Consider the following 110,189-nt stretch of genomic DNA (forward strand, 5'->3'; position numbering starts at 1 on the left):
CAGGCGAAACGCGTCGAGGAGCAGCCCGTCAGAAATGTCCATCATGGCTGTCACATGGGGTGCAAGAGCGCGGCCTTCGGCAAGGAGCGGGGTAGGGCGGTTGAAAGCTTCCAGGTAGGCAGGCATCCCTTGGAAGCCCAGCAAGGCTCGCCCAAGCGTTCCGGTAACATATAGATCGTCATCCACACCTGCGCCACCGCGCGATGGCACTGGGGAATGGGTGGCGCGACCAATCGCGGTGAGGCCCAAGATCGGTGCATCCCTTGCGGCGATTGTGTCCCCGCCAAGGAGCTTCACATTGAAGGTATCCAAGGCCTCTTTGAGACCGGCCAGGAACTTTACATCGTCTCTGCCAAGGCAGTGCCCCAAAAGTACCCCGATCGGTTCCGCACCTTTGGCGGCCAAATCCGAAAGATTGCTCGCAACCAGTTTCCAAGCGACATCGGCCATATCGGCGTCCGGGCGGAAATGCGTGCCCTCCGCCATGGTGTCGTGCGTGAAAACCAACGTCTCACCGCCAATCTCCAAGACTGCACAATCGTCTTCAAGGCCGCGGGCTCCTTCGTGGAGCGCTAGGCCTCGCAAGGCGGCAATGAAGTCGGTCTCGTTTATGGTCGAACCTCTTTTGCAACCGCATCAAGAATGCCGTTCACAAATTTGGCTTCGCGGTCGTCGAAGAAAGCTTTTGCAACCTCGACATATTCATTGATCACGGTCGCGGTGGGCACATCGGCTCTCGCAAGTAGCTCGTATGCGCCAGCGCGAAGAATCTGGACCATGGTCTTATCGAGTCTGGTGAGCGTCCAACCGTCGGAGAGCCGCGCAATGAGGACTTCATCGATCTCTTCACGGCGTGCATCGACACCGCGCACAAGATCGTTGAAGAAATCGATCTCGACCTCAGCAAGCTGCTCACCAGCATGGTCTTCATCATCAATTCGTTCGCCAAGGCGATGGCGGTGAAATTCGACAAGCAAGTCGTCGACTTTCGTGCCTTCCATCTGACGCTGATAGAGCGCTTGAACCGCAGAAAGCCGGGCCGTTGAGCGGGTTTGAGAACGGGAATTTGTGTTCATTTAAGGCGCAATTCTACTGATTTGGCATGGGCTGGAAGCCCTTCTGCATGAGCAAGCGTTGCTGCTGCTGGACCAACCGCGCCAAAGGATGCTTCGTCCAATTGAATAAAGCTGGTGCGCTTCATAAAGTCGAGGACCGACAGACCACTTGAGAAGCGCGCGCGCCGTCCGGTAGGAAGCACATGATTAGGTCCAGCAACATAATCGCCAACGGCTTCTGGTGTCATTCGGCCGAGAAAGATACTGCCTGCGTGGCGCACCTTGCGCATCATGACCTCTGGTTCGTCAATCGCCAGCTCAAGGTGCTCCGCAGCAAGCGCATTGATTAGATTGGGGGCTTCGGCCTCCAGATCGTTCACAAGAATGATTACGCCGTGATCGTCCCAGCTTGCCTTAGCGGTCTTCGCAGTCTCGAGCTGACTGATCTGTACGTCTACACAGTCGCGCACCAGAGCGGCAAAGCCGGCATCGTCGGTTATGAGGATCGATTGGGAAGTCGGGTCATGTTCGGCTTGGCTCAAAAGATCGGCCGCGATCCAGTCGGGATCGTTCTTGCCATCGGCGACGACCAAGATCTCGCTCGGCCCTGCAACCATATCGATGCCGATTGTGCCATAAAGCTGGCGTTTGGCTTCGGCGACAAATGCATTGCCCGGGCCTGTTACGACATCTACCCGTTTGATCCGCTCGGTCCCATAGGCGAGGGCACCGATTGCCTGCGCACCGCCTACGCGCCACATCTCGTCTATCCCGGCGATATGCGCAGCGGCGAGAACTAGCGGGTTCGAATTGCCCTTGGGAGTAGGCGTGACCACCACCACTCGTTCCACTCCGGCAACACGCGCCGGGATGGCATTCATTAGGAGTGAGGAAGGGTAAGCCGCACGGCCACCGGGCACGTAGAGTCCCGCCGCATCGACCGGCCGCCAGATCGCGCCGAGCCTTGCCCCCGTTTCATCGGTGTAGTCACGGTTCTTGGGGAGCTGTGCTTCGTGATAGGCACGGATACGGTCTGCTGCGAGTTGGAGAGCCTCGCGCTGTTCGGATTCGATACCTTCATACGCCTCTTCGCAGCGTTCAGGCGTGATCACCCAATCACGATCGTCAATCAGCGAATATCCATCAAAACGCTGCGTGTATTGAACAAGCGCGCTGTCTTTGCCGGTGCGCACGGTGCGCAATATATCTTGTACAACGCCGGCGACGTCGCTGTCTGCTTCCCGCCTAGCATCGACCACGCGGGCAAAATCCCTCGCAAAATTGGGATCTGTCGTATCCAGCTTTTGCATTAGGCGGCGTCCTTTGTCGCGCGTTTTTCTGCATCCTTGCGGAAAGCATCAACCAATGCAGCAACGCGTGGATCCGTCTTGTAGGCTGCCCGGTTGACGATCAGGCGCGCTGTAATGTCGATGATGCGCTGCGTTTCGACAAGGCCGTTCTGTTTGAGGGTGGCTCCTGAGGAGACGAGATCGACGATCTGGCGGGCTAGCCCTAATGAAGGCGCAAGCTCCATCGCTCCATTAAGTTTTACGCATTCGGCCTGAATCCCGAGGGCTTCAAAATGCCTTGCGGTGAGGCCGGGGTATTTGGTCGCAACTCTTAGGTGGCTTGCGCCTGCATCGTTTTCTGTATCTCCAGCCAGGCGGGCTACTGACAATCGGCAATGCCCAATGTCGAGGTCGACCGGGGCGTAAAGATCAGCGTAGTTGAATTCCTCAATCACGTCCGATCCGACGATCCCGATCTGCGCAGCGCCATGGGCAACAAAGGTCGCCACATCAAACGCTCGCACTCGGATTAGACGCATGTCCTCGCGCGATGTATTGAATGACAACGAACGGTTCCTTTTATCGTGAAAACCATCCTCGGGCACGATCCCAGCGCGCGCCATAAGCGGCAGCGCTTCTTCGAGGATACGACCCTTTGGCACCACGAAGGTGAGCTGGCCGCTTGAAGTAGAGGATTTTTTATTCGCCATCTTGGCCGCGCACTTAGGGTGTAGGCCAACAAAGGGCAATAACTGAAGCATGAGGCAGTAGGAAACATGAGCGAGACAGGATCGGGTAGCGGCAACGAAGCTGTGATGGAGATCGACGACTTTGCCGTTGCGGTTGAATGGCAGGCCGAACATGCTGAAGCTGCTCATGCTCCATGTACTGCTCGTATCATCCGCGCGCTCACACATGTCATCGAAAGTGACACAGCCTGCGCCCGGCGGATGGCTTCATGGCAAGGCTTGACTCTTAAGGACGCGATGCCTCTGAGGATCGCGGGCGGCTTGCATCATTTGCTTTTGTCCGGTGCGGATGATCGGTTGGCACGCGTCTACTCCGGTCAGATCACCGATCAGGGGCAAATTAACCGTCTTGTGTGCAAGGTGGTTGAGACCCATGATCATTCTCTTTTGCCTTGGTTTGATGGCCCTCCGCAAACCAATGAGGCCGGACGCTCTGCCAGCATAATGGCCGGGTTGTTGTGGTTGGCAAAGCGGGTTTCACCGTGCTTCGAATTGTTCGAGCTGGGCGCGAGCGCCGGGGTCAATACGATGCTTGATCGTTACCACTTCCGGCTCGGAGAGACTAAAGTTGGCTTTTCTAGCTCGCCATTGCAGATCGAGCCTGAATGGCGAGGAAGCAAAGGTTCTCCGCCTGCGCCGTCAGGGGATTTCTTGATCCAATCTGTGCACGCATGCGATGTTCAACCTATTGATCTTTCTGACCCGCAGGCGGCGCTTAAGCTCAAATCATATGTTTGGCCCGACGCGCCGGGACGTTTGGCGCGGATCGATGCCGCCGTACAATTGGCCAATGAAGACCCACCATTGCTCGTCCAGATGGACGCCTTGGAGTTTGTGGAACAACGCCTTGCGGTGGAACAAGAGCCAGGCATAACCAAGGCGATGTTTCATTCAATTATGTGGCAATATATGCCGGTTTCCACTCAAGATGCGATCACCGAAAGGTTTGAAACAGCAGGGGCGCAAGCAACGCCCGAAACTCCACTGGGCTGGGTTGTGCTTGAAACTGACCCCAAAACTTTCCGCCACGAACTGAAAGTGCGATTTTGGAATGGCGGCGCGAGTGATGGCGAGTCTCACACGCTCGCTTTTGCTCACCCTCACGGCGCTTGGGTCGAATGGCTCGGTCTGTAAGGCAGTTCCAGCTTATCCTGGCTTAGCCGCAGCTGGTGCAGCCACAATCGCAGCAACCACTGCCAGACTTGCAATCTGTACAGCCGCAGTCACAATCTTGCGGTGCGATATGATATACCATGATTTTTCTCCTTACATTTTAAGAGTTTAGGTGAAATTCGCATAGCTGTCAAATGTAGGGTATTGGTCGCCGGAAGCGAGAATTTGCGAGCAGAAAGGGGCAGAGGCTAAGTCGCCAGAAACTTCTCCATTGCGGCGATGACCTTCTCGGGCGCTTCCCACGGTACAAAATGGCCGCAGCCGGGCACAGGCTCGATGATGAGCGGTTCGATGATGTCCTCCATGCCTTCCAAATTCTCCGGAGGAAGGGCCAGGTCATCCAGCGCCCAGATCACCAGGGTGGGTATGGTCAGCTTCGGCAGATCGGGCGCAGAGTAATCATTTGGCAGCTGGAATGGTTCATCCATGCTCGGCACAACCATCTGGCTTGCGCGGTAGTAATTGATCATTCCAAATGCCGCTTCACGATCCTCCCAGTCCTTTAGCAAGATCGCGCGCTCTTCAGAGGGCATGGCACCAGGCTTGTCCCATTTGACCTCCTGCAGCATGAGGCCGGTCAGCCCCCGCTCTCGAATGAGCTGGTCGTTTGAGTGATTGCGGAAGCCGGTGATGTATTGTGAGGCTTCGCGCTGACCCTGATGGGTGTAGAGCAGCTTCTGGAAGATTGCCGGGTGGGGGGCGTTGGCGATAACGGCTTGCGTCACCCTCGTATGCTGTCCACCCAGCGCCACGCCCCAGGCAATCGCACCGCCCCAATCATGACCAACGATGGTGAAGGTCTCAATCCCCAGTGCATCGGCGAGCAGAAACACATCGCCAATCAGCTTATCCGGCGAATAGGCATCGACTTGCTGCGGCTTGGATGACCCGCGATAGCCACGCTGATCGGGTGCCACGCAGCGATACCCTTTAGCCGAAAAATGCGCGATCTGATGGCGCCATGTGCGGTGGTTCTCTGGAAAGCCATGCAGGAAGATAAGGGGCTCGCCATCTTTCGGACCTTCATCCGCTACGTCCAGTTCAATGCCATTGGCGAGTTGAATTCTCTTTTGCTTCATATCTGTGACCTCATGCGAGTTTAATGGACCTACCGCAAAAAACGGAACTTGTTTAAGAATGATTGTTCTGATACACAATTTGTATGCCAAGACCTCGCACTGTTTCCAAAGATGATGTTCTGCGAAATGCTATGTATGCTTTTTGGCAATATGGCTTTGAGGCGACGTCGATGGCTGATCTCATCACTGCGACGGGTTCGACGCGACAATCCATCTACGGCGACTTCGGGAACAAGGACGGGCTCTATAGAGCATGCTTTGATCTCTATCGCGATGAGATCGTGCAACCGGCCATCTCTCCTTTGGTTGATGCTGAGAGCGGACTGGACTCGATAGCGGAATACTTCGAGACGCAGATTGCCAGAGCCGAGGCGATGGGACTGCCTGGACCGGGGTGCCTTGTCGGCAACGCCATGACCGAAATGGCACCTTGTGACCAAGAGATCGGTGATCTGGTGAAACAGCATAATGATAGGCTGACTGCGGGTTTTGCGAATGCACTGCCCGGACATCTCACCGCAGCCAAGCGGCAGGAGCTTGCCGACTTTTTTGTCATTGCGGCTCAAGGGCTTTGGGCGGTCTCCCGGGTGACAGCTAGCGCGGACGAACTGCGAGCGAGGGTCAGGACCATACTTCGGATGATCCAAAAGGAGATTGAAGATGTTCAGTGAGCACATCAGACGGCGGCTGTTCCTTTCAGCGTTGCTTGCGAATTTCGTATGGATCAATCTTTCAGAGATCGCGCGCTATTTCTGGGTGATCCGGCCGATGCTCCATGATGCGTTCCCTGGCCAATCGCATATCGCGCCGATGGATTGGTCGATCTTTGCCTTGTGGGGCATTTGGGACATGATATTGGTCGTTGGTGCAACAGGGTTCTTCTGGCTGTGGCTTGAGAGGTTCGGCACACATTGGCGGCAAATTTTCGTTGCATCGCTTGGCTTCACTATCACGATCTTCGGCCTAATCTGGCTCGGCATCGCGAACATGGGGCTGGCGCCCTATTCGCTCTTGTTCGCTGCCTTGCCTATGGCCTGGATTGAGCAGCTTGTTGCTTGCTACATCGTCGCCATGATCCAACACCGAACTCACGCGCCTTCCTCCATCCGTTCCATATAACCAGCTGCCACCATGCCTGCGACCTGGTCGAACAGCGCTTCAGGGGTGCGGCGCGCCTCGCCCATTTGCAGCTCCATGCCCTCAGCCACAATAATCTCGCGCTCGCCCTTTGCGATGCCATCAAGCATGGTTTTGGCTGCATCCGATGCAGGAATGCCTTCGTCGATCACCTTGTCAGAGACACCGCGTTTGCTTCCGTCAGCCGTCAGCGCATTTCGCGAGACATTGGTGGCAACTGATCCGGGATAGATCATGTGGACGCCAACCCCCGATTGCGAAAGCTCACCGCGCAGCGCGTCGCCATATCCCGCGAGCCCGAACTTGACCGCACAATAGGCAGTTCGCATCGGCACACCGACTTTGCCAGCTATCGAGGATATGAAAGCCAATGCACCGCTGCCTCGCTCTGCCATATGCCCGATCAGGCTTTGGCTGAACGCGATCTGAGAAGTCAGGTCGATATCGATGATGTCACGGTAGACCTGCATATCGGTCTTGAGCGCACGAGACCGCTGCGAGATACCGGCATTGGCCACAGCCAGATCGACTCCCCCTTTCCAAGCGATGGCTTTCGCGGTTGCATCGGCTAGAGCGTCCTCGTCTCGCACATCGAACGGAAGGATCAAGCTCTCGCCGCAATCGGCCGCGACCTTAGCCAGCCGCGCTTCATCGCGGCCCGAGAGGATCACATGTGCGCCGCGGCTTCCCAAATCGCGCACCAAAGCTGCGCCGATTCCCGACGATGCGCCGGTTATCCAGGCGGTCTTGCCGTTAAAGTCCATTTGTATCTCTCCCTCATTAGGTGTTGCTGATAGCTGACAATCTCAAACAGCGGCGGCAAGCAAATTAGATTCCCTGGCGCGCAAATGTGGATGAAACTACACTTTCGAACACTGCGACACATTACTAGCGCTGTAAGGACGCGCCTTCGTGGTGAAGGCTCACCTCGCGGTCGAAATAATCTCTACCAGATTGTCAGGAAAGATCGCTTCGGGCCAATCGGCCAACTCAGATAACGTGAACCAGCGGTGTTGGGTCATCACTTTCCGTTCCAGCTCCGTGTGCCCGCCAGTGTCGATCTCAGGCTTGTCCACGCGAATAAGAAAATAGCGCTCATCGGCCTGAATGGGCTCCCCTTCAACGGTGATGAACTCAGGTGTTGTCCTCGCAATCTGCGTGCCAGGATCAGCGCGAATACCAGTTTCCTCGAATAGCTCGCGCACTGCAGCGTCTTCAAAACACTCATCCGCTTCGCACTCACCTCCAACCGTCACCCAAAAGGGTGGACGATCGCAAATATCAAAACGGAACAGCAATACGCGGCTCTCATGATCCAAAACGATGATCCGCGCCGCACGGCGGATACGTTTCGAATTGCCAGATTCATTCATTTGGTGAGGTTCAGGTAGCAGGAGCGCTTGCTTTGATAGCGACAGCGTGCACCCGTTCGCCAACAATATCGCCGAGAGCCGAAATCACCGCACGCTGGCGGGTGAGGCGGCTCATGCTGGCAAAGGCCTCAGCCTCAATCACAAGCGTAAAATGGGATTCGCCCGATCCATCGTCACCGGCATGACCTGCATGATGGGCGCTATCATTGATGATTTCGAGTTTCGTCGGGGCGAAGGCTGCATTGAGCAGCTCTTCCATTTCTTGAGCAACCGATTGGGCCATCGCGACGGAAGTGTCCTTTTCCTTAAGTGCTCATCCTTGAGGCAATTACCAAGGCGAACTCATCACATCAGTCAGACCCCCATGCCCACATCCTACATAATCGTCGATGACTTTCTTGAGAATCCCGATGCCTTTCGCGAAGCTGCGCTTAAGCTCGACTATCCCGAGCAGGAGAGCACTTTTCCCGGACGCAACAGCCTCCAGCGGCTTAATATGCCCGGCCTATCTGAGTATGTCTCAGCTGACCGGTGAACTTCTAAAGCCGATTGAGCCCCTGCAGTCGCATGGCAAATGCTGACTGACCCTCGCGAGCGACCCTAAAGCAGCCGGGTTCCACGTCGATGAGGCGCACTGGTCGGGCATATTGTATCTCTCAAAGCCCGAAGACTGCCGCGGGGGAACGCGATTTTTTCCGGCATAAAGAGACCAAGCCGGACAAAGCACCAATCAATGATGCAGAAGCAAAGGCGATGGGCTTTGCGTCCGTGGTTCTGGCACACGGCGACACCAGGTTTTTGGCAAGAGCGTGGAGGGTGGCCGGTTGATCCAGGTAATGTTTTTCACGCTTGATCAAGCAAAGCTGCGTCAATGATAGTGGGCCAAAATATTTAGACGGATTGGGCGCAGAGAACCTTGGAACTCTCCGGTAAGCACCCCATCCTATTATCCTTATGAAACAAACGCGATTTCACGGCCGGCATGAAAACGTGGACCGGGTGTGCGAGCACCCGACTTGCCGCGAGTTGGGTGAGTTTCGCGCGCCCGGCTACCGTCCCAATGGTTTCGATGGTCCGGGTGAGTATCGCTGGTTTTGCCTAGAACACGTGCGCGAATTCAATTCAGGATATGATTGGTTTGAAGGAATGAGCGCGGAAGAAGTCCTTGATGCGCAAAGCCCGGTGAGCGGCTGGCGCACGGAAAGTCCCGCTTTCAGTCCAAGGGCAGGCGTCGATGGCATGCCTCGTTGGAATGACTTCGACGATCCGCTGGACGCAATCTCTGCCCGCGCCAATGGTATCAAAAGCCGTGTTCAGCGCGAAGCGGAAATGCAGATGAGCGGACGCTTCTCCAAGGAGGAGGCAGAGGCGCTGGAGGTCATGGGGCTTGGCTCTGACACCAACAAACAACGCCTTCGCCGCCGTTATTCCGAGCTCGTGCGGCGTTATCATCCCGACCGGAATGGCGGGGATCGATCCTACGAAACGCGCCTTTCCAAAGTGGTCGATGCTTACCAGCTGCTTCGCAAATGCAAGGCGATTGCTTAACCGTTGGATGCAGCCTCGGCGATGAGCTTTGCATCGATATCCTTGGCCGCATGATACGCTGACCGATCAGTCAGACGTGCGCCGTATGCCTCGAAAGCGGGCCTTGCTTCGATTGAGCCAAACTGCAAGCCCCACACAACCTGACTACCGACATATGTGTCTGCCATTGTGAAGCGCCCGCCTGCTGCGAAATCATTGCCAGCGAGCCAGTTTTCGAGCGTATCCAAAGTGAGTTCAACACTGCCAAATCCGGCCATGCCTGACTTGTCTTCTGGCACTTCCCAGCCCATCGCCCTGCTCATGATCGCCTGTTCCAACGGTCCGCTCGCAAAGAAGAGCCAGCGGAAATAGGATGCCTTCTCATGTGTATCGGGCAGCAGGTTCTTGTCTGGGTGAGTCTCGGCCAGATAATGATTGATCGCTGCCGTCTCGGTCACGGTGTGATCGTGATCGCCGTGGTGATGTACGAGTGTCGGAACTTTGTTCATCGGGTTGATCGTCTTGAAGCTTTCAGGACGGCTTTCCCAATCCATCACGATCTGTTTGTAGTCGGCACCCGCCTCGTGCAGAGCCCAGCGCGAGATTTGACCCCGGCTCATCGCGACGGTGTAGAATGTGAAATCTGTCATCGGTCTCAGTCCTGCTTAGATGCCCGGTAGATCTGGTCGAAACTGCCAAGGATCATGCGCTTGCCATCGATCATGTCCGGCATCTCCATGGATTGCATCCGCTCATCTTGCATCATCTTTTCGTGCGCTGCATCGCAGCTCGCCTTGTCTGCCCACACTGCCCAAGAGAAGACGATTTTCTCGTCCGGTTCGGCTGCGATCGCCTTGCGAAAATCGGTCTGCTCACCGTCGGGAACTTCGTTTTCCCAGTTCTCAACTATTTCAAGAGCGCCAAACTCCATGAACAAAGCGCCCATTTTGTTTGCGACCTCGATGTAATCATCCTTTCGGTCACTTTTTACCCCGATAACAAAACCTTGCACATACATATGTCGTCTCCCGCCGCCGTGCTGTCTTCGGCATATTAGCAGAAATGTGACGCAATTGGATTAGCTTTTACGGTAGGCCCCGTTTTGCTTGAAGGCCCAGCGCAAGGTCTTGCCTACGCCCCATGTGGCTGCCCGTGCTGGTAGGGCGGTGAGCACCGGGCGTTGCAAGTTAAGCATTGATCGGGCGAACGGGGGCAACATGGCCACGGCCTCTGCGCCAATCATAGTTTGCACCGCAATGGGCGTGCCTTTAGGCCTTTGGCTCAGGACCAATTGCGCGATTTCTCGGGCCTCTGCAGACGGTTTCAGGTCACTGCGCATCTCGCGGAACAGCGCCTCCGCCTCTCGTCGAGTGGTCGGCACTGGATCTGCGCCGAGCGCTCGCGCGATCACCGCAATTTGACGATAGTATTCGTCTTGTTCATGACCGGGCATGTCTGGTCGGACATGGCGCAAATATCCGGCCAAGAAGCTTTGCGCCTCGGTGACATGGACCCATGCCAATGTGCGCGGATTGGTCGCTTCATAGGGGTTTCCATCGGGCAATGTGCCGCCGACTTTGGCGTGGATCCGGTTCACCCGCTCAATTGCCTTTTTCGCCTCATCGCGGTGGCCAAATGTCGTCACCGCAATAAACCGCGCAGTCCTTTGCAGTCGGCCATGCATGTCCTCCCTGAAGTTCGAATGGTCGAGCACCCCTTGCAAAGCGTGTGGGTGAAGCATCTGAAGCAGCAGAGCGCGTACTCCGCCTGTCATCATGCCCACTAAGTCAGCGTGGACGAGCCGGATGGGCGTGTCTTTCTCAAACAGCGCCTCGTCCGAAGGCGGTACCGGCTTTTGCCCGCGCGATTGATCGTTGAAGGTCGCTCGAACCTGATCCACGACCTTGAGACGCAGGGCTTCGACTGGAGAGGTAAGGGGGGAGGGCATATCGATTAAGATAGTCTCACAGATCGAAACTTTTGAGAAGCGCGGACCTTAATTCGCCATTTTTTGAGACCACATAGGCTCTCATGGAAATCAACGCAGACTTTGCCAAACCCGCACTGGTCCACACAGATCGACTTGAGTGGATTGCTTCACCCATGGTGGGCGTGGACCGGCGAATTCTGGACCGCATAGGCGGGGAAGTGGCCCGAGCCACCTCAATCGTCCGCTACGCCGAAGGCAGCGCGTTTCCAGAACACACCCATTCAGGCGGCGAAGAGTTCATTGTGCTCGAAGGCGTGTTTCAGGATGAGCATGGCGACTATCCGGTGGGCACCTATGTGCGCAATCCGGTTGGGACGCATCACATCCCGCGCTCCGATCCGGGCTGTTCGATCTTTGTGAAGCTTTGGCAGTTCGATCCTGACGATCAGGAACAACTTGTGATCAACCTGAACAGCGCCCCCCTAACGCCTGATCCCAATCGACCCGGTGTCAGCCAGCACGTTCTTGCAGATCTGAGCTATGAGCATGTCTCAATTGAGCAATGGGCAGTGGCAACGAAGTCTGAATTGACTGACGACGGCGGGCTCGAAGTGTTTATTCTGCAGGGCGAGCTCATGCTCGATGATGTGACCTACGGATTGCACGATTGGCTGCGCATTCCGGCAGGGGAGACAGTAAAGCTCACTGTAGGACGTGAAGGCGCTCGCTTTTGGATCAAGCGCGGTCACTTGCGCGAAATTCGCATCCCGGATCAAGTTGCCTAAAGCAACTCTTGCAGCGTCACGCTGAGCCTACTAACGAAGCGTTCGAAATGAACAGTCACTCCTCAGAAGAATTCGCAGGCGCCAGCTCACTTCCTACCGAGCCCGACACCACTGTCGATGTGCGCGAGACATTTGGCATTGATGTCGATTGGCAGATTCCTGCCTTCAGCACTCCATCCGAGCACGTGCCCGAGTTCGATGACGCCTATGTTTTCGATCCGGACACAACGCTGGCCATTCTTGCCGGATTTGCACACAATCGCAGAGTGATGGTTCAGGGCTATCACGGTACGGGTAAATCTACTCATATTGAGCAGGTTGCCGCGCGTCTCAATTGGCCTAGCATCCGGGTGAACCTCGATGCACATATCAGTCGGATCGACTTGATTGGCCGCGATGCGATCGTCCTGAAAGACGGTTTGCAAGTTACGGAATTCAAAGAAGGTATTCTCCCCTGGGCGCTCCAGCACCCTGTAGCGCTTACGTTCGACGAATACGACGCAGGTCGTCCGGACGTTATGTTCGTGATTCAGCGCATTCTGGAATTTGATGGTCGCCTAACGCTGCTAGATCAGAACCGCGTGATCACGCCGAACCCGCACTTCCGCCTGTTCGCGACGACCAATACGGTTGGACTTGGCGATACCAGTGGTCTCTACCATGGCACTCAGGCGATCAACCAGGCGCAGATGGACCGCTGGAACATTGTGTGTGCGCTCAACTATCTGCCCGCAGAAACCGAAGAGCAGATCGTCAAGTCGAAGACACCAGATGCGGATGATGCGATGATTGCCGATATGGTGAAGGTCGCCGACCTCACTCGCCAAGGCTTTATGAACGGCGATATTTCGACCGTAATGAGCCCGCGTACGGTTATCACCTGGGCTCAAAACGCGGCGATCTTCAATTCGGTGGGCTTTGCCTTCCGCCTGTCATTCCTCAACAAATGCGACGAGGCTGAACGCACTTTGGTGAGCGAGTATTATCAGCGCGTATTTGGTGAAGATCTGCCTGAAAGTGCAGCGCAGGGAGCTTGATCGGCTCGGTATTGCCTCAAGCCGTGTTATCCTGCTAATACACCGTCGTAATGACGTTGTTCAAGCGATTCTGGAAACGCTCAAAGGACAGTGAGTCCCGAGGCGGCGAGAGCGGCTATTATGCGCTCTATGAGTCGCAGCGTCCGCGTGAATCCGACGACGAGACAGCGACTCCTCTTCGACCTGCAGGTGCAACCGACTTTTCTCGCTGGGATGCCGGGCTGTCTGCGCTCGATGGCGATCTTAAGCGTGATCAACGGCCCAGGAGTTCAGTCTGGAAGCGTGCCTTCTGGCTAGGGCGGCGCAAGCGTTGGTGGGCGGTTCGCATTGTTGCCGGGATGATCTTTGCGTTTATCGTGCTGTTTGCATGGCTCGCGATAACCGCGCCGCTGTCCAAAAGCCTTGAGCCTATCGCCGCGCCGCAAGTAACATTGCTTGCGAGCGATGGAACGCCGATTGCACGTAGTGGCGCGATGGTGGCTGAACCGGTCAATGTCGAGGACTTGCCGCCGCATGTCACTCAAGCCTTTATCGCTATTGAGGATCGGCGGTTCTATTCGCATTGGGGTGTTGATCCGCGCGGGATTGCGCGCGCAGTATGGACGGGCCGCGGGGGTGGGAGCACCATCACGCAACAGCTTGCGAAGTTTACGTGGCTGACGCCCGAACGCAGCCTGACACGTAAGGCGCAGGAGGCAATGATTGCCTTCTGGATTGAGGGCTGGCTCACCAAGGATGAAATCCTCGAACGCTATCTCTCCAATGCCTATTTCGGCGACAATCAATATGGGCTGCGAGCAGCAAGCCTGCACTATTTTTATCGCCAGCCAGAAAACCTGAAACCCGAACAGGCAGCCATGCTGGCAGGGCTGTTGCAGGCACCCTCTCGCTACAATCCGACGAAGCATTATGACCGGGCAAAGGCACGTATGGATTTGGTCGTCGGGTCAATGGTGGATGTGGGCTATATGACTCAAGCCCGGGCAGACGCACTGCCTGCGCCCAAGCTTGACGTGCGTACCCGCAATGAGCTGCCGACGGGCACCTACTTCGCTGACTGGGCGCTTCCCTTGGCGCGTGGCGGGCTGGAGCCGGGTTATGAGAAGCTGGTGGTAGAGACCACACTCGATGCCCAGCTTCAAGCCCTGGCGAACCGCGTGGTGGGACGCGCAGGGCTGGGCGAGGCGCAAGTGGGTCTGGTGGCGATGCGTTCTTCGGGTGAAGTGGTCGCCATGGTGGGGGGCAGGTCCTATGCCAACAGCCCGTTCAACCGTGTCACACAGGCTCGCCGCCAACCGGGATCGACCTTTAAGCTGTTCGTCTATCTGGCCGCTCTCGAAGCCGGGTGGGATCCTGAAGACACGATCTCGAACAAGCCGATTGAGGCGGGCAGCTATCGCCCCAAAAACTCGCGCGAACGATATTCAGATACGATCACTCTTGAAAATGCCTTTGCCTCTTCGAGCAATGTGGCAGCCGTACGTCTCTTCAATGAGTTGGGGAGCGAGAGAGTTATCCGCACGGCGCGCTCCCTGGGTGTGACCTCTGACCTCCCGGAAGGCGACCCGAGCCTTGCGCTTGGCACTTCAAGTATGACGCTGCTGGAACTCACCGCGGCCTATGCGGGGGTTGCGGCGAATGATTATCCAGTGCAGCCCTATGCTTTCCCACAAGAGGAGGAGAGCTGGTGGGAATGGCTGCTGTCTGAGAAAAACTCGACCTCCGAAGGCGTGCACGATGAAATGGAGCAAATGCTCCGTGCGGCGATCAATCGGGGCACGGGCGAGGCGGCAGAGCTCCCCATCGCCAATTACGGCAAGACAGGGACGACCCAGAACAATCGCGACGCCCTCTTCGTAGGCTATGCGGGCGATCTGGTTGTGGGCGTGTGGGTCGGCAATGATGACAATTCATCCCTCGGCGGGGTGACCGGCGGCGGATTGCCGGCGCGTATCTGGAAAGACTTCATGCGCGGCGCACTTGATCTCCCAGCTCCCAAACCCAAAGCTTCGCCTGATCCGCAGGGCCCGGTCGAACCGTTCGATATCGACATTGAGGAGGGCGAAGAGATACCGCTTGGCGATGATGGCACCGTATTGCGCTTCGAAGAGGAGGGGCTCGTGCTTAGCCAAGATGGAGTGCCGGTCGAGCTGCGCCTGACCGAGGATGGGTTTGAGCTAGAGCCGATCGACGACTAGGCGCGCATCACGCCATCAATATGTTCATTATCGCACTGGCGATGGGCTTTGATCGTTCGGCCTGCCATGCTTCCACGCTGATATTGGCGTTGCGGCGACCCATTCGGGTGATCCGGGCCTTGGCAAAGCTGGTCTGCGGTTTCCCGGCCGAAAGATACTGCACTGTAATGTTTACAGGCTTTAGCTTGGCCTCGCGACCGTCCGACACAAGCTGCGCTCGCAAGGCAGCGTAGGCTGCATTCTCGAGCAGCCCGGCAATCGCGCCGCCATGGTAGTGCTGAGGCCGTCCTTCGACATCGGCGCTGAAATCTACTGTCAGGATGGGTGCGCCGTCCTCGATCTCATGGACAGAGATACCGAGCGCTTGGGCATAGGCGGGAAGGGAGTGAGCTTCAGCCATTGCCAGTCTCTTTCGCCTTGGCCTGCGCTTCTGCTTGGGCCTTGATCTGTCGTCCGACAGCTTTCGGATCCGCTGATAGCGTCATGAAGACCCCCGCCATTGTGGCAACAGTATCTTCAGGATCGCCATCGTGGGCAGTGCCGCGCACGAAGGCTGCCGACTTGGTCATACGATAGCATTCAACCCGGCCCCAAACCGCAGAGCATTCTTTGGCAGGGCGCTGATAGTCGACCCGCAGATCAAGAGTGGCGACGGGCATAAATGTGCCTCGGGCACACCAGATTGACATGCCACTCGCCATGTCGAGCAAGCTGACGATAGGGCCGGAGGCCAATACGGGACGATCCGGCTCGCCGAGAAGTTTCTCATTCCAGGGGAGCTTCAACTCAACCCAATTGTTGCCATGCGCGCTATACTCAAGGCCGAGCCAACCCGGATGAGCGCGGGCCATGAACATCTTGCTGACCTTCATGGGGTCAAATGTCTGGATTGGGGGAGTGTCGTTGCTCATAATTGCATTCGCATTGAAACGGTGGAGCCGTGATGACAACGCCTAATTGACCCGGCTTCTACAATATCCCGCCAGCCATCCGGTCGATCGCGCCTTGCAAGATGATGGCGGCGGCGTGGGCATCGATCGCCTTGGCACGCTTGGCGCGACTCATATCCTGACCGATCATCGCGGCCTCTGCTTCTTGCGTAGACCAGCGTTCATCCCAGAGAAGCAGAGGCAGTCCGAAAGCTTCATCGAGGTTGCAAGCGAAGGCGCGGCTGGCTTGTGCGCGGGGGCCCTCGGTCCCGTCCATATTGCGCGGAAGCCCGAGGATAAGGCCCTTGACTGAGCGTTCTTGTATCAACGCGTCAAGCTTACCGCGATCCTTTCCCCATTTGCTGCGCCCGATGACATTTCCATTCGTAGCAAAGCGCCAGCCTGCATCGCAAGTTGCGGTGCCTATGGTCTTGGTGCCGAGGTCGAGCCCCAACAGCACGCCGCCATCAGGAAGTTCGCGCGCAAAGTCAGGGGCGAGTTCTGTAATCAGTCCTCATCCCCAACAGGGCCTTCCTGCCCGCCTGCAAAGGCGCTCACCCGGCGACCAACATCAGCCTTGGTGTTGGCCCAGAAGAGCGGGATGTCATAGACGTGATAGTTGTTTCCGGGCAGCACATAGGAACCCATTTCGGGCGGTGGGCCGATATTGAGGAGGCCTTGAGTATCGCAGGTTGCGGGCACAGATCCACGCACCAGTTCGCCCTTGCTCATACTGTCATCAGGGACGAGAGTACCGAGGTTGGCATCGGCTTCTGCACTCCCACCAATGGCGCCTAAGAGCGGGTTGGTGCACAAGATTTGGCTGTCTCCGCGTGGCTCCCCATCAAAGCCGACTGAAGTCGAGTAGGTCTCAATCACCGCCGAGGGGTCGGCTGGTTCAGCAAAGCTCGACCATGAAAGGACGCATCCCGTCTGCTCGGCGGTGGAGCATGCAGGAATACCAAGCGCTGGCAAATCATGCTCAACCGAGATTGGCCAGCCGATGGCGTAGGAAGCGACCACGCGGTCAGCGATCTCGCTGTCCTTCACTTCTTCGCGCAGCAGACGCAGAAGGTGCAATGCGCCCTGGCTGTGTCCGGCGAGGACAATGGGTGTGTCCTGATCAACCGAGTCCACGAAAAAGCGGAAAGCTTCGACCACGTCCGAATAGGCGGCATCCAAAGCCTTATCACCTTCAGGTTCATCGGTCAGAAACGCACCCATAGTCGCCTGACGATAGCGCGGAGCCCAAATCTCGTTGGCCGCGTTGAAAGGGCTCGCCATGCCGCGGATGTAGATACGGGCGATACGCTCGGCCTCTTCATCGCCAATCGGCGCATTCCAATTGTCGCGGCTCAGATAGCTGGTGGGATGCACAAAGAAGACCGCAAAGTCGGGCACGCCATCGTCGCTCTGCGTGGGTAGGCCGCTGCGCTCGTTTGAGTAAGCAGGTTGCCACCGTGCCGGGTCGGTCACACCGATTCCAGGGCGCGAGTACCAAAGGGCTGGATCCTGATAGGCATTGGCCTCCAGCGGATCCATCGGCGCGAACTCTGCCGAGGGGACCAAAGCATAAGCCGCAATCTCATCGGCAAACATCTCATAAGCGATGCGCGCAACCAAATAGAGCACGATGAGAATTGCGATCAGATAAAGAAACTTACGCGCCATAGCTCTGCCTTGTTCCGTGCGTTATTCCGACGCCGTGTCCTCTTCAGCGACAGCGGGGCGCAGGGTCGTCCAGGCCCGGTCGCCGCGCATGGCGGAGAACCAGGAAAGCGGGTTCCACGTTGCTGAACCGTCGAGGCTGAAGGTGATGAACTCAGCGCGGCCACCGATGTTCTCAAGTGGAATGCCGCCGCCAAGACCGCTCATTTCCGCAGCTGCGCGGCTGTCGGCGCTTTCATCGCGGTTATCACCCATGACAAAGACATTGTTTTCCGGGATGATATAGGGACCGAAATTGTCATTCGGCTGATTTCTGTGGTCGATGATCAAATAGCTTGCGCCATTGGGCAGGGTCTCACGGTAGGTCGGGGGTTCAAAAAAGATCGAGCCATCGGCTTCGCGAACGCGGTAGCTGTCAAAACTCGAAAGGCATGGCGAGCCATTGCACAAAAGTTCAGGCTCAAACGGAATGCGTACAGGCGGCACAACTTCGCGCTTTATCGGAGTGCCATTGAGGATCACGCGCCCCTCATCCACCTCGATTGTGTCGCCCGGCAAAGCAATCACGCGCTTGATGTAGTCTTCATCGCGAATGGGATGCACAGGGATCACCACATCGCCATATTCAGGTGTCGAGCCAAACACGCGCCACTCGCCGCGTGGAAGCAAGTGAAAACTTGCTGAAGCCCATGACCAGCCATAGGGGTATTTGCTCACCACCAGACGGTCGCCCACATGCAGACCCGGCATCATCGAGGTTGAGGGGATGTAGAATGGCTTTGCCACAAGGCTGTGGAAGGCAAGCACGGCGAGCAGCATCAGCGCCAGCCCGCGAAGCTCCGCGAACCAGTTGATTGTCTCCTTCTCTTCATCCTTGCCAGCAAGCTCCTTGCGCAGCTCATCATGCGGATGGGGAGGGCTATTGCCCGTATCGGAAGTAGGCGTGTTGCTTTGGTTCAAGGTTTCTATCGTTTCTGGTCAGATCAGCTCTTGGGGACCCAAATTGGCGATCGCCTCGATTATTACAAAGGCTTGCGCCCATGGGTGATCGTCGGTGAGTGTTAGGTGAATATGCGCCTCATGGCCCGGCGGGATCATTTCTTCAAGCCGCTTGGCCGCCCCGCCGGTTAGCGAAAGGGTAGGCGCGCCCGATGGTTTGTTCACAACGCCGATGTCTTTCATAAAGACGCCGCGCCGGAATCCAGTCCCCACTGCCTTGCTGAACGCCTCTTTGGCAGCGAAGCGCTTGGCGTAGGTTCCCGCAATGGTAAAGGGACGTCGGCGAGCCTTTGTGCGCTCTAACTCGGTGAAAACGCGGTTCTCAAAGCGCTCACCAAAACGGTCGAGTGAGTTTTGAATACGCTCAATATTGCAGAGGTCCGACCCAGTGCCGATGATCATGAAAACGCCCTCGCGATGACTACGATGAGTAGGGTTGCAGCCATAATGTGCAGCATAATCTGCGACTTAAACAGCGGGTGCGCAAAATCTCCCTTCGCCATGCGTATCGCGCCCACATAGCCGAATATCTGCAAGGCCACCCAGCCAATAGCAAAAGGGCGCATGATTCCTGTGTTAAGTGAAAAGCCAAGGAAGCCCATGGCAAGCAGAAACAGGGCCGCGGCTCCAAGCGCCCAGCGTTTTTGCTCTGGAGCAAGGGGTGGGAGTTCTTGCGGCTCCGCCATCTATCCGCGCGCCTCATCCATCAGATCGCGCATCCGGCGGATTGCGGGTTCGAGACCTGAGAAGATTGCCTCGCCGATAAGATAGTGACCGATGTTTAGCTCGGCCAATTGCGGAATGGCGGCGATGGGTTGGACGTTGTCAAATGTAAGGCCGTGGCCCGCATGTGGTTCAATTCCATTCTTAGCGGCCAGCGCGGACATATCACTGATTCGACGCAGTTCAGCGGCGGTTCGCTCGTTGTCCTGGTCTAGAATTGCGTGTGCGTACTCGCCGGTGTGAAACTCAACGACAGGTGCGCCAAGGCGATTGGCGGCATCCAATTGCTTCTCATTTGCTTCGATAAACAGTGAAACGCGGATGCCTGCTTCGCGCAATTGGTCAACAATCGGAACCAGCGTGTTGTGCAGACCCGCTGCATCAAGCCCGCCTTCGGTCGTGCGCTCCTCGCGCTTTTCAGGCACAATACAAGCCGCGTGGGGCTTATGCCGCAGCGCGATTTCCAACATCTCCGGGGTTGCCGCCATCTCAAGGTTCAGGGGCAGATCGATCGCATCTTGAATGCGCGCAAGGTCTTCATCGCGAATATGGCGGCGATCTTCGCGAAGGTGCGCGGTGATGCCATCCCCACCAACGCTCGCGACAATCTCTGCCGCGCGCACAGGATCAGGGTGATCGCCGCCCCGCGCATTGCGGATGGTTGCGACGTGGTCGATGTTGACGCCAAGACGAAGTCTGTCGGGGATCATATGATGCTCTATTCCTTGCGACTTCCGGGTTTGGTCACAGTTACGGCGGCAAGCTCGCTCGGGATGTTGTCTTCATCGTAAGTGGGGAAATCAAAGGCCGCCAAAGGAAAGAAAGGCACACCCAGATCAACAGCGCCCATAGAGCGGTCGATCAGCGAGCATTCAGCGATGACCTGTCCGCCTTCTGTGGCCACCGCCGCAATCGCCTCGCGGCTGGAAAGTCCAGTGGTGACCACATCCTCCACCATCAATACCTTCGCACCCTCTTCAAGTGCGAATCCCCTGCGCAAGCGAAATACGCCATCGGGTCGCTCAAGGAACATCGCATCCTTGCCAAGGACCCGCGCAACCTCTTGCCCGATAATAATACCACCCATGGCAGGGGAGGCAACCACGTCCACTTCGGAGAGGATTTCATTAGGCATCCTTTTTACGACCGCTTGTGCCAAGCGTCCCGCTCGCGCTGGGTTCATCAAAACGCGGGCGCATTGGAGGTAATGTCCCGAGTGCTTGCCTGAGGAGAGCTTGAAATGCCCCTCTAGCAGTGCGCCACTCGCTCGGAATTCGGCGAGGACTTCTTCAACGGTTTGGGGGATGGATTCGGACGTTTGCATCGTAGGTAATAATCCGTTGTAAACAGGAGCACATATGTGAATTTTTGAGCCGTAATTGCGTAAGCTTCATGGCGGCTTGCATAATTTTCTCCCTAGAAGCGCTTGAGGCACTGAGCAAGCACGGCTAAGGGGGCTCGAATTGTGGCATGATTGTCGCAAAGGACGAGCTAGACGAGGACCTTGGGGAATTTGTTGCCGCTCGGACGATGGGATAAAATTTTAAAAACCGATTAGGCACAAGCTATGCGTCAAGCTTTCGACCGCTTTCACTTTGGAATATTCGCAGCCTTAGCAGCGCTTTTGGCGTTGGCAGTGCCTCAAGCCGTTATCGCGCAAGATGCGCCTGAGGCGGTTGCTGAAGAAGCAGCCACTCCCGCCGAGGCAGCTGGCGGCTACGTGCCGATGGCGCCAACGCCGGGCAAGGGGATGCCAACCTCCTATGAGGACGACCCCCTGGCCAGCATGACCTTCCAAGACCAGTACAGCCAAGATGGCCTTTACGCGCTTTGGATGCACGATGCGATCTTGCTTCCGGTGATTACGATCATCAGCCTGTTTGTGCTCGCGCTGCTCCTTTACGTTATCGTGAAGTTCAACCGCCGATCGAACCCAAATCCATCGCGTACAACGCACAACACCATGATCGAAGTGGTCTGGACAGTCGTTCCGGTCATTATCCTTGTGGTCATCGCAGTGCCTTCGATCACGCTTTTGGCGCGTCAGTATGAAGAGCCCCCCGAGGATGCGATCACGGTAAAGGCCGTGGGTTATCAGTGGTACTGGGGTTACGAATATCCTGACCACGATGTGGAAGTTATCTCCAACATGCTGACCGAAGAAGAGGCGATTGCTTCTGGCGAGGGTGAGCAGTTCCAAATGGCTGTCGACAACCGCATGGTTGTTCCGGCTGGCGTTCCTATCCGTCTTCAGACGACTGCAGCTGACGTGATCCACGCATTTGCTGTCCCATCACTCTGGTTCAAGCAGGATGCTGTTCCTGGCCGTTTGAATGAGCGTATGCTCGTGATCGATGAGCCGGGCGTATACTACGGCCAGTGTTCAGAGCTTTGCGGCGCGCTGCATGGCTATATGCCGATCGCTGTAGAAGCGCTTCCAATGGAAGAGTTTGAGGCATGGGTTCTTGAGAACGGCGGCAGCATTCCGGGTGCGGAAGTGGCTGCCGAGGCAGAGACTGAAGCAACCGAGGAAGAGGCGGCTGCGTAAATCGCAGACTGGCCCGACAAAAAAGAATACACGCGAGAGAGCTAAGAGATTATGGCAACCACCGCAGACAATTTCGCCCCGGCAGCTGACACTCATGCCCACGACCATCATGATCACAAACCGAACTTCTTTGCCCGTTGGTTCATGTCGACCAACCACAAGGACATTGGTTCGCTTTACCTGATTTTTGCGATTGTCGCTGGGATCATTGGTGGTGCGATGTCTGGTGTGATGCGCATGGAGCTGATGGAGCCAGGTATTCAATACCTTTGGTGGTTCGCAGGTTCATCGCCTGAAGATATTTCGGCTGCAGGCCACATGTGGAACGTGTTTATCACGGGTCATGGCCTCATCATGGTCTTCTTCATGGTAATGCCGGCGATGATTGGCGGCTTTGGTAACTGGTTTGTGCCGCTTATGATCGGTGCGCCGGACATGGCCTTCCCACGGATGAACAACATCAGCTTTTGGCTGACCGTTGTTGGCTTCCTCTCTCTCCTCTTCTCGCTTTTCGTGCCGGGTAATTCGATCGGTAACGGTGCAGGCGTTGGTTGGACGGTTTATGCGCCGCTTTCAACCACCGGTGCGCCGGGTCCAGCGGTCGACTTTGCGATCTTCTCCCTCCACTTGGCAGGCGCTGGCTCAATCCTTGGTGCGACCAACTTCATCACGACCATCTTCAACATGCGTGCGCCGGGCATGACCCTGCATAAAATGCCGCTGTTCGTATGGTCAGTTCTTGTGACTGCATTCCTGCTTCTGCTCGCGCTCCCAGTGCTTGCAGCCGCGATCACCATGCTTTTGACAGACCGTAACTTTGGCACGACCTTCTTTGATCCTGCCGGCGGCGGTGACCCAATTCTTTACCAGCACTTGTTCTGGTTCTTCGGTCACCCAGAGGTGTACATCATGATCCTGCCGGGCTTTGGCATGATCTCACAAATCATCGCAACCTTCAGCCGTAAGCCAGTGTTTGGCTACCTCGGCATGGCGTATGCGATGGTTGCCATTGGTGTTGTCGGCTTCATCGTGTGGGCCCACCACATGTACACCGTCGGTCTCGACGTGAACACGAAGATGTACTTCACCGCAGCAACGATGGTTATCGCTGTTCCGACCGGCGTGAAGATCTTCAGCTGGATCGCAACCATGTGGGGCGGCTCTATGGAGCTTAAGTCACCAATGGTTTGGGCGCTTGGCTTCATCTTCTTGTTCACCGTTGGCGGTGTGACCGGTGTGGTCCTCGCAAACGGCGGTATCGATGATAACCTTCACGACACGTATTACGTTGTGGCTCACTTCCACTACGTGCTGTCGATGGGCGCTGTGTTCTCGCTGTTTGCTGGGTTCTATTACTGGTTCCCGAAGATGAGCGGCCGGATGCACTCGGAGTTTCTATCGCACCTGCACTTCTGGGTGTTCTTCATCGGCGTGAACGTAATCTTCTTCCCGCAACATTTCCTTGGCATGAACGGCATGCCGCGCCGTTATCCTGACTATCCAGAGGCCTTCGCATTCTGGAATTACATCAGCTCTATCGGCTACATGATTATGGCTGCTTCCATGCTGATCTTCTTTGTGAATCTTGCTTACGCATTCCTCGCTGGGAAGAAGGCGGCGAACAACCCATGGGGCGAAGGCGCAACCACGCTTGAGTGGACGCTGACTTCACCTCCGCCGTTCCACCAGTTCGAAACCCTGCCAGTGATCGAAGATCATCACGATTACCACGATCATCGCCCGGCGACCGCTTAAGCGGTAGGCCTCGGGCAAGCGGGGTGCCAAAACAGAACAAGGGGGAGGGCGCGCCAGTAAGGAGTGCCCTCTTCGCACAAAAGGAAAGGGCCGAAGGGCCACACATTTGAGATGACCGCGACGACCACAACGAAAATTATGCCGACGGAGTGGCGCGATTTCTTCGCGCTCACAAAGCCGCGCGTGATGACGCTGGTGGTGTTTACGGCGATCTGCGGACTGTTTGCAGCTCCAGGCTCAATCCACCCGGTTCTTGGATTCACCGCTGTGCTCGCGATTGCGATAGGTGCTGGTGGCTCTGCTGTTCTCAATCAATGGTGGGAAGCTGATCTCGATGCTGGGATGAAGCGCACCAAAGATCGCCCGCTTCCCGGTGGCCGGATGCGCCGCGAGGATGCACGCGATTTCGGCATGTTCCTATCAGGCACATCGCTGGTTTTGATGGGGGTCGCGATTGGCTGGCTTGCGGCGGCATTGTTGCTCGCTGCGATCATCTATTACGCCGTGATCTACACTATGTGGCTGAAGCCGCGCACGCCTCAGAACATTGTGATCGGCGGCGGTGCTGGCGCGTTTCCTCCGCTGATTGGCTGGGTCGCAGTAACCGGTGAACTCACCGCGATGCCGATCCTTCTTTTCGCAATCATCTTCATGTGGACGCCGCCTCATTTCTGGGCACTGGCGCTGTTTGTGAAGACTGATTACGCCAATGTTGGCATTCCCATGATGCCGGTTGTGCGCGGTGAAAAATCCACGCGTCACCAGATCCTTGCCTACACTGTTCTGCTTGCACCGATCGCGATTGCGCCTTGGGCCATTGGCGGAACAAGCTGGGTCTATGGTTCGGTTTCTGTCGTTCTTTCGCTTCTGTTCTTTGCCCTCGCATGGCCAGTTGGTCTTCGCACGCGAGTGGAAGATGATCCGATGAAACAGGAAGTGCTCCTGTTCAAATTCAGCATCGCCTATCTTTTTGTCCTCTTCGCTGCACTGGTCGCTGACCGTGTGTTGTTTGCGCAAGGCATCATTGGTGGAGGCTTTTTCGCATGACACCCGACGATAAAGACGAATTCAAACGCCGCCAGAATGCCCGCAACTGGATAGTGGGCGGCACGCTCCTATTCTTCGCTTGCCTGTTTTACGCGATCACCTTGGTCCGGATCGGAGACTGATACGGTGAGTGCGACAACGGCCTTTGATCAAGAAACAGCGCGCAAGAACGCTCAGACCGGCATGATTGCCATCCTGGGAGCGCTCGCCATGCTTGGTCTTGGGTACGCCGCGGTTCCGCTTTACGATCTGTTTTGCCGCGTCACTGGGTTTGGTGGCACAACTCAGGTTGCGACACAGGCTGAGGCGAATGCGGCCGCATCTGTAGGGGCAACGCGCGATATCTCTATCCGTTTTGACGCAAGCTTAGCGCGCGATATGCCTTGGGCGTTTGAGCCTACACAAAGCACTGACAAGGTGCGGATCGGTCAACGCGACATCGCGACCTATGTGGCGCGCAATGATACAGGTAAGCCGATCACGGGCACAGCGACATTCAACGTCGAGCCGTGGCAAGCAGGCGCATATTTCAACAAGATCCAGTGTTTCTGCTTTACCGAACAGACTTTGCAGCCGGGCCAGGAAGTGACCATGCCCGTGCTCTATTACATCGATCCGGCGATCCTCGAAGACGACACGATCGCCGACATTGAGCAAATTACGCTCTCCTACACTTTTCACCGCGCGAAGGAGCCTGTAGTCTCAGGTCTGGACCGCTCGAAACCATCATCTGACGCATCCTAAGGGACGGGAACTCGAACCATGGCTGGCAATGTAAACCACGACTATCACATTCTGGAGCCCGATATCTGGCCGCTTGTCGGCTCATTTTCGGCGCTGACTTTCACCAGCGGCATGGTGTTGAGCTTCTACCCTGACCTATTTGGGGCGGCTTCCAAAATCGTCATCTGGGCCGGTCTTGCTGGCCTTATTGCAACTTTCTTCATGTGGTTCCGCAATGTCACGATAGAGGCGCAACAGGGCGACCACACTCCAGTGGTTCAACTGCACATGCGTTACGGCATGATCCTCTTCATCGCCTCAGAGGTGATGTTCTTTGTCGGATGGTTCTGGAGCTTCTTTGACTTTGCTCTCTTCCCTGACCCGCTCGCCTATGATGCAGCGGCGGGTAGCACCGAGGCACTCAATGTCCTTGTGGGCGGCACCGAGACGCCGAAAGGCACGTTCATTCCGCAGGGTATGGAAGTCCTCGACCCATTCAGTCTTCCACTTCTCAACACCCTGATTCTGCTTTGCTCAGGCACTACTGTCACTTGGGCCCATCACGCGCTGATCCACGGTGATCGTGAAGGTCTTAAGCAGGGTCTGTGGGCGACCATCGCGCTTGGTGTTCTGTTCAGCGGCATCCAAGCTTACGAGTACGGCATTGCTCCTTTCACCTTTGGCGGCAACACCTATTCCAGCGCCTTCTACATGGCGACAGGCTTCCACGGCTTCCACGTGTTGATCGGAACTATCTTCCTCGCTGTATGCCTTTACCGCGCTTACATCGGCCACTTCACTCCGCGTCAGCACTTCGGCTTTGAAGCCGCTGCATGGTATTGGCACTTTGTCGACGTGGTGTGGCTGTTCCTCTTCATCGCCGTCTATATCTGGGGCGGTTGGGGCGCTGTTTACCACTGATGCATTCGGACGAGAGTCCTGACAAAACCAAAGGGCAGTCTGGTATCCTCCGGGCTGCCCTTTTGGGTTTATGCCCCCAATGCGGCGAGCCGACCTTGTTCGAAGCGCCTGCGCGCGTGGCGATGAAATGCTCCCAATGCGGGCTTGATTTCACCAAGCATGAGCGCGGTGGACGGGTGAGCGGGCTGTTCACCGTGGTGATCGCTATTGTGCTTATCGTGATCGCTGTTGGCGTTGAGAACGCGTTTCGTCCGCCCCTGTGGTTGCAGGCTGCCTTTTGGGCCCCTGTGACGGTTGGCGCCGTGATCTACGGCCTTCGCCTGTTTAAGACCGTGCTGCTCTACGCGGCATATCAGAATGCCAAGGACACATCCGAATGATCCGCCAATTCCTCGTAATTCCGACGATCCTTGTGGTGGCGGCCGCTGGCGTAATGGTGTGGCTGGGGTTCTGGCAATTGGGGCGCGCCGACGAGAAGGCGGCTTTGATGGCATTGTACGATGCCAATCTGGAGAAGCCTACGCTCCAAGACTTTCGCCCATTCTCTGATGACGACGACCCTCTATCATCACGGAAATTCCACGAGACGCGGTTCGACGACATGCTTTTCCGCAGGGTTGAGATGCCTTGCCCAAATCCTGGGCAATGGTCAGCGGTCGCAGGTCGCAACAATCGAGGGCAAACCGGATATGTTCACAAGTTCGTTTGCGAGAGCATCGAGAATGACTTTTTTACCGGCGAAGAAATCGGCGTTCGTGCCTTCGCTACTATTGGTTGGTCGAGCGCGCCCGCCCGTCCCCACTGGAAAGGTGGGAATGTTGAAGGATTACTCGCTCGATCAGGCGATGGCGTACAAGTCTTCGCAAGTGAACCGCTCGCAGATCTCCAACCCCTGGCCAAACCCGACCCCAATGACCTGCCAAATAACCATCTTGCCTATGCTGGCCAGTGGTTCTTCTTCGCCATCACGGCTTTGGTGATCTATTTCCTCGCTATCCGAACAAAGCTTGCAAAGCGGGATTAGCTGTAGAGGTCTTTGGCGATATCGAAGCCGTGCTCGAGCCATGATTTCATCGCTAGCAGCATGATCGTCCAGCCCTCGCAATTGTTGTAAGAACCACGAAGAGCGCCCGGCGTTTGCGGCCAACCTTCTTCGATGATCTCCACCAAAGTTCGTCCATCATCGGTCGGCTTGAACAGCATCGTCACGGTTGTGTCGTAGTCTGCATTCTTCATCTCGGTGCCGATCTTACCGTCCACTCCTTCATAGCCCTGCCATGAGAAGACGATTTTCTCGTTGTCGACGACCTCGATCACTTTGACGGGAAACTCGCCGGGATGCTCTGCAAAGCTCCACAGCACCGTTGCACCGGTTTCGAGCCGCCCCTTAGCCCCTCCGGTGGTGAAGAAGTTTGAAAGTCTTGCCGGGTCCGCAACGGTTTGAAACACATCTTCGACTGGCTTGGCGATCCTACCGGCAACTCTGAAATTGATCTCCACCACGCTTCTCCCTTGAGTCGCACTCCATTATGTTATAAAAATATAACATGTCAAATCAGGACGAGCTCAATCAGGTATTCAAGGCGCTTTCCCACTCAGTTCGTCGCTCAATCTGCGACGAACTCAAGGTGCGCCCGCTGACTACGGGACAATTGGTCCAGTGCTTTCCAGAGCTCGACCGGACAACTGTGATGCAACATCTACGCGTGTTAGAGAAAGCAAGGCTCGTTGTTGCGGTTCGAAAGGGGCGTGAGCGGTTCAACTATCTCGATGCAATGCCGATCCAGGCGATCCATGAGCGCTGGATAGGCCCACACGCCGCGCGTGCCGCTTCCAATTTATCAAACCTCAAGTTGGCGCTTGAGCAGAGCCAAGATGCGGAAACTGCCTCGTGACCATTGCCCGCGCTCGCACACCTCGCTAACCGCTCTTCCAATTATGCAATATATCTCAACCAGAGGCAGCGCACCGACGCTCAACTTTGAAGGCGCAACGCTTGCGGGGCTGGCGTCCGATGGGGGGCTTTATCTGCCTGCCGAGTGGCCACGCTTTAGCGAAGACGATATTCGTGCGATGCGAGAGCTCCCATACCCAGAGCTGGCCGCGCGCATTATGGCACCTTTTGTGGCGGGATCGCTCAGTGAAGACGAGCTGGGTGCTCTTTGCGAGCATGTCTATGGCGACTTTGGCCATGCGGCAGTCACGCCTTTGGTGCAGCTAAATGAGAAACACTGGCTGCTTGAGCTATTCCATGGACCCACGCTCGCGTTCAAAGATGTGGCTCTGCAAATGCTGGGCCGATTGTTTGAAACATTCCTTGAACGCCGCGGTGAGCATCTCACCATATTCGGCGCTACAAGCGGAGACACGGGCTCTGCCGCCATTCGCGCGGTCGCCGGCCTTGAGCGGGTGGAGATATTCATGCTCCACCCCAGCGGCAAAGTCTCCGACGTGCAGCGCCGCCAGATGACGACCGTGCGCGCGCCCAATGTGCACAATTTGGCGATTGCGGGCAGCTTTGACGATGCGCAGGCGCATGTGAAGGCGATGTTCGCTGATGAGAGTGTCACCAAAACGCTCAATCTTGGCGCGGTCAATTCGATCAACTGGGCGCGTTTGATGGCGCAAGTTGTGTACTACTTCTACGCTGGGCTCCAATTGGGTGCGCCAGACCGGGCCGCTGCCTACAGCGTGCCAACTGGCAATTTCGGCGATATCTTTGCAGGCTATGTCGCGAGCAAGATGGGCCTGCCGATTGAGCAGTTGATTGTTGCGACCAATGTGAACGACATCCTCCACCGCGCTTTGAAAGATGGCGATTATTCGGTTGGCACCACGATGCCCACGATTACTCCGTCTATGGACATTCAGGTTAGCTCTAACTTCGAACGCCTCCTTTTCGATGTGGGCGGGCGTGACGGCGCTGCTATGGCGGAGCAAATGCGAAGCTTTGAGAAATCCAATGCGATGCAGCTTACCAACAGTCAACGCGGAGGGGCCTCGACGCTCTTCACCAGCGGCCGAGCCGATCAGGAAGAGACGGCGCGCGCTCTCCAATGGGCATATCGCAGTTGCGCGCAAGTCATCGACCCACACACAGGCGTCGGCCTTCACGCAGCACAGCAAGCAAAGGTTGCCGGCAAAACTCCCATCGTAACGCTCGCTACGGCTCACCCCGCGAAATTCCCCGATGCTGTCGAACGTGCAATCGGTGTTCGTCCGGCATTGCCTGCACGTGTGGGCGATCTTTTCGGCCGCGAAGAGGCGATGGTTGAAATCCCCGGCGACTATGCAGCAAGCCGCGATTTCGTCCTTGCCAACGCAAGCGCGTCTGCCAACTGATGGCAATGCTGATCCAGCAACCGCTGGTGATGGAATGCACCGGATGGGAAGCATACCGGCTGCTTGATAGCGGGGGTGGGCGCAAATATGAGGCGTTTGGCCCGCACGCCTTCATCCGTCCAGAACCTCAAGCGATGTGGCAGCCGCGTCTTGCGGACTGGGATGCAGCGGGCGAATTTGTGCCGGGCTCAGACGAGGACGGCGGAGGACGCTGGAACATCTCTCCTGAAGTTCCAGATGGTTGGGAATTGGCGTGGAAAGATGTGCGCTTCACCGCGCAGCCGACACCGTTTCGCCACCTGCAATTTTTCCCCGATATGGCGCCCGTATGGGATTGGATGCGGGGACAATTAGACGCTTGTAATGATGCAGAGACGCTCAATATGTTTGGCTATACTGGCCTTGGAACGCTCGCATTGTCAGACCATGGCCGCGTCACCCATGTCGATGCGTCCAAGAAGTCGGTTGCCCAAGCTCGCAAGAACGCAGAGCTATCCGGGACGGAGGACCGCCCGATCCGTTGGCTGGTTGATGATGCGGCCAAATTTACCGCGCGTGAAGTCCGTCGCGAACGCCGCTATGATGGCATCATCCTCGATCCACCCAAATTCGGACGCGGGCCCAAGAACGAAACCTGGCGTATTGAAGAGGGACTTCCGGGCCTCATCAACGACTGCGCGAAACTGCTCGATGGCAAAAGCGCCTTTCTCTTCCTCACAGTCTACGCAGTGCGCATGAGCAGTCTTTCGATTGCCGGTTTGCTTGAGGAGGCGCTCGCGCACCTTCCGGGAAGAATCGAGCATGGCGATCTGGCCGTGCGCGAAGAGGGCGAGGGGGGGCGGCTCCTCCCAACAGCCATTTTCGCACGCTGGAGCAATCCGGGCTAAAGGCGACAAACGATGACACAGAACGATTCGCTCACTCTCGAAGTTGCTGACCTGGAAGTGGATGTCCTCACTGGCATCTACTCCGAAGAAACCGGCAAACCCCAGCCGCTGCGCATCACCGTACAGGCGCGATATGATGTCGCGGATCGGTATGATCCCGACACGCCATTGGATGCGAGCAAGAACTATATGGACTTGAAATTCGCCATGTCGGAGGGCTTGCCGACGGGTGTGCATTTCAAGCTGATCGAGGCGGTCGGTGATCACATTTGCGAAACGCTTTTCGTGCAGGACAAACGCGTGCAAGCGGTGACGGTGAAAATCGTTAAGCTCGCCATCGCTGAAGCGGGCGAGAAGATAGGCATCACATTGCACCGTGAGCGGCCCGCGTAGCTGCCGATGGCTCAGGCCCTTTACCACGTCGCTGATCTTCCCAAGAGTGCGCTCGAGGCGAGCGCGGAGTTCTACGTCAATCACCTGGAAGCCGCCCAAGCCGTGATGGGTGAGCGCGATCTCGTAATTGTCCTTCCTCCTGCTGAGTATGATCACACCGATTGGCGCCGTGGGCTGGCCCGCGATCTAGCGCGTGACTGCGCTCCATCGCGGGTGAACGTGATCGGCGCAGGGGATGAGCAGCAGAAAGAGGCGCTGATCGAGTATTTGGCGGGTGCAATGGGCGTCACAGGACACTATCTTCAATCGCATGAGTGAGGTGAGCACCCGCACACGCGATGTATTGAACACAGCAGGCGAAAGCGCCCCTGTGCCGCTGATCGACACTTTTGGCCGTGCGATCACGTACTTGCGTCTCTCGGTTACCGACCGATGCGACCTGCGCTGCACCTATTGCATGCCCGAGCGCATGACCTTTTTGCCCAAGCGTGAAGTTTTGTCGCTTGAAGAGCTTTTTAACTTGGCGACGGGCTTTATCGAACGAGGGGTCACAAAAATTCGCATCACTGGGGGCGAACCCTTAGTGCGACGCGACATTATCGGCTTGTTCGAGGCTCTTGGTGAAAGGCTGGGCCGGGGCCTCGAGGAACTCACTTTAACCACCAATGCGACCCAGCTGGCGGTTCATGCAGACGCGCTGTTCAAGGCGGGTGTTCGGCGGGTTAATATCTCGCTTGATACGCTGGATCGGACACGGTTTGCCGAGCTCACCCGGCGTGACGCTTTGCCTCAAGTGCTCGACGGGATCGCAGCAGCGCAGGAAGCGGGGCTCCGAGTAAAACTCAATGCTGTCGCGCTGAAAGGCGTGAACGAGCATGAGCTACCCGACCTAATAGCTTGGGCACACGGGCGCGGGTGCGATGTGACCCTTATCGAAGTCATGCCGCTTGGCGATGTCGAGGAGGATCGTCTCGACCAGTATCTGCCTTTGAGCGCGGTTCGCGCGCGGTTAGAACAGCGCTGGACGCTTAGGAACACTACTGAGCAGACCGGAGGGCCCGCGCGTTATGTCGATGTGGCAGACACCGGTGGGCGGCTCGGTTTGATCACCCCGCATACGAACAATTTCTGCGATGGCTGCAACCGCTTGCGAGTGACCGCGACGGGACAGCTGTACCCTTGTCTTGGCGGAGGTGAGCGGGTGGATTTGCGCGCGGCTTTGCGCGGCGATGACCCGCAGTTGGAGCTTGCAGCGGCGCTCGACAAAACGATGCTCATCAAGCCCGAGCGGCATAATTTCCGCATGGACGAACGCGGCCTCGCGCCGCATCTGCCGCGCCATATGTCGATGACGGGAGGATAGAACCATGGCAGTCAAAATCGTCTTTCTGGGCCCTTTGCGCGATATGGCCGGGGCCGAGAGTCAAGAGGTCGAAGCACCGCTCGACTGGGCTGGGCTGCTCGCTACCGTGGGTGATGAGGTTGCAGCCCAACTCTCCGAAGAACGGGTCAACATCGCCTGTGCTGGCCGCGTACTCGCGGACAAGAGTGCCCTCCAAGCCAAAGACGGTGATGAGGTTGCGCTGCTCCCGCCCGTTAGTGGGGGTTGACGCAGCACTATGAAAGACGTGCGGCTTCTTACTGAAATGTTCATTCCAGGTGCTCTGGTGGGCCCATTCACGCAGGCACACCCTGGGCTCGGCGGCGTGTGCACTTTCGTTGGCGAAGTACGAGGCGGCGAAGGCCAGGACACTGGCGTTGAGGCGCTCGAACTGTCGCACTACGAGCCGCTTACACTGCGCAGCATGGAAGAGCTTGCTGACAAAGCCATTGAACGCTTCGATCTTATGGGACTCCTGATTGTTCACCGTGTTGGCGAAATGCGTGTGGGAGAGCCCATCGTGCTTGTCTCCGCCGCTGCCCTTCACCGGCGCGGGGCGATTGATGCGGTCGATTTCTGCATGGACCATCTCAAGTCAGCCGCGTGGTTCTGGAAGCGAGAAAAGCGCGAGGAAGGGTGGCGATGGATCGAGCCACATGCGGGGGACTATGCAGACCTTGCCCGTTGGAGCAAAAAGAACCGGCAGTTTGATCTGGATCAAGGTAGTTCCTAGGACGCTGCGCTAATTCTCCTTGCAACAGAGGAGACAAGCCGTGAGCAAACATATCCATACCGAACTCGAGCAAGGCAAGGCACGCATCGTCGCTGCTCCGGTTGCAAACAGCACACCCAAAGTGGATCGCAGCTTTGGTCTTCCCAAAGAACTCTATTTCGGGACAATCGCGGGTTACCTAGTATTCCTCGTGATCACCGGGCTCACATTTATGAACCCGGTTCTGATCATCCCAATGGCGATCTTTGTGGTCTTTATCGTTGCAGGCTTTGGCGTGCCCTCGCTGTTCACTCGGCTTAAAGGCAATGACAGCAAGGCGCTGACTTTGGGCGAGTTTCGAACCCAAGGCATCGCGACCAACAGTGGCACTTTGCACCCACGTGATGCAGCGGTTCAGGTGCTCATCTTGCCGGTTCTGCTGGTACTTTGGGGGATTGCCGCAGCAACGATTGCCGTGCTTGTTTCTTAGGAAAGAGATTGTTGCGATGAATTGGGGAATCGTCGCTCAACAGACGCGTAGTCGAGGGATCCTAACGTCCTGATATCTCTTTCAATAGCGCGGGGTCGGTCACGCCGATCCCGCGCTTTCCTTCGCGGGTTATCGCTCCCATATCTTCAAGCTCGCCCAATTTGCGGCTTACCGTTTCAATTGTGAGGCCTAGCATATTTGCGATCTCACCTCGAGCGAGTGGCAGCTCAAAGCTGTTAGCGATATGGCAAGAGGTGTTGCTTGCGGCTGCCGCAAAGTCATGGAGGAGCGCGGCAAGGCGGGCCTCTGCGCTTGCATGTGCAGTCAATTCCAGCAGGCTGCGCGTGGCTAACAAATCCTCTTGCGAGCGGCGCAGAAGTGCACGTGCAAGCGCAGGGTAATCATCGATCGCCCGCTCAATGTCCTGACGCACGAAGGTACAAAGCTTGCTTTCAGTCAAGGCCACCACATCGTTATGCGCGAAAGGGCTGAAAAGTTCGCCGACAAAACCCGAAGGGTGGACCAGGGAAAGGATATGCTCGTTCCCATCGGTATCGAAGGCCGTGACCTTGAGAGCGCCGGTGACAAGGGTCGCGCAGGCTGCTTCATCGTCGCCAGCTGCGAACAACATCTCGCCGCGTTTGAGCGTCCTTGTGCTGCCTGCAGCCGCAAGCGCATCGCGCTCGTTTTCGCTCAAGACCGCACAGGCTGCGCTGTCTCTTACCGGACATGTTGCGCACGTTTGGTTCACGGTTTCAGTGCCTCCGCAACCGAATCGAGGGTTGCATCCTGCGTTGTGATCAACTGTTTGATAGAGCTTTGCGCCGAACGGATGGCATTTGTTTCGGAAAACCCGGTTGCTGCTTGAACCTCAAGGAGATCGAGGTCCGCGAGAGCCAACGCGGTCTTACCACGCAATGATGTGAGCCCGGCCATCGCAATAAGCGCTCGAGCGCGTCTGTCGCTTTCCGGACCATCCCCACTGGCAGCATTTGCAAGGTCAAGCGCGTCGGTCTCTTGCGCAATAAAGGACGCATTTGCAGACAGCGCGCGGTCAAGGGCGGACTGGATTGAGGCAAGATCGGTGGCAGGCGGTGTCGGCAAGATTTCGGGTTTGGTTGGATGCAGTGTCCCCAAAGCTCGTTCTGCAGGCCGAATATCAAGCGAAGGGTATCGCCCATCCGCTGACGCGCATCCGCTTAATGTCAAAGCGCAAAGCGCACTTGCAAGGGTAAAATGTCGGGTTATCTTCATGATCCGAAGCCGTCATATCATGCAGTCACGCTCGCGCAAATAAGAAGCGCAACCGTCTGCCTCTGGAAATTCGTCTAAAACGAACGTTGACTCAAACGCCCCATTCCCTTAACGGCACGCATCCTTCGAGCGCGGCTTTGTGGGCTGCGTTCCCCAGACATTTGTTTGGGTCGTTCGGTGGGCGTGAATGTCTCACACCCGATCGGACAGCTAAGAGAAACGAGAGTATTAAGCCATGTTCGCGATAGTGCGCACTGGCGGCAAGCAGTATCGAGTTGCCGCCGGAGACAAAATTGCCGTTGAGAAGCTCGCCGGAGAAGCTGGCGACACCATCACCTTAGGCGACGTTCTGCTCGCTGGCGAAGGCGACACCGTCGCTGATGCAAGCAAGGTCACGGTTTCGGCTGAGATCATCGCTCAAGCCAAGAGCGAAAAGGTTGTCGTTTTCAAGAAGCGTCGCCGTCATAACTACCGCCGCAAGGCCGGTCACCGTCAGCAGATGACGCTTTTGCGCATCACCGACGTGGGCGCTGGCAAGAAAGCTCCAGCCAAGAAAGCGGCTCCTAAGACAGAAGCTGCGCCTAAGGCTGAGACGGAAGCCAAGGCAGCCCCAGCCAAGAAGGCACCTGCGAAAAAGGCTCCTGCTAAGAAAGCGGCTCCAAAGGCCGAAGCTGCGGACAAGAAGCCCGCTGCTAATAAAGCTCCCGCCAAGAAGGCACCGGCCAAGAAAGCCGCGCCTAAGGCTGACAAGAAGTAAGGACGTAAGGACCCATGGCACATAAAAAAGCAGGCGGTTCATCACGCAACGGTCGCGACTCAGTCGGTCGCCGCCTTGGGGTGAAAAAGTTCGGCAGCGAGCAAGTGATCGCTGGCAACATTATCGTGCGTCAGCGCGGCACAAAGTTCTACCCGGGCTCAAACGTGGGCATTGGCAAGGACCACACGCTCTTCGCGCTCGAAGATGGCGTGGTGCGATTCCATACCGGCAAGCAAGCCCGCAAATATGTCTCTGTGGACATTATGGCGGAAGCAGCCGAATAAGCGGACGGTTCATAAAGAGGATCGTCCACCAGGACGGTCCCAGCCGATAGATCGGCACACTTTTAGGGAGATGGGACTTTCCTGGCAGACAGGGGTTCCGTCTCCTTTTTTATTCATTCTCCCTCATTTTGGCGAAATTCATTTCGCCATCGTGCAATTGTAATACTGGTCAAGTATTTGATCAGCGGGGCGATGAAGAGAGAGTGCTCATGTTCCACCGCAGTGAAAGACTGTTGTTAAGACCCGTTTGGCCAGAGGATTGGCAAGCTGTTTATGGTGGCATTGCGGATGAAGACGTGGTGCGCAATCTTGCTCGTGCACCGTGGCCTTATTCCCCACAGGATGCGCGAGACTTTGTGGCGCGCACTGCCGATCCGAAGTTCCCAAAATTCCTCATCACACTGGCACGAAGTGCGCAGGTGGTTGGCTGCATTGGTATTGATGCAACAGAAGAGCACGCAACTGCTGTTGAGCTAGGCTATTGGGTGGCGCGAAGCCATTGGGGGCAAGGTATTGCCACCGAAGCCGGTCGCGCGGCAATCGAGGTTGCACGGGTGTTGGGCCATCGCCAAGTGATAGCCTCGCATTTTCTCGACAATCCAGCTTCGGGCAGGGTGTTGGAGAAAATCGGCTTCTCACCGACAGGGCGCATTGTGGCGCGCCATTCCTGTGGCCGAGGTGAGGAGGCGATGACCGTCGAATATGCTCTTGACCTTATCTCCGTTGAGCGACGCGAAACTGTTATGCTTCAAGTTGCACATTCCCAAGTGAGTGCGGCTTGAGGCCCGGGGGCATTTGCATTAGGCATTTGGCCTATGACGACCCGAAAAAGACTGAGCCCTGAAGAATCACGCAAATCTGCCCTTGAAGCAGCGCGTGCGCTCTTGATTGAGGCAGGTCCCCAGGCCGTTACGCTTAAGGCAGTGGCATCGCGAATTGGGCGCACACATGCCAATCTGCTGCATCACTTCGGTTCGGCATCAGGTCTGCAAAAGGCTCTGGCGGAACATTTGGCGCGGACCGTGTGTGAAACGATTATCGAAGCGGTACGCGCGAGCCGTGCCGGGCTGGGTTCTGCGCGCGAAGTTGTGGATCTCGCCTTTGACGCGTTCGACCGTGAGGGTGCAGGCGCGCTTACCTCGTGGATGCTGCTCACAGGCAATGAAGACGCGCTCAATCCGATCATTGAGACAATTCATGCGCTCGTCGATGAGATCGCTCCCGAAGAGGCAGAAAATCATGATGACCCGATGCATGTCCACAAGGACACGCTCAGCCTCGTTCTGCTCGCCCTGGGGGATGCTCTAATGGGGGCAGCTTTGGCGAAATCACTTGGTCTGCCACGCGATACAGCTCGAAAGCGGGCCGTTGCCAATCTGGAAGCCTCAATGGCTGAGCATTACAGCTAAACGCTACTCACGAATGCCTGCAGCTTGCCATGCAGGCAGCTTCGCATGATCCAAATCAGCCACGCGCAAATGATCCACAGCCAGGCCAAGCTCTGGGTAGGCTGCTTTGCGTCGCTTCTCATCCGATTGTTCCAGCGGGACTACCACCAGACGCCGATTGACTTTCTTCCGCCAGTTCATGCGCGCGGTGTTCTCTTGTCCGATGTAGCAGCCCTTCTCGAAGCTGACGCCTGATAGTTCTACCGCATTGGTCTCGAGCCACAGAATATCGCCCAGCTCTGGGTGGCCTTCGGGCACGCCGTGCGACAAGCGGTGAGCAAGGTATGCTTCATCGCCTAGCTCTCCCCCAGTGTCTTGAGACAGCCAGCGAAAACCGAGGTCCGAGAGCCGAGGATCGGCTGCTGCACCATTGTCGCCGTCGGTCGACCAACGGACTGCCAACGTCTCATCAAGTCCAATCGTGATCTTACGACGCAGGCGATAAAGGGACAGGCGCTTTATGAGGTTTTCTGCGGTCTCTGCTTCGCAGTCGAGAAGAATGTCCTCCCCCTCTGACCAAACAAAAAAGTCGAACATTGCTTTACCCTGCGCCGACAAGAGCGCAGCATAAACGGGGAGCTCACCGCTAACATCATTAGTGATTAGCCCTTGAAGAAAGTCGCGGACATCTTCGCTCGACTCCTCGGCGTGCAATCGGATGATACTGCGGTTTTTCAGGAGGCTATGGGTCATATTTCAAATCTCTGCGTGATTGCCCAAGCCAGGTTTTTGCCCAGCTGGGGCCCTTGTTCCGGATAGAGATAGGGTTCGATCAGCTCCGCTTCCATAACCATCAACTTGCCGCCTTCGCCTTCAAGCATATCAATGCGCGCATAGAGTGGGGCGGCGAAGGGAAGCGCCGTTATGATTTTGCTCGCCTGTTCAGCCTCGTCATTGGTGGCCTCGTGCGCAAGTTCCCTTCCGCCATAGAGCGATTGGATGCGATAATCGCCATTCGCCGGAAGCTTACGCACACAGTGGCTGAGATGACCGTCGAAGAACAGGAAACTCAGTTCGCCCTTCTCGGCGATCGCGGGGAGGAAAGGTTGCAGCATTGCTGGGGCACCAAAGTTCCAGTCCCTGGGCGGAAGGCTGCTGCGCGCGATCAGCTCCTGGCCTTCTGCTCCCGCGCCGACTTGGCGCTTGACCACGATCCGGTCGCACTCGAACACATCGAGAGCTTCGGCAACACCTTTGGTCGTAACTGTTTCACGCCAAAGAGTGGGAACGGTCCTCGCGCCGCGCTCTTCCAATTCGCGCAAATAGGTTTTTGTGATGTTCCAGCGAACGATCTCGCTGGAGTTGCAAACTGTTATGCCCATCGCTTCGAACTCGTCGAGTTTAGCCAGAAAGGCTTCGGCCCTGTCTTGATAATTCCAAGCGGTGCCCAGCAATACGAGGTCCAACCCCTCAAACTCACTCGAGGACGCTTCCCAATCAACTACCCGCAATCGCCAGCCTCTCGCGGCGAATGCGGGTTCAATGGCGGCGATCATATTGTCGTGCTCAAAAGCGTCTTCGCGACGTGATTGGGCACCGGGCATGGTGGTTGCGCAGGCAAGAAAACCGATGGTCGTCATGGGCGTGGCCCTTAAGCCTAAGTTTAAGGGCTGGAAAGCCCCTCGCGCCTTGGTTATGCGGCTGAGCCATGACCGACAGCGTTACGATCCGCCGCCCTGATGACTGGCATCTTCATTTCCGTGACGGCGATGTGATGCGCGGCGTAGTGCCGTATACAGCGCGCCAATTCGCCCGCGCGATTGTCATGCCCAACCTCACGCCGCCGATCACGACGGCCGCAATGGCGGCAGATTATCGCGACCGGATTCTGGCCGCAATGCCAGATGGCGTGGATTTTGAGCCGCTGATGGTCTGTTATCTCACCGATGATACCGATGCTGATGATCTGGTCTGCGGCGCGGAGGAAGGTGTTTTTACCGCAGCAAAGCTTTATCCCGCAAATGCGACGACCAATTCCGCTCACGGTGTCACCAATGTGCGCGGCATTTATCCTGTGCTTGAGAGAATGCAGGAAGCGGGTGTGGTTTTTTGCGTCCACGGTGAAGTCACCACTCCTGACATCGATGTATTCGACCGAGAGGCGGAATTCATTGAGCGCTATCTGCGCGATATCGTTGCGAACTTTCCTGATCTTAAAGTGGTATTTGAGCACATCACAACGCGCGACGCGGTCGAGTTCGTGCTCGAAAGCGGCCCGAATGTAGGCGCGACGATCACGCCGCAGCATCTCCACATCAACCGCAATGCGATGCTTGTGGGCGGCATGCAGCCGCACAATTACTGTCTACCGGTGGCAAAGCGTGAGGAGCACCGCTTGGAGCTGCGTAAAGCAGCGACGTCTGGGAATCCCAAGTTTTTCCTCGGCACCGACTCGGCCCCCCATTTCCGCGGCGACAAGGAAAGTTCCTGCGGTTGTGCGGGCATTTTCGGTGCGCCCTATGCGCTCGAGAGCTATCTCACCGTTTTCGATGAGGAAGACGCGATCGAGCAGTTTGAGGGCTTTGCCTCACTTCATGGGCCGGCATTCTATGGGCTCCCTGTCAATGAGCACAAAGTCACGCTTGAACGGATGCGGGTCGAGGTGCCCGACGAACTGGCGCTTGCAGGTTCGACCATCGTGCCTTGGCATGGCGGTCAATCAATTGGCTGGAAGTTCGTAGGCTAAGCTGTTGCCGTGGCTTTCACGCGCCGACTTCTCCACCACAGGTCGGCAACAAAAATCGCAATTGCCGTCCAGATGAGCAGGAAGCTTGCAAGCTGCACTGTCCGCAGCTGCTGACCAAACACAAACAATCCCAGCAGGAACACAATTGTTGGGGCAAGATATTGGATGAAGCCTAGCGTCGAATATGGCATGCGCCGCGCCGCGATTGCGAAAAGCAGCAGCGGAATTGCAGTCACTACGCCAGAGAAAACCATCAGCGAGCTAAGCTCAAGATCGCTGCCAAAAGCTGAACCCTGATCGCTCGTCGCGTACCAGAGCAAGATTACAGATGCGACGGGGACCAGGATGATTGTCTCAATCGTAAGGCCGGGCAAAGAGCCCACATTCACTTGTTTGCGCACCATGCCATAAAGGCCAAAACTCAATGCAAGGCTCAGGCTGATCCAAAGAGTGGTGAGTGCGCCAGCTGACAGCATTGCAACCGCAAGCGCAGCGATCGCCACTGCGAGCCACTGCAGTTTACTCAGTCGCTCTCCGAGCAAGAGCGTACCCAACAGCACATTGAGGAGCGGGTTGAGGTAATAGCCAAGGCTTGTCGCATAGACCTGATTCTGCATGATCGCCCAGGTGTATATGAACCAGTTGACCGCTATGAGCGTGGCGCTGGCGAACAGGGCAAGTACAGATTTGGGCGATGAAAACGCCCGGCGAAGCTCGCTAAATTGGCGGCGCACTGCGACGATCAGAAGACACACAGGAAGCGTCCAGATTATCCGCCAGCCTACAAATTCGAACGGTGGTACGCTTGAAACCAACGCGATGTAGAGGGGCATGAAACCCCAGATCATATAGGCGCTAAGAGCTGCGGGGAGACCAGATGGTTTCGGATCGTTGGAAGCTGTGTCGGACATGAGTGCCTGTGCCCTAGGCGTGGTGGGGACGGGGCGCAACCGGCGCGGCTTGCGCTCAAGTCCCTGAGGCCGCGAACAACCCGTTCTTAGATGAATGCGGGCTAACCATGCACTTCCGCTTTGTTCAGGTTCACCGCTCTAAAGATGAACACACAGTAAGGGGCGTCATTTCCACCTGGGTTGGCGCTTCTCTTTTCCTTGGGCCAATTCCACCACCGGCCCGGGCACGGCACCACCAGCCGTGGAAGGCGCCTTCATCTCCCTTGCGGGGTATGGAGGCGTTTTCACTTCTTCCGATGGCTGACAAGTTTCCATTGTTGCAAGGGTAAACTGGTTATCAGGGGGTCATCATGAGGATTTTCCTTAGTCAAAATTAACCATTGAGCGGGCAATATGAGGGTTATGATATTGCGTGCTTATCTTTGTTCGGCGACCTTGCTCGGCCTTACTGCGCTTGCCGCATGCAGCGATGAGCAAGCTGATCAGCCATATTCGAGCGCGGCTTTGGCAAAGGATCCTGTGCTGGCGAGGGCGCTTAATGACCCACTTATGACCGATCCGGATCTTGCATCGCGCAATCAATCGAATGCGGTGATCGCTTTTCATGACAGCCATCCGCTGCCCCCGATTGGTGCTGACGAAATTGCTGCGTCACGAGCGCGAGAAGCTGCAAGGTTGGAATTGCTGAGCGGTGGACAAGTTGCGAGCTTGCCTCTTCCGCAAGATAATGGCGATTCGGTTTCACTTGCCGGACTCAATAACGCTGGCGATATGGTCACGGCGGTGGGCGGTCGCGCGGACTGTGTCGAAAGCATGGATGCCGGCCTTTTGTGGTCGACACAGATGCCAGCAACCTCCGCAATCATGCCGCACGGCATGGTGCAACAGGCCGCCGGCGTCGATACCGGCCAATGCGTGATTAGAGCGGTGCGCTATCATACTCAGGTGAGTGTTGAGGATGCGCTGGAGTACCACTTTACCAAGGCTTCGCGCGAAGGCTTTTCATTTGAACATTTTCAGGGACCTGAGGCCCAGCTGCGCGGTGAGTGGCGCAATGAGAAGATGGTCGTTCACGGACGGGCCGGTCCGCGTGGGCTTACGGAAATTGATGTGATCCACTGGATCAGGTGAAGGTACGGTGCGATCCGTGTGCTCGGCTAAACCTCTAGTCTTTCAAACCAATCGCAATGCTGGCTCGTGGTTGATCTATTTCGTTGCTCGCCACTGGATAGGCGCAATAGTCCGCCGCATAATAGGCCGCTGGGCGATGGTTGCCCGAAAGCCCAATCCCGCCAAAGGGAGCCGATGATGAGGCCCCATTGGTCGGCTTGTTCCAGTTAATGATCCCCGCACGCGTATTCGCCCAGAAGCGTCCATAATCGTCTGGCGATCCGCCGATAAGCGAGGCTGACAATCCAAAGCGTGTGTTGTTTGCCTCTGCAATGCCTGCGTCCAGATCGGGCACCTTAATCACCTGGAGGATCGGGCCAAAAAGCTCCATATCGGGTCGATCCGGGAGCTCGGTTGTGTCAATTATGCCAGGCGTTACAAAGGGCTTGTCCGGGAAGAGACGCCGCATCGGCAGAAGCGGCTTTCCACCGCCGGTCATCAAGGCGACGAAGCTTTCGGTTATGCCTTCGGCCGCCTGGTTGTCGATCAACGGCCCCATAAAGGGCTGGGGATCGGCAAAGGGTTCATCGACCACAATCTTGCGAGCAAGTGGTATGAGCTCTGCCATGAGTGGTTCGTACATGCTTTCGATCACGATCAATCGACGTGCAGCGGTGCAGCGTTGGCCCGTGGTTGTGAAGGCACTCTGGATAATCAATGCGCAGGCATCGGAGATAAGCGGTGTGTTGGTCACCACTATTGGATTGTTTCCACCCATTTCGAGGGCGACAATCTTGCCCGGATTGGTCGCGAGTTTGCGATTAATTGCAATGCCAGCTTGTGCAGAGCCTGTAAAAAGCACGCCGTCCACACCTTGATGCGCGACAAGTTCTTTGCCCTCGTTTGGTCCGCCAATGACGACTTGAACAACGTCTTCGGGTATACCGCAGCGCTTCCAGCATTCCATGAGTGCAGCAGCAACACCTGGAGTTTTCTCGGACGGCTTCAAGAGCACGGTATTGCCGGCAATGATCGCTGGAACCATGTGCCCGTTAGGGAGGTGGGCAGGAAAGTTGTACGGGCCAAGGACTGCCATCACGCCATGGGGCTTGTGCCGTAGTGCAGATGTACCTTGGAGCGCGCTATCATGCTTTTTCCGGCCGGTGCGCTCAGCATAGGCTTGGACCGAGATGTCCACTTTGGCGATTACCGCGTCGACTTCAGTGCGAGCCTCCCAGAGGGGTTTGCCGGTTTCTTTCGCAATCTGAGTGGCGATGTCTTCGGCATCGGTTCGAACTTCATTCGCAAAGCGGCGAGCGATTTCGATCCGTTGCCCTTGCCCAGTCGCTGCCCATGCGGGCCACGCGCGCCGGGAGCGACTGACAGCTTCATCCACATCAACGATTTCACCACGCCACACCTCTTCACCCGTAGCGGGAGCGTAGGAAACCAGCTCTGTGCCTCTATCTGCCATCGCTCTTCTTTGTTTTTTGCTCTTATGCGTGGGATTTGTGAGTTCGCCGCTTCATGTCATGTCGCTAACAGTGCAACAGTGCAACCTAAATGAAAAAGACATTTACCTTCATTTTCAAGCTATCCACCGTGCCCTTGCGCTGTGGGAGGGCACCCATAGGCCTCTCCGGTCCGCCGAAGCGCTGAAACTTTGTTTTGCAGCGGCGCCCAATCATCACGTTCATCAATCGCCGACCAAATCGACTCAACTTCCTCAATCACCATCGATTGAGGGGTGTCATCTTGCCAATATTCATGAGAGCTATTCAACAGCGTGTAGGCTTTGAGCATTTCACCAATTTCGCCATCGAGATAGTTGCTTACACCTTCGCCAATGCCATTCAGAGCCTTGCGGACACCGAAGAAAAATGCATCAGGTTGTGCCTTTGTTTCGCGCATGGCTTTCTCGCAAAGCCCCACAAGTTGGCTGTCTTGCTCAACACCGCGTTCAGCAATACCCAAGCGCCAACACCAGCGGCGCGCGACCGCTTCCATGTAGAGTGGACCAAATCGCTGTAGCGCTGCAATCAGTGGCTCACTCTCCGCGATCATGCGAAGAGCGACCGCTAACTGCCCACAGTTCCAATGCAGCGCCTCTGGTTGACGGCCAAAGGCGTACAAGCCGCCATGGTCGAAATAGGCAGCGGTGAAACCAGGTTCCCATTCAGGAAGCCAGCGCCAGGGACCGTAGTCGAAACTCTCGCCCGTGATATTCATGTTGTCGGTGTTGAGAACGCCATGGACGAAGCCAGCGACCATATAGCTTGCAGCAAGATCAGCGAGGCGCTCAACCACATTATTCATCAGGATGACGGCCGGGTTGTCGCGATCAGGGGCGTCCTGAGGCAGAGCAGGTCCGGGAAAATGCTCCAAGCAATATTGGACAAGGGCTTCCATCTCATCCGCGTGTTCTAGAGCATACAGTCGCTGAAACGTGCCAATCCTGATATGCGAATGCGACAACCGCACCATCACGGCTGAGCGTGTGGGCGATGGCTCATCATCGCGCCAGAGCTTTTCGCCCGTCTCGATGATCGAAAAGGTCTTCGAAGTGTTCACGCCGAGGGCTTCGAGCATTTCGGTCGCCAGAATCTCACGCACGCCGCCTTTGAGGGTCAGTCGTCCATCACCGCTTCGCGAGAATGGTGTCGTCCCGGATCCCTTTGTCCCCAGGTCCATAAGGCGGCCATCGGCCCCTCGCATTTGAGCGAAAAGAAAACCACGACCATCACCGATCTCCGGATTGTAAACGCGGAATTGGTGGCCATGGTACTTCAAGGCCAGCGGGCTGGGTAGATTGCCTTCAAGCGGCTCGAACCTCCCAAAATGCCTCGCCCAATCTTCGTTGCTGAGCGCATCCAACCCAACTCTTGCGGCTGCCCTATCATTGCGAAACCGCACTGTTGTTTCCGGAAAGTCGCCGGCTTGCACTTTGGCACCAAGCCATTCAGCTAGCGCATCAATTGCAGTATCGGGCGTGTAGATGGCAGCTTGCGGTTCGTCGCTCATGGCGCGATAGTGGGGACGAATACAGCGCGGCGCAAGCGCTGCTTAGTAAACGGAGAAAACACGCCTCCCATGGGCAAATTGTATCAAGACAGGCACTGGTCGAGCGAGGACGGCCTGACCCTCTATTTCCGCGATTATTCCGGACCAGAGGGGTATGCCGGGCCGCCTGTGATGTGCATGCATGGCCTTACGCGAAACTCACGCGATTTTGCCGAATTGGCCGAGCACATTGCCAAGTCCCGACGGGTGATTGTGCCTGAAGTTCGTGGGCGCGGCCAGAGCGATTATGCGACTGACGCCACTACTTACAGTCCGGCGCAGTATGTGGCTGACATGGAGAAGTTGCTCGACCAAGAGGGCATTGGAAGCTTCATCGCTGTGGGAACCTCGATGGGCGGGCTCATGACGATGATGTTAGCCGCTGCCAAGCCTGGCCGGATCAAAGCAGTGGTGATGAACGATATCGGCCCGAAGATTGAGACCGCAGGGCTTAGTCGCATTGGTGGTTATGTCGGGCAAGGTCGCAGTTACCCCACTTGGATGCACGCGGCGCGCTCTCTGGCCTCAGTGCATGGCGAAGCTTTCCCTGATTACGATCTGGAAGCCTGGCTTGAAATGGCTAAGCGGACGCTGGCTGTGAGCCAGAACGGCCGGGTAAGTTATGACTATGACATGGCAATCGCCGAACCATTTAGGCAGCCGGGCAACGCGGACCCCGCCGATCTTTGGCCTTCTTTTGACGCGCTCAAAGATGTGCCGATGGTTTTGGTGCGCGGCGAGTTATCCGATCTCTTGTCGCAAGAAACCGTCGCTGAGATGGGTAAGCGCAATCCTGCTATGACCAGCGTTATGGTACCGCGAGTGGGTCATGCGCCAACGCTGAACGAACCTGAGGCGCGCGAAGCTATTGACGCGTTGTTCGCAAAAGTGTGACGCGATCACTCCATGACAAAATCCAACACTGTCCCCAAAGTGCTTCATGCGCACTCAACCTTTGCAGCAGGTGGAAAAGAGTTGCGTGCCGTAGGGTTAATGAACGCCTTTGGTGACAGCATTGAGCACACGGTGGTCTCGGCCGAGCCCGATCAACTGGCAGCGCGAGAGCTAATCGACCAGGGCGTTAAGGCAAATTTTCCGGAGGAATTCCCATCGCTAACAGGTTGGCCAACGCCTGGTCGCCTCGTCGCAATCGCACAGGCAATGAAGCCATTTGACCTCGTGCTTACCTACAACTGGGGAGCGATGGATGCGGTATTGGCGCACACTGTTTTTGCGCAAGCATTGGGACTGCCGCCGCTGGTCCATCATGAGGATGGCTTTAACGAAGATGAGGCGAACGGACTCAAAAAGCGCCGCAACTGGACACGCCGGGTCGCGCTTGGACGCACGCACAAGCTGGTTGTACCGAGCCGCGTACTGGAGCAAATCGCGCACACTGTCTGGATGCGTCCCATGGGACAGATTGAAAGAATTCCCAATGGCATCGATACCAAGGCTTTTGGTCGCAAACCTGATCCCAATTCCTTGCGATTGATTAAACGCGAGGGCGAACGCTGGGTCGGTACGCTTGCTGGACTTAGGCCGGTGAAACGGCTTCCGATGTTAGTTGAGGCCTGTGCTGAGCTGCCAGAAAACTGGCACTTGGTTATTCTTGGTGATGGACCCGAACGAGACGCAATTCAGATCGCTGCAGACGAACTAGAGGTTAGCCACCGCGTTCATCTTCTCGGAGCACACTCAGACCCTGCCAGCTTGATTGGCCTGTTCGATATCTTCGCGCTGTCTTCGAAAAGCGAGCAATTCCCGCTTAGTGTTGTGGAAGCCATGGCAGCCGGCCTCCCGATCGCAGCGCCTGAGGTGGGGGACGTGCGTGAGATCGTCAGCGAAGCGAACCGGCCTTTCGTATGTTCAGCTCACGATACAGCTGATCTGGCCAGAGTGATCGGTGAGCTTGTTGCTAATGAAGCGTTGCGGCATGATCTGGGGGAGGAAAACCGCCGAAAGGCTTGCGCCCAATTCGATGCCAAAGCCATGATTGAGGCATACCGCTCACTTTATTGGGGTGCGATGGGGAAAGCCTGATCGGCCTCAAGCTGCTTCACCTCGTGTTAAACTTACAAAGCTCATTTGCGCATCTAAGGTGTATTCCAGCTGGGATTGGCGCTCTCCTACCATTGCGCGAAGGGCTGACGGTCCTTAAAGAGCCGCGCTAGACCATAACAATTGTAACGAGGAACATTCGCCCCGTGGCGCGTACTCCGACAAATTCTAGCAAAGATGAACAGCCAGACGGCCCTCAAAACGCGCCTTCGCGCGAGGATGAAATCCTCATGCGCGAAATCGACGAAGCAGTGAGGCAAGACGACACCGTCCAGTTTTTTCAGAAGTATGGCGTTGCGTTAGGTTCAGGGGTCGCGCTCATTCTCGCGGGAATGTTCGGCTATTGGTGGTGGGACAGAACTAGCGAAGCTGCGCTTGAGGCTGAATCCGAAGTCGTCGTGAGTGCACTGGATTCGGTTGAGGCCACCGATTTCGCCGGTGCCGAAGAGAAAGTTGCAGAGCTTGTTGACGAAGGATCAATCGGTGCGCGCACCGTTTCACGTTTCCTTCAGGCCGGTGCTGCACTCGAACAGGGTGAGAGTGATCGCGCGGTTGAGCTGTATGCCGCCGTTGCCGCTGACACCGATGCGCCGCAAGCGTTGCGTGACCTTGCCCTTATCCGCGAAGTTTCGACCAACTTTGATGATCGCGAGCCGCAAGATGTGATCTCGAAGCTTGAAGGGCTTGCAGTCCCAGGCAATGCCTATTTCGGCAGCGCAGGTGAACTGGTTGCGATAGCGCACCTTGAAGCTGGCAATCGCGAAGAGGCCGGCGCGCTTTTCTCTGCGATTTCGCAGGATGAGTCGATGCCCGATACACTCCGCAACCGGACCCGCCAGATGGCTGGCCTGTTGGGCGTTGATGCGATTGAAGATGTTGAGGAGTTGCTCGAGCAGCAAGGCACAAGAGTTCGGAATTAAGCGGGGCTTAAGCCTTGAGAGGAAACTCTTGCAGTTACGGTCCACGCAAGATGGGTTTGCTGTGAGAGAGTTAAAAAACGGGATCAAAGACGAGAACAATGATGCAGAACGGTAAGCTTGGATTGAAGGGCGTAATTATCGCCGGGGCTTTGGCCATGGTTCTGACGGGGTGTGGCGGCAAAGATCGTACGACGCCGACTTTCGGCGACCGGACACCAATTCTCTCTCGGATTGAGAGTGGCGCGGCGGTCGACCCCTCGCTTGCAGGCGTTTCTGTTGTACTTCCACCAGCTCAAGTGAACACTGAGTGGGCTCAGGTTGGAGGTTCTGCCAGCAAGTCTTACGGCCACCTTGCATTGGCTGAAAACCCGTCCAAGGTCTGGACGCGATCAGTCGCTGGCTCAACCAACGCAGTCCGTCTAGCGGCGTCACCTGTAACAGGTGCGGACAAGCTCTTTGTGGTTGACACCGAGGGGGCAATCTTTGCTTTCGACAAATCGACAGGCTCAGAAATCTGGCGTTTCGAAGACAATGATATGAGCTCTGACATGCGCCCGTCAGCTTTTGGCGGCGGAGTGAGCTTTGACAATGGCATCCTCTACGCCACCAATGGGGCGGGCGATGTGAAGGCGCTAAATGCCCAGACAGGCGAGCGGATTTGGCAAGTGCATCCCGCGGGCCCGCTGCGCGGATCGCCGACCATTGGCTTTGGTCAGGTCTATGTGATGACACAGGATAACCAGATCATCGCTCTCAATGCAGCTGATGGAGAGCTTCTTTGGAAGGAGTCAGGCTCGACGACGCAATCTGGTGTGTTCGGCGTGGCGGCCCCCGCTCTTGGACAGGGCACGGTGATCGCTGGATATTCGTCTGGCGAGCTTTCGGCCTATCGTTATGAGAACGGTCGCACCTTGTGGGCAGACGCGCTGGCGCGGACCAATATCTCTACCAAGGTTAGCTCGGTGACTGACATTGATGCTGATCCGATTATCGACTCTGGCCGCGTCTATGCGCTTGGGCAGGGCGGTCGAATGGCAGCCTATGAGCTGGTGACAGGTCAGCGTATCTGGGAGCTTAACCTGGCTGGGATCTCTACACCGGCGATTGCAGGCGAGTGGATATTTACGCTGACTGATGATGCGCGCCTTCTGGCAATCGCGCGCTCGACGGGCCGCGTTCGCTGGATCACCCAGCTGCAAACCCACCGTAATGTTGAGAAGAAGAAGGACCCAATATTCTGGACAGGTCCAGTGCTTGCCGGCGGCCATTTGTGGGTTGCAAGCTCGCGCGGGGAAGTTTGGAAAGTTAGCGCTGGTGAAGGTTCATCTCAGCTGTTCGCCGATGTCGGAGAACCTGTCAGCCTCGCACCTGTCGTCTCTGACAACATGCTCTATATCCTCGACGATTCGGGAACGGTCCACGCCTGGCAGTAAGCCTGAAGCGCTTAGCTAAAGCGCGCCCGCCAGGTTAAGGTAAATGTGCGCAGCAAATTAACCCTTTTGCCTTAAGGGCAAGAGGGTCATGACGAAGACCACCACCACCGACGCTTTATCGGGCGGCGCGGCTACATCAGAGGATGTGGGCCGGGACGGCATGCCCAAGAGCGATGTGTCCTCAGGAGTAGGCTTTGCTGGCCTGCTTGGCCTTATGGTGTGGATCTTGTTCTGCCGCAGTTTTCCGCTGATTGCTGAGTTTGCTGGCTTTGAAGGTGAATATGGCGTCCTTTCAGGGCCTTATGCTTCAGTCACGGCGATGCTTTTTACCGCAGGGCCGATGGCTTTGTGGTCGCTGCTGGTGGACCGCGTGCATCTTCGACCGTCCACCGGGCTTGATTGGAGTCTGAAGCGACCGATTGAAAAGACCATTGGGGTCTCTGCGATCAAGATCATCGGCCTTTGGGCGACTTGGGCGGTTCTTGGCGGACTTTATTGCTTGTGTCGCTGGTATTGGGATGGATCTTACCTCTTCGCGATGGAAGTCTTAGGCATCACCATCTTGCCGCTAATCGTGCTGAGCGTGCCCTATGTCATCTGGCTTGATCGCTTTATGGTCGATCCCAAGGATTCTACTTGGCATTTCGGCGCATTGATTGCGACCAGCTCGTCCAGCGACGAACGCCGCGAGATCGATATGGAAGGGGTCAAAAAACACTGGCGCGCTTGGATTATCAAAGGCTTCTTTGGCGCCTTTATGATCTCCATCCTGCCCAGCGGCTTCGCCACCATTGTCGAAGCGAATGCTCAGACAGTGCTGAGCAATCCCTTTGAGATCGGCATGTTCTTGATCGCGTTCCTCTTCGTGGTTGATGTGCAGATCGGGACGGTCGGGTATCTTTTTACCTTACGTCCGCTCGACGCGCATATCCGCTCTGGCAATCCGTTCGTCAGTGGTTGGCTCGCAGCGCTCCTGTGTTACCCGCCGTTCGTGTGGGGGATCATCGGATCCAACAACCAGATCCTGAGTTATGAGGGCGCGACCGCTGGCTGGGGGCATTGGTTTGCGGACCAGCCGGGCTTGATGTGGATATGGGCTGTGTGGCTCGTATTCCTGACTGCTATTTACGCCTGGGCAACGGTTGTGTTCGGCATTCGGTTTTCCAACCTCACCTATCGCGGCGTGCTCACCAATGGGCCGTATCGCTATACAAGGCACCCGGCGTATCTTTCGAAAAACCTGTTCTGGTGGTGTTCGGTTATGCCGTTTCTCGTTACCAATGGCTCCGTCACGGATATGACCCGCAACTGCTTCTTCCTCCTGGTAGTCAACGCCATCTATTATTGGCGTGCGCGCACCGAAGAGGCGCATTTACTGGCCGAAGACCCCAAATACCGCGTGTATTACGATTGGATGGAAGAGAACGGCATGGTCACATCGCGGCTCGCCAGAATTCAGCGAGCGCTGTGGGGAAAGTTTACCGGACAAACCTATGGGGCAAGGTCGGATGCAGAGCCGCAGGTTGATCAAGGGTCCAGCTATCCGGGGCGGGAACCCGCTGAATAGGTTGGTCTATCAACGACTGAACCAGGCTACAGCGTCAAAAGTGAAACCCATCATCCTTGGTTTCGTAGCCTGTTAGCTCCCGCTCACTGATCGCCAGAGCTGAGCATTGCGCTCGCCATTCTGCGATATGGACGGTGCGCAAATGCGCCTCCAGCGCGGCGCGATCGCGCCATCTTTCCAGCACGCGCACAAGACCCGGATCGAACACGTCGAGCGCATAGGAGTATTCGATACAGCCCTCTTCGGCGAGGCTGCCGCTGACCATTGCTTCCATCGCGGGGCGGATGACATCGGTCATGCTGGGTGGGATACGAAAGCTTCCAAGAACAACGATCATGACCGCGTCTCCCTTTGCTTAAGACAGTGGAGATCCGTCATCGGCCTGATACTTCTTGAGTTCAGTAATGGTAACGTCGAGCCCGGCGAGTGCGCCCTGGAACGTGGCCATATGTGGTGTTGCAAAATGAAAGGCGAGGGCAGCATCGTCGTCCCATTTCTCAACGATGATGAGTTTGGTCGGATCAAGCAGGTCTTGGGCGTAAGTATAGGAAACACATCCTTCTTCTTTGCGCGATTCGTAGACCATTGTAGAGAGCACTTCACGGCCCGCCTCAAGCGTTCCAGCACCCAGTTTCGCTTCTGCTAAGACAATAAGCATGCAATTCTCCCCCGCATTGCTGTTCGAAGCAATATAGCTGAGAGGCTGGTTTTTGCACTCACCATTTTCGGCGCAGCGCCAAAGGGTTAGAATGAGTGCCTATAGACTTGGCTTACGTCCTCATCCCACTCACCATAATAAGCGTCGAGCAGGCGCTCCGCTGGGACTTTCCCGGTGGAAACGATCTCGTCGAGTGTCTCAAGATATCCGGTTTCATTGTCGCCGCTGACGTTGAGGCGTGCGCGGGCAGCGAGGCCCCTGTGCGCGATATCAAGCACCTCGCGGCCCAGATCCTGCATAGTGCCGCCGCCGGGAATCGCCGCCTGAAGACCCAACTTCGGCGCACCGTTGCGAAGTGCTTCGCGCTCTTCCATCGACCAGTCCTTTACCAAATCCCATGCGGCATCAAGCGCATCTTGATCATAGAGCAGGCCAACCCAAAGCGCTGGGAGCGCACAGATCCGACTCCACGGGCCGCCATCCGCGCCGCGCATCTCAAGGAAACTCTTCAGACGCACTTCGGGGAAGGCCGTGGAAAGATGATCCCACCAATCGCTTGCAGTCGGACGCTCACCCGGAAGCACTGAAAGCTTGCCGTCAATAAAGTCACGGAAGGAAAGGCCCGCCGCATCAATGTACTTCCCATCGCGGAAGACGAAATACATCGGCACATCGAGCATATATTCTGCCCAGCGCTCATACCCAAAGCCGTCTTCGAAGACGAAGGGTAGCATGCCGGTGCGATGTGGGTCGGTGTCTGACCATATGTGGCTACGGTAAGAGAGGTAGCCGTTGGGCTTGCTCTCGGTGAATGGCGAATTGGCGAAAAGCGCAGTCGCAAGCGGTTGCAGCGCCAGTCCCACGCGAAATTTCTTCACCATGTCGGTTTCGCTGGAGTAATCCAAATTGACCTGGATCGTGCAAGTCCGCAGCATCATATCGAGACCCAAATTGCCCACCTTGGGCATATGGTTCATCATAATCTTGTAACGGCCCTTGGGCATTACGGGCAGCTCTTCACGAGTTTTGTCTGGCCACATACCAAGGCCAAGGTAGCCCACACCGCATTTCTCACCGATTTCCTTGACCTGCGCGAGGTGACGGCCCGTTTCATTGCAGGTTTCGTGGAGCGTTTCGAGCGGTGCACCGGAAAGCTCCAATTGCCCCGCAGGCTCCAAGCTCACCGTTCCATCGCCGCCCTTCATCGCTATCACATGGCCGTTCTCTTCGATGGGCTCCCAACCGAATTCACGCAGATTCAAAAGCAGGTCGCGAATGCCACAAGGCTCATCATAGGAGGGTGCGTGGCGGTCGCCCCCGTTTACGATGCGTTTGTAGACCAGCTTTTCGTGCTCAGTGCCTATGCGCCACTCAGCTTTAGGCTTTTCACCTGCGCGCATAGGGGCAATGAGATCATTCAGCCCTTCGATGACGGGCTCATCAGCGCCAGAGGCTTCGCGTGTGCTCATAGGTTAGGGGTCCTCTCCTCGCAGCCCGCTTTAGGAAACCGGCTCAAGATGGGGAAGTGCAAACTGGCTTTTATCGCCCGAAGTCATTCTTTTGCCGACCAATCACCAGCCGCCGCCATCCAGACAGAAAGCGCCGTAATTGCAGCGGTTTCGCCGCGAAGTATGCGTGGGCCAAGCGTGATCGCGCGGGCTTGGGGGTGATCGCGAATGGCGGTGCGTTCGGCATCATCGAAGCCGCCCTCGGGGCCGACTACGATCGCCGCTGGACCGGAGTTCGCCATAAAAGTTTTGGCGGCAGGCTCTCCGCCTTCTTCATCGGCGAAATAGAGGGCACGCTCTTTGGGCCATTGTTTGAGCAACGCCTCTAACTTCATCGGCTCTGCTATCTCCGGGAGGGCAGTGCGTGCGCACTGTTCAGCGGCTTCGGTGGTGATGGTGCGAGCGCGCTCGGCATTCAGCTTGTCAGCGACACAGCGCCGCGTGATGATCGGTTGAATCCGGGCGACGCCAAGTTCTGTTGCTTTTTCAAGCACCAGATCGAAGCGATCCTTTTTAAGCAGCGCTGGGCAAAGCCAGATATCAGGTACGGCTTCGCGTGGCCTCAGGTGTTCGACAAGCTCAATGGTGACGGACCGCTTTCCCGTGTCGGTTACGCTCGCCGCCCATTCACCCGTTCGATTATCGCAGAGGATTATCGTGTCACCAGGCTTCACTCGCATTACCTTGCCCAAATAGTGCGCGTTATTGCCATCCAGCACCACAGCGTCACCCTTCGCGAGTTCATGCTCGATAAAGAGGCGTGGTGCGCTTTTGGGCGGCCAGGCGGGAGTGGTAGGCATGGCTTTCCCCTAAGCCTGTCTAAGGCTAGGGAGCAAGCATGCTCGCTCGCATTTGCCAGTTTCTAATCGCTCTTGTGTTTCTTGGTCTTGGCGGCTGGGCGCTGTTTTTCCCGGGGCATGTGATGGATCTGGCATTCACCCAAGCCTATCGCAATGACACATATGTTGCTCGCTTCATGATGGCTTGCTTCGGCGCGCAGGCGGTAATGTTCGGGATCATGGCATTGGTGGTGAGGTGGGAGGCGCGCGCCTTAGCTGTGTTCGCCGTGGTGCTGATCCCGTTCTTCGTGTTCAATTGGTACTTCCACTATGAAGTGCCGGTTTTGACCTCAATCGGAATGCTCGATTTTGCAGGCAACCTGATCATGTTCGTCGCATGCCTGATTGGTTGGCGAGCTGCCCGTAAAGATGAAAAAGGGATTGGAGGTATAGTGCGGCTATGAACGACACGACCTCTGCCGATATTGTCCCAGATAGCGAGCATCGCGGCCTTATCGCGCGCCTTCCGCAAGTGCCTCGAGATTTGGCACAGTTGGCGCGGTTTGATCGACCGATTGGTTGGTGGCTGCTGTTTTGGCCCTGCGTCTTTGGGGTTTGGCTTGCCGGAGCGGGGCCACAATTCGCGTTGCTCGGATGGCTTTTGCTTGGCGCGATTGCGATGCGCGGGGCCGGGTGCGTCTACAACGACATCGTCGATGCAAAGCTCGATGCGAGCGTTGAGCGCACGGCATTGAGACCTGTGGCGAGTGGGCGGATTAGCAAGAAACTCGCTTGGGGTTGGTTGATTCTTCTGTGCCTCGCCGGGCTGGTGGTGCTTCTTCAACTGAAGTTGAGTGCCCAAGTCGTCGCGCTGGCTAGTCTCGCTTTGGTCGCGGCATACCCGTTCATGAAGCGCATAACCTGGTGGCCCCAAGCTTGGCTTGGCATGGTCTTCAACTGGGGTCTGCTCGTGGGATGGAGTCAGCTGCGTTTCGACAATTGGGACGCTCTGGCGGCGCTCTATGTTGGCTGCATCTGCTGGGTGATCGGATATGATACGATCTATGCGCTGCAGGACCGTGAGGATGATGCATTGGTTGGGATCAAATCGAGCGCATTGCGCTTGGGTAAACATGTGCACGCTGGGGTTGCTGGGTTCTATGTAGCTACGATTGGACTGTGGGGGATTGGCATCTGGCTTTATCGGCCAGACATGATTGCTCTATTCGCGCTTCTGCCTGTGGCAGGCCACCTTTTGTGGCAGGTATCTACGCTCGACCCAAGCGATCCAGACAACCCGCTTCAACGCTTTCGCTCCAACAGGTGGGCGGGTGCCTTGATGGCGGCAGCGTGCTTTGTGGTCGGAAACGCCGGCGCATAGGCCATGTGCAATCTCTACCGCATGACAAAGTCACAGCATGAAATCGCGCATTTGTTCGACGCTGAGGACACCGGGCTCGCGTCGAATTTTGGTGAGGAAGTCTATCCTGGGTACCCCGGCCTTGTGGTAGCTGCCAACGGTGAAGGGAAGTACCAAGTCTGGACAATGAGCTGGGGCTTTCCATTGGCCATGACGGGCAAAAACGGTCAGCTGCTGAAGCCTAAATCCGTCAACAATGCGCGGACTGACAAGCTTGGTGGCTTCTTCTGGCGAGCGTCGTTCGAAAGGCGCCGCTGCTTGATCCCTTATGCGCCTGGGCTGACGCGCAAGGGAACAAAGGAGCTAAGACGAGAACCTGGCTGTCCTTGCCGGGCACTGAGACGTTCGCGACCGCGGGAGTGTGGCGCAAGAGCGAGGAGTTCGGCACGTGCTTTTCGATGGTAATGACTGAGAGCACGGAATCTGAAGCAGAAGGCGTGCACAGCCGTATGCCGGTACTACTCAACCCGGCCGACTACACCTCGTGGGTTTCGGGTTCTCCCGAGGAGGCGAAAGCCCTTTGCAATCCGTGGAGTGGGGCCGTCACAATTGAGGCGACTGACCAGCTTTGGGCTCGGTGCTGAGGTGCACCGGGCGTTTTGCGGCTGCTCTTTCCAGACTGGTCAGAGAATAGCGGTTCGCGGAGCATGATCTCATTCATGACGTTTCTCCTTCGTAGCTGACGATCTCGAATTCGATCCCGTCCCAGTCGAAGAAATAGAAGCGCTTGCCAGGCTCATAGTCATCATGGCCGAAAGGCTCGAGGCCCGCGCCTTTGACCGCCTCCTCAGCGGCGATTAGGTCATTCACGAGGAGGCCAATATGATTAAGGGGCTCGCCCTTGGAGTAGCGTCTTCCAGTATCAGATTGTGCATCCTCATTAGTGTATAGCGCGATGTAATCGGCGCCGTTTCCGGTTGCGCCGACGTGAATCGTGTCTCCCCCAAACTGCGATTTCCCGCGCCAGCGTTCCTCCCATCCGAGCAAGTTTCTAAACAACTCGGCGCTGCGCTCCGGCTGTGTCACGGTGAGATTTGCGTGTTCAATTCGTCCTAATGCCATTGGTCTTGCTCTCTTTTTTAAGGCTGTGATCCGCGGTTCGGGGTGGGGTTCCAGCTCCTTGCGAATCACCAAGCAGGATCACTGTGCAACCTCAACCTAAGTTGAGGTCAAGCTTGGATTGGGTTATACCCAAGGCCATGATCAAAACACTTTCACACAAAGACCTAATCCCGATCGGCGAGATGGCTCGCCGAACTGGTCAAAGCGTTTCCGCCATCCGTTTCTACGAAGACAAAGGCTTGCTTGAGCCAATCAGAACCGGCGGCAACCAGAGGCGATTCCTGCGCTCGGATATCAGGCGGGTCAGCTTTATCCTCATCGCGCAGCGTCTCGGGCTGAGCCTATCGCAAATCCAATGGGTGATGCGTGACTTGCCGCATGGCCGCACGCCAACGGCCAGGGACTGGCGGCGTATCAGCAAGGCGATCCGTGCCTCAATCGATGCGCGTATTGCTGCTCTGGAGCGCACGCGCGACCGGCTCGAGGGCTGCATTGGTTGCGGCTGCCTTAGCCTAGAGAAATGCGCGATCTACAATCCAGATGACAAGCTTGGTGTGGAGGGATCTGGTCCAAGACAGATATTCACTGAAGCGCTTGAGGCAGACCTGCCCGTAAGTGGTGAAGCTTAAGATCCTGGCGCAAGCGAGGGATCAAGGTCACGCGGGCGCGTGAAATGAACGAGCTTGCCAGTGAATTTCTTAAGTTCCGACCAACTGTCCATTTCGCACTCAACAATGGCAAACGATCCTGTGGGGAATTTGATCAACAGCTCTTTGAACAAATCGTTCTCTTGAGCGGGTGAGACCAATTCAAGGATCGTCTCATACAGCCCAGGATTATGGCCTGAAATGAGGATCGCATTTGGTTCTTCATCGCTTTGGCTGGCGTGATCTTGAACCACGTCGAAGATGGTGTCTGGGCTCGCAAGATAGAGTCGATCATCATAAGTGACCTGAACTTCGGGTAGCCCGGTTTCGAAAGTCGCTTTGACACGCTCTGCTGGGCTGGCAACGACCTTTTGCCATGCTTGTCCATCCTCGCGGATGTGGTCGCCGATGACCTCAGCACCGCGTCGTCCGCGATCGTTCAATCCGCGGTCAAAATCGCGCGTCGCCCCATCGCTCCAATCGGATTTGGCGTGGCGCAGGATCCCAAGAAGTTTTGGCAAGTGAAGCCCCCAAGCGTGTTAGCACCATCTCGCATGCACCATGTCATGTCTTGAAGGCAATAAAAATGCGGCAGTCTCGCCCAAGTCCATCGGATAAGGTCCGCTGGGGAAGGGCCTGACGAGACTGCCGCTTGTAGGGCCGGTGCTGAGGAGCGCTCGCCGGCCTACGTGCTTGGGGAGTGGACGATCAGATAAAGCTGGAGTCGATTGCGACAAGCCAGCCGTGGGCGGTGACTGTCGCTGCCAGAAGGGCTGCCATCATTATGCTTACTCGCTCAGCTTGAGTGCGAGCCAGTTGAGGCAGGCGAAGTGGCTTTGCATTCTTGCGGAATTCTTCAGCATAGCGGGGATGCTCGGTCCCCATCCACTTGTCCCAGAAGGTAAAGTAGAATCCATAATTGTGACCCGAAGAGTGATGCAGATCGTGATGCGTGGTGGTCGAGATCCACCGGGTCCATGGGCTGTCGACCCAGCCCGCCGGGAAGAGCTCACTGCCAGCATGCGCCATCACATTGCGAATGATCATATGCCACAAGAAAAGAAGCAGCGCGAAACCTGCATATTGGATGCCGAGTAGGCTGGTGATGATCAGGAAAAGCGGCATGTAAGCAGCCTCAACAACGGCCTCTAATGTGGCAAAGCTGTAAGCCGTCCAAGGCGTGGGTGTGCGCGATTTATGGTGATGAAGATGCGCGATCTTGAATAGAGTCTTTGTGTGCATTGCCCGGTGGATCCAATAGAAATAGGCATCGTGAACAAGCACAGTTAACGCGAATTGCCATGCGATTGTGAAGAGCGGAGCGCTTTCGAGTTTAAGCTCTATCAACCCAACTTCACGACCAACCAATGTCACCAAGGTCACAAAGGCAAAGACTAAAACTGTGCGAAAAGATGAGAGCACCTCACGGATGTAGTCCTGTCGCGAGGCTTTGCGTTTCCGTTGGATTCGTCGTGCGTCAGCCCAACTGCGGAAGACGAGCAGGAACAGCGTCAGAACGCCAGCTGCGATCAGATAGCGCCCGAGATCGAAGTAGAGCACATTCGCAAAATGTTCAGACACGCGCGTGATCGCGTATTCAAGTGTGGGGGCATCAGGCAGTTTGTTCACCGTGTCTGTTTCAGCAACGCTCATGCAAAGGCTCCATTTTGGAAGGACAGCCACCGCTTGCTTAGCTTTCCCGTCCCAGTCTCATCGACTTCACAAAACCCCGCTCGAATTTGAAATCGAGCACCCTTTTTCATTTCTGACCGGCTTTGTTCTACCCCTAAGCTATCGGTTCGTCTGCAAACGCAGCTTTGCGGAATTCGCTGGGAGATGAACCGGTTATGCTACGAAAAGCGCGGTTAAAGGGACTGAGCGAGTTGTAGCCTAGATCCATCGCGATCGTGAGTACCGGCAAATCGACATGATCGCTCGCCGACAGCATCTGTTGCGCCTCTGCAATACGATACTGGTTGAGGAAGGCAGAGAAATTGCGGTAGCCTAGCCTCTGATTGATAAGCGCCCGCAGGCGGTGCTCAGGTGTGTCGAGCTGCGCCGCAAGCCGTGCGATCGTGATGCCTCTTTCTCGGTACGCGCCCTCTGTCATCGCTTCGCTTAACTTAGTGTGGAGGACGGTCTCGCTTGGTGAAAAATCGACAGAGTCGCGCTCTGTATCGATCACGGCAGGCTCCGATTCCAAAAGCAATTCGCGATCTGTTCGCGCCAGCGCAATCCCCGCGAAAAGGGTAATCAGCAAGATCAAAATGCCGTTGGCGAATTGGACCAACTCCACTCGTGACAATGGACCGAGGATCATCTCGTAGACGAGGATCAGGCCAATCTGCACTCCGATAAGGGTTGGGAGAACGAGCCTAATAACTCTTCGTTTCTCGATCAGGTCATCCGCTCGGTCAACAAAGGCAACCCTTATCAAATCCGCAATCAAGATCAGAGAGATCGCGCGATTGATATAGAATGGGGCGGGGTCAAGCGCCTCAATGAATGTGCCTGTCAGCCATGTTACAAGCAAAGCACCCGCCGCCAGAGCGATGATCCTAGGTCGCGGGTCGCGCTCAAACAGGAAGCGTCCGAAAACCCAGCTCCAGAACGGGGCAGACATTGCCACTAGATTGAGAATGTCATCGGCCCATCCTGCCGGTTCGAGCGCCGGGGTGGAATTGATGACATAGCCCATCGTGCTGATAAGAAGGCCAACAAGTGTGATCTTGAGATTTCTGCGAATCTGGCCTTCGACGACAAGCGCCAGGAGCATCAAGCTGGCCCCCACCGAAATGATGCGTGCAAAAAAGTCGAACTGTTCGATCATTCCCAACTGTCTGGAATATTGTCGTCCAAACTTCCAGTGCTTTGAACGGGTTCGGTAGATTCTTCGCCGATTAGACCGCTACTCACCCGCTCAAGCGCCTCTTCGAGCGTCAGGCGACGCACCTGAGTGCCGTCAGGAAATGCGGTGAGCAAGCGCGAGGGGAAGGCGGCGGAAAGCACGACAAAATGCCCTGCATCATCTTTGTTGCGGATGAGTCTGCCAAATGCCTGAGCAATCCGAGCACGGATGATGCGGTCATCATGGGCGCTCCCTCCGTTTGCGGCGCGGCGTGCCTTATGGAGAATATCCGGCCTGGGCCAAGGAACCGCTTCGAGCACGACGCAGCGTAAGGAACGGCCCGGCACGTCCACCCCGTCACGCAACGCATCGGTGCCAAGCAGGCTCGCGCGCGGATCATCGCGGAAGATATCGACGAGAGTGCCAGTGTCGATGGGATCGACATGCTGAGCATAGAGCGGCAAACCTTCGCGTGCCAAGCGGTCGGCTATTCGGCCATGAACAGCACGCATGCGACGGATTGCAGTGAAGAGGCCAAGGACACCGCCTTCGCTTGCCTCGATCAACCGCGCATAGGCACCCGCAAGACCGGGCAGATCGCCTTTCTTCACATCAGTCACGATCAGGACCTCAGCGCGGGCCTTGTAGTCAAAGGGGCTGTCGGCAGCAGTAAGAAGCGGCTGGCTTTCGATATGCGCCGCGCCTGAGCGGCCAATGGCGCTTTCCCACGGGTCTCCTGCGTCGCTTCCGATCCGGTCGGTGAGCGTGGCGCTCGTCAACATCACGCCGTGGGCAGGTTCAAGAACAGACTTGGCGAAGGGCTTCATCGGATCGAGCCAGCGGCGATGGATGGCCACATCAAATTCACGCGCATCGGAGCGGTCGACGGCGAGCCAGTCAACATATTCCGGATCCGCTGGCCCTCCAAGACGCACCAGCAATGATTCCCACGCGCCCAGCAAGTCCACCCGCCACGCGAGCGAAAATCGCGCTCCTTCAATTCGTGCGCGGCCTTGTCCATCAAGCCAGTCGGGCGGGTCAGCCATAATCGCCTCAAGCCGTGCGCCGAGCCGCATCAAGGGAGTGCGGATGCTGGCGAGGGCTTCTGCGGCGTTGGTTGCGGCCTCGATGACTTCACCGGGTAGGCCCGAGGCCTCGATCTCAATGCCATAGCCCGCCTCCTGACCGGTTTCGTCGCGGGCATAAATGACGGTGCGTACGGCGGAGAGCAGTATCTCTATCGCGCCTGACGCAGTGTTTTCATGGAGACGTTGGAGCCAGCCTTCCGCGGGCAAAGCAGCGGCGTTTTCGCAAGCCTGCTCAATCGCCTCGCCGCCTTCCTCATCATAGCTTGCAACGTCAGCAAGCCGCGCCGAAAGCCCGCGTCTGCGTCCTCTATTCTTGCGCTCTGGTCCAACGATCCAGCGCCTGAGCTCAATGGCCTCCTGACCTGAAAGTGTTGCGGCAAAGGTCGAATCCGCCGCTTCGAAGACATGGTGCCCCTCATCAAAGATGATACGGGTGGGGCGCTGTGCGTGGTCTCTTCCCCGTGCCGCATTGACCATGACGAGAGCATGATTGGCGATCACCAGATCGGCCTGCGCGCTATCTCTGGCGGTGCGTTCGATAAAGCACTTTCTATAGTGCGGACAGCCGGCGTAGATGCACTCGCCGCGCTGATCGGTAAGGGCGGCAATCCCCCGTTTCCTGAACAGTGTACCCAGCCAACCGGGTAAGTCGCCGCCGATCATGTCGCCATCGCGCGTGAAGCTGGTCCAACGCGCGACAAGTTGTGCCAGAATGGCCGGACGCCCTGCAAAGCCGCCTTGCAATGCGTCTTCAAGATTTAGAAGGCACAGGTAGTTCTCGCGCCCCTTTCGCACCACCACGGGTGGTGTCCCATCAGGGCGCTTCACCGGCCAGGCGCGTCTCGACTCTGTCCGCAATTGTCTTTGTAGGTTTTTCGTAAAGGTCGAAACCCAGACCGTTCCCCCTGACCGCTCCGCCCAAAGAGAGGAAGGCGCAAGATAGCCCAGTGTCTTGCCAATTCCTGTGCCTGCCTGCGCGAGCGCGACATGCGGAATCTCGCGCACATCGCGCGGAGCAAATATCTTTGCGGCATCATCCGCGTAACTACGTTGACCCTCGCGCTTCTCGGCAGCCTCTCCTGTGAGCTCGTCCAGCTTTGCCAGCACATCCCCGCTAGGCAATTCGACCTGCTGCGGGGCGCCGCGCTCGCCTGCTTCCTCCCACTCCGGGAGTGCCGAAAATAGCCAGCGCTCTGCGGTGTTTGGTCTTGCCACATGCGGCTTTATCACTTGCGCCCAAGGCCAGCGCAGACGCTCCAGCGATTGCAGCGAGGACCATGCGCCCGCGCGCTCAAACCATTCAGGGTCCTCACACGCCTCGGCTAAGGCACCGGCTGCCGATTGCAGAAATTCGGGCACAGCCTCATCATTGGCAGGCTCTTCCAACCCAAGCGCCGAGGCAAGGCCGCGCGGCGTTGGCACGCAAAAGCGTGCAGGGTGAACAAAGGCGAATAGCTCGAGCAGATCGAGCCCTGACAAATCGGGATAGCCAAGCCGGTTGGCGACCAAGGGTGCGTTTAGCAAAAGCACCGGCGTGTCAGCCGCTGCCATGATCGCATCACCTTTTGACGCAGCCTCAGTTTTGCCATCGGAGGCGCGGAGCCAATTGCCCGAATGGCTGGCATGAAGAGCGGGGAGGGGAAGGGGACTGGGCACGAGAGATGCAAAAATGACGGAACTGTCCGCTCAAGTAAATGGCCATGGCCTTCTTTGCCAACAGCGTTAATTCTTCCCCGTTAACCTGGCGCTAAATCACATATCGTACGACTTCTACCGGTTTGATTTTTCGGAGAAAGATGGTGCCACTCGGCCGCAAGATTGTTTCGGATGACGCAAGGGTGGCACAAGCTGCACGACCAATGGGCCAAAGAGCCGCAGCAATGTCAGATTTCGGGGCCAACGGTGAACTTGGGAGAGGACGCGCAGACTCGGGAATCGTGCCGCTCAAACAATCGGAGAAATCTACAGGCCAATCCTACGGATGGGGTGGCCCTCCTGATCAGCGGACTATCGCAAGAGCTTATGTGTTCTGGTTTCTCGGTTGGCTTGGATCACTCCATCGCTTCTACTGCGGCGATAAGACCGGGGCATTGTGTCAAATCGGGCTGGTCATCGGCAGCTTGCTGATCGGTGAAGTCTATTTACCGGCTGGACAGATCGGGGTTGGGATCTGGTTTTCGTGGTTGATGCTCGACCTATTTCTTATTCCACGCATGATGCGAAAGTTTCGGGAAACAGTCCGATCTGATGCGGCGCACGTATTCAACTAGTGGTTTGCCAAGATTGAAAGCCTTGCAAGTCTTTCAGGAAAAGAGGAACGGCCCGGCAATTCAGTCCCGAAATTGAATGCCGAGCCGTCCCTCCCCTGCGACCCACTCAGGGTTGCACCTTGGTCGGGCCAAGGCGCCTCGTTGAGCTTGTATTGGGTAATTCGAGCTGGCCCTTGGATAGTTACAATCCAAGCAGTGCGGTCAGCCAAGCTCTTCTTTGAAGACCCATAGTAAAGGTTAAAAGCGACGGTGGGCCGCATCTGCGGTTCGCTGACATATTGACCGAAGGAAGTGTGCCCTTCGATCCTGAGGTGCTTCCTTTTCAGATCACCGTCTGTCGCGATGAAGTTGCTGCCTATAAAGGCGGCCAAGATTTCGTCGCCCCGAATTCAGGGTTAGTCGTCTGCATGGGGCCAACGATAATCGGATCACCGCGGTCTTACCGAATAGTCTACCGCCACCTTTTGCGCTTCCGTACAGCAAGGTCCGTCGATGGTGCTTCGCAATTCGACTTCAAGCAACATGATAAACAGGAGATGCGGGCGTGATCGGACTTGCACGTACGTTTGCAATTGCATCGGCGGTGCGCCTCGCATGTGCTTGTTTCGGTACCCGGCATATGTCAGGCAAGTTCGACATAGTATTGAGAGTTAGAGCAGGCGATTATGGAAGCATCACGACGCAAGTTTATCCAATTGTGCGGCATCTGCTCCGCGGCGATTGTTTCTGGCTGCAGCGGGGCTACTCCGCGGATTGCAAGGCCCACGGTTACCTATGAGTTCGTCCGGAATGCAACGGCGCGCCTTTCCTATGCTGGCATGACCCTGCTGTTGGACCCGATGCTATCCGAAAAGGGCGCGTTTCAGTCATTTGCTGGCATCGCACCGAACCCTACGGCATCGCTGCCCGTACCAGCAGCAGATATCATCGCAGATATCGATGCCGTGATCGTCAGCCACATGCACACCGATCACTTCGATCGTGCAGCCACTGACATGCTACCCAAAGACATCCCGATCATTACGCCAGACAACAGCTATACGCCCAACCGCGGGCCAGAAGGTCCCCGGCTCGCCTTCAAAGACGATCTGGAGGGACGCGGATTTACCGACGTGTCAGTCATGTCGGAGAACGGTCCAACTCAGTTCGGTGCAATCACGGTTCACCAGGTTTGGGGGCTACACGGGCGTGGTGACCTTGGTAGGGTGCTCGGCAATGTAAACGGAATCGTGATTGAAGCTGAAGACTGCCCAACAATCTACTGGACGGGTGATTCCGTTTTGGATGAGGATGAAGTCAGCGCGATACTTGAACAATTCCGACCTGATATTGTGATCGCGCATACCGGCGGACCAGTTATCGAAGCGCTTTCGTCGGATATCATGTTGATGGATGCGGCCCAGGCGGTGCGATTGATGGAGATGGCCACCGCGGTCAATTCCGATTGCAAGATGATCGCCGTGCATATGGAGTCACTCGACCATTGCTTTTCAACGCGTGACGATTTGCGCACCGCGTTAAGCGACAAGGATGAGGCTATGCGGTTGCGCGTGTTCATTCCCGCGGATGGCGAGGCAGTCGAGCTTTGATTTGGTTTTAAGTTCACGAGCTTCACGCGGTCAGGGCTGCGCCTTAGCGCTTGCAACATGATGCATCCCCGGTCAAAGCCGCGATATTATGACTGATAAGACACTCATCGAAGCCGCACGCTCCTCCAAAGCTTGGCCATTTCAAGAGGCTCAGCGCCTCCACAAGCGGCTGCGCGGAGGAAAACGTGGCTCTGATGGCGAGATCGCGCCGGTGCTGTTTGAGACAGGCTATGGCCCCTCCGGCCTGCCGCATATTGGTACATTCCAAGAGGTGTTGCGCACCACCTTTGTCCGGCGCGCATATGAAGCGCTGACAGGTGAACCCACCCGGTTGGTGGCGTTTAGCGATGATATGGATGGCCTACGCAAGGTTCCTGAAAACTTGCCAAATCAGGCGATGCTTACTGAGCACCTTGGGAAACCTCTTTCGCGCATTCCAGATCCGTTTGAAAAGTACGAGAGCTTTGCTGCGCACAACAATGCGATGCTGTGCGAATTTCTCGATCGTTTCGGGTTTGAGTATGAATTTATCGCTAGCTCCACCCGGTACAATTCGGGCGCGTTTGATGAGGCATTGAAGAATGTTCTGCGGAACAATCAAGCGATCCTCGACATCATGCTCCCTACCTTGCGGGCAGAGCGAGCCGCGACCTATTCACCGATTATGCCGATCTCACCCAAGACGGGCGCGGTGTTGCAGATGCCGGTTGAAGTGATCGATGCCGATGCTGGTGCGATCCGCTTCACTGATGAAGATGGAGAGGTGATTGAGCAAAGCGCGCTGGGCGGCCAATCCAAGCTGCAATGGAAAGTCGATTTTGCCATGCGCTGGGTCGCGCTGGGTGTTGACTATGAAATGTATGGCAAAGATTTGACCGACACAGGAGTTCAGTCGGGAAAAATTGCGCGTGTGCTGGGCGGCAATAAGCCTGAAGGCCTCATCTACGAACTCTTCCTCGACGATAAGGGCGAGAAGATTTCCAAGTCGAAAGGCAATGGGCTGACGATTGAGCAGTGGTTGGAGTACGGAACCGAGGAGAGCCTTGGCTTCTACATCTTCCCTAATCCCAAGAGCGCTAAGCAATTGCACACCGGCGTAATCCCGCGTGCGGTCGATGACTATTGGCAGTTCCGCGAGCGTTTGTCGGATCAACCGCTTGACAAGCAGTTGGGCAATCCAGTGTGGCACTTGCTGCGCGCGAACCATTCTTTGACAACGCCTGAGGCACCCGGCGCGGGCGACACGGTTCCAGTGAGCTTTGGCCTGTTGTTGAACCTGGCAAGTGTGCTGGGTGCAGAGGCGACGGCGGAGAATTTGGCAAGCTATGTGACAAGCTATCTCGGTAAGACCGAAGCCAATCCCGACCTTGATCGGATGATAAAAGCGGCGGTTGCTTACACTCGCGATTTTATCGTGCCGACGCTCAAGAAACGGGCGCCATCCGGCGGTGAAGTGGATGCCTTGCGTGAGCTCGATGCCAAACTTGCCAAAGCGACCAGCGATGCGAGCGCAGAAGACTTGCAAACCATGGTTTATGAGATCGGCAAGAATGAAGCCTACGGCTTTCAAAACCTTCGCGATTGGTTCCGAGCATTGTACGAAACGCTGCTCGGTTCAGAGCAGGGGCCACGCATGGGCAGCTTTATTGCGCTCTATGGTGTGGCACCCACGCGAAAGCTGATCGAAGAGGCACTGGCGAAGGCGTAAGCGGTCTTCAATCTACTTCCATTTGCGCGTGCGGTACCATTTCGTGATGATGTATTTGGAGCCTTTCACGACGGGTGTTCCGGCGTGAATGGTGCCTTCATTGGGGCGGCCATCGGGCAGGGCATTGTTCCAGATCAGGAGCACGCCGGGCTTGGGCTCAATCTTGATGCCGATATCGGTGAAGTGGGTCTCGCCTCCCTTTTCCACTTCATTGAGGAATGCCATTGTGGTCCAGCTGCGCTGACCGCCACGCTTCCTCTCATCGAGCCAGTACTTCTCGGTGGTGTAGAACCAGTCATTGTGCGGCTTGAATTGCTGGCCGGGCAAATAACGCTGACCCTGGATCGCTTCCCCTACAGCAGAGTTCACGCCCAACAGATCGTCTATCCTTCGTCCGATGCTTTTGACAAAGCTATCATGCGGATCAAGGTCGCCCGAATAGGAAGTGCGAAAGCCGCTGTCATAACCAATCTCGTGCAGGCTTGAAGGGCGCGCAGTCGCATCGACCATCAGACACAAGCGCTGACATTCGGCCGGCGTCAGAAACTCTCCAACCGCAAACAAGTCGGCTTTATCGGTATCAATCTTGTAGACACCCGGATCAGCTTCAAGCCGCTCGCGCACCAGCTTGCCCATGCGCCTCAGCGCGTCTTGATCAGGAATGGTTTCGGTTTTCGCCATCTAAGCTGACTAGCATTGTGACAGGACCAAAGAAAACCCCCGAAAGATAAGCTCTTTCGGGGGTTTTCCTGCATTGAGTGCACCCGGCTTTACCAGAAGAAATCGTGTATCACATCGACAACCTCGCCTGTGTAGACATCGACCAGAACCACATCGTCGTAATAGCGCACCCAGCGATACGGGCCATACACGGGTGGTAGGCGATAAGAGTACGGATCGTTGATCCAATACCGCTGTCCAAAGAACACGTTATCAAGGTAAAATCCAATGCTCAGGCGGCTATAGCGGTGGCCGTAGAATGGCGCGTAGTAGCGGCCCAGGCGGAAGATGCCGCGATTAGAACCGCGGAAGTTGCGCCAGCCATAGCGGCGGTCATTGCGCCAACCGCGTCGATTCCAGCGGCGGAAATCACGGCGACCGTCGCGGTATCCGCGGCCATAAGCGAAGCGACGATCACGCCAGCCACGGTCGCTGCGATAATAGCCGCGGTTGTTGCGGTAGCGGCGGTCTGCACGCCTTTCGGCACGGACACCGTCGCGGAAACCTCTGCGTTCAGCACGATCGACCCGGCGATTATCACGACGATTTGCCCGGCCATCGCTAAAGCGACCATTCCGAAGCCGATCAGCGCGGCGGTCACCACGACGATCAATCCTATCGGCCCTGCGATCTCCGCGACGCTCTATCCGGTCTGCGCGACGATCACCTCGACGTTCAACCCGGTCGGCACGCCGGTCGCTGCGGCGATCAACCCGATTGGCGGCCCGGTTATTTCCGCGCCTGTCGAGTCGATCTGCACGGCGGTCACCCCTGCGCTCTATGCGGTCTGCCCGGCGTTCACTTCGGTTGTCCACGCGGCCTGCGCGTCGTTCACTGCGACGGTCCACGCGGTCAGCGCGGCGTTCGCTTCGACGCTCCACTCGATCTGCGCGGTTGTTGCGCGTCGCATTCTGTCGTGCGCGATCCCCGCGATTGACCCAGCGGTCCGCTGCCGGAACGCGTTGTCTTTCGGTGCGGTTGATCCTTCGTTCAGCGCGGTTCTCCCGGCGATTGGCTCGTCTTTCGGTGCGTTGCTCTGTCCGCCGTTCCGAACGATTGGCTCGTCGTTCTTGGCGGTTGCCTTGTCGATTTGCACGGCGTTCAGTCCGGTTCGCACGACGCTCACTGCGCCTAACCCGGTCGTCTCGATCCGGCTGGAATTCTGCCGCAATCGGCGACTGCGCTAGCGCTTCACCCTCCGCTACTTCTGTGGGTGCGACGAAGGCGAGCGCTATGGCTAAGGCCGATAGAGCGCTTCCTTTCAAAAGCTGCGTTAAGTCCATGATGTGCCTCCAGTGTTGCCGCCCCACCACTTACGGCGTGTTAGACCCGAGCGTGTCTTATCCCGGTGTTCCGCCTTCTACAAACGAGTCGCTGAGCCCAAGCTTAACCACTCGTTTAGGCTTATGTTCATGTTTGAGGGCCTTTGGATGAACAGCTTGACCGGGCGTTTCAAAGCTTCAATGGGCCATGTCCATGTTCGAAACACTCAATGACGTAGAGACCGACCTGAAGCAGCACCTCGTGCGTGCCGCTAAAGATCGGCGCTCTCCCATGCATGTGCCAGCGGTAGTGACAAGCGATGTGGAGGCGCGAGGAATGGTCCTGCGCGAGTTCAATTCGAATGCATGGACCTTGCGCTTTCATACCGATAACCGCGCACCGAAGGTCGCAGCCATTGAGGCCGATCCCCGCATGTCTGTGCTGTTTTACGACAAGAACTCGAAGATTCAGATTAGGGCCAAGGGCAGAGGGCTCATCCTACAAGATGATCCGGTGTCTCAGGCCGCTTGGGACAACGGCACCAACTTTGCGCGCCGCTGTTATCTTGGGGAGGGGCCAGGCGCACAGAGCGATGTCCCTACATCAGGACTCCCAGACGAATTTGAGGGGTATGAGCCAACCGATGAGCAATTGATCCCGGCGCGCGAGAACTTCGCAGTGCTGCTGATCGACTTGACCGATCTCGATTGGCTCTATCTTGCACACACCGGACATGTGCGGGCTCAGTTCACCAAGGATGGCTCCGGCGATTGGCAAGGTCGGTGGGTCTCGCCCTAAACGACAGACGATCAAGCAGCCTTGGCAGCGCTCGCTTTGTTGTTAGCGAGTTAGGGTGCAAAAGGCGCTATCCGGTCTCGTCTGGTATTGGCTATCCAGCCAACTGCCGTTTCAGGACTAGCCTGCGTATCTTTTGGTATGGTGTGCCATTCGGTCGCTGAGGCTGATCTCTTGGGCTTTGAAGGCCTGGCTGCCTCCATCTGTTGTGGATCCAGTTGGTGAGATCACGCTCGCCCGGCTGACACGATTTCGCCCTGGCTCCTTAGATGCATAAAGTGCGCCATCTGCTCTGGCGAACAGCGCGCGGTAGCCTTCGCCATTCACCTGCTGAGCTACCCCAAAGCTTGCAGTCAGGCGCACATCGAACGCCCTCTCACCGATCTCAAGAGCATTGGTGCGGACCCGCAAACGCTCGGCGAGCCCTGCTGCGATGGCCTCGTTGGCATTCCAGACAAGAATACAGAACTCTTCGCCGCCAACCCGCCCTGCTATGTCGCTTGGCCGGATCATTGTTTCGGTCATCGCACCGAATGCAGCAATCGCGCCATCGCCTGCCTGATGGCCCCAAATGTCATTGACCTGTTTGAAGTGATCGATGTCACCAATCACTAGTGCGGTCTCGACCCCTTCGGCATTGGCCCTATTGAGAAGCGTCTCGACCTGTGCTTCGAATTCGCCGCGTACGAGCAGGCCAGACAGCGCATCGCGAGAAGTCTTGTGATAGAGCGCCGAAACTTGGTCCTTAACCGACCCTGCAATCTGGGCGAGCCCGAAGAGGACTGATCCAAAGGCAAAGACCCAGTTCAGTGCAAAGTAGTATGCGCTTTGACGATAGGCCTCTGCGGCGATTGGTCCATCAAACATCAAAGAGAGGACTGGGCGGATAAAGAACTGCGCGGCAGTCAATATTAGCATGACTAATAGGAAGCGCTCGACCAAATCTCGGCCTGTAGCTTGGGTGAAGAGCTGAGCGGTCATCACCATCATCGCGCCGCAAGTCACATTGGTAATCATCACGTCGGCAACAATGGAGTTACCGAAATTTTGCACCACCATCATGGTCGCAAAGCCGGTGAAAGCCATCCACAAATGGGGCACCAGAGGTGGCTTTACGCCGACGCGCGTCAACACGCCCCAAGACATGGCAGCGGCGGCCAGAGTGTACGGGACATGGGTAACCGCTGGGATCGCTCGCCCCCAATGGTCTGGACTCATCAGCGAGATCGAGAAGCCAGAAGTCAGCAACAGCCAACCGAGGCTTAGCGCCAGATTCTCATGCTTCCCCTTATCCCGAGTCCATATGACCAGAAACGCGGCTGCAAATATAAATGTCATCAACGGAGTCGAGAAAAAGAGCAGCAATTCGCGCAAGAACGAAACCCCCGGTGAAAGCGAGCGCGTTTGCTAGCCAAGTTCGGTTAATTTGAGGTTAGGGTGAATAGCGGGAGTGGCAAGCGGGTCGATGAAGCACGTGAGCGGCTCTTGGAAGGGGACTTAGTTGATAAACTGCAGCCGTAACAAAGGATCAACAAGACCTGCCGATTGGTGGAGGCCGTCACTTAGGTTTTGAGCGCGTCAGCGTTGAAGCTAACAGGCGTTTCGGATGTAGGAAAATGGGGCGGCCTAGTGCCGCTTCGGTCCGTCCCGCGTAAGCGCATCCGTCATCCCGGCCCCCGAGCCGGGATCCAACTTACTTTTGAGTATTTCCGCGAAGTAAAGAAGCTGGACCCCGGATCAAGTCCGGGGTGACGTTGATTTTCCCCAGCACATTCGACGCATTTATCGCCATCTTGTTCTCGTTGGACTATGGAAGAGGTTGGGTTTGAAGCGGAGCGTCTGGTAAACGCCCACCGATTGATAACCGAGTTGGCGGCCGCTAAGCTTTGACCTTACTGATCTGATGGATCGGCGTCGGAGCCCGGACACCAAACCGCCGGATCAAAGCATGTGCACGTGTGGAGGTCAGCCCGGAAGCCACTGACGGGGGTAAATCCGAAATGTGGCCGCGAGTTACGTCAACCTTTCAGGTCGACGGCGCGCCGCGACCTGGGAGATCGGTCATGCCGAAATTCCTTGTCGAGGTGAAAGTTGAGACAACGATCAACGTCGCTGCCATCATAAGATGGCTTGCGGTTGCGATTTGGCTCTTGGCCTAACCAAAGGGGTGGGGAAACCCGCCCCTTTTTTCTCACCTAGTCAGCTTCTTATAAGCCAACCTCGTTGGCCGATCCGCTGCATCGCCCAGACGGCGGCGCTTGTCTTCCTCGTAAGCCTCGAAGTTACCCTCAAACCATTCAACGTGTGAGTTGCCCTCAAACGCCAAGATGTGCGTTGCCAGACGGTCGAGGAAGAAGCGGTCGTGCGAGATTACTACTGCGCAGCCGGCGAAGTTCTCAATCGCATCTTCGAGCGCGCCCAAGGTCTCCACATCAAGGTCGTTGGTTGGCTCGTCCAGTAGCAGCACATTGCCGCCTTGCTTGAGCATCTTCGCCATGTGCACACGGTTGCGCTCACCCCCAGAGAGTTTGCCGACGTTCTTTTGCTGGTCTGCGCCTTTGAAGTTGAACGCGCCGACATAGGCACGGGTCGAGGTGTCGTGGCCGTTGACCTGCATGTAGTCGAGACCGTCTGAGATTTCCTCCCAGACGTTGTTTGTTGGCGTCAAATCGTCGCGCGACTGGTCGACATAGCCAAGGTGCACTGTATCGCCGATTTCAATCGAACCGCTGTCAGGTGTTTCTTGGCCCGTAATCATGCGGAACAATGTCGATTTACCAGCGCCGTTCGGGCCAATCACACCGACAATCCCGCCGGGGGGCAGCATGAAAGACAGGTTTTCGAACAAAAGCTTATCGCCGTAAGCTTTCGAAATGTTCTTAGCCTCGATGACTTTGCCGCCAAGACGCTCTGGCACTTGGATGACGATTTGTGCCTTGCCCGGAGCCCGTCCAGCTTGCGCTTCCTGAAGCTCTTCAAACTTGCGGATACGCGCCTTTGACTTGGTCTGGCGCGCAGATGGCGTTTGCCTGATCCACTCCAACTCGCGTGACAGCGCTTTTTGCTTGCCGCTCTCTTCGCGCGATTCCTGCTCCAAACGCTTGGCCTTCTTCTCGAGATAGGTTGAGTAATTGCCTTCGTATGGATAGTAAGTACCGCGGTCGAGTTCGAGGATCCATTCCACAACATTATCGAGGAAGTAGCGATCGTGGGTAATCATCAGGACCGCGCCAGCATATTCCTTGAGGTGGTTCTCAAGCCACTCAACGCTTTCGGCATCCAAGTGGTTGGTCGGTTCGTCCAGAAGCAGGATGGACGGCTTCTGGATTAGGAGGCGGGTGAGGGCGACACGGCGTTTCTCACCGCCTGAAAGGTTATCAACCGGGCTGTCGGATGGCGGACAGCGAAGGGCCTCCATCGCAATCTCAAGCTGGTTGTCGAGCGTCCAGCCGTCCACCGCGTCAATCTTGCCCTGAAGCTCAGCCATCTTGTCGCCAAGCGCATCGAAGTCTGCGTCGGGCTCAGCCATTTGGGCTGAAACCGCGTTGAATTCTTCAACCAGATCAGCGGTTGCACGCGCGCCGTCTTTTACGTTTTCAAGTACGGTCTTGGTCGGATCGAGTTCAGGCTCCTGAGCCAAGTAACCAACAGTGATGTTTTCACCGGCCCAAGCCTCACCGCTAAAATCGGTGTCGATCCCGGCCATGATCTTCATCAGCGTCGATTTACCTGCACCATTGGGGCCCACGATGCCGATTTTGGCGCCTTGGTAGAATTGCAGGTTAATGTTCGAGAGTACCGGTTTTTGTGCGCCGGGGAAGCTCTTGGTCATGCCTTTCATTACGAAAGCGTATTGCGCAGCCATGGGGCGGGTCCTTTGGGTCGGAATTTCAAGTGAGAGTGTTTGGCCGCTCAAATAGGCGTCAGAGCGCTCTTGGGCAAGCACGCATCTTAAGGCATCATTGGCGTAATTTGCCTAAAAACTGTGAGAAAAATGCAAGTGCTGGCGCTCAGAGGTTTCCCCTAAAGGGGGTGTTAACCTTATTGGCCTACCGCAAAGCCACTGGGAGACCTCCAACCGATGCAAGCGCAGATTCTAGGAATGCTAACACCGCTTATGGCACTGTTTTTCGCAGTGACTTTTGCTGTGTTCTGGAAAATGGGTGGCATGAAACGCCACGTGCTTGGTTTTTCGATCGGCTACACCTTTTTCGCTGCAGGGTATTTGGTAACCCACTTCCTGCCGTCCAATGCACTTTATCTGTTTCACACAACTCAGGTTTTATATACAATTGCGGTGATCGCGATGGTCACTTCAATTTGTGAACGAGTTGGCCAACGTGTGCATGTTGGGCTGCTAGTTGCCATCTATATCATCAGTGCTTCAGTTCTTGCGGCCGCTGTTGGTTTTACGAGCGATGTCGCCCCACGACTGATCATCGTCAATACCGGCTACGGAGCGATGTATATCGTAGGTCTCACCACGATATTGAGTGCGAGGCGTAAGAACCTTATCGACTTGGCGGTTATCGCGGTGATCTCAATTCAGGCGATTGATTTCCTGGTCCGACCGAACCTTACGTTGATGTATGAAAGGTCAATCGCTGAAGAAGCCTATCGCGAGTCATTCTATTACTCTTTGATTGGGCTCGTCCTTGGGGTCAAATCAGTACTCGGGGCAATGGTTCTGTTGGGGGCAACGATTGTTGAGTGGACAACTTCGCTCCGTGAAAGCAGCTCACGAGACACACTCACCGGACTGCATAATCGAGCCTCGTTTGAACAGGCGATGCTTCAATTGCTACCCCGTGCTCAGAAAGAGGGGCGTCCGCTCAGCTTGGTTGTTGCTGACATTGATCATTTCAAGCAGGTCAACGACATTTGGGGACACCAATCGGGTGACCGGGCAATCTCTAGCTTTGGTAAGCTGATCAACGAAATGGTTCGCGGTTGCGATACCGCAGGCCGGGTCGGCGGTGAAGAATTTTGCATCGCAGTCTGGAACTGCCCCAATGAGCCTGCCGAGCGTTTGGCAGAGCGCATCCGTCAAGCTTTTGCTCAACTCAGCCACGCGGGCCTCAATGATGACATACGCCTGACGGCAAGCTTTGGCGTTGCGACTGCACAGGACGGCGAAAGCTATGAACGCCTGTTCGCACGGGCCGATGCCGCGCTTTATGATGCCAAATCACATGGCCGCAACCGGGTTGAGAACGCAGAACGCGAACGAATTGCTGTTCCCGAGTCAATCGAAGACGCAGCTGAGCGTCCCTTACGTGCATTCAAGCCAGCTGTTGCCCAAGCTTAATTGGGATCGCTGACCGTCGCATTATGCGGGCTTTTGATCGCAGAGTGAATACTGCTTGAGCAGCCCTAACTCTCGTAAAGCCATTGGCTGAAAACATGCTGAGCACAGTGTGGAATGCGATCCCAGTTGCAATCCTGATCTTCATAGACTCAATCATTATCATGATCGTCAAATACGCCTTTCTCATGCTCTAGGGGCATGTCGTGCACAATGGCCTGTTCGCACTGTCCGAACCCGTGCAGAAAGATGCCAGTGTTGTTTCAGCGAATAGGTCGAAAAGATCGGTTGGGGCAGTGCTTATGCCACGCCGCGGTATTGCTGTGCTTAGAAAGCTTGACCAACCCGCAGGTTAAAAAGCGGCCCTGCGCTGTCGCTGTCACGGCGCTCGCCTGTGAGAGGGACTGCGATTTCAACGCCAAGGTCCAGATCACGAGTTAGATCCAGTCGAACTCCCCCGCCAGCGGATGCGAGAGATCCGCCCCCAAATCCATCTTCAAGGTTAGAAACGACACCCCCATCAGCAAAAATGTACGCTTGCCCGCGCGGTAACCAGAATCCTTTGCCGCGCCAGTCATAGCGCAGCTCACCAAAGCCCATGACGCCGTTGTCGCCGGACCGTTCATTAAAGTCATACCCTCTCAGGAATGATGTCCCACCAAGGCCAATGTCCTCAGTCGCAAGAACGGGATCGCTTGCTATCTGGCCGCGGGCTCCAAGCGCAACGCTGAAGGAATCGGCGAGTGAGCGGTTCCATGCGAACCAGCCGTAGAGGCTTGAGAACCGGGCGGATGCATCGAGGCGCGAAGCAAGTAAGTCGCCGGGATCTGTCGCTGAGAGAATGTCGAGGCCGCGAGAGGCGATAAGCCGTCCACTGAACCATCCGTCTGCAAGCTTGCCACGTGAATATACTCCAGCACGAAGGGCTGGCACACGGTCGCGCCTTGCAAGCTCTCCAAATCGGTCTTGCTCGAGGTCAGTGACCTCAAACTCGCCAACAACCCAAAGGCTCAGCTCCTTGCTGCGTTTTAGTGGGTATTCTGCGCTCACGCCTGCACGAACGAATCGCCCGGCGATCTCTCGGTCAGAAAGAAAAGCGCCAGGCTCAGTTCGTGAATAGGAAAGGTGCGCCCCAAGTTCGAGCCCGCTTGCATCAACCACGATTTTGTAAGAGCCACGGGCAAATTGGAGTTCGCTGGGCTGGAGCGGTGTCGTCCCAAACGAGAGGTCAATTTCATCCCCCGAAGAGATCAAACCGTTAAAGTCGACATCAATCCGCGCACGGACAGGCCCAACCTGCCGAGATCCGTTATTGCGCACCTCTACATATGAAGAAGCGTTGGAACGTTGGGTCTTAACTAGGAGAACGCCGCGGGATCCTTCTTTGTCAAAACTCGTCTCCAGGATGCGCACGCCAGAGATGTCATCGGCAAGCAAGAGACGGCGTTCAAGCTCCTCTTTTGTTACAGGCTGGCTCGAAACAAGAGGGGCCAACTGTCGGGCGATGGCTGGATCTTGGGCTCCTGCAAGACGGACCTCATCAATTCGACCCTCATCAAGCTCAATGCGGAGTACGCCCAGGTCTAAATCCTGACGCGGGACCGTCGCTGTGGCGAAGATATAGCCATGAAAACGGGCTCGGACTGCAACACGGGTGGCAAGGGTGGAGAGGTCCTGCTGTGTGAGTGGTCGAGAAGTGTATTCTTCTATCAGATCAACAAATTCGGTGTCCGGCATGGCTCGGTTGCCGGAAATGATGATAGAGCTGACCGTGAATTCCTTTCCGGGAGAAAGGTCTGCTTCGGGGGCTTGCTCTGCTTGTTCAATCTTGAGGGACTTTGGCTGATCGCTCGGTTGCTCCGCACTGCGGTCTTCCTCGAACTGGCTCGGGTCCGTCGCATCGATATCCGATTGCGCAGCGAGGGGCGGGCACATGAGCGCCGCCAAGGAGCAAAGGCTTAAGCCCCACTTCACCGGATGAAGAATCTTCTGAGCCACCGGCGAGGTTTACTTGAGAAGCTCCTAACAAATCGTCAAAAGTTCAAACCCTTATGTTTGTAAACTGCCGTAAAAATTCCAATTTGTTAAGCTAGTTTGCTTACCGCTTCCTGAGATCGAGTGGTTAGGTGCGAGGTGTCTGGGAGACCACTTATGCCTATTCAATCTCGAACCTTGTTGCCTTTGTCCTTGCTACTTTCCAGCACCAGCGCATTTGCGCAAACAGGGCCTTGGACCGTAAGCGAAACTCGCGGCCCGGTTATCATCCGCACGGCTGAAGGTGAACGTCCTGCGGAGCGTGGAGCACGCATTTCGGCTGGACAACAGATTGTCACCAGGCGGAGCGGCAATGCTATCATTGTGCGCGGCAAGGAATTCGTGACAGTGCGCCCAAACACACAAATCACGATTGCGCCCGAAGACCGTGATCGCAGTGTCATCCAGATCATTCAGGATTTCGGCAGCGCGATTTTCAATATTGGCAAGCAGCCAGATCCGCATTTTGGTGTCGACACGCCATACCTCGCCGCTGTTGTAAAAGGTACGACCTTCACAATCACCGTGTCCGAAAGCGGCGCAGCGATGCAGGTGACCGAAGGCGCAGTTGAGGCATCAACTTTGGATGGCGGCGCAGTTGATCTTGTTCGCCCTGGCGAAGTTGCCATGATTGCAGCGGATGACCGCTTCCGCTTGAGTATTGAAGGTGATGAGCCTCGGCAAATTGACTCTCCGGAGCGCGGTGTGAGTACCACTGTGCCAACCCAGCAGCAAAGCAGCTTTCAAGCTGCTCCGCCGCGAAGGTCTGGTCCCTTGACCCAAACGGCTCGGGTTATACCTGCGGCGAGTACCTCAGGACTGGGGGTGATCGATTTTGAAGTCGGAAGCGAAAGCGCAGATCTTTCCGAGTTAACGGGCGGTCTTGTGCGTGGAGATGTCGAGAGCACGATCGACATTCTGGTCGCAGACGTGGTCGAGGAAATTCGAACTGAGCCATCTTTTGCTGATCTTCCAGAGGATAATGAGGCCGAACTGGTGGCAGCATCCAAGCCGCTTCCAGAACCTGAGCCTGAGCCTGAGCCTGAGCCTGAGCCAGAACCCGAGCCCGAGCCTGAGCCTGAGCCTGAGCCTGAGCCTGAGCCTGAGCCAGAACCTGAGCCAGAACCGGAGTCAGAACCCGAGCCCGAGCCAGAACCTGAGCCTGAGCCTGAGCCTGAGCCAGAACCGGAGTCAGAACCCGAGCCCGAGCCAGAACCAGAACCAGAACCAGAACCTGAGCCTGCGCCTGTGCCAGAGCCACAGCCCGAACCCGACCCTTCACCGGTGCCCGCGCCCGAGCCCGACGATGGTGACGACGATGATGACGACGATGATGATCGGGACGATGACGATAATGATCGCGGCTATGAGGATGAAGAAGGCGACGATGATGATCATGGACGAGGCCATAGACGCGGCCGACATGGAAACCATCACGGCGACGATGACCACTCAGACGACGGTCATGCCGAGAACGAACGCGATGGCAGAGGATTTTTGCGCCGACTCGTAGATCGTGTTCGGGATCGTTTTGAGGAAAGAGATTGATCCTATGAGTAATGCGAATTGAGCGACCTGGTGACGCGATCGCGTCGTACCCAATCGAGGCCAAGCTGAACTGGATGCCCCCGTCATGAAGAAGGCTGTTTCAACAACCGCAAGAAGCTGGACAATCATCATTGTCAGCATGCTTGTGGCTGTGGCCTTGGCTCAGACGGGCTGGCTGCGCATGATGGAGGATGAAACGCGTGCTGTGATCGCGCAATTGGGGCCCAAACAGGCCTCCGGCCAGCTGCACCTCGTTGAAGTTGATGCAGCAAGCCTAGCGCAGGCAGGTAAATGGCCTTGGCCACGTGACCATTATGCACGTTTGGTCGATCAGCTCGATGAAGCTGGTGTGCGCTCGATCGTCTTTGATATCGACTTTTCCTCACATGCTTCGCCTGAGGGTGATGCAGCCTTTGCGAGCGCAATCACTGAAGCTGAAGCTTCGGTTGTTCTTCCGACCTTTGCGCAGCGCGCTTCTGAAACTGCGCAAGATCGCGTCGAAGCTCTGCCGGTCCCATCCTTGCGTGAAAACACCAGTCTTGCGTCTGTCTCGGTGCGACCTGATGCAGATGCGCGGGTCCGCCGAATTGTCTATGGCACCGTCACAGATGATACACCGCGCCCTTCGCTCTCCGCTCAGATCGCGGGAATTTCGGGGGCTGTTGGTGAAGACTTTGCCATCGATTTTAGTATCGATCCCCGCTCAATCCCGCGCCACAGCTTTGCTAACATCGAGGCGGGCGATTTCGACGCATCACAACTGGCAGGCCGCGACGTTATGGTTGGAGCGACCGCCATTGAGCTGGGCGATCGCTATGGCGTGCCGACCTATGGAGTCATTCCGGGCGTGACGGTCCAGGCGCTCGCCGCAGAAACGCTGATGGCTGGAGCGATGGCAGAATTTGGCTATTTCCCACTCCTCGCATTGGCGGCGCTCCTTTCCCTGTTCGTGATTCGCTCGCACGTGTATCTCCAGGTAGCCATGCGCGTGGCTTTGGCACTCACCGTGCTTTTTACCGTGGAGGCACTGGCCTATCATTCAGCGCGTACAATGTTTGAGGCTGTGCCAGGTGCCATTCTCATCTTGTTTACGGGTTTCCTCCAATCCGCCTGGATTGTGCGTCAAACCCTTCTTGAAGAGTCTTTGGTAGACACTCAGACAGGCCTACCCAATGCGCTTGCGTTCAACAGAACAGAGCACAAAGGAGCCGAATTTACGGTAACGGCCTTCATCAAGGAATTCGATTCGATCCGCGCTGTGTTGGGCCAAGAGCGTTTAGGCAAACTCATCGACCGATTGGTTGATCGCATGAGTTCGGTTCACTCGCTTGCACAAGCTTATCGCGCCGACACGCGTATGATCGCTTGGGTACACCAAGGTGATTATCAGCAACTGATCGATGCATTCGAGAAAATTGATCAGGCTTTGGAGAAGTCGCTGGAAGTTGGGGGGCGGCGAGTGGACGTTCAGATGGCCTTTGGCATCGCCTCAGGCGCTGATCTCGATGCAGCCAGCCGTGCCGCAAGTCACGCCGCGAGTGAGGGCAAGCTGTGGCATGCGCATGAGGACGCTGAAGCCGCGATTATCGAACAGCGGGTATCGCTTATGGGTGAGCTCGATGAAGCCATCGGTGCTGAGCAACTCAAGGTCGTTTATCAGCCCAAATTGCGCCTTGAAACCGATCGGATTGAAAGCGTGGAGGCACTGCTGCGTTGGGAGCATCCCACCCGCGGCCATATGCGGCCCGACCTTTTCATTCCGCTGGCCGAGGAGACCAACCGGATTGATCGGCTGACCTTGTTCGTCCTGAAGCGCACAATCTCTGACCTATTGGAGTGGTGCAAGGATGACGTTGTGGTGTCCGCTGCGGTCAACATTTCTGCGAACCTGATTACTTCTGATCGATTTGTCGCAGCGGCAGAGCATATTCTGCAAGAGATGCGCGTGCCTAGGGATCGCTTGGTTTTTGAAGTGACCGAATCGGCGGCGATGACCGACCCGGAATCGGCCGCGCGAAATCTGGAACGGTTCCGGGAGCTGGGTGTGCTTATCTCGATTGATGATTACGGCACGGGCCAGTCAACTTTGAGCTATTTGCAGCAGCTCCCGCTTTCAGAATTGAAGATTGATCGAGCTTTCGTTCAGAACGCACACGTTAATCGCAGCGACGGATTGATGGTACGGTCCACAATCGATTTGGCCCATTCGTTGGACCTTCGCGTTGTGTGCGAGGGTGTTGAAGAGCAAGCCTGCCTCGATTTTCTGCGGGAGAATGGCTGCGATTATGCGCAAGGCTATCTTATAGCAAAGTCGTTGCCACCTAAAGAGCTTGCGTCAATGCTAGAGACGCAGGGTCAAGTCGTCGCACACGGTTGATCGCGCCCGCGATCAGGCGCCTTTGCGCGTCAGTTTTCAGAAAAAATGCTTTGTGATGAAATGGCCGGGGAGAGAGGATTCGAACCTGATCCAACATTAAGCTTATGTTTGGATTAGGGTATTGATGCCAATAAGTTTTTGTGTGATTGACTGTCACATCAATCGGTTCTTGTATGCCCTATGTCGTGAAACGCCCCGGCTCCGCAAATTGGTATTACCGTGAAGCAGTGCCTTCAGACGTCAGTGACATTCTAAAAGCTCGATTGGGCAAGAAGCCGCCTGATGCGATGGTCTCTTTGAAGACTACTGACCGCCGCGAAGCCGAACGCAAGATGGTTGCCGTAAGGGCAAAGCAGCATGAAGACTGGGAGGAAATTCGTCGCTCATCGTGGATGCCTCCGAATATACCCTCGCGGGACGAATTGATCGAAGCTGCTACCGTCGAGGTCCACCAGAGGTTCATTGAGATTCACCTTGAGAAGCTTCGAGGTGAACTAAAAGCTGAGACCAATCTCAGCGAAGTTGCTGAAAAACGCCGTAGGAAAAGGGTTCAGGCTGACTTGCTGCCGACACCCTCTGACAAAGATGAAATGCAACGATTGGCCGTCAAAGTTTCGAAGAAAATGAACTGGAATATCCAAGCTGGCGGCGGTCTCTCGGGTGAGAGGTGGGATGAGTTCTTGGAGCTTGTTACGAAAGCCGTCCAAATCGCACGCGCCCGTATATCAGACTACATCGAGGGTAAGGATACGAACATGAATCCTAGAGCCGTGGTGCAACGATTGGGAGGTCGTCACACCGCCGAGGATACTTCCTTGCCCAGTGAGAGCATCATGTCATTGTTCGAACAATATCAGCGGGAAAAGTTAAGGAAGGCAAGCGTGCCGACACCATTGAAACTGAGCGAAAAGTTATAGAGCACTTTTCGAGATTTGTTGGAACGAAAACTGCGGTCAGCGCCGTGACACGGTCCCAAGTTCGAGACTTTAAGAAGGCTCTTTCGGATGTCCCACACCGTTGGACAACTAATGGCGAGCTAACTGGAATGAGTTTGGCTGATGCTGCCAAAGCGTGGCGGGAGAAGGGCGGGAAAACCCGATCACTTACTACGATTAACAAGGAGATTTCAGCAGTTAGCGCGTTTTTCGCGTGGCTGAAGAGGAACGTATATGTCGAAGAGAACGTAGCGCTTGGCTTCCGCTCAAAGGTCGATAAATCCAAAGGAAAGTATCCACCGTATCGCGATGTGGAGCTCGTGAAAGTGTTTAATAGCTCTTTGTTCGCTGGGAGCGGTGCAGAGAAAGCCTATACGAACGGTCGTGCGAATACTCGGGATTGGCGCTACTGGTTACCGCTTTGCCTATTGTATTCGGGCGCACGGACAGGCGAGATCATCCAACTTGATTGCAGCGATGTGCGTCAAGAGCATGGCGTGTGGATTTTCGATCTCGTGGAGAGCAGCGAGAATGAGGACAAGCGTTTAAAGAACAAAGCTTCCAGACGCATTGTTCCAATCCATCCAACTCTCATCAAGTGTGGCTTTCTGAAGCATGTTGAAATGATGACTGAGGCCAAACACACTCGTGTGTTTCCAGACGTAGAAACAGGGCCCCGCGGAGACTGGAGTTACAAGCCTTCCAAGTTTTGGGCGAATTACCTCAAACGGCTTGGCATGAAGCGCAAAGGTCTCTGTCTTCACAGTTTTCGTCACACGTTCACTGATGAATGTCGACGGCGTGGAGTTGATGAGGGATTGACCTCAGCTCTATTGGGGCATGCCAATCATTCTCAAACTGGCCACTACGGAAGCATTCCTGTTGGCCCACTGATGCAGCGCAAGGAAGCAATCGCCAGGCTGAGTTTTGGCGATTTAGCGGTCAATGCGCGTTTGAGTTCGAAACCATGACGCGAAATATCGCTTTATTTGTCTTAGGGGTCACACTTGTTGGGCTTGGTGCTGCTGAGGTCTCGCTGAACCTAGATTGGGTGCAGCAGATTGCAGCTCTTCTTCTGGCTGGCCTTGTGAGCTTCGGTTGTCTGTTGGTTCTTGACCGAGCCACGAAAGACTAGTCGCGCTGGAGACTTGGTAGCCGGATTCTGAGGTTGCCCATTGCAAGAGGGTTTGCGGAAGTCTCGTCACAAGTGGATGGCAAAGGGCGGCAAGCACTGGCAAATCGGCTCCATCCGGGTCTGGGGTTTAACCATCTCCTAGGACTTTTCGAAATTCCGACGCAAACACTACACGGGTCTGACGTGGCTGTCTTTCAGCGCTCGATAAACGCTCGCACGAGCGATCTGTAGCTTCGAGGCTACTCTGTTGCTCCAAGCCCTTTGTCGCGTAGAGAGCGCACCTGATCGACGTCTACGGTGTGCTTGCGTCCTTTATAGACACCAGCTGCTTTTGCGCGCTCTATGCCTTCACGATGACGTTCCTTGCGAATGTCGGTCTCGAACTCGGCGACTGCACCGAGGATGCCGAGGATTAGTTTCCCCATCGAACTAGTCGTATCGACCGCTCCTTGCTGCACACACCAAAACCCGATTTGCTTCTCTGACAACTGAGCGATGATGTCATGCAGATCGCGACCAGATCGAGCGAGGCGGTCGTGTCTTAGCCCCCTAAGGTTGTGCCATAATTGTTTAGAGACATGGGGCATGAGTTATGGCGAGGAAGCGGCACAGTGATGAGGAAGCGCTGAAGATATTGCGCGAGATTGAGGCCCATCTGCACGATGGCAGCGATGTTGTGAGCGCGTGCCGCAAGGCGGGCATATCGGACAAGACCTATTATTATTGGCGCAAGAAGTTTGGCGGTCTTGGCAGGCCACAGCTGTCTGAGATGAAGGCTCTGAAGAAAGAGAACGAGCGCTTGAAGAAGATTGTAGCTGATCTTCAGTTGAACAAGCTGATACTGAAGGAGAGCCTGGATCATTTAAAGCCCAGGGCCTGACGCGTGAGGCGCTGCGCTAGGCAGTGATCCACACGCGCCAGAAGCTGCGTACATCGGAACGTCGCACGTGCTCTGTGCTGGGTGTTGCACGCTCAAGCCTTCGCTATCAGCCAAGGGGACAAGATGATGAGGCCTTGCGCTTGGCGATCATCCGGCTTGCCAAGCAGTATGGTCGTTATGGCTATCGCAAGATCGCTGAGTTGCTTGGCGTTGAAGGCCAGCAGATCGACCACAAGAAGGTGGAGCGCATCTGGCGTGAGGAAGGTCTACAGCTGCCACAGCGGCACAAGAAGCGCAGGCGTCTCTATCACAGGGATATCTCCGTTATCCGCTTGCGCCCAACGCATCAGGGTCATGTGTGGGCGATCGACTTTGTTCATGACACGCGGAGCAATGGTCGCAGCTATAAAATGCTAACCGTGCTTGATGAGTACACGCTTAGACCGCGCTGTGTGTGGCTGTCCGATCCAAGATGACGGCCAACGATGTGCTTGACGCATTGTATCGGCTGCTAATGAAGCATGGGAAGCCGGAGTATATCCGCTCAGACAATGGTCCAGAGTTTATTGCTGAAGCTTTGCAGGCATGGCTCATCAAGGTTGGGTTCAAGCCTCTACACATCGCCCCCGGCTCACCATGGGAGAACGGATACAACGAGCGGTTCGACGGCACGCTGCGCCGCGAAGTGCTCGATGCGGAGTGGTTCCACACCCTCAGACAAGCTCAGTCCGCCATCAATGTCTGGCTACGCCAATACAACACCATCAGGCCCCATCACGCCCTCGGTATGCGTCCGCCGGTCCCCGAAACGCTATTAGAAAAACGCCAAATCAGTGGTACATATTAAAGGGGCTGGGCAATGTGACGCCTGCCGACGCCTACTTCGGCAGGGCAGACGCCATCATCAAACAGCGCGAAAGGATCAAACGAAAGACCATCCAACATCGGCGCTTGCAACACCGTAAGCTAGCCGCCTAATATCAAACAACAAGACGAGGCCGATGCTCCGCTAATCTAAGCAACAATCTGTGCCAAATGTTCTGACGACGGACAGACTACATCACGCGGGATCCCGGAGGCGAGAGGAATAAGCATTATAAAGGGATTCTCTCCGCGTCCCGTCCACCTGAAGAATGGCGAAGGCATATTTTCCAACCATTCTATGATGATGACGCGAGCAGTGTATTCAAGATACTCAATAACTACTTTGGGGCTGTGAAAGCAAATTGCCATCTGCATGGGACAACGCGCCACCTGGTGTGGTTCTTGAGGCCAGTCTACCTCAATCACTGCGAAAAAGGCGATGTGCTCACCGCTGCGCAGTGCAACGCTGTCTTTGAAAACATCTCAATCGACGCTGATGACTTAAATCGTGACGAATACGTTCCCGGAAGTTCAGGTGTAAGCCGACTCTATCGCGATCTAATAGAAAAGTTTGGCCTTACCCCAAATGGCGAGACCGCTCTGATCTACTTCTGATTGACCGTTGGGTGCAGGCCTACTTCAGCGCAGTTGCTCCGCTTCGTATGGGGTCTCGGCCAATGGCGCGAGAAGCTCACGCGGCTCACGCCCAAAGGGAGCGGCAAGCTCAAACATTGTTAGCACCGTCGGGTTTCGCTGACCTCTTTCGAGGCCACTGATATATTGCTGTGACACGCCGGTGTGCTCAGCGGCTTGCTCCTGCGACCAGCCGCGTTCAATCCGCATCTTGCGAAAGTTAGCTCCAACCTGATGCCGAACGTCCATCCGCTGGACTCTGGCCGGATCGGGCCTTGATAATTATCAACTATAGTATGTAAATGTTAGATCGAGGAGTACAGCAGTCGTTGTGATCTCCAATGATTTGCAATCGGTGATCAAGCAGAAGCCACCCGTGAGCCTCTCCGGTCTTCCGTTTGTCTGGACAATAGGGCCTATTCAATGGTTGAACTCGACGACGACGTAAAACGAGCTGCTGCTCTGCGACATAGAACGCGCAACACTGAGGTATTTGGAGCAATCGGCTCTATCGGTTTGATTGTAGTGCTCTTCGTCATCGTGATCTTTGGCGTCTACCAATGCAGCCAGCCAACTGAAGTCACAGAGCAAGAGCTTTTAGATCGCGAGAATGCCGCCGCTGACGAAGCCAAGAACCGCATTAAGGGGCTCCACTGCCTCAGCAGCTGGGATGGCTCTAACAGAAGTCTGGTCAGTTTCGTGAAATCTGGTTTGCGAGAGCCAGACAGCTTCGACCACGTAGATACATTGGTCACGCCGAAGAGCGAAGAAACGGGCATGCACGGTATCACCATGACTTATAGAGCGCGCAATGGCTTCGGCGGTGTAAATCTTAGCAGAGCAATTGGTCAGGTCGACCCGAACACTTGCGAAGCGAGGAACATCATTGTGAGTGATTGAGCGCACAAAAGATCGCTGCGCGCCGAAGAAGCCTTGGACCAAAGTTGACTCAGTCAACTTGGCTAAAAATTCAACATTGGCGCATAGGGCGCGGAAAACTGCGATTTCGTCTAATCCCAGGTGAGTGGCAAAACTGTTGCGGCTATTTAGTGGCGTAAGGTCAACTTGGGTCAGCTTGGCTCAAATAGACGCTTGTCTGAAAGACCTTTCCGCCCGCTTAGCGGCCTACGTTAGTGATATAGACCTGCTGCTCATGCTGAACGGTGCCTTTCTCGTAAACTAGTTCCATTGCTCCAAAGCTTGCTCACCTCTTCTGATAAGTTCCCAGAGCTTTTTCCCCTCAGCTCTGGCAGCTTGTGAGATCGCCAATCGGTTGCTTGGTAGATTTGAGCTAGGCGAATCTGCATTCTTGAAGGCGTAGCTGATCGCCTCATCATTGAAGTATCGGTGGTAGGATTTTCTCATCCACACGTTTCCGTCCTGAGACACTCCATTAACAATTCTGCGAGCGTTGATGTCGTTCCCTGTAGCTTGCTTCAGTAGTCGCCTCATTGCAGCAAGCCCTGCTCGAAGCTCGGCCTTTTCAAGACCAGCCGACACAGCAGTTTGCTGGTATGCTGCCCGTGATCTCTTGTTACGAATGTTTCGAAGCGGCAATGGCCTAATCCGAACAACGCCATGTGCATGAGGTCTCACAAACGACTTACCATCAGTATCGAGGTCTTCGATCACGAACAGATACCAAGGGTCTTCCTCGTATCCCTCACCGAGAATTCTCGTGATTCGATCACGGAGATAGACCTTCAAATCTGTGCCTTTAGCCTCTTCACGGAGCCGAACGTCATCATGTAGCCTGACCCGAAATTGCCTATGCTCAAACTGCCCTATGGCCATTGCTATGATCTGAGCCCCCATCCAATGACTCAGTGATCTCCACTCCGGCAGTTTCCGGTTATTCAGACTCTTAAGCGGAAATCCCTTTCCCCTAAATTGTGTATATAGTGCGGGACGCACAGCGTCCTTCAAATGGCTATGTCCGGACGGGATACCTTGTCGCACCGCAAGCTTCAGTTTTCGCAGTATTTTTTCTTCATGCCCGATTTTCTCATTTCGGAGAATGAGTTCAATAGTCGCGTGGACTTTTTGTCGTTTCGGCATGTTCATGGTGCTTTTTTGATGGTTCGGCTGACTGTAACATATGACTGTCACATTGCCACCATCCGAAGGCTTAGTATCCAATTGAAATAATTGAACAATGATGAAATGGTCGGGGAGAGAGGATTCGAACCTCCGACCCCCTGTACCCAAAACAGGTGCGCTACCTGGCTGCGCCACTCCCCGACATTTCATCTTCGCTTAGCAGTCAGACTGCTGAGCATGTTTAGCTTTTGGGCCCCGCAACGAGGGCTCAAGATTGGTGGGCCCGGCAGGATTCGAACCCGCGACCTAGCCGTTATGAGCGGCCAGCTCTAACCGCTGAGCTACAGGCCCTTAAAGGGTTCGTTCGGCCAAACCCAAAGCTGAACAGGCGGTGCCTCTACAGCCATGTCAGCAAAACTACAAGCGGCTGTTTTGTCCTTTTTCGAAAACGTGAGGGTGTGACCGAAAAAATCAGCGCCGAACCGCTGCTATTACGTCATCCACACTGGCTGATCTGACTCCAGCTTTGGCCAAGCGGTCGTAAATTTGGGCGAACCAGTCGTAGAGCTCATCTACCTCACTTTCGCTGCTTGTGTAGGGAGACAGGCCCGGCATCAGAGAGGGGCTGTGGAAGGAGAGAACAGTGAGCGGCAAACCCGCCTCAAGCGTCAACTCTAGCCCGCGTAGGGCCTCCTTGGCGGTAACCCCCTCAGGTGTGAGCGTAATCCTCTCTAGTAAGCCCAAACGTGCCAATGCGCCCAAGAGCGGTGGGATTTGGGCGCCTCTCTTTTGCAAATGAAGCCCTAGTGGACGCATGGCGCCTCTATGGACGACTGTCATGGGAGCCTCGAGGAGGGTGCGCTCGTGATCGACCCAATAAGGCACCATTGGGTGGTTGGAGTAATCAGGTCCATTCTGTGCACTGTAATCAAACAGGGGCCGTACAGAGGTGTCGACCTTGATCCCACCTTCTTTAAGTATCTCGGCGGTATTCGAGCCCAGACCATAGCGACCGGCGCGGTAGATCAGCGGCGCCTCGCCAAATGCTGCTTCGATCTGATCGCGAAGCAGCATGAATTTTACACGCTCCAATTCGGGCGGAAGATTGCCGGCGAACGAGTTTGAGGGACTAAGCGTCTCTTCAAAGGGTGGGTTGACCCAGGGGTGAAGCTGTACGCCGACATCTGCGGTGCCGCGCTGGACAGCGTCACCCAGAACCTCGACTGCAAAGGGATTATTGGCGATGGGCCAATCGACCAGATAGATCGGATGCGCGCCTAGCTTTTCGCAGAACGCCTGAAAGCGGGGGATGGCGGCGACATGGCTGAGACCGTGCTTATCGCGGGTAAAGGGGCCCTCCCAATCGAACTCCTCTTCGGTGTCGATAGTGAGCAGGACTCGCTGACTAAATCCAGACACAAATTCCGCGGTGGCGCGGGGATGTGGCACCGCAGTCATGGATGAGGGACAAACCTCAACCTCGCTTGCGGAACGCGCTTGCGTGTCTTCCGGTTGGAGTTCTGCCGCTGCCATACAGGCGCCTGTAGCACAGCAGTGCTTAGCGATGCCTTACCGTCCCTCAAGCGGAGGGCTAAGGCACTGATCTTAGGAGCCAATTGTGATTAATGCTCGGCAGTCTCTGATCGAATTACCGCTTGGGAGGCGTTCGCCTTTGGAAGTGTTAGGCAAATGGCATCTCCATTCCGTACAAGATCGCCGCCTCCGCTGCGCGCTTCGGCTCGTGCAAGGCGAAGTGCAAAACCCGCTCCAAATAAGCCCGGGTTGATGGTATTGCTCAACGGGCGTGCGTCAGCAGCAAAAAGATCGTCCTCCCCCAGCAGTTGCATTGGCAAATCCAAGGTCAAACTGATCGATCCACCTTCTGTGCCAAGACGCGCCTGAAGCATCTCACCCGCTGCGCAGCCCCCGCCAAGACTCGCGAGTAAGCGCCACATCAGGCTCTCTGCGTTGTCTGCATCAATCGCTGCCACAAAGGCCGCCTCTTCGTCCCATTCGAGTTCCACGCCCGCCATCCGTGCTTCAAGCACCCGCGAGAATTGGTTCACAATGCGATGAGTAACAGCGGCAATGTCGGTTTGACCTTCATCGATTTCTATCGCTCCAGTCTCAAGCTTGGCCAGACGGTCAAGTTCCTCAAAGCCAGAGAGGATGCGTGCTGCGTCAGCGGCAATCGCGGCAGCCAAAGCGCGATATTCATGCGGTGCGGAACCAAAAAGCTGCTGTTGGATCACTTCCGAATAGCCTTGAACTGCAGTTACCGGCGTGCGCAATTCGTGAAGCAATTGACGGATCCGGTCCGCCTCGGCCTGTGCTGGAGTGGGGCCAGAAGGAACTGCCTCGATCGGTCTGCGCATTCGTCCGACATAGCCTGCGAATCCGCCAATTTGGCTAAAGCGTGGCTGCGCGTCCACGACCCAATTTCCCGCAATCGCTGGGGCTCCTGCCAATGTGAACGGGGCTGCGCGGATAGGCTGGCGCCGGTTGAAGGCCGTGGTGACTGCCTCATGAAAATCGCCTGACTGAAGCCGCGATGAAGCGAGCAGCCGGGTGCCGATGACCATCGATGCAGCGCCTTCCTCCGCCCATTCGATTCGTCCCGCTGCATCCGCTACAAAGCCGAAACCGCGCACCGCACGCACGCGGGCACTATCCTCCTCACCAAGAGGCAGGCGTGGCATAAGCGGGTCGCCATCGGGTCGGCTATCACAAGGAGCTTCTTCCGGAGTTAGCGTGCTTTCCCGGTTGCGTTGAAACTTGGCGATACGCTCAACCAGAGCTGAGATTTCGCTGCGCCCATCTGTTTGACCATCGTCGGGCGATTGCGCTTTGGCGTCCTCAGAGAGATCTTCATTATCGCCGAGTGGCTTGTCGGAGATTTGCCTTAACTCTTCGATCGTGAAGGGTTGTGGTTTATAGTCTTTGTCTTCGGTGTTTTCTTCAGACCCATGCGCAATTGACCTGTTCTTCGAAAAGAAGATTGGGCGGAGTGGTGTTGAAGAATCCCCTGCGTCACTCACCTCTTCTGGATTTTGCTCAATCGGCAAAGTAGTGGGTGGCTCGCGTGGGTTGTCCTCGGGAGGAATACCCGGAGCCGGCAGCTCTTCGGCTGAGTTAAGGTCTAATGGTTGATCCCCATCAGCATCTGCTCCCGCACTTTGCGGCTGTGGGAGGCCCCGATCGTGGATGCCAAGCTTTTCGAGCGTCGCCTCTACTCCATCGGGCATATCGCGTCTTAGCCGAAGAAATCCCCGCGCACGCACAGGTAGTCGTGGGATAAGCGCGGTCCAGTCATCAGATGACAGTTTCGCACGGGAAAGCGCCGCTGATGCCACTTCTGGTTCAAATTCAGCCAAATGCGCGACCAGCTCAGGATTGCGCAGGTGCCAGCTGGGCTCGCTGATAAGCTGCGCCCGGTCCTTTGAGGGCAAATCTTCGGCAAGCTTGCTCATCCGCATCCACGCAGCGGCAACGAGGCTTGGATCACGGCCTGGTTTGCGTGCTCCGCTCGCCTCAGCGCCCAGCAAATCAAGCAATTGCCGAAATTGCGTACGACGCATCGCATCACTCTGAGCGCTCTGTCTCAGAACTGTTGCGAGGCGATCATCGAAGAACATTCTTGCTCCCAAAACGGCAGATTGCAGAACCCACAAAAAACGCAAGCGTTCTCAGCATGTGGGGTAGCACCAAGCGTGCGGCAATACAGAGGGGCTTTAAGATGCGTTGCAAAGCGGGACAATTGCTGGCACACATAATAAAATTAGTTTCAAAACCGATCTATCGGGCACATTCTTACAGACGATCGGTGCTGTGTTAGCTGATCTTCCCGAGTCGGGTGTTGACGCTAACTCAGGCAATATCAGGGGGGCTAGGGTGCAGAACGCCGCCTTTTTGAGGAGAAAAAAGGGATCATGGCGAATTTGGACGAGATCGATCGTCGATTGCTGGGGGAGCTTCAGGCAGAGGGTCGCGTTACCAATGTTGAGCTCGCGCAAAGGGTCGGGCTGACTGCGCCGCCCTGCTTGCGCCGTGTGCGCGGGCTTGAAGAAGATGGGGTTATCCGCGGCTACCATGCGGATTTGGACCCATCGAAGCTTGGCTTTGCAATCACCGTCTTCGCGATGGTGAGCCTCAAAAGTCAGGCGGAATCCGATCTGCGCGAATTTGAAGATCATATGGCGGACCTTCCTGAGGTACGTGAATGCCATATGCTCAATGGTGAAATCGACTTTATTCTGAAGATCGTCAGCCAGGATTTGCAGAGTTTTCAAGAGTTTCTTACCAGTAAGCTAACGCCCGCTCCCAACGTGGCAAGCGTCAAAACTTCGCTCACCATCCGCACAGCCAAGCATGAGCCGGGTGTGCCACTGTAAGCCTCTTAAGCCGGAGGATCCTGAGATGAGTGATCCACAAGAGATCATAGCTGAACCGCTCACAGGATCGTGCCTGTGCGGGGCGGTCACAGTCATAATGCGCGAAGCTCACCGCGAGGTGGACGTGTGCCACTGCACCATGTGCCAGAAATGGAACGGCTCAATGTATGCCGGGATTGAGGCTGACGACTTTACGCTTGAGGGCGAGAAGCACATAGCGGCCTACCAATCGAGCAATTGGGCTGAACGTGCGTTTTGCTCCAAATGCGGCAGCCATCTCTGGTACAAATTTCTCCCCACGGGCAATCGTACGTTCTTGGCTGGCATGTTTAAGCTGCCCGAAGGACTGCCGATCAAGCATCAAATTTTCATCGATGAGAAACAGGACTGGTTCGACATCGCGCAGGACAGCCCCAGGAAAACAGGGCCTGAGATCATCGCTGAAGCGGAAGCGGCGGGATTTTCATTCGATTAGAAGCAATTGGCTTGACGCAGGTTGTGTGCTAAAGGCAGCGGAGATGCTGGATGAGCTGCCTGAGACTCCGATCGAACTGTCTGAGCCTGCTCAACGTGCCGCAGAGATTGTAGAGCCACATCTGCCGACCGAGACACGCGAAGATGGCTCGGTCGTGATCGATTTGTCAGGATTGGCGCCGACACCGACAGAATGTCTCGACCGCGAGCCTGATCCGTTCAATCCGGAGATTGTTGTGTGCCGTAGGTTAACGCCGTCCCCGCGTCTGGGTGCGAATTACGGTCCGAGCGCCGGCGAGCTTATTGAAGGAAGCGCTGTCCCGCGTGCGCGGGTGCGTATCTCCGAGGATGCCGATGCGGAAGCCAATGTGACGAGCAAAGGTGTCGGCGGTTGGAACGCCAATGGCGCTGAGGTGCGAGCCAGGATCAAGTTTTGAGAGATATCTCTTACGACGCTGGGAGCACACTAAGCCACGAAGGTGCCCAAATTTTGGCAACTGTCCGGTATCCAGCTGGTAGAGTTACTTTCGCTGCATTCTTAATGATCTTTCTCGGGGCGCTATTTTGCCTTGTAGCCTTCGATCCGATGTTGGTTGCAGATCTTGCTCAACGAGAATCCAGAGGTGGTCGCTACGGCTACAATCCATTTCCAGTTTTTGAGCTTTTCACACTGTTTGGGGTGAATGTTCCGTGTCTGTTACTTGCGGTTTTCTTTTTTTACGGCGGGCAGAAGCTCGTACGCCGATCCATCAACACAACGGCCATTCTCATAGACGATCTGCAGACGCAGTTTCATTCGACTATCAGGCACCAGCCAATTCAAAGCAGCTCAATCGAAGAGGTGCGCTACTTGGAGCGTCGAGGTGCGGCTTCGCTTCAGATTGTTTCGGGTAATGAAGTGATCAAAGTGCACGGGGTGTTAAAGGATGATGCCACCACGCTGGTCGAAGCATTTGAACGGTGGAGGCAGGGCACCCGCGAGCCCTAATGCAGCTTCAATCTGGGGCGTACAATCCGGTTCACCCGGCCGATTACCATCAAGCCCAAGCCCTTCAACCAACCATGAATACCGATCAGGTGCATACGGTAGAGCGAGGTATAGATGAAGCGTGCTATGCGTCCCTCGACTGCCATCGCCCCGCCAACGAGGTTCCCCATCAAACTGCCTACGGTGGTGAAGCGACTGAGTGAAATCAGTGAGCCATTGTCTTTGTAGACAAAGTTCTCGAGGGTTTTACCGCGTTCGCGTAAGCGAATGTTCTTGAAAGCGGTATCTGCCATTTGGTGCGCTGCTTGAGCGCGTGGCGGGATCTGCGGGCCGCCATCTTCGGGTGTGAAAGCGCAGCAATCACCAAGCGCAAATATATCTTGATCGGTCACAGTTTGCAGTGTGGGCTTCACAACGATCTGATTGCGCGATGTCACCGCAAGGCCAAGATCTCCGATGAAATCGGCGCCTTTGACCCCGGCGGCCCAAACCATCAGGTCTGCCTCAATTTCTTCACCATCTTTGGTGACGAGCGCATGTTCGGTTGCTTGTACCACCTGCAGACCCTCGCGCACTTCCACGCCAAGGGTTGTCAGCTCATCGCGGGCTGAGTTTGAAAGGCGTTCGGGAAGGGCGGGAAGAATGCGCTCGCCCGCTTCCAGCAAGGTGACTTCAAGGCGGCTTTCATCAAACACTTCAAGGCCATAGTGCTTCAGCCCTGCTGCTGCATTGTAGAGCTCTGCTGCAAGCTCAACCCCAGTTGCCCCGCCGCCTACAATCGCGACCTTCACTCGCTCATCGGAGGCCGGATCGGCCAACATTGCGCGGCTGACGCGTAGGCAATGATTGAGCAGCTTGCGGCGGAATTTGTCGGCTTGGGTTCGGCTGTCCAGATACAGGCAGTGGTCCTTCACGCCGGGCACTCCAAAATCGTTGGAGACCGAGCCCATGGCGAGCACCAGCATGTCGTATCGGATTGTATGGGCGCCGATCACCTCTTTGCCATTGTCATCGAGCACGGGTGCCAAACGGATGGTGCGGTCTTTCCGGTCGATGCTTTCAAGGCTGCCTTGGAAGAAACGATAGCCCCATCGCGCGCAGTGGCTGCGATAGCCGACTTCATCCATATTGGCATCGAGAGACCCCGCAGCGACTTCGTGCAAGAGTGGCTTCCAAATGTGTGAGAGGTTTTTATCGACGAGGATGATGTCGTGATTGCGCCGCCCGTATTTCGCACCCAGACGCCGCACAAGCTCAAGACCGCCCGCACCACCGCCAACGACCACAATCTGCGTTTTTCGAGTGCCCCGACGGATGCGCGGATAAGGCGGGGAGGCGGTGGCGCGCTCTTCGAGAGGGATACTTTCGTGTTTCACACCCAACTAACGCGCAACATCCCATTCGGTGCCCCAATCCGCCAGAAACGCCGGGACGAGCCCTAGTCATGCGCTTTAAGCCGCCCAAAGAAACCGATGACTTTCACAATTTTCCCAGCATCATTAACCTCGGTCATATCAAAGCCATCCATCAGGCGTTTGTCGCCCATGTCGATCTTCCAATGATAGCGGCAGAAGTTGTTCTGCATGTCGACCTCGCTGTTGCGGCCATAGACTGCGCCCGGGATCTGCTTTTGCACCTGTTGCACCATATCGATGAAGGCCTTGCGCCCGATGATATTGTGGTTGGGGTCGGCGAAATGGACGTTGTGTTCCATTGCCTCCTCGGTGAGGCGCTCAATCTCTGCAGCATCGGTGGTGTTCCAGATCGCCATCATTTTCTCGAGGCTTTCCATATATCCGCTCATGTGCGTGTTCATTCCTAACTGTAACTTGCATCAACTTCTGGTGCGTGCTGACCAAGCCATTCCAAGGCGTTCTGCACATCTGCTTCGGCAAGATCGTAGATGTCGTTCATCGCAATCAGCCGGTCACCTTTGAAACGCCAAAGGCTCTTCGCTGAAAAGTGGAGCAGAGGTTTGTCGCCCAATCGATAGACACCCATGGCGCGTCCTGTGATTGCATCGGGCGCAAACTCGCGCACTCCGACACCGAACCACCATCTCTGGTCGAATTGCCGATCGAAGTTGGCGATCGATTTCGCAAAACCCGCGAGCACGGTGTCACGCCCAGCAAGACTGCACGCAAAAGGTGCGCCCGACACTGTGTAAGTCACCTTGGGGTCAAGGAACGGCGCGAGCGCGTCCCAATCATCCGTTTCGACAGCCTCATCAAAGGCGGCAATCCATTCGCGCCATCTTGCAATCATGTGTCTTGCTCCTCTTTTGTGGAGCTTCAATGCAATCAAGAAGTAATAGACACAATTACCTCAACGTCATAATGAGACGTTATGGGTTTTGGAGTCGTCCTCGCAAGATTACGCCGCGCACGCGGTTGGTCACAAGAAGAGCTCGCGCATAAAGCCGAGCTTTCTCAGCGGCATGTCAGCTTTCTTGAGACAGGGCGGTCGCAGCCGGGGCGGGCTGCCTTGGCCAAGTTGACGAAAGCTATGGCGCTAAAAGGGTGGGAGCAACGTTCGTTGATGCGGTCATTGACAGATGAGCCTGAACGCCCGCAGCCTGAAAGAGCGCCCACCGCCTTACCGGAAGGGTTTCTGGAGAGACTATCGATCTGGCCAGCATGCACCTTCAAGTCAGACGGATCGCTGGTGCAAAGCAATACGGCGCTCGACACGCTCCTCGACTATGCGTCTGGTGGCAAGGATTTATGGGGCGCAACTGCGGCCGTTGGCGTCCCGAACCTGTATGACCTCGTGTTTCATCCCAAGGGATTGATCCGTTGGATGATAAATCCAGAAGCGGTCATCCCCGAAACGCTTAGGCGCCTGAGGATCGAAGCCTCTCACAAGCCAACTTTGAACAAAGCGCTTTCGCGTTTTGAGGGGTATCCCAGCGTTCAAAAATGGGGGGCAGGGCTGGGCGATCCGCCTGCGGTTTTGGCCGAAGCTTATCGCTTACCAATGGGTAAGACGCTCACCGTTGTTTCTGTTCTATCGTCGATTGCGTCGCCGGGAGAATATGATTTGGCCTCTCTGAGGATTGAGACCTTCGTGCCCGCCGATGGCGAAAGCGCTAAGCTTCTTAGCTCTCTCGCTCGTCCAACCACTCTTCCAGCCATTTGATCGAATAATCGCCGTGGAGGACATCGGTCTGTTTGAGCAATTCCTGATGCAGTGGGATGTTCGTTTTGACGCCTTCGACGACCATCTCTTCCAATGCACGGCGCAGGCGCATGATGCAGCCTTCACGATCGCGGCCATAGACGATCAGCTTAGCGATCATGGAATCGTAGTAGGGCGGGATCGAATATCCGGCGTAGAGTCCTGAATCGACGCGCACATGCATACCACCAGCCGGGTGGTAATATGTGACCTTGCCCGGTGACGGTGCGAAGGTGAACGGGTCTTCTGCATTGATCCGGCATTCAATCGCGTGTCCGCGGAATTCGAGGTCTTCCTGAGCGACAGACAAGAGCTTTCCAGCCGCAATGCGGATTTGTTCGCGCACCAGGTCAACACCGGTAATCGCCTCGGTAACAGGGTGCTCCACCTGAAGCCTTGTGTTCATTTCGATGAAGTAGAATTCACCGTTTTCCCAAAGGAATTCAATCGTGCCTGCCCCGCGATAGGCCATGTCACGCATCGCTTTGGAGCAAACCTCGCCCATGCGCATGCGCTCTTCATCGTCGATGATGGGAGAAGGTGCCTCTTCAAGAACCTTTTGGTGGCGGCGTTGGAGCGAGCAATCGCGCTCACCCAGATGGATAGCGTTGCCATTGCCATCGCCGAACACCTGAAATTCGATGTGGCGCGGATTGCCGAGGTATTTCTCAATATAAACGGTCGCATCACCGAATGCGGCTTTCGCCTCGCTTCCAGCCTGCTTCATCAGCGTCTCGAGTTGGTCCTCGCTCTCGCACACTTTCATGCCGCGACCACCGCCGCCAGACGCAGCTTTGATGATTACCGGATAGCCCACTTCGCGAGCCACCCGCTTACCTACTTCTGGATCATCGATTGCGCCATCTGAACCCGGAACCAACGGAAGGCCCAAGTCACCAGCGGTTTTCTTTGCCTGAACCTTGTCGCCCATTGTGACGATATGCTCAGGCTTGGGCCCTATCCACGCAATGTCATGCGCTTCAACGATTTCCGCAAACTTGGCGTTTTCCGATAGGAAGCCATAGCCAGGGTGAATGGCATCGCATCCGGCGACCTCAGCAGCCGAGATAATCGCAGCATGGTTTAAGTAGCTATCAGTCGCCGCTGGTGGGCCAATGCAGACCGCGTGATCCGCCAGCCGCACGTGCATTGCATCGGCATCAGCAGTGGAGTGCACCGCGACCGTCTCAATTCCCATTTCATGGGCCGCCCGGTGGATGCGCAGCGCGATTTCGCCGCGATTGGCGATCAAGATGCGTTTAATGCTCATGCGTCTCTCGCCCGCTTAGCCAATCACGACGAGCGGTTGATCAAATTCAACCGGCTGCGCGTTTTCGATGAGGATCGCCTTGATCGTACCCGCTTTGTCGGCAGTGATCGGATTCATGACCTTCATAGCTTCGACAATCAGAAGTGTATCGCCTTCACCAACGCTGTCGCCGACTTTGACGAAATTGGGTGCGCCAGGTTCCGCGGCGAGATAGGCCGTGCCCACCATCGGGGATTTTAGCGCGTCAGCGTGATCGTCCGCAGGAGGCGCAGCCGGGGCGGGGGCCGTCGGAGGCGCCGCCGTTGCCGGCGTGACCGGAGCCGATGCTGCAGGAGCAGCCGCAACACCGGCGACAACGCCGCCGCGTGCCACGCGGATCTTGCGATTATCGTCTTCAACTTCGATTTCAGTAAGACCGGTCTCGTTGAGAAGTTCCGCGAGTTCGCGGACAAGACTGGTGTCGATATTCATGCCGGACTTGCCAGCGTTAGGCTTTTTGTCAGCCATTCGTTCCCTCTAAAGGTGACCCCGTTCAGACCCGCGTGCCTATTCACCCCAATTGTGGCTGGCAAGTGGCAATCGGCAGAGGATGCGAAAGTTTCTTGGCAAAATCACACTTCGCCCGACGTTACAGCCTCGAGTGCAATGCGATAGGACTCGGGGCCATGCCCCTCGACCGTCTTGGCCGAAGCCATGCCGATAAAGGAGATGTGACGAAACTCCTCGCGCGTTTTGGGATTGGAAAGATGAACCTCGACAACCGGTGTGGTGATCGCTTTGATCGCATCAAGCAGCGCGATGGATGTGTGCGTGTAGGCCGCCGCATTGAGCAATACCGCGCGAGCGCCTTCAGCCTGCGCTTCGTGAAGCCAATCGACCAGCATGCCTTCGTGATTGGTCTGACGCATGTCGATGGTAAGCCCGTGTTCGCGCGCCTGATCCTCAAGCATTCCAGCAATTTCATCGAGAGTCGTGTGCCCGTAAATCTCTGGTTCGCGCAGACCAAGAAGGTTCAGGTTCGGTCCGTTGAGGACATAGACTGTGTTGCTCATGTCGCGAGCGATAGCCGCTATTTCCTGTGCCGGAAAGCGCGGGGTAGAGACAATGTTCTGGTCGCCATATTTTGACCTCGATCAATTCCGCGGCTGGAGTTCTTACCGCTTGCTTTTAATTTGATGTCAAACTATCTGATATAGTTAGATATCAAATTAAAGGATGGATTGATGCAGAGACGTGCGGTTTTGGCAGCAGGCTTGGGAGGGTTCGGTTTGATCGCGGCAGGGGGCACCTGGCGGGTCACGCGAATGCCTGACAGCGCCTTCGAGCCCTGGTCAGTAGGTGATATCAATCTGCAGGACATTCGTTTGCACGCATTCCGCCACGCAATCCTCGCGCCCAATCCTCACAACCGGCAACCATGGCTGATCGAACTGGTTGGGGAGAATGAGGCGATCCTCTCCTGCGACCTTGCCAAGCGGCTTCCTGTAACCGACCCCTTTGATCGCCAGATTACGATTGGCTTTGGAACCTTCCTTGAGATCGCCCGGATCGCCGCAGCAGAAAAAGGGATCGCGTTAGAGGCTGAAATGTTCCCTGACGGCGAAGCTTATCCGAGGCTCGATACGAGACCTATTGCTCGGATCAAATTCGGCGAGGAGGGCAGTGCAGAACCTGATCCGCTATTCGGTGCAATTGTGCATCGTCGTTCAAACAAGCAAGTTTATGACCTTTCACGCAAGGTCGAAACCCGATTACTCGACGTGGTAGTTGGATCTGGGGGTGCAGGGACAAATGATCCGGCATGCATTGCCGAATTGCGCAACGAGATTCTGAGCGCGATCAGCATCGAGATGACCACCGTAGAACCTCACATGGAGAGCGTTGAATTGATGCGGATCGGTTATCGGGAAATCGCAGCGAACCCCGACGGCATCAGTCTATCTGGGCCGATGATCGAAGCAGCGCTTCTCGCAGGTCAGATTAGCCGGGAGCAGCTTGCTGATATGAACAGCAGCACTTTTAAGACAGGGCTCGACCAAATGAACGAAACATATGGATCAGTACCCGCGCTCATCTGGATCACGACCCCTTCCAATACTCGCGCAGACCAGATTGAAGCCGGTCGCCAATATGTCCGGGCCAATCTGCAAGCCGCCGCGTTGGGCCTTGCGATGCATCCCATGAGTCAGAGCCTGCAAGAATACGAAGAGGTTTCAGAGAATTTCGGCGCGGTGCATCGTCTAATTGGGGCGAGCGGCGACGAGCGAATTCAAATGCTCGCACGAGTCGGCTATGGTGTTAGCATCGAACCGAGCCCACGTTGGCCAGTTGAAAAATTTGTGAGACTCAGAAGCACCTAAGAATGTCAGACCGCGCCTCCCTGTTCGCACTTTTCAATGAAATTGCGATCATCAACCAGCTCGCAAACACGGCCTTTGCGTCGGTCCTTCCTGCAGGCATGACGCTGGCGCAATTTGGTGTCCTCAATCACTTTGTCCGATTGGATCCGGGTGCGGTGCCGCCCAAAGATTTGGCCAGCGCGTTTCAGGTGACGCGCGCAACCATGACCAGTACTTTGACCCGGATGGAGCGTTCAGAGCTTGTTGAAATTGTGCCCAACCCAGACGACGGACGTGGGAAGCTGGTCTCGATCACCGCTGAAGGGCGAGAGATGCGCGAGCAATGCATCATGCGCCTTCAAGAGCCCATGAAAGAGGCGGAACAGGTGGTAGATGTGGAAGAAGTCGAAACCTTGCTGCCCCATCTCACATCGCTCCGGTCCAAACTGGACAACTTAAGAGACTAGGCGAGAGCCTTTCGCGCTTTTCTGAGGCGCTCGGTCGAGCTTCAGCCTTTCTTGCGCACATCTGGCATTCACAACTGCGTAAGGTCCAGGTGGGATGAAATGCGAGGCTAATGGGCCCGCGCTGCCTCGCATTGTGCCGATTGACCGTCATATTGAAATGTAATAATGTAATTACATGATTACCGAATCGGGCATGGATAATGTTTTCCAGGCGCTCGCGCATGAAACACGGCGTTCGATCCTGGATCGCCTTCGTGGGCAGCCGGGTCTTGCGGTGGGAGAACTAGCGAGCGGTTTCGACGTGAGCCGCATCGCCATCATGCAGCATCTCAGGGTGCTTGAGCAGGCGGGCCTTATCGTCAGTGAGAAGCAAGGGCGCTCGCGCCGATTATACCTAAACGCTGTCCCGATTCAGCAAATTCATGAGCGGTGGACCGACGAATACAGCAAGCATTTTGCCTCACGTCTCACCGCCATCAAACAAGCCGCCGAGAGTGCGGTCAAGAGGGAAGGGAACACATGACCACTGAACAAGCGCAGGCCGACAAGGCGGTTTATCAGGTTTATATCGAGGCACCGATTGAGAAGGTTTGGAACGAGTTGGTCAAAACCGACGATATGCTCCCCTTTTTCTTCGGGTCTGTTTGCAAAACCAAAAATGGACTGGCGGTCGGCGAGCCAATGGCGATGGAGACGACCAATGGGAAGTACCGAAGCGTTGTAGGCACTGTGCTCGAATTTGATCCGCCCAACCGGTACTCTCACACCTTCAAATTTACGGGGTATGATGATCCGCCATGCACAGTTACCTATGAGCTCAAGTCGGTCGAAGGCGGCACCCGGTTCTCTCTCATCACAACGAATGTTCCAGCCGGCACCAAGACTGAAAAAGGCATGGCACAAGGCGGTAATTTCATCGTCAAAACGTTCAAATCGGTGGTGGAGACTGGCGGGCCTGGCTTTGGAACGCGGTTGATGCTGGGCGTGATGGGCCTTGCCCAACCGTTTACGCCAAAACAATGTTGTTCAGAGCTTTGGTCATTTGACCGCATTCGCGATCTTTAAGGGGGAATTTCAATGAGCTCACCAGACGATCAACTCGCAACCATGCTGAAAAATATCCCTGAGAAGACGGGGAAACCGCTGAGCGATTGGATTAAACTCATCGCGTCAACTGGTCATGAAAAGCACGGGGCGATCCTGAAGTTTCTTAAGGAAGAGCATGGTGTCAGCCACGGCTTCGCCAATTTGATCGCCAGCAAATCGCGCGAAACAGGCGAGGAAGTCGATCTTGTTGCGGCGCAATATTCTGGTCCGAAGGAGGCGCTGCGACTGCTGTATGAAGAGATCGTGAGCTTCTCAGAAGGACTGGGATCAGATGTCGAGATCGCGCCCAAGAAAGCGAGCGTAAGCCTGCGCAGGAAAAAGCAGTTTGCGCTCATCACCCCGGCGACCAAGACCCGGATTGACCTTGGTCTCTCACTGAAGGGTGAAGAACCCGCGGGGCGGCTTGAGACATACAATGCGATGTGCAGTCACCGGATACGATTGGAAAGCGCAGCGGATTTCGACGACGAGGTAAAGCGCTGGATGAAAGAAGCCTACTCGCGTTCAGGCTGATAAAAGCTCCGAGGGCTGCGAGCCTACTTATCGACACCCTTCACTTTGCCCCACTGCCGGGCAGCTGTGTAGCCGAGGTAGCCGGTTCCAAACAGCGCATAAAGTGGTTCAGGAAGGCCCGAGAGATAAGCGTTCATTCCGCTCGCAATATCCTTTGCAGCGTCCGGATTGAATGCACTCAGAAGGCCCATGGGGAGGGCGGTCAAGATCAGCACATACATGACATAGAGAAAGCTTGGTCGCGCTCTGCTGGTCCAAGGATCTTTGGAATTGGCTTCGGCGACAATGGCTTGGAGGCGCGCCTCGACCATTTCCATTTCCTGCGTGCCTTCAAGTTTAATAAGCTCAAGCTGCGCTTTAGCCCGCGCTTCTTTGTCAGGGATAATCTTGTCGAGCAGTTTGGTGATCGGGCCGATCAGCGAATTGAGAAGTCCCATGAATGCGCACTCCATTATTGCGAATCGCGCCCTGACTAACCACATTGGCTCATGTAGGAAAATCCGATAACCAATAAGGGTGTTATTCGCCTGCCTCAGCCAATAAGCGCTCAGCCAGCGCCAAGTGCGGGCGATCGATCATTGCACCATCAAGCTGAAGCGCGCCCGCCGTCGGGTTCTCGGCAAAGGCCTGAACAATGTCGCGGGCGTGTGCAATTTCCTCTGCACCCGGCGTAAATGCTGCGTTGATCGGAGCGACTTGCGCAGGGTGGATCGCCAGCATCCCACGAAACCCTTGTGCTCGAACCCGGCGCGCACGCGTTTCCAGGGCCTCAAGATCGCGAAACTCGGGCTGCACCGTCTCAAGCGGCATCACCCCGGCCTTGATCGCACCTAGGAGACAAAGGCTGCGCGCCATCTCGAACACATGGCTGTATTCGCCATCCGGCCCGCGCTGTTCGCTTGCGCCCAGCTCGCTGGATAAATCTTCGGCGCCCCAGCTCATCGCGGCCAGACGCGGTGCGCCGTCGTATGTGCCTGTGGTAAACATCGCGGCAGCGGTCTCGGTGACGAGAGCAGCGACTTTGGTAGAGCCAGGTGCAATACCAGCTGCTTCTTCCCGCGGGGTGACCATTGCGTCGAGCGTGGTAACGTCGTGCCCGCCTTCTGCTTTGGGCAAAAATAGTCCACCCGGACCGGCAGAGATCACAGCATCGAGATCATCCTCGGTCCAATGGCCGGAAAGTGGATTGACCCTGACCCACACACGGGCTCTGTCAGGAGCAGAGGCGATGGCGTGGGCGACCATCTTGCGGGCATCGGCCTTGCGATCAGGCACTACCGAATCTTCAAGATCAAGCAGGGCAATATCGGCCTCGCTCGCGATGGCCTTACCCATTTTCTTTTCGCTGTCGCCCGGTGCAAACAGCCAGCTGCGCATTGTGATCTGTGGGGCGTTGCTCATGTCTGATCCTCTCTTACCGCTTCGGTAAGGCGCTCAGAACGTTCCTTCAATCTCAAGCGTGAAGATTTGCCCGAAGCTGCGATCCCGATCCTCGCGAAAATCGACAATGCCAGCGGTGCGGTCGAGGAACACGGTTCGGTCGATCCTATTGGTGCGATCCAAAATATTGTTGATCGCAAGGCGCACCACAAGGCCTTCGATATCCTTGTTCTCAATGTAGTAGCCGGCGAAGGCGAAACTATCATTGCGCACTGAGATCTGGTCGAGACGCACGTTCGGGGCACGGTCACTCCAGAACGCGGTGACCCCGGTAGCCCAGTCAGTGTTTGCCAGATCGTGCCGCAGTTCAAAATCGATCCTACGGTTTTGAAAATCGGAGAGATCGCGGCTGGTGCCGAGCAAAGGATCGTCCAGCGAACTTCCAGCAACACGGAAATTCGCATCAAATCGCGTGCCTTCCCATCCCAGGCCATCGGAGAGAAGGGTCACATCGCCTTCAAGCCCATAGGTGCGTGCTGACGGGATATTGCCCGGCGCTTCTCCGCCACCCTCAATAGGGATTTGATCAACAATGTCAGAGGCATCTTCGAAGAACGGGCGCAGGGCGAGCGTGCCGAGCGCACCAAGCCCGATATTGGCCTCAAGCTCGAACGCCCAGAACTGCGGTGGGACAAGTTCGACGTTGGAGACATTGGCATTGTCGAAATCGAGATCGACTGAGGCGATGAAGTCAAAGAAATTGAGCTGGCCAACCTTGCGTTCGACCCGCCCCGAGAAGTTGAATGTGTTGCTGGCCTTCCAGTCGAGCGCGACGAAGCCCTTTGGACGAAAGAATGTTCGGGTCAGGCCGGTTGGTCCATCCTGACTGATGCGTGAAAGCTCAGCGCCAAGGCTGGTTTGCAATTGCAGGTTTCGCGCAAGCGGGCGGCCGTAGGTGACACTCGCTTCCCCGCGATCTTCGTCCACCCGGTCGGTGGCTCCTGCAAGATTGGCGGGCTGCAACACCCCTTGGTCGTCGCGCACTTCCAATTCGGCCGTTATGTCGAGGAAATTCTTGACCCCTTCCAGAGCCAGCACGACATCGCCGCCAGCCGCTCCAAAGTTAAATTCGCCGCGCGCAATGGTCTCGCCCTCATCGGCATCGCGAGTGAAAAGCGTGCCCGTTGGCGCACTGCCATCGGCAAATTCGGTGATGACGAAAGAGGTGGTCGGGCTATCCTCGAAGCGATGGTAGCCGATCAGTTTCAACTGGCCGCCCATAACCGGGAACTGATAGTCAGCACCGACCTCGAAATTGAATTCGTCTTCAGTGTCCCGGAAGGTTCGTAAGCGGTCGACGGGATTGATCGAACCCGAGCGCTCAGACACCTCTTTGCCGCGGCGGATAAATCCATTCACTTCGCCCGTCAGGTTGAGTACATTCCCATTGTTCGCCGTGCGCGAGTAGGAGCCCGAAAGACTGATTGTATCGAAGGCAAAATTGGCCTGCTCTTCTCGGCTATCGATCAGATTGTCGGCCTCATCGAAGACAAATTCGGTTCCATCGTCACCGCGCCTGTTCGAATCGTTTTCCAACGCGAGCGTCCACTCATCTTTCAGGCCGCCGCCCGCCAAAGAGATTGAACCTTCAAGGAGCCGGGGAGGTGTCCCTCTTGTGCGAATCTGCGGGGCATAGCGAAACCGCCCGGTGATCCCGCCGCTTCGCGCGGTTACCACGTTGAGTACCTGACCTGAGAGACCGCCGATATCTAGGCTTGCGCCATCGACAATCTCGAGGCGCACAACCTCTTCAACAGGGATGCGGCCAAGCGCTTCGACCGGGCCGTTGGACTTGCCTGAAATGCGTCGACCGTTGATCAGAACATTGGTGTCTGCTGCGCCAAGACCGCGCGCCCCGTCGCCTTCGCGGATTGAAAACCCAGGAACTTGCCGCGCCATGTCGGCTGCGCTGCGAGGTGCGAAGCGCGCGAAATCTTCAGGTGTGAAGACCGCTCTTGTGCCTGAGCCTTCACTAGTATCCGCACCCGTCTCATCAGCAGGGGCGCCCGTTAGGTCAGCAGGTGCCGCGCCAGGAACAGACGCTTCCTGCGCGCAAACAGGCGCGGAGCTCAGCGCGAAGAGCGCTGCACCGGTTAGCAGTGTCAATCTGATGTCGGGGGAATTGACGAAGATAGGAGACATGAAACTTCCTTGCGCGTGCCGGAAATGAATGAACAGCGCGAAAAGGACGAAGCGATCCTCTGCTTCGATGAGTGCATTGCAAAGAATGCAATTGGGTCGCTCCACTGGTCGGGAAGACAGGATTCGAACCTGCGACCCCCACACCCCCAGTGTGATGCGCTACCAGGCTGCGCTACTTCCCGAACCGGTGGAGTGGCGCGCCTATAAGCGGCTCCATGCATGCTGGCAAGCGCGGAGGTTCAAGGAATCTCGCTTGACGGTTGTGCACTTTTGCAGACGGTCTCGCGCAATGGGCTGATTGCGGCCAGCTTGCATTGCTGCTAACCGCGCCCACTTAAGCCCAACAACCATTGTGTTCGTGGGGTGGGATCATGGGATATTGCAGACGTTGGATCGATCATGTCCGCGCCAACCCCAGCGATGCTGCTCCCGCACACAAGATACGATTTCACATAGGTTTTTAGACACATGCTTGAACTTCTTACCGCAGCTGCCGCCGGGGCCGGTGAAGCGCCACCAGCTTGGATTAACTGGCTGCCAATCGTTGGTATGGTCGTGATTTTCTGGTTCTTGATCATTCGCCCACAGATGAAGCGGCAGAAAGAACACCAAACAAAAGTTGCCGGGCTTAAGAAGGGCGATCAGATTGTCACTCAAGGCGGCCTTGTTGGCAAAGTCATTAAGACCGACGATACCTATGCCGAAATCGAGCTTGCCAAGGATGTGCGTGTCAAGGCCGTCAAGCACACCATTGCTGACCTCATCGAGCCGGGCAGCAAGCCCGCCGCCAACGATTAAAATGTCGCCCCGCTGAGCTTGGTTTCAGGCGCGAGACACCCACCATACATCTCAATAGGATCAAAGCTGCCTAGCTATGCTTGATACCCCACTCTGGAAGAAAATCTCGCTTTGGGCTGTGACCCTTGCGCTTATCGCGGCAGCGTTGCCGTCTCTGTTCTCGGCCACTGGAATGGACGTTGGAGAGAGTGCACCCGAGATCAATCTCGGCCTGGATTTGGCAGGTGGCTCGCACCTTCTACTTGAAGCGGACCCGAACGATGTTGCGGCAGAGCGGCTTGAGAACATGGAGGAGTCGGTTGAGGCGGCGCTTCGTGGAGCAACCCCTGCGATCCGGTTTGGCGATACCTCACGCAATGATGGGCAGCTTTCCCTTCTGCTCGATAGCACAGCAGACATCGACCGCGCGCGGGGTATTCTTGAGCCCATGATGATGGGCAATGATGGCTCATTGCGCCAAGAATGGGATCTAGAAGTCATTGACACCCAGCGTTTGGTTCTTGTTCCCACCGACAGCGGGCTGAACGTCGCAGTGAACAACGCGATGGAAAGCGCGATTGAAGTGGTTCGACGCCGGATCGACGAGCTTGGGACGCGTGAACCGACAATCGTGCGCCAAGGTGACACTCGGATCGTCGTGCAAGTCCCGGGGCTCGAAGATCCGCAGGCCCTCAAAGACTTGCTTGGCAAGACGGCACAACTTGAGTTCAAACTCGTCGATCAACAGGCGCTGCCTAGCAACACTGAAGCGGGAATCGCGAACCCGGGGAGCCAGATATTCCCTTATGCAAGCGATTCCAACTTTGCCGGTGCGTTCGAGGCTGTGAAACGTCTTGGCGGCATTCGCGGCGACAGTCTTACCGGTGCTCAGGCCGGGGTTGACCCTCAGACCAATGAGAACGTGGTCAACATCCAGTTCGATCAGCAAGGTGGGCAGAGATTTGCGCAGCTTTCAACGGAGAATGTGGGTGAGCGTTTTGCGATTATTCTTGATGGAGAGGTGATCTCCGCGCCGTTCTTCAACGAACCGATCCTCGGAGGCTCCGCTCAAATCTCAGGCAGCTTCACACCCGACAGTGCCAACCAATTGTCGATCCAGTTGCGCTCGGGCGCTTTGCCGGTGCCGCTGACGGTCATCGAAGAACGCACGGTGTCGGCGGAGCTTGGGGAGCAGTCGATCCGTTCTGGGCTCATTGCGATGCTGATTGGCAGTCTCGCCGTGGTTGCTTTGATGATCGCGACCTACGGGCGCTTTGGCATCTATGCGACGGCGGCATTGATTATCAACGTTCTGATTTTGCTCGGCCTGATGGCAGTCGGAAACTTCACGTTGACGCTCCCCGGTATCGCAGGGTTTGTCTTGACCGTTGGCGCGGCGGTGGATGCAAACGTGCTTATCAATGAGCGTATTCGCGAAGAACGCAAACGCGGTCGCAAAGTCATCACTGCGGTCGAGAACGGCTACAAGGAAGCGTCGCGTGCCATTTACGATGCGAACATCACCAACTTCATCGCCGGGATCGCGCTGTTCTGGTTCGGCTCTGGACCAGTGCGTGGTTTTGCCGTGGTGCTGGTGATCGGCCTCATCACTTCGGTTTTCACTGCATTGACGCTTACGCGTATGTGGGTGGCGGGCTATCTCGCCGCGAACCGTCCTAAAGACATCAACATTTAAGAGGGGTCAGAGACATGAAACTTCTAAAGCTCGTCCCTCAAGACACCAACATCAGGTTCCTGCGTTTGCGGGTTCCGTTCTTTATCGCAAGCCTGCTGTTGATGGCCGCAAGCTGGGGCATCGTCGCGGTCAATGGCCTCAACCTCGGCATTGACTTTGCCGGTGGGCAGGAAGTTCGACTGAACTTTGTTGAGGGGAACGCAGCGCCCGTTGGCGAGTTGCGCGAAACCGTCGAAGCGCTCGGCTATGGAACGCCGGTTGTGCAGGAGTTTGGCTCTCCTAATGAGGTGAGTATCCGGGTGCCTTTGCCAGAAGGTGTTGAGGATACGCCGGGCGCGGCAACCGCCATTGGCAACGAAGTGATCGCCGCGATTGAGACCGGCTATCCCGATGTCCGGACGGACGGCAACCAGACGGTTTCCGGAAAGGTCGCTGGTGAGTTTAGTCGCGATGCAGGACTTGCATTGCTGTTCGCGATGGTCGCCGTGGCGCTCTACATTTGGATCCGGTTTGAGTGGCAGTTTGGTGTGGGCGCTCTCTTTGCGCTTTTCCACGATGTGTCTCTGACTTTGGGCATTTTTGCGCTGTTCCAGCTTGAATTCAGTCTTCAGATTATCGCCGCAATCCTCGCGATTATCGGCTACTCGCTGAATGACACGATTGTCGTTTACGACCGCATCCGTGAGAACCTGAAGAAGTACCGCAAGATGCCACTGCCTGAGCTTCTCGATCTCTCAGTTAATGAGACTCTGGCGCGTACAGTGATGACCTCACTGACACTTCTGGTGGCTCTTCTGCCATTGCTGATTGCTGGTCCGGCAAGCCTCTTCGGCCTTGTTGCCGCGATCACCGCAGGTCTGTTTATCGGCACCTACTCAAGCGTCTACCTCGCCTCACCAATCCTTATTTGGCTGGGTGTGAATTCTGACAGCTTTGTGCCGAAAGAGACCGAGGCCGATATCCAAGAGAAGAAGGTGCTTGGCGGGTTGTGATCGTGCCGTTTGCTCAGTGTTGAGCAGTTAGCGAATCATAGTAGGCGCCAAGCTCAATTGCGTTGGTTTGCCAGCTGAACTTCTCTGCAATTGCGGCCACGGCTGGCCGCATTGGCGGATTGTTCAGCACTGCCAGCACCCCTTTGGCAACGCTATCTGGATCACGATCCACCAGCCGCCCCGCCGTAGCATTGGTGATGATTTCGCGTGCGCCCCCCACATCGCATGTGACGACAGGAGTTCCGCAAGCGAGAGCCTCAACCCATGCGTTGGCGAGACCTTCGTTGGCAGAGGGCAGCACCATAACATCGGCAGCTGAGAGCACTAGCGGGAGCATGTCATGGTCCAGTGACCCAGCGAAGTGCACTCGCTCGCCCACTCCCAAATCACTCGCCAACTCTCGCAAATGCGCCTCGTCATCGCCCTTGCCAACAAGAACCAATTGCGCGCCTTCAATCTGCGCCAGAGCGGCAATCGCAATGTCCTGTCCTTTGCGCTCAATCAGTGCGCCTACGCACACCAGAAGCGGCGCATTGTCCAGGATAGCAAAGCCAAGCTCTGTCCCGAGCTGCGCGCGTAATTGGGTATGAGTGAGAGGGCGAAATCGATCCCGGTCGAGCCCAGTGTAGTGAACCCGGATTTTTTCGCGAGGCATACCGATCGCCGCCATTTCTTCTGCCATCGAGCTGCTTACTGCGAGAAGGCCTTTCGCGCGGTGGGCTGCCTCGACCATTTGCTCGCGCGCAAAATCAAATGTGCCCCAATAGGTGATATCGGACCCACGAGCCTTTAGAGACAGCGGCAGGCCCATCTCCTGCGCGATCCATGCCGCCGCCGGACCATCAGGGAAGAAGAATTGCGCATCGATAAGATCAATCGGTGTCTCTGCGTGAATCTGGCGCGCAAGCGGCAGAGCGGCCTTTGCTATCGCTGAAGCATTTCGCCGCGCACCGACAGCCGGGACCAGTG

122 protein-coding genes, 3 tRNA genes and 1 pseudogene (2 of these 126 only partly in view) are annotated in these 110,189 nt (G+C 56.1%); 66 read left to right on the forward strand and 60 right to left on the reverse strand.

The genetic code is table 11. From position 1 onward, the window contains the following. The 4 genes in view from thiL to hisG are tightly spaced (at most 23 nt apart) and all read right to left on the reverse strand, a layout consistent with a single transcriptional unit that may run on beyond the window. On the reverse strand, window positions 1-585 hold the 5' portion of the coding sequence (thiL, locus tag Q0778_RS15315; protein ID WP_298302175.1) for a thiamine-phosphate kinase. Its footprint begins 246 nt before the window's first position; only the first 585 of its 831 coding nucleotides appear in the window; the start codon lies at window positions 583-585; its stop codon lies off the left edge, out of view. Window positions 586-608: 23 nt separating this feature from the next. Continuing rightward, complete coding sequence (nusB, locus tag Q0778_RS15320; RefSeq protein WP_298302178.1) at window positions 609-1,076, reverse strand: transcription antitermination factor NusB; 468 nt, start codon at window positions 1,074-1,076, stop codon at window positions 609-611. Beyond that, window positions 1,073-2,365 carry a histidinol dehydrogenase gene (gene hisD / locus Q0778_RS15325; protein ID WP_298337278.1) on the reverse strand — a complete coding sequence of 431 codons (1,293 nt, stop codon included), beginning with the start codon at window positions 2,363-2,365 and terminating at the stop codon, window positions 1,073-1,075. The genes nusB and hisD overlap by 4 nt, the downstream gene beginning before the upstream one ends. Further along, complete coding sequence (gene hisG, locus Q0778_RS15330; protein ID WP_298337281.1) at window positions 2,365-3,054, reverse strand: ATP phosphoribosyltransferase; 690 nt, start codon at window positions 3,052-3,054, stop codon at window positions 2,365-2,367. The genes hisD and hisG overlap by 1 nt, the downstream gene beginning before the upstream one ends. A gap of 66 nt (window positions 3,055-3,120) precedes the next feature. On the opposite strand from hisG, the gene Q0778_RS15335 reads away from it, so the two are divergent. Continuing rightward, entirely contained in the window at window positions 3,121-4,227 is a 1,107-nt protein-coding gene (locus tag Q0778_RS15335) for a DUF2332 domain-containing protein (protein ID WP_298337284.1), read from the forward strand. Window positions 4,228-4,454: 227 nt separating this feature from the next. Here Q0778_RS15335 and Q0778_RS15340 read toward each other — a convergent pair whose 3' ends face one another. Further along, window positions 4,455-5,345, reverse strand: a complete 891-nt coding sequence (locus Q0778_RS15340; protein ID WP_298337287.1) for an alpha/beta hydrolase — start codon at window positions 5,343-5,345, stop codon at window positions 4,455-4,457. 131 nt (window positions 5,346-5,476) lie between these two features. On the opposite strand from Q0778_RS15340, the gene Q0778_RS15345 reads away from it, so the two are divergent. Next, window positions 5,477-6,016, forward strand: a complete 540-nt coding sequence (locus Q0778_RS15345) for a TetR/AcrR family transcriptional regulator (protein ID WP_298337293.1) — start codon at window positions 5,477-5,479, stop codon at window positions 6,014-6,016. Further along, window positions 6,006-6,464, forward strand: coding sequence for a hypothetical protein (locus Q0778_RS15350; protein ID WP_298337298.1), 459 nt, complete (start codon window positions 6,006-6,008; stop codon window positions 6,462-6,464). Before Q0778_RS15345 ends, Q0778_RS15350 begins: the two co-directional genes overlap by 11 nt. Here Q0778_RS15350 and Q0778_RS15355 read toward each other — a convergent pair. The 3 genes from Q0778_RS15355 to Q0778_RS15365 all read right to left on the reverse strand — a co-directional run bounded on the left by Q0778_RS15355 (window position 6,434) and on the right by Q0778_RS15365 (window position 8,138). Then, on the reverse strand, window positions 6,434-7,246 hold the full coding sequence (locus Q0778_RS15355) for an SDR family NAD(P)-dependent oxidoreductase (protein WP_298337301.1): 813 nt from the start codon (window positions 7,244-7,246) through the stop codon (window positions 6,434-6,436). The two genes, Q0778_RS15350 and Q0778_RS15355, sit on opposite strands and share 31 nt — an antisense overlap. 159 nt (window positions 7,247-7,405) lie before the next feature. Next, window positions 7,406-7,855, reverse strand: a complete 450-nt coding sequence (locus Q0778_RS15360) for an NUDIX domain-containing protein (RefSeq protein ID WP_298337304.1) — start codon at window positions 7,853-7,855, stop codon at window positions 7,406-7,408. 10 nt (window positions 7,856-7,865) lie between these two features. Next, window positions 7,866-8,138, reverse strand: a complete 273-nt coding sequence (locus Q0778_RS15365; RefSeq protein WP_298337306.1) for a BolA family protein — start codon at window positions 8,136-8,138, stop codon at window positions 7,866-7,868. A gap of 81 nt (window positions 8,139-8,219) precedes the next feature. Between Q0778_RS15365 and Q0778_RS15370 the strand changes: the two genes are divergently transcribed. Continuing rightward, window positions 8,220-8,390: a hypothetical protein gene (locus Q0778_RS15370; protein WP_298302216.1), complete on the forward strand. Its 171-nt coding sequence runs from the start codon at window positions 8,220-8,222 to the stop codon at window positions 8,388-8,390. Window positions 8,391-8,809: 419 nt separating this feature from the next. Continuing rightward, window positions 8,810-9,403 (forward strand): J domain-containing protein, encoded by a 594-nt coding sequence (locus Q0778_RS15375; RefSeq protein WP_298302219.1) that lies wholly within the window; start codon window positions 8,810-8,812, stop codon window positions 9,401-9,403. Here Q0778_RS15375 and Q0778_RS15380 read toward each other — a convergent pair. Genes Q0778_RS15380 through Q0778_RS15390 form a run of 3 tightly spaced genes read right to left on the reverse strand, consistent with a single transcriptional unit; the run spans window position 9,400 to window position 11,330 of the window. After that, entirely contained in the window at window positions 9,400-10,032 is a 633-nt protein-coding gene (locus tag Q0778_RS15380; RefSeq protein ID WP_298337309.1) for a glutathione S-transferase family protein, read from the reverse strand. The two genes, Q0778_RS15375 and Q0778_RS15380, sit on opposite strands and share 4 nt — an antisense overlap. 5 nt (window positions 10,033-10,037) lie before the next feature. Next, window positions 10,038-10,400, reverse strand: a complete 363-nt coding sequence (locus tag Q0778_RS15385) for a DUF1428 domain-containing protein (RefSeq protein ID WP_298302225.1) — start codon at window positions 10,398-10,400, stop codon at window positions 10,038-10,040. 60 nt (window positions 10,401-10,460) lie between these two features. Then, entirely contained in the window at window positions 10,461-11,330 is an 870-nt protein-coding gene (locus Q0778_RS15390; RefSeq protein ID WP_298337312.1) for an oxygenase MpaB family protein, read from the reverse strand. Window positions 11,331-11,413: 83 nt separating this feature from the next. Between Q0778_RS15390 and Q0778_RS15395 the strand changes: the two genes are divergently transcribed. The 3 genes from Q0778_RS15395 to Q0778_RS15405 are packed head-to-tail and all read left to right on the forward strand — an operon-like array spanning window position 11,414 to window position 15,332. Continuing rightward, window positions 11,414-12,097, forward strand: a complete 684-nt coding sequence (locus tag Q0778_RS15395; protein ID WP_298337315.1) for a cupin domain-containing protein — start codon at window positions 11,414-11,416, stop codon at window positions 12,095-12,097. A 47-nt stretch (window positions 12,098-12,144) separates the two neighbouring features. Further along, entirely contained in the window at window positions 12,145-13,134 is a 990-nt protein-coding gene (gene cobS, locus Q0778_RS15400) for a cobaltochelatase subunit CobS (protein ID WP_298337318.1), read from the forward strand. 50 nt (window positions 13,135-13,184) lie between these two features. Beyond that, complete coding sequence (locus Q0778_RS15405; RefSeq protein WP_298337321.1) at window positions 13,185-15,332, forward strand: transglycosylase domain-containing protein; 2,148 nt, start codon at window positions 13,185-13,187, stop codon at window positions 15,330-15,332. Between the two features lie 7 nt (window positions 15,333-15,339). Here the strand turns inward: Q0778_RS15405 and Q0778_RS15410 are convergent, their stop codons facing one another. The 9 genes from Q0778_RS15410 to pyrE form a co-directional block, all read right to left on the reverse strand. Beyond that, the gene (locus Q0778_RS15410) at window positions 15,340-15,732 is read right to left on the reverse strand and encodes a PaaI family thioesterase (RefSeq protein ID WP_298302239.1); all 393 of its coding nucleotides are present in this window, start codon (window positions 15,730-15,732) and stop codon (window positions 15,340-15,342) included. After that, window positions 15,725-16,204 carry a PaaI family thioesterase gene (locus Q0778_RS15415; protein WP_298337720.1) on the reverse strand — a complete coding sequence of 160 codons (480 nt, stop codon included), beginning with the start codon at window positions 16,202-16,204 and terminating at the stop codon, window positions 15,725-15,727. Before Q0778_RS15415 ends, Q0778_RS15410 begins: the two co-directional genes overlap by 8 nt. Window positions 16,205-16,301: 97 nt before the next feature. Beyond that, the gene (gene ruvX, locus Q0778_RS15420; RefSeq protein WP_298302242.1) at window positions 16,302-16,715 is read right to left on the reverse strand and encodes a Holliday junction resolvase RuvX; all 414 of its coding nucleotides are present in this window, start codon (window positions 16,713-16,715) and stop codon (window positions 16,302-16,304) included. 53 nt (window positions 16,716-16,768) lie between these two features. Further along, window positions 16,769-17,932 carry a DUF3089 domain-containing protein gene (locus Q0778_RS15425; RefSeq protein WP_298337324.1) on the reverse strand — a complete coding sequence of 388 codons (1,164 nt, stop codon included), beginning with the start codon at window positions 17,930-17,932 and terminating at the stop codon, window positions 16,769-16,771. Between the two features lie 21 nt (window positions 17,933-17,953). Continuing rightward, on the reverse strand, window positions 17,954-18,826 hold the full coding sequence (gene lepB, locus Q0778_RS15430; RefSeq protein ID WP_298337723.1) for a signal peptidase I: 873 nt from the start codon (window positions 18,824-18,826) through the stop codon (window positions 17,954-17,956). An 81-nt stretch (window positions 18,827-18,907) separates the two neighbouring features. Then, window positions 18,908-19,330, reverse strand: coding sequence for a holo-ACP synthase (acpS, locus tag Q0778_RS15435; RefSeq protein WP_298302248.1), 423 nt, complete (start codon window positions 19,328-19,330; stop codon window positions 18,908-18,910). After that, window positions 19,327-19,614 carry a pyridoxal phosphate biosynthetic protein gene (locus Q0778_RS15440; RefSeq protein ID WP_298302251.1) on the reverse strand — a complete coding sequence of 96 codons (288 nt, stop codon included), beginning with the start codon at window positions 19,612-19,614 and terminating at the stop codon, window positions 19,327-19,329. The genes acpS and Q0778_RS15440 overlap by 4 nt, the downstream gene beginning before the upstream one ends. Then, window positions 19,615-20,361: a pyridoxine 5'-phosphate synthase gene (locus Q0778_RS15445; RefSeq protein WP_298337327.1), complete on the reverse strand. Its 747-nt coding sequence runs from the start codon at window positions 20,359-20,361 to the stop codon at window positions 19,615-19,617. 8 nt (window positions 20,362-20,369) lie between these two features. After that, window positions 20,370-20,975, reverse strand: coding sequence for an orotate phosphoribosyltransferase (pyrE, locus tag Q0778_RS15450; protein WP_298337330.1), 606 nt, complete (start codon window positions 20,973-20,975; stop codon window positions 20,370-20,372). Between the two features lie 243 nt (window positions 20,976-21,218). On the opposite strand from pyrE, the gene coxB reads away from it, so the two are divergent. The 8 genes from coxB (at window position 21,219) to Q0778_RS15490 (ending at window position 27,669) form a co-directional block, all read left to right on the forward strand. Beyond that, window positions 21,219-22,199, forward strand: coding sequence for a cytochrome c oxidase subunit II (gene coxB / locus Q0778_RS15455; RefSeq protein WP_298337333.1), 981 nt, complete (start codon window positions 21,219-21,221; stop codon window positions 22,197-22,199). 51 nt (window positions 22,200-22,250) lie between these two features. Continuing rightward, a complete protein-coding gene (ctaD, locus tag Q0778_RS15460) occupies window positions 22,251-23,954 on the forward strand; it encodes a cytochrome c oxidase subunit I (RefSeq protein ID WP_298337336.1) in 1,704 nt (567 codons plus the stop codon). 111 nt (window positions 23,955-24,065) lie between these two features. Beyond that, entirely contained in the window at window positions 24,066-25,001 is a 936-nt protein-coding gene (locus Q0778_RS15465) for a heme o synthase (protein ID WP_298337339.1), read from the forward strand. Further along, window positions 24,998-25,123: a hypothetical protein gene (locus Q0778_RS15470; RefSeq protein WP_298337343.1), complete on the forward strand. Its 126-nt coding sequence runs from the start codon at window positions 24,998-25,000 to the stop codon at window positions 25,121-25,123. Before Q0778_RS15465 ends, Q0778_RS15470 begins: the two co-directional genes overlap by 4 nt. A gap of 4 nt (window positions 25,124-25,127) precedes the next feature. Continuing rightward, window positions 25,128-25,745: a cytochrome c oxidase assembly protein gene (locus tag Q0778_RS15475; protein WP_298337346.1), complete on the forward strand. Its 618-nt coding sequence runs from the start codon at window positions 25,128-25,130 to the stop codon at window positions 25,743-25,745. Between the two features lie 18 nt (window positions 25,746-25,763). Beyond that, window positions 25,764-26,645, forward strand: coding sequence for a cytochrome c oxidase subunit 3 (locus tag Q0778_RS15480; protein ID WP_298337351.1), 882 nt, complete (start codon window positions 25,764-25,766; stop codon window positions 26,643-26,645). Beyond that, complete coding sequence (locus Q0778_RS15485) at window positions 26,645-27,025, forward strand: DUF983 domain-containing protein (protein WP_298337354.1); 381 nt, start codon at window positions 26,645-26,647, stop codon at window positions 27,023-27,025. The genes Q0778_RS15480 and Q0778_RS15485 overlap by 1 nt, the downstream gene beginning before the upstream one ends. Then, window positions 27,022-27,669, forward strand: coding sequence for an SURF1 family cytochrome oxidase biogenesis protein (locus tag Q0778_RS15490; RefSeq protein ID WP_298337357.1), 648 nt, complete (start codon window positions 27,022-27,024; stop codon window positions 27,667-27,669). The genes Q0778_RS15485 and Q0778_RS15490 overlap by 4 nt, the downstream gene beginning before the upstream one ends. On the opposite strand, the gene Q0778_RS15495 is transcribed toward Q0778_RS15490, so the two are convergent. Further along, window positions 27,666-28,145, reverse strand: a complete 480-nt coding sequence (locus Q0778_RS15495) for an SRPBCC domain-containing protein (protein WP_298337360.1) — start codon at window positions 28,143-28,145, stop codon at window positions 27,666-27,668. The genes Q0778_RS15490 and Q0778_RS15495 overlap by 4 nt on opposite strands. A 47-nt stretch (window positions 28,146-28,192) precedes the next feature. Between Q0778_RS15495 and Q0778_RS15500 the strand changes: the two genes are divergently transcribed. The 9 genes from Q0778_RS15500 to Q0778_RS15540 are packed head-to-tail and all read left to right on the forward strand — an operon-like array spanning window position 28,193 to window position 33,850. Further along, on the forward strand, window positions 28,193-28,540 hold the full coding sequence (locus tag Q0778_RS15500) for a helix-turn-helix domain-containing protein (protein WP_298302288.1): 348 nt from the start codon (window positions 28,193-28,195) through the stop codon (window positions 28,538-28,540). A gap of 43 nt (window positions 28,541-28,583) precedes the next feature. After that, on the forward strand, window positions 28,584-29,987 hold the full coding sequence (thrC, locus tag Q0778_RS15505) for a threonine synthase (protein WP_298303369.1): 1,404 nt from the start codon (window positions 28,584-28,586) through the stop codon (window positions 29,985-29,987). After that, a complete protein-coding gene (locus Q0778_RS15510) occupies window positions 29,987-30,874 on the forward strand; it encodes a class I SAM-dependent methyltransferase (RefSeq protein WP_298337363.1) in 888 nt (295 codons plus the stop codon). Before thrC ends, Q0778_RS15510 begins: the two co-directional genes overlap by 1 nt. A 12-nt stretch (window positions 30,875-30,886) precedes the next feature. Continuing rightward, window positions 30,887-31,267 (forward strand): dihydroneopterin aldolase, encoded by a 381-nt coding sequence (locus tag Q0778_RS15515; RefSeq protein WP_298302294.1) that lies wholly within the window; start codon window positions 30,887-30,889, stop codon window positions 31,265-31,267. Between the two features lie 6 nt (window positions 31,268-31,273). Beyond that, window positions 31,274-31,585, forward strand: a complete 312-nt coding sequence (locus Q0778_RS15520; RefSeq protein WP_298302297.1) for a Rossmann fold domain-containing protein — start codon at window positions 31,274-31,276, stop codon at window positions 31,583-31,585. Next, window positions 31,578-32,630, forward strand: a complete 1,053-nt coding sequence (gene moaA, locus Q0778_RS15525) for a GTP 3',8-cyclase MoaA (RefSeq protein ID WP_298337366.1) — start codon at window positions 31,578-31,580, stop codon at window positions 32,628-32,630. Before Q0778_RS15520 ends, moaA begins: the two co-directional genes overlap by 8 nt. Window positions 32,631-32,634: 4 nt before the next feature. Beyond that, window positions 32,635-32,877 (forward strand): MoaD/ThiS family protein, encoded by a 243-nt coding sequence (locus Q0778_RS15530; RefSeq protein WP_298337369.1) that lies wholly within the window; start codon window positions 32,635-32,637, stop codon window positions 32,875-32,877. A gap of 9 nt (window positions 32,878-32,886) precedes the next feature. After that, complete coding sequence (locus Q0778_RS15535; protein WP_298337371.1) at window positions 32,887-33,381, forward strand: molybdenum cofactor biosynthesis protein MoaE; 495 nt, start codon at window positions 32,887-32,889, stop codon at window positions 33,379-33,381. Window positions 33,382-33,421: 40 nt separating this feature from the next. Further along, window positions 33,422-33,850: a hypothetical protein gene (locus Q0778_RS15540; RefSeq protein ID WP_298337374.1), complete on the forward strand. Its 429-nt coding sequence runs from the start codon at window positions 33,422-33,424 to the stop codon at window positions 33,848-33,850. A gap of 61 nt (window positions 33,851-33,911) precedes the next feature. Here Q0778_RS15540 and Q0778_RS15545 read toward each other — a convergent pair whose 3' ends face one another. Both Q0778_RS15545 and Q0778_RS15550 read right to left on the reverse strand, forming a co-directional pair. Beyond that, the gene (locus Q0778_RS15545; protein WP_298337378.1) at window positions 33,912-34,547 is read right to left on the reverse strand and encodes a Crp/Fnr family transcriptional regulator; all 636 of its coding nucleotides are present in this window, start codon (window positions 34,545-34,547) and stop codon (window positions 33,912-33,914) included. A 50-nt stretch (window positions 34,548-34,597) separates the two neighbouring features. After that, window positions 34,598-35,104: a hypothetical protein gene (locus Q0778_RS15550; protein ID WP_298337381.1), complete on the reverse strand. Its 507-nt coding sequence runs from the start codon at window positions 35,102-35,104 to the stop codon at window positions 34,598-34,600. Window positions 35,105-35,339: 235 nt separating this feature from the next. Here Q0778_RS15550 and rplU point away from each other — a divergent pair, with 235 nt between their 5' ends. The 4 genes from rplU to Q0778_RS15570 all read left to right on the forward strand — a co-directional run bounded on the left by rplU (window position 35,340) and on the right by Q0778_RS15570 (window position 37,554). Next, window positions 35,340-35,861: a 50S ribosomal protein L21 gene (gene rplU, locus Q0778_RS15555; RefSeq protein ID WP_298302316.1), complete on the forward strand. Its 522-nt coding sequence runs from the start codon at window positions 35,340-35,342 to the stop codon at window positions 35,859-35,861. A gap of 14 nt (window positions 35,862-35,875) precedes the next feature. Continuing rightward, on the forward strand, window positions 35,876-36,145 hold the full coding sequence (gene rpmA / locus Q0778_RS15560; protein ID WP_298302320.1) for a 50S ribosomal protein L27: 270 nt from the start codon (window positions 35,876-35,878) through the stop codon (window positions 36,143-36,145). Between the two features lie 209 nt (window positions 36,146-36,354). Continuing rightward, window positions 36,355-36,927 carry a GNAT family N-acetyltransferase gene (locus Q0778_RS15565; protein ID WP_298337384.1) on the forward strand — a complete coding sequence of 191 codons (573 nt, stop codon included), beginning with the start codon at window positions 36,355-36,357 and terminating at the stop codon, window positions 36,925-36,927. A 33-nt stretch (window positions 36,928-36,960) separates the two neighbouring features. Further along, entirely contained in the window at window positions 36,961-37,554 is a 594-nt protein-coding gene (locus Q0778_RS15570) for a helix-turn-helix domain-containing protein (RefSeq protein ID WP_298337388.1), read from the forward strand. Window positions 37,555-37,557: 3 nt separating this feature from the next. Here the strand turns inward: Q0778_RS15570 and Q0778_RS15575 are convergent, their stop codons facing one another. Together Q0778_RS15575 and Q0778_RS15580 are read right to left on the reverse strand one after the other, a co-directional pair. Continuing rightward, window positions 37,558-38,286 (reverse strand): folate-binding protein, encoded by a 729-nt coding sequence (locus Q0778_RS15575; protein WP_298337391.1) that lies wholly within the window; start codon window positions 38,284-38,286, stop codon window positions 37,558-37,560. Beyond that, the gene (locus Q0778_RS15580) at window positions 38,283-39,173 is read right to left on the reverse strand and encodes a hypothetical protein (RefSeq protein ID WP_298337394.1); all 891 of its coding nucleotides are present in this window, start codon (window positions 39,171-39,173) and stop codon (window positions 38,283-38,285) included. Before Q0778_RS15580 ends, Q0778_RS15575 begins: the two co-directional genes overlap by 4 nt. 68 nt (window positions 39,174-39,241) lie before the next feature. On the opposite strand from Q0778_RS15580, the gene pyrC reads away from it, so the two are divergent. After that, window positions 39,242-40,279: a dihydroorotase gene (gene pyrC / locus Q0778_RS15585; RefSeq protein WP_298337396.1), complete on the forward strand. Its 1,038-nt coding sequence runs from the start codon at window positions 39,242-39,244 to the stop codon at window positions 40,277-40,279. On the opposite strand, the gene rarD is transcribed toward pyrC, so the two are convergent. Further along, entirely contained in the window at window positions 40,276-41,190 is a 915-nt protein-coding gene (gene rarD / locus Q0778_RS15590) for an EamA family transporter RarD (protein ID WP_298337399.1), read from the reverse strand. The two genes, pyrC and rarD, sit on opposite strands and share 4 nt — an antisense overlap. A 408-nt stretch (window positions 41,191-41,598) precedes the next feature. Between rarD and Q0778_RS15595 the strand changes: the two genes are divergently transcribed. Further along, the gene (locus Q0778_RS15595) at window positions 41,599-42,321 is read left to right on the forward strand and encodes a hypothetical protein (protein ID WP_298302343.1); all 723 of its coding nucleotides are present in this window, start codon (window positions 41,599-41,601) and stop codon (window positions 42,319-42,321) included. Between the two features lie 34 nt (window positions 42,322-42,355). Here Q0778_RS15595 and astD read toward each other — a convergent pair whose 3' ends face one another. Both astD and Q0778_RS15605 read right to left on the reverse strand, forming a co-directional pair. Further along, window positions 42,356-43,774 carry a succinylglutamate-semialdehyde dehydrogenase gene (gene astD / locus Q0778_RS15600; protein ID WP_298302348.1) on the reverse strand — a complete coding sequence of 473 codons (1,419 nt, stop codon included), beginning with the start codon at window positions 43,772-43,774 and terminating at the stop codon, window positions 42,356-42,358. A gap of 119 nt (window positions 43,775-43,893) precedes the next feature. After that, the gene (locus tag Q0778_RS15605; protein ID WP_298337402.1) at window positions 43,894-45,321 is read right to left on the reverse strand and encodes a protein adenylyltransferase SelO family protein; all 1,428 of its coding nucleotides are present in this window, start codon (window positions 45,319-45,321) and stop codon (window positions 43,894-43,896) included. 69 nt (window positions 45,322-45,390) lie between these two features. Between Q0778_RS15605 and Q0778_RS15610 the strand changes: the two genes are divergently transcribed. The 5 genes from Q0778_RS15610 to Q0778_RS15630 all read left to right on the forward strand — a co-directional run bounded on the left by Q0778_RS15610 (window position 45,391) and on the right by Q0778_RS15630 (window position 51,341). Continuing rightward, the gene (locus Q0778_RS15610; protein WP_298337405.1) at window positions 45,391-46,254 is read left to right on the forward strand and encodes an alpha/beta hydrolase; all 864 of its coding nucleotides are present in this window, start codon (window positions 45,391-45,393) and stop codon (window positions 46,252-46,254) included. Window positions 46,255-46,266: 12 nt separating this feature from the next. Continuing rightward, window positions 46,267-47,403 carry a glycosyltransferase gene (locus tag Q0778_RS15615; protein WP_298337408.1) on the forward strand — a complete coding sequence of 379 codons (1,137 nt, stop codon included), beginning with the start codon at window positions 46,267-46,269 and terminating at the stop codon, window positions 47,401-47,403. 164 nt (window positions 47,404-47,567) lie between these two features. Then, window positions 47,568-48,341 (forward strand): tetratricopeptide repeat protein, encoded by a 774-nt coding sequence (locus tag Q0778_RS15620; RefSeq protein ID WP_298337411.1) that lies wholly within the window; start codon window positions 47,568-47,570, stop codon window positions 48,339-48,341. Between the two features lie 98 nt (window positions 48,342-48,439). Beyond that, window positions 48,440-49,774, forward strand: a complete 1,335-nt coding sequence (locus tag Q0778_RS15625; protein ID WP_298337414.1) for a PQQ-binding-like beta-propeller repeat protein — start codon at window positions 48,440-48,442, stop codon at window positions 49,772-49,774. A 160-nt stretch (window positions 49,775-49,934) separates the two neighbouring features. Beyond that, window positions 49,935-51,341, forward strand: coding sequence for a DUF1295 domain-containing protein (locus Q0778_RS15630; RefSeq protein ID WP_298303371.1), 1,407 nt, complete (start codon window positions 49,935-49,937; stop codon window positions 51,339-51,341). A 34-nt stretch (window positions 51,342-51,375) separates the two neighbouring features. On the opposite strand, the gene Q0778_RS15635 is transcribed toward Q0778_RS15630, so the two are convergent. The 4 genes from Q0778_RS15635 to Q0778_RS15650 all read right to left on the reverse strand — a co-directional run bounded on the left by Q0778_RS15635 (window position 51,376) and on the right by Q0778_RS15650 (window position 54,307). After that, window positions 51,376-51,678, reverse strand: coding sequence for a putative quinol monooxygenase (locus Q0778_RS15635; protein ID WP_298337418.1), 303 nt, complete (start codon window positions 51,676-51,678; stop codon window positions 51,376-51,378). Window positions 51,679-51,696: 18 nt separating this feature from the next. After that, window positions 51,697-51,999 carry a putative quinol monooxygenase gene (locus Q0778_RS15640; RefSeq protein ID WP_298337420.1) on the reverse strand — a complete coding sequence of 101 codons (303 nt, stop codon included), beginning with the start codon at window positions 51,997-51,999 and terminating at the stop codon, window positions 51,697-51,699. A gap of 86 nt (window positions 52,000-52,085) precedes the next feature. Further along, on the reverse strand, window positions 52,086-53,468 hold the full coding sequence (locus tag Q0778_RS15645; protein WP_298302374.1) for a glutamate--cysteine ligase: 1,383 nt from the start codon (window positions 53,466-53,468) through the stop codon (window positions 52,086-52,088). An 83-nt stretch (window positions 53,469-53,551) separates the two neighbouring features. Next, entirely contained in the window at window positions 53,552-54,307 is a 756-nt protein-coding gene (locus Q0778_RS15650) for a 16S rRNA (uracil(1498)-N(3))-methyltransferase (RefSeq protein WP_298302376.1), read from the reverse strand. 38 nt (window positions 54,308-54,345) lie between these two features. On the opposite strand from Q0778_RS15650, the gene Q0778_RS15655 reads away from it, so the two are divergent. From Q0778_RS15655 to Q0778_RS16380, 4 genes are read left to right on the forward strand one after another with little or no spacing between them, the layout of a single operon-like run. After that, complete coding sequence (locus tag Q0778_RS15655) at window positions 54,346-54,750, forward strand: hypothetical protein (RefSeq protein ID WP_298337423.1); 405 nt, start codon at window positions 54,346-54,348, stop codon at window positions 54,748-54,750. Continuing rightward, entirely contained in the window at window positions 54,747-55,667 is a 921-nt protein-coding gene (ubiA, locus tag Q0778_RS15660; RefSeq protein WP_298302382.1) for a 4-hydroxybenzoate octaprenyltransferase, read from the forward strand. Before Q0778_RS15655 ends, ubiA begins: the two co-directional genes overlap by 4 nt. 21 nt (window positions 55,668-55,688) lie before the next feature. Beyond that, the gene (locus tag Q0778_RS16375; protein ID WP_366519553.1) at window positions 55,689-56,111 is read left to right on the forward strand and encodes an SOS response-associated peptidase family protein; all 423 of its coding nucleotides are present in this window, start codon (window positions 55,689-55,691) and stop codon (window positions 56,109-56,111) included. Then, the gene (locus Q0778_RS16380; protein WP_366519554.1) at window positions 56,033-56,290 is read left to right on the forward strand and encodes an SOS response-associated peptidase family protein; all 258 of its coding nucleotides are present in this window, start codon (window positions 56,033-56,035) and stop codon (window positions 56,288-56,290) included. The genes Q0778_RS16375 and Q0778_RS16380 overlap by 79 nt, the downstream gene beginning before the upstream one ends. Window positions 56,291-56,363: 73 nt before the next feature. Here Q0778_RS16380 and Q0778_RS15670 read toward each other — a convergent pair whose 3' ends face one another. Further along, complete coding sequence (locus Q0778_RS15670) at window positions 56,364-56,768, reverse strand: VOC family protein (protein WP_298302388.1); 405 nt, start codon at window positions 56,766-56,768, stop codon at window positions 56,364-56,366. A 137-nt stretch (window positions 56,769-56,905) separates the two neighbouring features. Here Q0778_RS15670 and soxR point away from each other — a divergent pair, with 137 nt between their 5' ends. After that, window positions 56,906-57,397 carry a redox-sensitive transcriptional activator SoxR gene (gene soxR / locus Q0778_RS15675; RefSeq protein WP_298302391.1) on the forward strand — a complete coding sequence of 164 codons (492 nt, stop codon included), beginning with the start codon at window positions 56,906-56,908 and terminating at the stop codon, window positions 57,395-57,397. Here the strand turns inward: soxR and Q0778_RS15680 are convergent. From Q0778_RS15680 to Q0778_RS15695, 4 genes are all read right to left on the reverse strand, one after another. After that, on the reverse strand, window positions 57,394-57,936 hold the full coding sequence (locus Q0778_RS15680) for a histidine phosphatase family protein (protein WP_298337426.1): 543 nt from the start codon (window positions 57,934-57,936) through the stop codon (window positions 57,394-57,396). The genes soxR and Q0778_RS15680 overlap by 4 nt on opposite strands. Before the next feature lie 187 nt (window positions 57,937-58,123). After that, the gene (locus tag Q0778_RS15685) at window positions 58,124-59,068 is read right to left on the reverse strand and encodes a sterol desaturase family protein (protein ID WP_298337428.1); all 945 of its coding nucleotides are present in this window, start codon (window positions 59,066-59,068) and stop codon (window positions 58,124-58,126) included. A gap of 133 nt (window positions 59,069-59,201) precedes the next feature. After that, window positions 59,202-60,245 (reverse strand): helix-turn-helix domain-containing protein, encoded by a 1,044-nt coding sequence (locus tag Q0778_RS15690; protein ID WP_298337430.1) that lies wholly within the window; start codon window positions 60,243-60,245, stop codon window positions 59,202-59,204. After that, a complete protein-coding gene (locus tag Q0778_RS15695) occupies window positions 60,242-63,007 on the reverse strand; it encodes an ATP-dependent DNA helicase (RefSeq protein ID WP_298337433.1) in 2,766 nt (921 codons plus the stop codon). Before Q0778_RS15695 ends, Q0778_RS15690 begins: the two co-directional genes overlap by 4 nt. A 224-nt stretch (window positions 63,008-63,231) precedes the next feature. Between Q0778_RS15695 and Q0778_RS15700 the strand changes: the two genes are divergently transcribed. The 3 genes from Q0778_RS15700 (at window position 63,232) to Q0778_RS15710 (ending at window position 66,918) form a co-directional block, all read left to right on the forward strand. Further along, a complete protein-coding gene (locus tag Q0778_RS15700) occupies window positions 63,232-63,621 on the forward strand; it encodes a hypothetical protein (protein WP_298337436.1) in 390 nt (129 codons plus the stop codon). 665 nt (window positions 63,622-64,286) lie between these two features. Beyond that, window positions 64,287-65,210: an MBL fold metallo-hydrolase gene (locus Q0778_RS15705; protein ID WP_298337439.1), complete on the forward strand. Its 924-nt coding sequence runs from the start codon at window positions 64,287-64,289 to the stop codon at window positions 65,208-65,210. An 88-nt stretch (window positions 65,211-65,298) separates the two neighbouring features. After that, window positions 65,299-66,918: a lysine--tRNA ligase gene (locus Q0778_RS15710; RefSeq protein WP_298302411.1), complete on the forward strand. Its 1,620-nt coding sequence runs from the start codon at window positions 65,299-65,301 to the stop codon at window positions 66,916-66,918. 12 nt (window positions 66,919-66,930) lie between these two features. On the opposite strand, the gene Q0778_RS15715 is transcribed toward Q0778_RS15710, so the two are convergent. Next, complete coding sequence (locus Q0778_RS15715; protein WP_298337442.1) at window positions 66,931-67,599, reverse strand: 2OG-Fe(II) oxygenase; 669 nt, start codon at window positions 67,597-67,599, stop codon at window positions 66,931-66,933. A gap of 89 nt (window positions 67,600-67,688) precedes the next feature. Continuing rightward, entirely contained in the window at window positions 67,689-68,921 is a 1,233-nt protein-coding gene (locus tag Q0778_RS15720; protein ID WP_298337445.1) for an RcnB family protein, read from the reverse strand. Window positions 68,922-69,114: 193 nt separating this feature from the next. Between Q0778_RS15720 and Q0778_RS15725 the strand changes: the two genes are divergently transcribed. Continuing rightward, the gene (locus Q0778_RS15725; RefSeq protein WP_298337448.1) at window positions 69,115-69,699 is read left to right on the forward strand and encodes a pyridoxamine 5'-phosphate oxidase family protein; all 585 of its coding nucleotides are present in this window, start codon (window positions 69,115-69,117) and stop codon (window positions 69,697-69,699) included. A gap of 117 nt (window positions 69,700-69,816) precedes the next feature. Here the strand turns inward: Q0778_RS15725 and Q0778_RS15730 are convergent, their stop codons facing one another. Further along, window positions 69,817-71,034, reverse strand: a complete 1,218-nt coding sequence (locus Q0778_RS15730; protein WP_298337451.1) for a GGDEF domain-containing protein — start codon at window positions 71,032-71,034, stop codon at window positions 69,817-69,819. 853 nt (window positions 71,035-71,887) lie between these two features. After that, on the reverse strand, window positions 71,888-73,561 hold the full coding sequence (gene ettA / locus Q0778_RS15735; RefSeq protein WP_298302426.1) for an energy-dependent translational throttle protein EttA: 1,674 nt from the start codon (window positions 73,559-73,561) through the stop codon (window positions 71,888-71,890). Between the two features lie 216 nt (window positions 73,562-73,777). Between ettA and Q0778_RS15740 the strand changes: the two genes are divergently transcribed. Continuing rightward, window positions 73,778-75,004: a GGDEF domain-containing protein gene (locus tag Q0778_RS15740; protein ID WP_298337453.1), complete on the forward strand. Its 1,227-nt coding sequence runs from the start codon at window positions 73,778-73,780 to the stop codon at window positions 75,002-75,004. Window positions 75,005-75,328: 324 nt separating this feature from the next. Here Q0778_RS15740 and Q0778_RS15745 read toward each other — a convergent pair whose 3' ends face one another. After that, a complete protein-coding gene (locus tag Q0778_RS15745) occupies window positions 75,329-76,936 on the reverse strand; it encodes a ShlB/FhaC/HecB family hemolysin secretion/activation protein (protein ID WP_298337456.1) in 1,608 nt (535 codons plus the stop codon). 216 nt (window positions 76,937-77,152) lie between these two features. Between Q0778_RS15745 and Q0778_RS15750 the strand changes: the two genes are divergently transcribed. The 4 genes from Q0778_RS15750 (at window position 77,153) to Q0778_RS15765 (ending at window position 82,866) form a co-directional block, all read left to right on the forward strand. Then, window positions 77,153-78,583 carry a FecR domain-containing protein gene (locus tag Q0778_RS15750; protein WP_298337459.1) on the forward strand — a complete coding sequence of 477 codons (1,431 nt, stop codon included), beginning with the start codon at window positions 77,153-77,155 and terminating at the stop codon, window positions 78,581-78,583. A gap of 85 nt (window positions 78,584-78,668) precedes the next feature. After that, the gene (locus Q0778_RS15755) at window positions 78,669-80,960 is read left to right on the forward strand and encodes an EAL domain-containing protein (RefSeq protein WP_298337462.1); all 2,292 of its coding nucleotides are present in this window, start codon (window positions 78,669-78,671) and stop codon (window positions 80,958-80,960) included. A gap of 173 nt (window positions 80,961-81,133) precedes the next feature. After that, window positions 81,134-81,877 (forward strand): DUF6538 domain-containing protein, encoded by a 744-nt coding sequence (locus Q0778_RS15760; protein ID WP_366519558.1) that lies wholly within the window; start codon window positions 81,134-81,136, stop codon window positions 81,875-81,877. A 128-nt stretch (window positions 81,878-82,005) separates the two neighbouring features. After that, window positions 82,006-82,866, forward strand: a complete 861-nt coding sequence (locus Q0778_RS15765; RefSeq protein WP_298337468.1) for a site-specific integrase — start codon at window positions 82,006-82,008, stop codon at window positions 82,864-82,866. 403 nt (window positions 82,867-83,269) lie between these two features. Here Q0778_RS15765 and Q0778_RS15770 read toward each other — a convergent pair whose 3' ends face one another. After that, window positions 83,270-83,617, reverse strand: coding sequence for a recombinase family protein (locus Q0778_RS15770; RefSeq protein WP_298337471.1), 348 nt, complete (start codon window positions 83,615-83,617; stop codon window positions 83,270-83,272). 5 nt (window positions 83,618-83,622) lie between these two features. On the opposite strand from Q0778_RS15770, the pseudogene Q0778_RS15775 reads away from it, so the two are divergent. After that, window positions 83,623-84,757: pseudogene (locus tag Q0778_RS15775) on the forward strand (IS3 family transposase). A 419-nt stretch (window positions 84,758-85,176) separates the two neighbouring features. Then, a complete protein-coding gene (locus tag Q0778_RS15780; RefSeq protein ID WP_298337474.1) occupies window positions 85,177-85,389 on the forward strand; it encodes a hypothetical protein in 213 nt (70 codons plus the stop codon). A gap of 24 nt (window positions 85,390-85,413) precedes the next feature. Here the strand turns inward: Q0778_RS15780 and Q0778_RS15785 are convergent, their stop codons facing one another. After that, window positions 85,414-85,656 carry a helix-turn-helix transcriptional regulator gene (locus Q0778_RS15785; RefSeq protein ID WP_298337477.1) on the reverse strand — a complete coding sequence of 81 codons (243 nt, stop codon included), beginning with the start codon at window positions 85,654-85,656 and terminating at the stop codon, window positions 85,414-85,416. A 174-nt stretch (window positions 85,657-85,830) separates the two neighbouring features. Between Q0778_RS15785 and Q0778_RS15790 the strand changes: the two genes are divergently transcribed. Then, window positions 85,831-86,307, forward strand: a complete 477-nt coding sequence (locus Q0778_RS15790; RefSeq protein ID WP_298337480.1) for a hypothetical protein — start codon at window positions 85,831-85,833, stop codon at window positions 86,305-86,307. 279 nt (window positions 86,308-86,586) lie between these two features. On the opposite strand, the gene Q0778_RS15795 is transcribed toward Q0778_RS15790, so the two are convergent. The 5 genes from Q0778_RS15795 to Q0778_RS15815 all read right to left on the reverse strand — a co-directional run bounded on the left by Q0778_RS15795 (window position 86,587) and on the right by Q0778_RS15815 (window position 91,082). Beyond that, entirely contained in the window at window positions 86,587-87,471 is an 885-nt protein-coding gene (locus tag Q0778_RS15795) for a hypothetical protein (protein ID WP_298337483.1), read from the reverse strand. 100 nt (window positions 87,472-87,571) lie between these two features. Next, window positions 87,572-87,648: transfer RNA gene (locus Q0778_RS15800), tRNA-Pro, on the reverse strand. Window positions 87,649-87,722: 74 nt separating this feature from the next. Next, window positions 87,723-87,798: transfer RNA gene (locus Q0778_RS15805), tRNA-Ile, on the reverse strand. A 120-nt stretch (window positions 87,799-87,918) separates the two neighbouring features. Next, window positions 87,919-88,980: a polysaccharide deacetylase family protein gene (locus Q0778_RS15810; RefSeq protein WP_366519555.1), complete on the reverse strand. Its 1,062-nt coding sequence runs from the start codon at window positions 88,978-88,980 to the stop codon at window positions 87,919-87,921. A gap of 89 nt (window positions 88,981-89,069) precedes the next feature. Further along, window positions 89,070-91,082: a histidine kinase dimerization/phospho-acceptor domain-containing protein gene (locus Q0778_RS15815; protein WP_298337486.1), complete on the reverse strand. Its 2,013-nt coding sequence runs from the start codon at window positions 91,080-91,082 to the stop codon at window positions 89,070-89,072. Between the two features lie 294 nt (window positions 91,083-91,376). Between Q0778_RS15815 and Q0778_RS15820 the strand changes: the two genes are divergently transcribed. From Q0778_RS15820 to Q0778_RS15835, 4 genes are read left to right on the forward strand one after another with little or no spacing between them, the layout of a single operon-like run. Then, window positions 91,377-91,838 carry an Lrp/AsnC family transcriptional regulator gene (locus Q0778_RS15820; protein ID WP_298302446.1) on the forward strand — a complete coding sequence of 154 codons (462 nt, stop codon included), beginning with the start codon at window positions 91,377-91,379 and terminating at the stop codon, window positions 91,836-91,838. 25 nt (window positions 91,839-91,863) lie between these two features. Next, window positions 91,864-92,313: a GFA family protein gene (locus Q0778_RS15825; protein ID WP_298337489.1), complete on the forward strand. Its 450-nt coding sequence runs from the start codon at window positions 91,864-91,866 to the stop codon at window positions 92,311-92,313. Window positions 92,314-92,338: 25 nt separating this feature from the next. After that, window positions 92,339-92,749, forward strand: coding sequence for a hypothetical protein (locus Q0778_RS15830; RefSeq protein WP_298337492.1), 411 nt, complete (start codon window positions 92,339-92,341; stop codon window positions 92,747-92,749). Next, window positions 92,746-93,300: a hypothetical protein gene (locus Q0778_RS15835; protein WP_298337495.1), complete on the forward strand. Its 555-nt coding sequence runs from the start codon at window positions 92,746-92,748 to the stop codon at window positions 93,298-93,300. Before Q0778_RS15830 ends, Q0778_RS15835 begins: the two co-directional genes overlap by 4 nt. Here the strand turns inward: Q0778_RS15835 and Q0778_RS15840 are convergent. From Q0778_RS15840 to Q0778_RS15850, 3 genes are all read right to left on the reverse strand, one after another. Next, entirely contained in the window at window positions 93,297-94,616 is a 1,320-nt protein-coding gene (locus Q0778_RS15840) for an NAD(P)/FAD-dependent oxidoreductase (RefSeq protein WP_298337726.1), read from the reverse strand. The two genes, Q0778_RS15835 and Q0778_RS15840, sit on opposite strands and share 4 nt — an antisense overlap. A gap of 122 nt (window positions 94,617-94,738) precedes the next feature. Further along, window positions 94,739-95,104, reverse strand: a complete 366-nt coding sequence (locus tag Q0778_RS15845) for a nuclear transport factor 2 family protein (RefSeq protein WP_298302458.1) — start codon at window positions 95,102-95,104, stop codon at window positions 94,739-94,741. A gap of 14 nt (window positions 95,105-95,118) precedes the next feature. Next, entirely contained in the window at window positions 95,119-95,565 is a 447-nt protein-coding gene (locus Q0778_RS15850; RefSeq protein ID WP_298337498.1) for a nuclear transport factor 2 family protein, read from the reverse strand. A gap of 81 nt (window positions 95,566-95,646) precedes the next feature. Here Q0778_RS15850 and Q0778_RS15855 point away from each other — a divergent pair, with 81 nt between their 5' ends. Further along, window positions 95,647-96,438: a helix-turn-helix transcriptional regulator gene (locus tag Q0778_RS15855; protein WP_298302464.1), complete on the forward strand. Its 792-nt coding sequence runs from the start codon at window positions 95,647-95,649 to the stop codon at window positions 96,436-96,438. Here the strand turns inward: Q0778_RS15855 and accC are convergent. The 3 genes from accC to Q0778_RS15870 all read right to left on the reverse strand — a co-directional run bounded on the left by accC (window position 96,398) and on the right by Q0778_RS15870 (window position 98,799). Further along, the gene (gene accC / locus Q0778_RS15860; RefSeq protein ID WP_298337501.1) at window positions 96,398-97,747 is read right to left on the reverse strand and encodes an acetyl-CoA carboxylase biotin carboxylase subunit; all 1,350 of its coding nucleotides are present in this window, start codon (window positions 97,745-97,747) and stop codon (window positions 96,398-96,400) included. The genes Q0778_RS15855 and accC overlap by 41 nt on opposite strands. 15 nt (window positions 97,748-97,762) lie before the next feature. Further along, window positions 97,763-98,254, reverse strand: coding sequence for an acetyl-CoA carboxylase biotin carboxyl carrier protein (gene accB / locus Q0778_RS15865; RefSeq protein WP_298337503.1), 492 nt, complete (start codon window positions 98,252-98,254; stop codon window positions 97,763-97,765). A 104-nt stretch (window positions 98,255-98,358) separates the two neighbouring features. After that, on the reverse strand, window positions 98,359-98,799 hold the full coding sequence (locus Q0778_RS15870) for a type II 3-dehydroquinate dehydratase (RefSeq protein ID WP_298302473.1): 441 nt from the start codon (window positions 98,797-98,799) through the stop codon (window positions 98,359-98,361). Between the two features lie 171 nt (window positions 98,800-98,970). Here Q0778_RS15870 and Q0778_RS15875 point away from each other — a divergent pair, with 171 nt between their 5' ends. From Q0778_RS15875 to Q0778_RS15895, 5 genes are all read left to right on the forward strand, one after another. Further along, window positions 98,971-100,107, forward strand: coding sequence for a hypothetical protein (locus tag Q0778_RS15875; RefSeq protein ID WP_298337506.1), 1,137 nt, complete (start codon window positions 98,971-98,973; stop codon window positions 100,105-100,107). Window positions 100,108-100,109: 2 nt separating this feature from the next. Further along, a complete protein-coding gene (locus Q0778_RS15880; protein ID WP_298302479.1) occupies window positions 100,110-100,553 on the forward strand; it encodes a MarR family transcriptional regulator in 444 nt (147 codons plus the stop codon). 175 nt (window positions 100,554-100,728) lie between these two features. Next, the gene (locus Q0778_RS15885; protein WP_298337508.1) at window positions 100,729-101,076 is read left to right on the forward strand and encodes a metalloregulator ArsR/SmtB family transcription factor; all 348 of its coding nucleotides are present in this window, start codon (window positions 100,729-100,731) and stop codon (window positions 101,074-101,076) included. After that, on the forward strand, window positions 101,073-101,618 hold the full coding sequence (locus Q0778_RS15890; RefSeq protein WP_298337512.1) for an SRPBCC domain-containing protein: 546 nt from the start codon (window positions 101,073-101,075) through the stop codon (window positions 101,616-101,618). The genes Q0778_RS15885 and Q0778_RS15890 overlap by 4 nt, the downstream gene beginning before the upstream one ends. A gap of 12 nt (window positions 101,619-101,630) precedes the next feature. Then, window positions 101,631-102,173, forward strand: a complete 543-nt coding sequence (locus Q0778_RS15895) for a DUF4287 domain-containing protein (protein ID WP_298337515.1) — start codon at window positions 101,631-101,633, stop codon at window positions 102,171-102,173. Window positions 102,174-102,196: 23 nt separating this feature from the next. Here Q0778_RS15895 and Q0778_RS15900 read toward each other — a convergent pair whose 3' ends face one another. The 4 genes from Q0778_RS15900 to Q0778_RS15915 all read right to left on the reverse strand — a co-directional run bounded on the left by Q0778_RS15900 (window position 102,197) and on the right by Q0778_RS15915 (window position 105,937). Further along, window positions 102,197-102,610, reverse strand: a complete 414-nt coding sequence (locus tag Q0778_RS15900; RefSeq protein WP_298337517.1) for a holin family protein — start codon at window positions 102,608-102,610, stop codon at window positions 102,197-102,199. 82 nt (window positions 102,611-102,692) lie between these two features. Beyond that, a complete protein-coding gene (locus Q0778_RS15905; RefSeq protein ID WP_298337520.1) occupies window positions 102,693-103,574 on the reverse strand; it encodes a CoA ester lyase in 882 nt (293 codons plus the stop codon). A gap of 33 nt (window positions 103,575-103,607) precedes the next feature. Next, a complete protein-coding gene (locus Q0778_RS15910; RefSeq protein ID WP_298337523.1) occupies window positions 103,608-105,755 on the reverse strand; it encodes a TonB-dependent receptor plug domain-containing protein in 2,148 nt (715 codons plus the stop codon). 105 nt (window positions 105,756-105,860) lie between these two features. Then, window positions 105,861-105,937, reverse strand: a tRNA-Pro gene (locus Q0778_RS15915). Window positions 105,938-106,223: 286 nt separating this feature from the next. On the opposite strand from Q0778_RS15915, the gene yajC reads away from it, so the two are divergent. The 3 genes from yajC (at window position 106,224) to secF (ending at window position 109,220) form a co-directional block, all read left to right on the forward strand. Continuing rightward, window positions 106,224-106,553, forward strand: coding sequence for a preprotein translocase subunit YajC (gene yajC / locus Q0778_RS15920; RefSeq protein ID WP_298302499.1), 330 nt, complete (start codon window positions 106,224-106,226; stop codon window positions 106,551-106,553). 76 nt (window positions 106,554-106,629) lie between these two features. Continuing rightward, window positions 106,630-108,228 (forward strand): protein translocase subunit SecD, encoded by a 1,599-nt coding sequence (secD, locus tag Q0778_RS15925; RefSeq protein WP_298302502.1) that lies wholly within the window; start codon window positions 106,630-106,632, stop codon window positions 108,226-108,228. 14 nt (window positions 108,229-108,242) lie between these two features. Next, complete coding sequence (gene secF, locus Q0778_RS15930; protein WP_298302505.1) at window positions 108,243-109,220, forward strand: protein translocase subunit SecF; 978 nt, start codon at window positions 108,243-108,245, stop codon at window positions 109,218-109,220. Window positions 109,221-109,233: 13 nt separating this feature from the next. Here the strand turns inward: secF and Q0778_RS15935 are convergent, their stop codons facing one another. Then, a protein-coding gene (locus tag Q0778_RS15935; RefSeq protein ID WP_298337526.1) for a glycosyltransferase crosses the window boundary here: on the reverse strand, window positions 109,234-110,189 show its 3' portion. It continues 241 nt past the right edge of the window; 956 of the gene's 1,197 nt are visible here — the last part of the coding sequence; the start codon falls outside the window, past its right edge — the gene reads right to left on this strand; it ends in the stop codon at window positions 109,234-109,236.

It is taken from the genome of uncultured Erythrobacter sp. (assembly GCF_947502395.1).
GTDB lineage: Bacteria > Pseudomonadota > Alphaproteobacteria > Sphingomonadales > Sphingomonadaceae > Erythrobacter.

Coding starts and splice junctions, on each gene's coding strand:
- nusB (WP_298302178.1), bottom strand. CDS start 1,076: ATGAACACAAATTCCCGTTCTCAAACCCGCTCAACGGCCCGGCTTTCT.
- hisD (WP_298337278.1), bottom strand. CDS start 2,365: ATGCAAAAGCTGGATACGACAGATCCCAATTTTGCGAGGGATTTTGCC.
- hisG (WP_298337281.1), bottom strand. CDS start 3,054: ATGGCGAATAAAAAATCCTCTACTTCAAGCGGCCAGCTCACCTTCGTG.
- Q0778_RS15335 (WP_298337284.1), top strand. CDS start 3,121: ATGAGCGAGACAGGATCGGGTAGCGGCAACGAAGCTGTGATGGAGATC.
- Q0778_RS15340 (WP_298337287.1), bottom strand. CDS start 5,345: ATGAAGCAAAAGAGAATTCAACTCGCCAATGGCATTGAACTGGACGTA.
- Q0778_RS15345 (WP_298337293.1), top strand. CDS start 5,477: ATGTATGCTTTTTGGCAATATGGCTTTGAGGCGACGTCGATGGCTGAT.
- Q0778_RS15350 (WP_298337298.1), top strand. CDS start 6,006: ATGTTCAGTGAGCACATCAGACGGCGGCTGTTCCTTTCAGCGTTGCTT.
- Q0778_RS15355 (WP_298337301.1), bottom strand. CDS start 7,246: ATGGACTTTAACGGCAAGACCGCCTGGATAACCGGCGCATCGTCGGGA.
- Q0778_RS15360 (WP_298337304.1), bottom strand. CDS start 7,855: ATGAATGAATCTGGCAATTCGAAACGTATCCGCCGTGCGGCGCGGATC.
- Q0778_RS15365 (WP_298337306.1), bottom strand. CDS start 8,138: ATGGCCCAATCGGTTGCTCAAGAAATGGAAGAGCTGCTCAATGCAGCC.
- Q0778_RS15370 (WP_298302216.1), top strand. CDS start 8,220: ATGCCCACATCCTACATAATCGTCGATGACTTTCTTGAGAATCCCGAT.
- Q0778_RS15375 (WP_298302219.1), top strand. CDS start 8,810: ATGAAACAAACGCGATTTCACGGCCGGCATGAAAACGTGGACCGGGTG.
- Q0778_RS15380 (WP_298337309.1), bottom strand. CDS start 10,032: ATGACAGATTTCACATTCTACACCGTCGCGATGAGCCGGGGTCAAATC.
- Q0778_RS15385 (WP_298302225.1), bottom strand. CDS start 10,400: ATGTATGTGCAAGGTTTTGTTATCGGGGTAAAAAGTGACCGAAAGGAT.
- Q0778_RS15390 (WP_298337312.1), bottom strand. CDS start 11,330: ATGCCCTCCCCCCTTACCTCTCCAGTCGAAGCCCTGCGTCTCAAGGTC.
- Q0778_RS15395 (WP_298337315.1), top strand. CDS start 11,414: ATGGAAATCAACGCAGACTTTGCCAAACCCGCACTGGTCCACACAGAT.
- cobS (WP_298337318.1), top strand. CDS start 12,145: ATGAACAGTCACTCCTCAGAAGAATTCGCAGGCGCCAGCTCACTTCCT.
- Q0778_RS15405 (WP_298337321.1), top strand. CDS start 13,185: ATGACGTTGTTCAAGCGATTCTGGAAACGCTCAAAGGACAGTGAGTCC.
- Q0778_RS15410 (WP_298302239.1), bottom strand. CDS start 15,732: ATGGCTGAAGCTCACTCCCTTCCCGCCTATGCCCAAGCGCTCGGTATC.
- Q0778_RS15415 (WP_298337720.1), bottom strand. CDS start 16,204: ATGAAGGTCAGCAAGATGTTCATGGCCCGCGCTCATCCGGGTTGGCTC.
- Q0778_RS15425 (WP_298337324.1), bottom strand. CDS start 17,932: ATGGCGCGTAAGTTTCTTTATCTGATCGCAATTCTCATCGTGCTCTAT.
- acpS (WP_298302248.1), bottom strand. CDS start 19,330: ATGATCATCGGCACTGGGTCGGACCTCTGCAATATTGAGCGTATTCAA.
- Q0778_RS15440 (WP_298302251.1), bottom strand. CDS start 19,614: ATGGCGGAGCCGCAAGAACTCCCACCCCTTGCTCCAGAGCAAAAACGC.
- Q0778_RS15445 (WP_298337327.1), bottom strand. CDS start 20,361: ATGATCCCCGACAGACTTCGTCTTGGCGTCAACATCGACCACGTCGCA.
- pyrE (WP_298337330.1), bottom strand. CDS start 20,975: ATGCAAACGTCCGAATCCATCCCCCAAACCGTTGAAGAAGTCCTCGCC.
- coxB (WP_298337333.1), top strand. CDS start 21,219: ATGCGTCAAGCTTTCGACCGCTTTCACTTTGGAATATTCGCAGCCTTA.
- ctaD (WP_298337336.1), top strand. CDS start 22,251: ATGGCAACCACCGCAGACAATTTCGCCCCGGCAGCTGACACTCATGCC.
- Q0778_RS15465 (WP_298337339.1), top strand. CDS start 24,066: ATGACCGCGACGACCACAACGAAAATTATGCCGACGGAGTGGCGCGAT.
- Q0778_RS15470 (WP_298337343.1), top strand. CDS start 24,998: ATGACACCCGACGATAAAGACGAATTCAAACGCCGCCAGAATGCCCGC.
- Q0778_RS15480 (WP_298337351.1), top strand. CDS start 25,764: ATGGCTGGCAATGTAAACCACGACTATCACATTCTGGAGCCCGATATC.
- Q0778_RS15485 (WP_298337354.1), top strand. CDS start 26,645: ATGCATTCGGACGAGAGTCCTGACAAAACCAAAGGGCAGTCTGGTATC.
- Q0778_RS15490 (WP_298337357.1), top strand. CDS start 27,022: ATGATCCGCCAATTCCTCGTAATTCCGACGATCCTTGTGGTGGCGGCC.
- Q0778_RS15500 (WP_298302288.1), top strand. CDS start 28,193: ATGTCAAATCAGGACGAGCTCAATCAGGTATTCAAGGCGCTTTCCCAC.
- thrC (WP_298303369.1), top strand. CDS start 28,584: ATGCAATATATCTCAACCAGAGGCAGCGCACCGACGCTCAACTTTGAA.
- Q0778_RS15510 (WP_298337363.1), top strand. CDS start 29,987: ATGGCAATGCTGATCCAGCAACCGCTGGTGATGGAATGCACCGGATGG.
- Q0778_RS15515 (WP_298302294.1), top strand. CDS start 30,887: ATGACACAGAACGATTCGCTCACTCTCGAAGTTGCTGACCTGGAAGTG.
- Q0778_RS15520 (WP_298302297.1), top strand. CDS start 31,274: ATGGCTCAGGCCCTTTACCACGTCGCTGATCTTCCCAAGAGTGCGCTC.
- moaA (WP_298337366.1), top strand. CDS start 31,578: ATGAGTGAGGTGAGCACCCGCACACGCGATGTATTGAACACAGCAGGC.
- Q0778_RS15530 (WP_298337369.1), top strand. CDS start 32,635: ATGGCAGTCAAAATCGTCTTTCTGGGCCCTTTGCGCGATATGGCCGGG.
- Q0778_RS15535 (WP_298337371.1), top strand. CDS start 32,887: ATGAAAGACGTGCGGCTTCTTACTGAAATGTTCATTCCAGGTGCTCTG.
- Q0778_RS15550 (WP_298337381.1), bottom strand. CDS start 35,104: ATGAAGATAACCCGACATTTTACCCTTGCAAGTGCGCTTTGCGCTTTG.
- rplU (WP_298302316.1), top strand. CDS start 35,340: ATGTTCGCGATAGTGCGCACTGGCGGCAAGCAGTATCGAGTTGCCGCC.
- rpmA (WP_298302320.1), top strand. CDS start 35,876: ATGGCACATAAAAAAGCAGGCGGTTCATCACGCAACGGTCGCGACTCA.
- Q0778_RS15565 (WP_298337384.1), top strand. CDS start 36,355: ATGTTCCACCGCAGTGAAAGACTGTTGTTAAGACCCGTTTGGCCAGAG.
- Q0778_RS15570 (WP_298337388.1), top strand. CDS start 36,961: ATGACGACCCGAAAAAGACTGAGCCCTGAAGAATCACGCAAATCTGCC.
- Q0778_RS15575 (WP_298337391.1), bottom strand. CDS start 38,286: ATGACCCATAGCCTCCTGAAAAACCGCAGTATCATCCGATTGCACGCC.
- Q0778_RS15580 (WP_298337394.1), bottom strand. CDS start 39,173: ATGACGACCATCGGTTTTCTTGCCTGCGCAACCACCATGCCCGGTGCC.
- pyrC (WP_298337396.1), top strand. CDS start 39,242: ATGACCGACAGCGTTACGATCCGCCGCCCTGATGACTGGCATCTTCAT.
- rarD (WP_298337399.1), bottom strand. CDS start 41,190: ATGTCCGACACAGCTTCCAACGATCCGAAACCATCTGGTCTCCCCGCA.
- astD (WP_298302348.1), bottom strand. CDS start 43,774: ATGGCAGATAGAGGCACAGAGCTGGTTTCCTACGCTCCCGCTACGGGT.
- Q0778_RS15605 (WP_298337402.1), bottom strand. CDS start 45,321: ATGAGCGACGAACCGCAAGCTGCCATCTACACGCCCGATACTGCAATT.
- Q0778_RS15610 (WP_298337405.1), top strand. CDS start 45,391: ATGGGCAAATTGTATCAAGACAGGCACTGGTCGAGCGAGGACGGCCTG.
- Q0778_RS15615 (WP_298337408.1), top strand. CDS start 46,267: ATGACAAAATCCAACACTGTCCCCAAAGTGCTTCATGCGCACTCAACC.
- Q0778_RS15625 (WP_298337414.1), top strand. CDS start 48,440: ATGATGCAGAACGGTAAGCTTGGATTGAAGGGCGTAATTATCGCCGGG.
- Q0778_RS15630 (WP_298303371.1), top strand. CDS start 49,935: ATGCCCAAGAGCGATGTGTCCTCAGGAGTAGGCTTTGCTGGCCTGCTT.
- Q0778_RS15635 (WP_298337418.1), bottom strand. CDS start 51,678: ATGATCGTTGTTCTTGGAAGCTTTCGTATCCCACCCAGCATGACCGAT.
- Q0778_RS15640 (WP_298337420.1), bottom strand. CDS start 51,999: ATGCTTATTGTCTTAGCAGAAGCGAAACTGGGTGCTGGAACGCTTGAG.
- Q0778_RS15645 (WP_298302374.1), bottom strand. CDS start 53,468: ATGAGCACACGCGAAGCCTCTGGCGCTGATGAGCCCGTCATCGAAGGG.
- Q0778_RS15650 (WP_298302376.1), bottom strand. CDS start 54,307: ATGCCTACCACTCCCGCCTGGCCGCCCAAAAGCGCACCACGCCTCTTT.
- Q0778_RS15655 (WP_298337423.1), top strand. CDS start 54,346: ATGCTCGCTCGCATTTGCCAGTTTCTAATCGCTCTTGTGTTTCTTGGT.
- ubiA (WP_298302382.1), top strand. CDS start 54,747: ATGAACGACACGACCTCTGCCGATATTGTCCCAGATAGCGAGCATCGC.
- Q0778_RS16375 (WP_366519553.1), top strand. CDS start 55,689: ATGACAAAGTCACAGCATGAAATCGCGCATTTGTTCGACGCTGAGGAC.
- Q0778_RS15670 (WP_298302388.1), bottom strand. CDS start 56,768: ATGGCATTAGGACGAATTGAACACGCAAATCTCACCGTGACACAGCCG.
- soxR (WP_298302391.1), top strand. CDS start 56,906: ATGATCAAAACACTTTCACACAAAGACCTAATCCCGATCGGCGAGATG.
- Q0778_RS15685 (WP_298337428.1), bottom strand. CDS start 59,068: ATGAGCGTTGCTGAAACAGACACGGTGAACAAACTGCCTGATGCCCCC.
- Q0778_RS15690 (WP_298337430.1), bottom strand. CDS start 60,245: ATGATCGAACAGTTCGACTTTTTTGCACGCATCATTTCGGTGGGGGCC.
- Q0778_RS15700 (WP_298337436.1), top strand. CDS start 63,232: ATGTCAGATTTCGGGGCCAACGGTGAACTTGGGAGAGGACGCGCAGAC.
- Q0778_RS15705 (WP_298337439.1), top strand. CDS start 64,287: ATGGAAGCATCACGACGCAAGTTTATCCAATTGTGCGGCATCTGCTCC.
- Q0778_RS15710 (WP_298302411.1), top strand. CDS start 65,299: ATGACTGATAAGACACTCATCGAAGCCGCACGCTCCTCCAAAGCTTGG.
- Q0778_RS15715 (WP_298337442.1), bottom strand. CDS start 67,599: ATGGCGAAAACCGAAACCATTCCTGATCAAGACGCGCTGAGGCGCATG.
- Q0778_RS15720 (WP_298337445.1), bottom strand. CDS start 68,921: ATGGACTTAACGCAGCTTTTGAAAGGAAGCGCTCTATCGGCCTTAGCC.
- Q0778_RS15725 (WP_298337448.1), top strand. CDS start 69,115: ATGTTCGAAACACTCAATGACGTAGAGACCGACCTGAAGCAGCACCTC.
- Q0778_RS15730 (WP_298337451.1), bottom strand. CDS start 71,034: ATGACATTTATATTTGCAGCCGCGTTTCTGGTCATATGGACTCGGGAT.
- ettA (WP_298302426.1), bottom strand. CDS start 73,561: ATGGCTGCGCAATACGCTTTCGTAATGAAAGGCATGACCAAGAGCTTC.
- Q0778_RS15740 (WP_298337453.1), top strand. CDS start 73,778: ATGCAAGCGCAGATTCTAGGAATGCTAACACCGCTTATGGCACTGTTT.
- Q0778_RS15745 (WP_298337456.1), bottom strand. CDS start 76,936: ATGTGCCCGCCCCTCGCTGCGCAATCGGATATCGATGCGACGGACCCG.
- Q0778_RS15750 (WP_298337459.1), top strand. CDS start 77,153: ATGCCTATTCAATCTCGAACCTTGTTGCCTTTGTCCTTGCTACTTTCC.
- Q0778_RS15755 (WP_298337462.1), top strand. CDS start 78,669: ATGAAGAAGGCTGTTTCAACAACCGCAAGAAGCTGGACAATCATCATT.
- Q0778_RS15760 (WP_366519558.1), top strand. CDS start 81,134: ATGCCCTATGTCGTGAAACGCCCCGGCTCCGCAAATTGGTATTACCGT.
- Q0778_RS15765 (WP_298337468.1), top strand. CDS start 82,006: ATGAGTTTGGCTGATGCTGCCAAAGCGTGGCGGGAGAAGGGCGGGAAA.
- Q0778_RS15770 (WP_298337471.1), bottom strand. CDS start 83,617: ATGCCCCATGTCTCTAAACAATTATGGCACAACCTTAGGGGGCTAAGA.
- Q0778_RS15785 (WP_298337477.1), bottom strand. CDS start 85,656: ATGGACGTTCGGCATCAGGTTGGAGCTAACTTTCGCAAGATGCGGATT.
- Q0778_RS15790 (WP_298337480.1), top strand. CDS start 85,831: ATGGTTGAACTCGACGACGACGTAAAACGAGCTGCTGCTCTGCGACAT.
- Q0778_RS15795 (WP_298337483.1), bottom strand. CDS start 87,471: ATGAACATGCCGAAACGACAAAAAGTCCACGCGACTATTGAACTCATT.
- Q0778_RS15810 (WP_366519555.1), bottom strand. CDS start 88,980: ATGGCAGCGGCAGAACTCCAACCGGAAGACACGCAAGCGCGTTCCGCA.
- Q0778_RS15815 (WP_298337486.1), bottom strand. CDS start 91,082: ATGTTCTTCGATGATCGCCTCGCAACAGTTCTGAGACAGAGCGCTCAG.
- Q0778_RS15820 (WP_298302446.1), top strand. CDS start 91,377: ATGGCGAATTTGGACGAGATCGATCGTCGATTGCTGGGGGAGCTTCAG.
- Q0778_RS15825 (WP_298337489.1), top strand. CDS start 91,864: ATGAGTGATCCACAAGAGATCATAGCTGAACCGCTCACAGGATCGTGC.
- Q0778_RS15845 (WP_298302458.1), bottom strand. CDS start 95,104: ATGAGCGGATATATGGAAAGCCTCGAGAAAATGATGGCGATCTGGAAC.
- Q0778_RS15850 (WP_298337498.1), bottom strand. CDS start 95,565: ATGATTGCAAGATGGCGCGAATGGATTGCCGCCTTTGATGAGGCTGTC.
- Q0778_RS15855 (WP_298302464.1), top strand. CDS start 95,647: ATGGGTTTTGGAGTCGTCCTCGCAAGATTACGCCGCGCACGCGGTTGG.
- accC (WP_298337501.1), bottom strand. CDS start 97,747: ATGAGCATTAAACGCATCTTGATCGCCAATCGCGGCGAAATCGCGCTG.
- accB (WP_298337503.1), bottom strand. CDS start 98,254: ATGGCTGACAAAAAGCCTAACGCTGGCAAGTCCGGCATGAATATCGAC.
- Q0778_RS15870 (WP_298302473.1), bottom strand. CDS start 98,799: ATGAGCAACACAGTCTATGTCCTCAACGGACCGAACCTGAACCTTCTT.
- Q0778_RS15875 (WP_298337506.1), top strand. CDS start 98,971: ATGCAGAGACGTGCGGTTTTGGCAGCAGGCTTGGGAGGGTTCGGTTTG.
- Q0778_RS15880 (WP_298302479.1), top strand. CDS start 100,110: ATGTCAGACCGCGCCTCCCTGTTCGCACTTTTCAATGAAATTGCGATC.
- Q0778_RS15885 (WP_298337508.1), top strand. CDS start 100,729: ATGATTACCGAATCGGGCATGGATAATGTTTTCCAGGCGCTCGCGCAT.
- Q0778_RS15890 (WP_298337512.1), top strand. CDS start 101,073: ATGACCACTGAACAAGCGCAGGCCGACAAGGCGGTTTATCAGGTTTAT.
- Q0778_RS15895 (WP_298337515.1), top strand. CDS start 101,631: ATGAGCTCACCAGACGATCAACTCGCAACCATGCTGAAAAATATCCCT.
- Q0778_RS15900 (WP_298337517.1), bottom strand. CDS start 102,610: ATGGGACTTCTCAATTCGCTGATCGGCCCGATCACCAAACTGCTCGAC.
- Q0778_RS15905 (WP_298337520.1), bottom strand. CDS start 103,574: ATGAGCAACGCCCCACAGATCACAATGCGCAGCTGGCTGTTTGCACCG.
- Q0778_RS15910 (WP_298337523.1), bottom strand. CDS start 105,755: ATGTCTCCTATCTTCGTCAATTCCCCCGACATCAGATTGACACTGCTA.
- yajC (WP_298302499.1), top strand. CDS start 106,224: ATGCTTGAACTTCTTACCGCAGCTGCCGCCGGGGCCGGTGAAGCGCCA.
- secD (WP_298302502.1), top strand. CDS start 106,630: ATGCTTGATACCCCACTCTGGAAGAAAATCTCGCTTTGGGCTGTGACC.
- secF (WP_298302505.1), top strand. CDS start 108,243: ATGAAACTTCTAAAGCTCGTCCCTCAAGACACCAACATCAGGTTCCTG.